The 115,343-nt window shown below is 64.0% G+C and carries 102 protein-coding genes, 2 tRNA genes and 9 pseudogenes (1 of these 113 running past the window's edge); 61 read left to right on the top strand and 52 right to left on the bottom strand.

Features of this window, described 5'->3' with window-relative positions; all coding sequences use genetic code 11:
* From BST11_RS10045 to BST11_RS10030, 4 genes are all read right to left on the bottom strand, one after another.
* The coding region annotated (locus BST11_RS10045) for a PE family protein (RefSeq protein ID WP_083137828.1) crosses the window boundary (this coding region is incomplete at its 3' end): on the bottom strand, positions 1 to 912 show 912 of its 4,063 nt. Its footprint begins 3,151 nt before the window's first position.
* A 104-nt stretch (positions 913 to 1,016) separates the two neighbouring features.
* Positions 1,017 to 2,531, bottom strand: coding sequence for a long-chain-fatty-acid--CoA ligase FadD17 (fadD17, locus tag BST11_RS10040; RefSeq protein WP_083137827.1), 1,515 nt, complete (start codon positions 2,529 to 2,531; stop codon positions 1,017 to 1,019).
* Positions 2,532 to 2,542: 11 nt separating this feature from the next.
* On the bottom strand, positions 2,543 to 3,646 hold the full coding sequence (locus tag BST11_RS10035) for an acyl-CoA dehydrogenase family protein (RefSeq protein ID WP_083137826.1): 1,104 nt from the start codon (positions 3,644 to 3,646) through the stop codon (positions 2,543 to 2,545).
* Between the two features lie 28 nt (positions 3,647 to 3,674).
* A complete protein-coding gene (locus BST11_RS10030) occupies positions 3,675 to 4,856 on the bottom strand; it encodes an acyl-CoA dehydrogenase (RefSeq protein WP_083137825.1) in 1,182 nt (393 codons plus the stop codon).
* Between the two features lie 200 nt (positions 4,857 to 5,056).
* Here BST11_RS10030 and BST11_RS10025 point away from each other — a divergent pair, with 200 nt between their 5' ends.
* From BST11_RS10025 to BST11_RS09970, 12 genes are all read left to right on the top strand, one after another.
* Positions 5,057 to 5,248, top strand: coding sequence for a ferredoxin (locus tag BST11_RS10025; protein ID WP_083137824.1), 192 nt, complete (start codon positions 5,057 to 5,059; stop codon positions 5,246 to 5,248).
* A 22-nt stretch (positions 5,249 to 5,270) separates the two neighbouring features.
* Positions 5,271 to 6,185, top strand: a complete 915-nt coding sequence (locus BST11_RS10020) for a 3-oxoacyl-ACP reductase (protein WP_083137823.1) — start codon at positions 5,271 to 5,273, stop codon at positions 6,183 to 6,185.
* 237 nt (positions 6,186 to 6,422) lie between these two features.
* Positions 6,423 to 7,187: an MlaE family ABC transporter permease gene (locus BST11_RS10015; RefSeq protein ID WP_083137821.1), complete on the top strand. Its 765-nt coding sequence runs from the start codon at positions 6,423 to 6,425 to the stop codon at positions 7,185 to 7,187.
* A 7-nt stretch (positions 7,188 to 7,194) separates the two neighbouring features.
* Positions 7,195 to 8,037 (top strand): MlaE family ABC transporter permease, encoded by an 843-nt coding sequence (locus tag BST11_RS10010; RefSeq protein ID WP_083137819.1) that lies wholly within the window; start codon positions 7,195 to 7,197, stop codon positions 8,035 to 8,037.
* 16 nt (positions 8,038 to 8,053) lie between these two features.
* Positions 8,054 to 9,256, top strand: a complete 1,203-nt coding sequence (locus BST11_RS10005) for an MCE family protein (protein WP_083137817.1) — start codon at positions 8,054 to 8,056, stop codon at positions 9,254 to 9,256.
* Positions 9,256 to 10,308, top strand: coding sequence for a virulence factor Mce family protein (locus BST11_RS10000; RefSeq protein WP_083137815.1), 1,053 nt, complete (start codon positions 9,256 to 9,258; stop codon positions 10,306 to 10,308). The genes BST11_RS10005 and BST11_RS10000 overlap by 1 nt, the downstream gene beginning before the upstream one ends.
* A gap of 7 nt (positions 10,309 to 10,315) precedes the next feature.
* The gene (locus BST11_RS09995) at positions 10,316 to 11,380 is read left to right on the top strand and encodes a virulence factor Mce family protein (protein ID WP_142276281.1); all 1,065 of its coding nucleotides are present in this window, start codon (positions 10,316 to 10,318) and stop codon (positions 11,378 to 11,380) included.
* Positions 11,377 to 12,807: a virulence factor Mce family protein gene (locus tag BST11_RS09990; RefSeq protein ID WP_083137813.1), complete on the top strand. Its 1,431-nt coding sequence runs from the start codon at positions 11,377 to 11,379 to the stop codon at positions 12,805 to 12,807. Before BST11_RS09995 ends, BST11_RS09990 begins: the two co-directional genes overlap by 4 nt.
* Positions 12,804 to 13,970 carry an MCE family protein gene (locus BST11_RS09985; RefSeq protein WP_083137811.1) on the top strand — a complete coding sequence of 389 codons (1,167 nt, stop codon included), beginning with the start codon at positions 12,804 to 12,806 and terminating at the stop codon, positions 13,968 to 13,970. Before BST11_RS09990 ends, BST11_RS09985 begins: the two co-directional genes overlap by 4 nt.
* A gap of 12 nt (positions 13,971 to 13,982) precedes the next feature.
* Entirely contained in the window at positions 13,983 to 15,704 is a 1,722-nt protein-coding gene (locus BST11_RS09980; protein ID WP_083137809.1) for a virulence factor Mce family protein, read from the top strand.
* 11 nt (positions 15,705 to 15,715) lie between these two features.
* On the top strand, positions 15,716 to 16,408 hold the full coding sequence (locus BST11_RS09975) for a mammalian cell entry protein (protein ID WP_372509678.1): 693 nt from the start codon (positions 15,716 to 15,718) through the stop codon (positions 16,406 to 16,408).
* Complete coding sequence (locus BST11_RS09970; RefSeq protein WP_083137806.1) at positions 16,408 to 16,908, top strand: mammalian cell entry protein; 501 nt, start codon at positions 16,408 to 16,410, stop codon at positions 16,906 to 16,908. The genes BST11_RS09975 and BST11_RS09970 overlap by 1 nt, the downstream gene beginning before the upstream one ends.
* 25 nt (positions 16,909 to 16,933) lie before the next feature.
* On the opposite strand, the gene BST11_RS09965 is transcribed toward BST11_RS09970, so the two are convergent.
* The 3 genes from BST11_RS09965 to BST11_RS27930 form a co-directional block, all read right to left on the bottom strand.
* Positions 16,934 to 17,512: a hypothetical protein gene (locus BST11_RS09965; protein WP_083137804.1), complete on the bottom strand. Its 579-nt coding sequence runs from the start codon at positions 17,510 to 17,512 to the stop codon at positions 16,934 to 16,936.
* Between the two features lie 79 nt (positions 17,513 to 17,591).
* Entirely contained in the window at positions 17,592 to 19,073 is a 1,482-nt protein-coding gene (locus BST11_RS09960) for an alpha,alpha-trehalose-phosphate synthase (UDP-forming) (RefSeq protein WP_083137802.1), read from the bottom strand.
* A complete protein-coding gene (locus BST11_RS27930; RefSeq protein WP_169834898.1) occupies positions 19,074 to 19,238 on the bottom strand; it encodes a hypothetical protein in 165 nt (54 codons plus the stop codon). It lies immediately after the preceding gene.
* A 101-nt stretch (positions 19,239 to 19,339) separates the two neighbouring features.
* Between BST11_RS27930 and BST11_RS09955 the strand changes: the two genes are divergently transcribed.
* The gene (locus BST11_RS09955; RefSeq protein ID WP_083137800.1) at positions 19,340 to 20,269 is read left to right on the top strand and encodes an enoyl-CoA hydratase; all 930 of its coding nucleotides are present in this window, start codon (positions 19,340 to 19,342) and stop codon (positions 20,267 to 20,269) included.
* 116 nt (positions 20,270 to 20,385) lie between these two features.
* Here BST11_RS09955 and BST11_RS09950 read toward each other — a convergent pair whose 3' ends face one another.
* The 5 genes from BST11_RS09950 to BST11_RS09930 form a co-directional block, all read right to left on the bottom strand.
* Entirely contained in the window at positions 20,386 to 20,931 is a 546-nt protein-coding gene (locus tag BST11_RS09950; RefSeq protein WP_083137798.1) for a hypothetical protein, read from the bottom strand.
* Positions 20,932 to 20,965: 34 nt separating this feature from the next.
* On the bottom strand, positions 20,966 to 21,340 hold the full coding sequence (locus BST11_RS09945) for a DUF3060 domain-containing protein (protein ID WP_083137796.1): 375 nt from the start codon (positions 21,338 to 21,340) through the stop codon (positions 20,966 to 20,968).
* 699 nt (positions 21,341 to 22,039) lie between these two features.
* Positions 22,040 to 23,698 (bottom strand): 3'-5' exonuclease, encoded by a 1,659-nt coding sequence (locus BST11_RS09940; protein WP_158086783.1) that lies wholly within the window; start codon positions 23,696 to 23,698, stop codon positions 22,040 to 22,042.
* An 88-nt stretch (positions 23,699 to 23,786) separates the two neighbouring features.
* Complete coding sequence (locus BST11_RS29255; RefSeq protein WP_083137792.1) at positions 23,787 to 24,326, bottom strand: DUF4352 domain-containing protein; 540 nt, start codon at positions 24,324 to 24,326, stop codon at positions 23,787 to 23,789.
* Positions 24,327 to 25,325: 999 nt separating this feature from the next.
* Positions 25,326 to 25,859: a hypothetical protein gene (locus BST11_RS09930; RefSeq protein ID WP_083137841.1), complete on the bottom strand. Its 534-nt coding sequence runs from the start codon at positions 25,857 to 25,859 to the stop codon at positions 25,326 to 25,328.
* Between the two features lie 976 nt (positions 25,860 to 26,835).
* Between BST11_RS09930 and BST11_RS09925 the strand changes: the two genes are divergently transcribed.
* From BST11_RS09925 to BST11_RS09905, 5 genes are all read left to right on the top strand, one after another.
* Entirely contained in the window at positions 26,836 to 27,894 is a 1,059-nt protein-coding gene (locus BST11_RS09925) for a PPE family protein (RefSeq protein ID WP_083137790.1), read from the top strand.
* A 795-nt stretch (positions 27,895 to 28,689) separates the two neighbouring features.
* Positions 28,690 to 29,733 carry a PPE family protein gene (locus tag BST11_RS09920; RefSeq protein ID WP_083137788.1) on the top strand — a complete coding sequence of 348 codons (1,044 nt, stop codon included), beginning with the start codon at positions 28,690 to 28,692 and terminating at the stop codon, positions 29,731 to 29,733.
* A gap of 1,609 nt (positions 29,734 to 31,342) precedes the next feature.
* Positions 31,343 to 31,858, top strand: a complete 516-nt coding sequence (locus BST11_RS09915; protein ID WP_244897601.1) for a MarR family winged helix-turn-helix transcriptional regulator — start codon at positions 31,343 to 31,345, stop codon at positions 31,856 to 31,858.
* A gap of 396 nt (positions 31,859 to 32,254) precedes the next feature.
* Positions 32,255 to 32,545 (top strand): hypothetical protein, encoded by a 291-nt coding sequence (locus tag BST11_RS09910; protein ID WP_142276280.1) that lies wholly within the window; start codon positions 32,255 to 32,257, stop codon positions 32,543 to 32,545.
* A gap of 144 nt (positions 32,546 to 32,689) precedes the next feature.
* Positions 32,690 to 33,109: a winged helix-turn-helix transcriptional regulator gene (locus BST11_RS09905; RefSeq protein WP_342351731.1), complete on the top strand. Its 420-nt coding sequence runs from the start codon at positions 32,690 to 32,692 to the stop codon at positions 33,107 to 33,109.
* A 109-nt stretch (positions 33,110 to 33,218) separates the two neighbouring features.
* Here the strand turns inward: BST11_RS09905 and BST11_RS09900 are convergent, their stop codons facing one another.
* Positions 33,219 to 33,875 (bottom strand): DUF5642 family protein, encoded by a 657-nt coding sequence (locus BST11_RS09900; RefSeq protein WP_083137840.1) that lies wholly within the window; start codon positions 33,873 to 33,875, stop codon positions 33,219 to 33,221.
* A gap of 1,457 nt (positions 33,876 to 35,332) precedes the next feature.
* On the opposite strand from BST11_RS09900, the gene BST11_RS09895 reads away from it, so the two are divergent.
* The gene (locus tag BST11_RS09895) at positions 35,333 to 36,565 is read left to right on the top strand and encodes a hypothetical protein (protein ID WP_142276279.1); all 1,233 of its coding nucleotides are present in this window, start codon (positions 35,333 to 35,335) and stop codon (positions 36,563 to 36,565) included.
* A 222-nt stretch (positions 36,566 to 36,787) separates the two neighbouring features.
* Here BST11_RS09895 and BST11_RS09890 read toward each other — a convergent pair whose 3' ends face one another.
* From BST11_RS09890 to BST11_RS09880, 3 genes are all read right to left on the bottom strand, one after another.
* Positions 36,788 to 38,062: a hypothetical protein gene (locus BST11_RS09890; protein ID WP_142276278.1), complete on the bottom strand. Its 1,275-nt coding sequence runs from the start codon at positions 38,060 to 38,062 to the stop codon at positions 36,788 to 36,790.
* Between the two features lie 916 nt (positions 38,063 to 38,978).
* Entirely contained in the window at positions 38,979 to 39,416 is a 438-nt protein-coding gene (locus BST11_RS09885; protein ID WP_083137777.1) for a PIN domain-containing protein, read from the bottom strand.
* 259 nt (positions 39,417 to 39,675) lie between these two features.
* Positions 39,676 to 39,879: a hypothetical protein gene (locus tag BST11_RS09880; protein ID WP_083137776.1), complete on the bottom strand. Its 204-nt coding sequence runs from the start codon at positions 39,877 to 39,879 to the stop codon at positions 39,676 to 39,678.
* 282 nt (positions 39,880 to 40,161) lie between these two features.
* Here BST11_RS09880 and BST11_RS28925 point away from each other — a divergent pair.
* A pseudogene (locus tag BST11_RS28925) lies at positions 40,162 to 40,287 on the top strand (type II toxin-antitoxin system Phd/YefM family antitoxin); the annotation flags it as partial.
* 92 nt (positions 40,288 to 40,379) lie between these two features.
* Here BST11_RS28925 and BST11_RS28135 read toward each other — a convergent pair.
* Positions 40,380 to 40,478 (bottom strand): annotated as a pseudogene (locus BST11_RS28135) (toxin); the annotation flags it as partial.
* Positions 40,475 to 40,702 carry a ribbon-helix-helix protein, CopG family gene (locus BST11_RS09870; protein ID WP_083137775.1) on the bottom strand — a complete coding sequence of 76 codons (228 nt, stop codon included), beginning with the start codon at positions 40,700 to 40,702 and terminating at the stop codon, positions 40,475 to 40,477. The pseudogene BST11_RS28135 and the gene BST11_RS09870, both read right to left, overlap by 4 nt.
* A gap of 890 nt (positions 40,703 to 41,592) precedes the next feature.
* Here BST11_RS09870 and BST11_RS09865 point away from each other — a divergent pair.
* The 3 genes from BST11_RS09865 (at position 41,593) to BST11_RS09855 (ending at position 43,762) form a co-directional block, all read left to right on the top strand.
* Positions 41,593 to 42,777, top strand: coding sequence for a hypothetical protein (locus tag BST11_RS09865; protein WP_142276277.1), 1,185 nt, complete (start codon positions 41,593 to 41,595; stop codon positions 42,775 to 42,777).
* Between the two features lie 321 nt (positions 42,778 to 43,098).
* On the top strand, positions 43,099 to 43,347 hold the full coding sequence (locus BST11_RS09860) for a type II toxin-antitoxin system VapB family antitoxin (protein WP_083137771.1): 249 nt from the start codon (positions 43,099 to 43,101) through the stop codon (positions 43,345 to 43,347).
* Positions 43,334 to 43,762, top strand: a complete 429-nt coding sequence (locus BST11_RS09855) for a type II toxin-antitoxin system VapC family toxin (RefSeq protein ID WP_083137838.1) — start codon at positions 43,334 to 43,336, stop codon at positions 43,760 to 43,762. The genes BST11_RS09860 and BST11_RS09855 overlap by 14 nt, the downstream gene beginning before the upstream one ends.
* Positions 43,763 to 44,207: 445 nt before the next feature.
* Here BST11_RS09855 and BST11_RS27095 read toward each other — a convergent pair whose 3' ends face one another.
* Positions 44,208 to 44,699: a hypothetical protein gene (locus tag BST11_RS27095; protein ID WP_142276276.1), complete on the bottom strand. Its 492-nt coding sequence runs from the start codon at positions 44,697 to 44,699 to the stop codon at positions 44,208 to 44,210.
* Between the two features lie 237 nt (positions 44,700 to 44,936).
* On the opposite strand from BST11_RS27095, the gene BST11_RS09845 reads away from it, so the two are divergent.
* The 10 genes and pseudogenes from BST11_RS09845 to BST11_RS09800 all read left to right on the top strand — a co-directional run.
* Positions 44,937 to 45,170 carry a DUF433 domain-containing protein gene (locus BST11_RS09845; RefSeq protein ID WP_083137767.1) on the top strand — a complete coding sequence of 78 codons (234 nt, stop codon included), beginning with the start codon at positions 44,937 to 44,939 and terminating at the stop codon, positions 45,168 to 45,170.
* A gap of 413 nt (positions 45,171 to 45,583) precedes the next feature.
* On the top strand, positions 45,584 to 45,829 hold the full coding sequence (locus tag BST11_RS09840; RefSeq protein ID WP_083137766.1) for a type II toxin-antitoxin system Phd/YefM family antitoxin: 246 nt from the start codon (positions 45,584 to 45,586) through the stop codon (positions 45,827 to 45,829).
* Complete coding sequence (locus BST11_RS09835; RefSeq protein ID WP_083137764.1) at positions 45,826 to 46,218, top strand: type II toxin-antitoxin system VapC family toxin; 393 nt, start codon at positions 45,826 to 45,828, stop codon at positions 46,216 to 46,218. The genes BST11_RS09840 and BST11_RS09835 overlap by 4 nt, the downstream gene beginning before the upstream one ends.
* Positions 46,219 to 46,498: 280 nt before the next feature.
* Positions 46,499 to 46,832 (top strand): annotated as a pseudogene (locus BST11_RS09830) (transposase); the annotation flags it as partial.
* Positions 46,833 to 46,898: 66 nt separating this feature from the next.
* Positions 46,899 to 48,144: pseudogene (gene istA, locus BST11_RS09825) on the top strand (IS21 family transposase).
* 2 nt (positions 48,145 to 48,146) lie between these two features.
* Positions 48,147 to 48,479: pseudogene (locus BST11_RS09820) on the top strand (ATP-binding protein); the annotation flags it as partial.
* 120 nt (positions 48,480 to 48,599) lie between these two features.
* A complete protein-coding gene (locus BST11_RS09815) occupies positions 48,600 to 49,781 on the top strand; it encodes a tyrosine-type recombinase/integrase (RefSeq protein WP_083137761.1) in 1,182 nt (393 codons plus the stop codon).
* On the top strand, positions 49,778 to 51,946 hold the full coding sequence (locus BST11_RS09810) for a tyrosine-type recombinase/integrase (RefSeq protein WP_083137760.1): 2,169 nt from the start codon (positions 49,778 to 49,780) through the stop codon (positions 51,944 to 51,946). Before BST11_RS09815 ends, BST11_RS09810 begins: the two co-directional genes overlap by 4 nt.
* Positions 51,943 to 52,386 (top strand): DUF6262 family protein, encoded by a 444-nt coding sequence (locus BST11_RS09805; RefSeq protein WP_083137758.1) that lies wholly within the window; start codon positions 51,943 to 51,945, stop codon positions 52,384 to 52,386. The genes BST11_RS09810 and BST11_RS09805 overlap by 4 nt, the downstream gene beginning before the upstream one ends.
* A 46-nt stretch (positions 52,387 to 52,432) precedes the next feature.
* Positions 52,433 to 52,882 (top strand): annotated as a pseudogene (locus BST11_RS09800) (ATP-binding protein); the annotation flags it as partial.
* 315 nt (positions 52,883 to 53,197) lie between these two features.
* Here the strand turns inward: BST11_RS09800 and BST11_RS27925 are convergent.
* From BST11_RS27925 to BST11_RS09780, 4 genes and pseudogenes are all read right to left on the bottom strand, one after another.
* Positions 53,198 to 53,341 (bottom strand): HepT-like ribonuclease domain-containing protein, encoded by a 144-nt coding sequence (locus BST11_RS27925; protein WP_169834897.1) that lies wholly within the window; start codon positions 53,339 to 53,341, stop codon positions 53,198 to 53,200.
* Positions 53,342 to 53,423: 82 nt separating this feature from the next.
* Positions 53,424 to 54,708 (bottom strand): annotated as a pseudogene (locus BST11_RS09790) (IS3 family transposase).
* Between the two features lie 370 nt (positions 54,709 to 55,078).
* Positions 55,079 to 56,320 carry a hypothetical protein gene (locus BST11_RS09785; protein ID WP_142276274.1) on the bottom strand — a complete coding sequence of 414 codons (1,242 nt, stop codon included), beginning with the start codon at positions 56,318 to 56,320 and terminating at the stop codon, positions 55,079 to 55,081.
* 939 nt (positions 56,321 to 57,259) lie between these two features.
* The gene (locus BST11_RS09780; RefSeq protein WP_244897599.1) at positions 57,260 to 58,174 is read right to left on the bottom strand and encodes a tyrosine-type recombinase/integrase; all 915 of its coding nucleotides are present in this window, start codon (positions 58,172 to 58,174) and stop codon (positions 57,260 to 57,262) included.
* Positions 58,175 to 58,336: 162 nt separating this feature from the next.
* Here BST11_RS09780 and BST11_RS09775 point away from each other — a divergent pair, with 162 nt between their 5' ends.
* Positions 58,337 to 59,569, top strand: coding sequence for a hypothetical protein (locus BST11_RS09775; protein ID WP_142276273.1), 1,233 nt, complete (start codon positions 58,337 to 58,339; stop codon positions 59,567 to 59,569).
* A gap of 847 nt (positions 59,570 to 60,416) precedes the next feature.
* Here the strand turns inward: BST11_RS09775 and BST11_RS09770 are convergent.
* From BST11_RS09770 to BST11_RS09740, 7 genes are all read right to left on the bottom strand, one after another.
* Positions 60,417 to 60,725: a type II toxin-antitoxin system PemK/MazF family toxin gene (locus tag BST11_RS09770; protein ID WP_083137752.1), complete on the bottom strand. Its 309-nt coding sequence runs from the start codon at positions 60,723 to 60,725 to the stop codon at positions 60,417 to 60,419.
* Complete coding sequence (locus BST11_RS09765; protein WP_142276283.1) at positions 60,712 to 60,957, bottom strand: ribbon-helix-helix protein, CopG family; 246 nt, start codon at positions 60,955 to 60,957, stop codon at positions 60,712 to 60,714. Before BST11_RS09765 ends, BST11_RS09770 begins: the two co-directional genes overlap by 14 nt.
* A 195-nt stretch (positions 60,958 to 61,152) precedes the next feature.
* Positions 61,153 to 61,581 (bottom strand): type II toxin-antitoxin system VapC family toxin, encoded by a 429-nt coding sequence (locus BST11_RS09760; RefSeq protein WP_083137748.1) that lies wholly within the window; start codon positions 61,579 to 61,581, stop codon positions 61,153 to 61,155.
* Entirely contained in the window at positions 61,568 to 61,819 is a 252-nt protein-coding gene (locus BST11_RS09755; RefSeq protein ID WP_083137747.1) for a hypothetical protein, read from the bottom strand. Before BST11_RS09755 ends, BST11_RS09760 begins: the two co-directional genes overlap by 14 nt.
* A gap of 305 nt (positions 61,820 to 62,124) precedes the next feature.
* A complete protein-coding gene (locus BST11_RS09750) occupies positions 62,125 to 63,342 on the bottom strand; it encodes a hypothetical protein (RefSeq protein ID WP_142276272.1) in 1,218 nt (405 codons plus the stop codon).
* A 1,388-nt stretch (positions 63,343 to 64,730) separates the two neighbouring features.
* Positions 64,731 to 65,126: a type II toxin-antitoxin system VapC family toxin gene (locus BST11_RS09745; protein WP_083137744.1), complete on the bottom strand. Its 396-nt coding sequence runs from the start codon at positions 65,124 to 65,126 to the stop codon at positions 64,731 to 64,733.
* A complete protein-coding gene (locus BST11_RS09740; protein ID WP_083137743.1) occupies positions 65,123 to 65,386 on the bottom strand; it encodes an antitoxin in 264 nt (87 codons plus the stop codon). Before BST11_RS09740 ends, BST11_RS09745 begins: the two co-directional genes overlap by 4 nt.
* A 1,041-nt stretch (positions 65,387 to 66,427) precedes the next feature.
* Here BST11_RS09740 and BST11_RS09735 point away from each other — a divergent pair.
* Positions 66,428 to 67,756: a hypothetical protein gene (locus BST11_RS09735; protein WP_142276271.1), complete on the top strand. Its 1,329-nt coding sequence runs from the start codon at positions 66,428 to 66,430 to the stop codon at positions 67,754 to 67,756.
* Between the two features lie 553 nt (positions 67,757 to 68,309).
* On the opposite strand, the gene BST11_RS09730 is transcribed toward BST11_RS09735, so the two are convergent.
* The 3 genes and pseudogenes from BST11_RS09730 to vapB form a co-directional block, all read right to left on the bottom strand.
* Positions 68,310 to 69,473, bottom strand: coding sequence for a hypothetical protein (locus BST11_RS09730; protein WP_142276270.1), 1,164 nt, complete (start codon positions 69,471 to 69,473; stop codon positions 68,310 to 68,312).
* A 1,240-nt stretch (positions 69,474 to 70,713) separates the two neighbouring features.
* A pseudogene (locus BST11_RS09725) lies at positions 70,714 to 71,126 on the bottom strand (PIN domain-containing protein).
* A complete protein-coding gene (vapB, locus tag BST11_RS09720) occupies positions 71,117 to 71,341 on the bottom strand; it encodes a type II toxin-antitoxin system VapB family antitoxin (protein WP_083137737.1) in 225 nt (74 codons plus the stop codon). Before vapB ends, BST11_RS09725 begins: the two are co-directional and overlap by 10 nt.
* Positions 71,342 to 72,442: 1,101 nt before the next feature.
* On the opposite strand from vapB, the gene BST11_RS09715 reads away from it, so the two are divergent.
* Positions 72,443 to 73,645, top strand: coding sequence for a hypothetical protein (locus BST11_RS09715; RefSeq protein ID WP_142276269.1), 1,203 nt, complete (start codon positions 72,443 to 72,445; stop codon positions 73,643 to 73,645).
* An 820-nt stretch (positions 73,646 to 74,465) separates the two neighbouring features.
* On the opposite strand, the gene BST11_RS09710 is transcribed toward BST11_RS09715, so the two are convergent.
* The 5 genes from BST11_RS09710 to BST11_RS09690 form a co-directional block, all read right to left on the bottom strand.
* Positions 74,466 to 74,909: a type II toxin-antitoxin system VapC family toxin gene (locus BST11_RS09710; RefSeq protein ID WP_083137735.1), complete on the bottom strand. Its 444-nt coding sequence runs from the start codon at positions 74,907 to 74,909 to the stop codon at positions 74,466 to 74,468.
* Positions 74,906 to 75,148 carry a type II toxin-antitoxin system Phd/YefM family antitoxin gene (locus BST11_RS09705; protein ID WP_264010374.1) on the bottom strand — a complete coding sequence of 81 codons (243 nt, stop codon included), beginning with the start codon at positions 75,146 to 75,148 and terminating at the stop codon, positions 74,906 to 74,908. The genes BST11_RS09710 and BST11_RS09705 overlap by 4 nt, the downstream gene beginning before the upstream one ends.
* Before the next feature lie 267 nt (positions 75,149 to 75,415).
* On the bottom strand, positions 75,416 to 75,763 hold the full coding sequence (locus BST11_RS09700; protein WP_158086779.1) for a type II toxin-antitoxin system PemK/MazF family toxin: 348 nt from the start codon (positions 75,761 to 75,763) through the stop codon (positions 75,416 to 75,418).
* Entirely contained in the window at positions 75,760 to 75,999 is a 240-nt protein-coding gene (locus BST11_RS09695) for a hypothetical protein (protein WP_083137729.1), read from the bottom strand. The genes BST11_RS09700 and BST11_RS09695 overlap by 4 nt, the downstream gene beginning before the upstream one ends.
* A 264-nt stretch (positions 76,000 to 76,263) precedes the next feature.
* Positions 76,264 to 77,493: a hypothetical protein gene (locus BST11_RS09690; RefSeq protein WP_142276268.1), complete on the bottom strand. Its 1,230-nt coding sequence runs from the start codon at positions 77,491 to 77,493 to the stop codon at positions 76,264 to 76,266.
* Positions 77,494 to 78,382: 889 nt separating this feature from the next.
* Between BST11_RS09690 and BST11_RS28475 the strand changes: the two genes are divergently transcribed.
* Positions 78,383 to 78,637, top strand: a complete 255-nt coding sequence (locus BST11_RS28475) for a type II toxin-antitoxin system Phd/YefM family antitoxin (RefSeq protein WP_244897598.1) — start codon at positions 78,383 to 78,385, stop codon at positions 78,635 to 78,637.
* Positions 78,630 to 79,046 (top strand): type II toxin-antitoxin system VapC family toxin, encoded by a 417-nt coding sequence (locus tag BST11_RS28470; protein ID WP_264010372.1) that lies wholly within the window; start codon positions 78,630 to 78,632, stop codon positions 79,044 to 79,046. Before BST11_RS28475 ends, BST11_RS28470 begins: the two co-directional genes overlap by 8 nt.
* A 296-nt stretch (positions 79,047 to 79,342) precedes the next feature.
* On the opposite strand, the gene BST11_RS09680 is transcribed toward BST11_RS28470, so the two are convergent.
* Complete coding sequence (locus tag BST11_RS09680) at positions 79,343 to 80,575, bottom strand: hypothetical protein (RefSeq protein WP_142276267.1); 1,233 nt, start codon at positions 80,573 to 80,575, stop codon at positions 79,343 to 79,345.
* A gap of 897 nt (positions 80,576 to 81,472) precedes the next feature.
* Between BST11_RS09680 and BST11_RS09675 the strand changes: the two genes are divergently transcribed.
* From BST11_RS09675 to BST11_RS09660, 4 genes are all read left to right on the top strand, one after another.
* On the top strand, positions 81,473 to 81,700 hold the full coding sequence (locus tag BST11_RS09675; protein ID WP_083137721.1) for a ribbon-helix-helix protein, CopG family: 228 nt from the start codon (positions 81,473 to 81,475) through the stop codon (positions 81,698 to 81,700).
* Positions 81,697 to 81,999, top strand: coding sequence for a toxin (locus BST11_RS09670; protein WP_083137719.1), 303 nt, complete (start codon positions 81,697 to 81,699; stop codon positions 81,997 to 81,999). The genes BST11_RS09675 and BST11_RS09670 overlap by 4 nt, the downstream gene beginning before the upstream one ends.
* Before the next feature lie 313 nt (positions 82,000 to 82,312).
* On the top strand, positions 82,313 to 82,597 hold the full coding sequence (locus tag BST11_RS09665) for a type II toxin-antitoxin system Phd/YefM family antitoxin (protein WP_083137836.1): 285 nt from the start codon (positions 82,313 to 82,315) through the stop codon (positions 82,595 to 82,597).
* Positions 82,594 to 82,872 (top strand): type II toxin-antitoxin system RelE family toxin, encoded by a 279-nt coding sequence (locus tag BST11_RS09660; protein ID WP_083137717.1) that lies wholly within the window; start codon positions 82,594 to 82,596, stop codon positions 82,870 to 82,872. Before BST11_RS09665 ends, BST11_RS09660 begins: the two co-directional genes overlap by 4 nt.
* Positions 82,873 to 83,248: 376 nt before the next feature.
* On the opposite strand, the gene BST11_RS29405 is transcribed toward BST11_RS09660, so the two are convergent.
* A complete protein-coding gene (locus BST11_RS29405; RefSeq protein ID WP_083137715.1) occupies positions 83,249 to 84,448 on the bottom strand; it encodes a PPE family protein in 1,200 nt (399 codons plus the stop codon).
* Positions 84,449 to 84,462: 14 nt separating this feature from the next.
* Positions 84,463 to 84,762 carry a PE family protein gene (locus BST11_RS09650; protein ID WP_083137835.1) on the bottom strand — a complete coding sequence of 100 codons (300 nt, stop codon included), beginning with the start codon at positions 84,760 to 84,762 and terminating at the stop codon, positions 84,463 to 84,465.
* Between the two features lie 832 nt (positions 84,763 to 85,594).
* Between BST11_RS09650 and BST11_RS09645 the strand changes: the two genes are divergently transcribed.
* Positions 85,595 to 86,158 carry a MarR family winged helix-turn-helix transcriptional regulator gene (locus BST11_RS09645; protein WP_083137713.1) on the top strand — a complete coding sequence of 188 codons (564 nt, stop codon included), beginning with the start codon at positions 85,595 to 85,597 and terminating at the stop codon, positions 86,156 to 86,158.
* 4 nt (positions 86,159 to 86,162) lie between these two features.
* On the opposite strand, the gene BST11_RS09640 is transcribed toward BST11_RS09645, so the two are convergent.
* The 3 genes from BST11_RS09640 to BST11_RS09630 form a co-directional block, all read right to left on the bottom strand.
* Complete coding sequence (locus tag BST11_RS09640) at positions 86,163 to 87,026, bottom strand: peptidylprolyl isomerase (RefSeq protein WP_083137712.1); 864 nt, start codon at positions 87,024 to 87,026, stop codon at positions 86,163 to 86,165.
* A gap of 72 nt (positions 87,027 to 87,098) precedes the next feature.
* Entirely contained in the window at positions 87,099 to 88,247 is a 1,149-nt protein-coding gene (locus BST11_RS09635; protein WP_244897596.1) for a hypothetical protein, read from the bottom strand.
* Positions 88,248 to 88,372: 125 nt separating this feature from the next.
* Positions 88,373 to 89,524 (bottom strand): hypothetical protein, encoded by a 1,152-nt coding sequence (locus BST11_RS09630; RefSeq protein ID WP_142276266.1) that lies wholly within the window; start codon positions 89,522 to 89,524, stop codon positions 88,373 to 88,375.
* A gap of 581 nt (positions 89,525 to 90,105) precedes the next feature.
* Between BST11_RS09630 and BST11_RS28465 the strand changes: the two are divergent.
* Positions 90,106 to 90,555 (top strand): annotated as a pseudogene (locus BST11_RS28465) (Fur family transcriptional regulator); the annotation flags it as partial.
* 796 nt (positions 90,556 to 91,351) lie between these two features.
* Here the strand turns inward: BST11_RS28465 and BST11_RS09620 are convergent.
* Entirely contained in the window at positions 91,352 to 91,927 is a 576-nt protein-coding gene (locus BST11_RS09620; protein WP_083137833.1) for a DUF3558 domain-containing protein, read from the bottom strand.
* Positions 91,928 to 92,452: 525 nt separating this feature from the next.
* Between BST11_RS09620 and BST11_RS09615 the strand changes: the two genes are divergently transcribed.
* Genes BST11_RS09615 through BST11_RS09605 form a run of 3 tightly spaced genes read left to right on the top strand, consistent with a single transcriptional unit; the run spans position 92,453 to position 94,368 of the window.
* Positions 92,453 to 93,085, top strand: coding sequence for a nucleotidyltransferase domain-containing protein (locus tag BST11_RS09615; protein ID WP_083137708.1), 633 nt, complete (start codon positions 92,453 to 92,455; stop codon positions 93,083 to 93,085).
* Positions 93,085 to 93,486 carry a hypothetical protein gene (locus tag BST11_RS09610; RefSeq protein ID WP_083137832.1) on the top strand — a complete coding sequence of 134 codons (402 nt, stop codon included), beginning with the start codon at positions 93,085 to 93,087 and terminating at the stop codon, positions 93,484 to 93,486. Before BST11_RS09615 ends, BST11_RS09610 begins: the two co-directional genes overlap by 1 nt.
* A 51-nt stretch (positions 93,487 to 93,537) precedes the next feature.
* Positions 93,538 to 94,368, top strand: coding sequence for an SDR family oxidoreductase (locus BST11_RS09605; protein ID WP_083137831.1), 831 nt, complete (start codon positions 93,538 to 93,540; stop codon positions 94,366 to 94,368).
* On the opposite strand, the gene BST11_RS09600 is transcribed toward BST11_RS09605, so the two are convergent.
* Complete coding sequence (locus BST11_RS09600; RefSeq protein ID WP_083137707.1) at positions 94,351 to 95,241, bottom strand: NAD(P)-dependent oxidoreductase; 891 nt, start codon at positions 95,239 to 95,241, stop codon at positions 94,351 to 94,353. The two genes, BST11_RS09605 and BST11_RS09600, sit on opposite strands and share 18 nt — an antisense overlap.
* 30 nt (positions 95,242 to 95,271) lie before the next feature.
* Here BST11_RS09600 and BST11_RS09595 point away from each other — a divergent pair, with 30 nt between their 5' ends.
* Entirely contained in the window at positions 95,272 to 96,063 is a 792-nt protein-coding gene (locus BST11_RS09595; protein WP_083137706.1) for an SDR family NAD(P)-dependent oxidoreductase, read from the top strand.
* Between the two features lie 207 nt (positions 96,064 to 96,270).
* On the opposite strand, the gene BST11_RS09590 is transcribed toward BST11_RS09595, so the two are convergent.
* Together BST11_RS09590 and BST11_RS09585 are read right to left on the bottom strand one after the other, a co-directional pair.
* Positions 96,271 to 96,840, bottom strand: a complete 570-nt coding sequence (locus BST11_RS09590; RefSeq protein WP_158086778.1) for an ADP-ribosyltransferase — start codon at positions 96,838 to 96,840, stop codon at positions 96,271 to 96,273.
* A 115-nt stretch (positions 96,841 to 96,955) separates the two neighbouring features.
* Positions 96,956 to 98,512 carry an LCP family protein gene (locus tag BST11_RS09585; RefSeq protein ID WP_083137702.1) on the bottom strand — a complete coding sequence of 519 codons (1,557 nt, stop codon included), beginning with the start codon at positions 98,510 to 98,512 and terminating at the stop codon, positions 96,956 to 96,958.
* Between the two features lie 1,246 nt (positions 98,513 to 99,758).
* On the opposite strand from BST11_RS09585, the gene BST11_RS09580 reads away from it, so the two are divergent.
* Complete coding sequence (locus BST11_RS09580; protein ID WP_158086777.1) at positions 99,759 to 100,505, top strand: TetR family transcriptional regulator; 747 nt, start codon at positions 99,759 to 99,761, stop codon at positions 100,503 to 100,505.
* A 64-nt stretch (positions 100,506 to 100,569) separates the two neighbouring features.
* Here the strand turns inward: BST11_RS09580 and BST11_RS09575 are convergent, their stop codons facing one another.
* On the bottom strand, positions 100,570 to 100,839 hold the full coding sequence (locus BST11_RS09575) for a hypothetical protein (protein ID WP_083137699.1): 270 nt from the start codon (positions 100,837 to 100,839) through the stop codon (positions 100,570 to 100,572).
* 205 nt (positions 100,840 to 101,044) lie between these two features.
* Here BST11_RS09575 and BST11_RS09570 point away from each other — a divergent pair, with 205 nt between their 5' ends.
* The 4 genes from BST11_RS09570 to BST11_RS27575 all read left to right on the top strand — a co-directional run bounded on the left by BST11_RS09570 (position 101,045) and on the right by BST11_RS27575 (position 103,418).
* Positions 101,045 to 101,929: an alpha/beta fold hydrolase gene (locus BST11_RS09570; protein WP_244897595.1), complete on the top strand. Its 885-nt coding sequence runs from the start codon at positions 101,045 to 101,047 to the stop codon at positions 101,927 to 101,929.
* A 64-nt stretch (positions 101,930 to 101,993) separates the two neighbouring features.
* Positions 101,994 to 102,641, top strand: a complete 648-nt coding sequence (locus BST11_RS09565) for a S1 family peptidase (RefSeq protein WP_083137697.1) — start codon at positions 101,994 to 101,996, stop codon at positions 102,639 to 102,641.
* 106 nt (positions 102,642 to 102,747) lie between these two features.
* A complete protein-coding gene (locus BST11_RS09560) occupies positions 102,748 to 103,215 on the top strand; it encodes a lipoprotein LpqH (RefSeq protein ID WP_083137695.1) in 468 nt (155 codons plus the stop codon).
* Between the two features lie 35 nt (positions 103,216 to 103,250).
* Entirely contained in the window at positions 103,251 to 103,418 is a 168-nt protein-coding gene (locus BST11_RS27575) for a hypothetical protein (protein ID WP_158086776.1), read from the top strand.
* Here BST11_RS27575 and BST11_RS09555 read toward each other — a convergent pair.
* Complete coding sequence (locus BST11_RS09555) at positions 103,415 to 104,623, bottom strand: serine hydrolase domain-containing protein (RefSeq protein WP_083137693.1); 1,209 nt, start codon at positions 104,621 to 104,623, stop codon at positions 103,415 to 103,417. The two genes, BST11_RS27575 and BST11_RS09555, sit on opposite strands and share 4 nt — an antisense overlap.
* A 31-nt stretch (positions 104,624 to 104,654) precedes the next feature.
* Positions 104,655 to 104,725, bottom strand: a tRNA-Gly gene (locus tag BST11_RS09550).
* 144 nt (positions 104,726 to 104,869) lie between these two features.
* Here BST11_RS09550 and BST11_RS09545 point away from each other — a divergent pair.
* The 4 genes from BST11_RS09545 to clpP2 all read left to right on the top strand — a co-directional run bounded on the left by BST11_RS09545 (position 104,870) and on the right by clpP2 (position 107,751).
* A tRNA-Pro gene (locus tag BST11_RS09545) sits at positions 104,870 to 104,946 on the top strand.
* A gap of 63 nt (positions 104,947 to 105,009) precedes the next feature.
* Positions 105,010 to 106,392 (top strand): trigger factor, encoded by a 1,383-nt coding sequence (gene tig / locus BST11_RS09540; RefSeq protein ID WP_083137692.1) that lies wholly within the window; start codon positions 105,010 to 105,012, stop codon positions 106,390 to 106,392.
* A gap of 109 nt (positions 106,393 to 106,501) precedes the next feature.
* The gene (locus BST11_RS09535; RefSeq protein WP_120313569.1) at positions 106,502 to 107,110 is read left to right on the top strand and encodes an ATP-dependent Clp protease proteolytic subunit; all 609 of its coding nucleotides are present in this window, start codon (positions 106,502 to 106,504) and stop codon (positions 107,108 to 107,110) included.
* Positions 107,107 to 107,751: an ATP-dependent CLP protease proteolytic subunit ClpP2 gene (clpP2, locus tag BST11_RS09530; RefSeq protein WP_067320653.1), complete on the top strand. Its 645-nt coding sequence runs from the start codon at positions 107,107 to 107,109 to the stop codon at positions 107,749 to 107,751. Before BST11_RS09535 ends, clpP2 begins: the two co-directional genes overlap by 4 nt.
* A 21-nt stretch (positions 107,752 to 107,772) precedes the next feature.
* Here clpP2 and mmuM read toward each other — a convergent pair whose 3' ends face one another.
* On the bottom strand, positions 107,773 to 108,693 hold the full coding sequence (gene mmuM / locus BST11_RS09525) for a homocysteine S-methyltransferase (RefSeq protein ID WP_244897594.1): 921 nt from the start codon (positions 108,691 to 108,693) through the stop codon (positions 107,773 to 107,775).
* A 263-nt stretch (positions 108,694 to 108,956) separates the two neighbouring features.
* Between mmuM and clpX the strand changes: the two genes are divergently transcribed.
* The 4 genes from clpX (at position 108,957) to mobA (ending at position 114,177) form a co-directional block, all read left to right on the top strand.
* Positions 108,957 to 110,237, top strand: a complete 1,281-nt coding sequence (gene clpX, locus BST11_RS09520; protein ID WP_067320664.1) for an ATP-dependent Clp protease ATP-binding subunit ClpX — start codon at positions 108,957 to 108,959, stop codon at positions 110,235 to 110,237.
* 271 nt (positions 110,238 to 110,508) lie between these two features.
* Positions 110,509 to 112,470 (top strand): 2-oxoacid:acceptor oxidoreductase subunit alpha, encoded by a 1,962-nt coding sequence (locus BST11_RS09515; protein ID WP_142276282.1) that lies wholly within the window; start codon positions 110,509 to 110,511, stop codon positions 112,468 to 112,470.
* Positions 112,467 to 113,570 carry a 2-oxoacid:ferredoxin oxidoreductase subunit beta gene (locus BST11_RS09510; RefSeq protein ID WP_068208204.1) on the top strand — a complete coding sequence of 368 codons (1,104 nt, stop codon included), beginning with the start codon at positions 112,467 to 112,469 and terminating at the stop codon, positions 113,568 to 113,570. Before BST11_RS09515 ends, BST11_RS09510 begins: the two co-directional genes overlap by 4 nt.
* 1 nt (position 113,571) lies before the next feature.
* A complete protein-coding gene (mobA, locus tag BST11_RS09505; RefSeq protein WP_083137688.1) occupies positions 113,572 to 114,177 on the top strand; it encodes a molybdenum cofactor guanylyltransferase in 606 nt (201 codons plus the stop codon).
* Positions 114,178 to 115,343 lie beyond the last annotated feature (1,166 nt).

Raw genomic sequence — 115,343 nt, 5'->3', positions numbered from 1 at the left:
GGCCGCGCCGTCGCCGCCCTGGCCGCCGGCTCCGCCGTCGCCGCCGTTCATGAACCAACCGCCCGCGCCGCCGTTGCCGCCGTTGCCGCCGTCGCCGGCGGCGCCGCCACCGGTGCCGGGGCTGCCGATCCCGCCCGGTCCACCGGCCCCGCCGGCGCCGATCAGCAGCGCGCCGTTCCCGCCGTTGCCTCCGTTGCCTCCAGTCCCGCCGCCGGCCCCGCCCTGGCCGCCCGGGCCGCCGGCGCCGCCGCCACCGATCAGCCACGCGCTGTTGCCGCCGTTGCCGCCCGTCCCGCCGATGCCGCCGGCCGCGCCGGTACCGCCGATGCCGCCGGCGCCGCCCGCCCCGAACAGCCACCCGCCGTTGCCGCCGTTGCCGCCACGGGCGCCGCCGTCGCCGCCCGCGCCGCCCGCGCCGCCGCTGCCCCACAGCCCGGCCGACCCGCCGTTGCCGCCGGGCTGTCCCGGCAGGCCGGCCGCGCCGTTGCCGCCATTGCCGAACAACCACCCGCCGTCCCCGCCGTTGCCGCCCGCTGTCGTCGCGTTCGCGCCGTTGCCGATGATGGGCCGCGACAGCAGCGACTGCGCGGGCGCGGCGGCCGCGGTGATGAGCGACCGCAGGGGCGCGACGTTGGCCGCCTCGGCGGCCACGTAGGACCCCGCGCCCGCGCCGAGCGCCCGGACGAACTGGCTGTGGAAAGACGAGGCCTGGGCGGCGAGCGCCTGATAACCGCGGGCGTGTTGGGAGAACAGCGCGGCGATGGCCGCCGACACCTCGTCGCCTGCCGCGGTCATCACCGTCGTCGTGGTGGCCGCCGCCGCCGCGTTTCCGGCGGCGAGCGAGTCGCCGATGCGCCCGACATCGGCGGCCACCGAGGTCAACTGTTCCGGTGAGACAAGCAAGTACGCCACCATCGCTGCAATGAGTAGGACCGGATCGTATCTCGGCACCCGCAGCACATCCCGGGTTTCCGGCTAATACATCGAGATTGAGATCCCGGTGGGTACCGGTGGCGCTACCGGCGAATCGGCCACACCGGATCACCGCAGTCGACACCCTGGGCCGACAGCTGCCGCTTGAGCACCTTGAAGGTGACCGTCCGCGGCAGCTCCGCGCTGACCCGGACGTACGACGGCCACTGCTTGGGCCCCAGGTCGGGCTGCTCGGCCAGGAAGGCCCGGAACTTTCCGGGGTCGAACTCGGCACCGTCGGCCATGACCAACGCGGCCATCACCTGGTCGCCGACGACCGGGTCGGGCACCGCGTACACCGCCACCTCGGTGGCGTCGGGGTAGCGCAGCAGCACCCGCTCGATCGGGGCGGCGCCGAGGTTTTCGCCGTCGACGCGCATCCAATCGCCAAGGCGCCCGGCGAAATACGCGTAGCCGGCCTCGTCGCGGTAGGCGAGGTCGCCGCTGTGGTAGATGCCGCCGGCCATCCGCTCGGCCTCGGCGGCCTCGTCGTTGTAGTAGCCCTCGAAGCGGCCCGGTCCGGCGGTGTTCACCAGCTCGCCGACCACCCCCGCGGGGCACGGTTCGCCGGTGTCGGGGTCGACGATGTCGATGCCGTCCGGCAACGGCCCCAGCGCGCCGGGCGGGGTGTCGGGGGTCCGGGCGATCGCCACCCCGCCTTCGGTCGAGCCGAACCCGTCCTGCACGACGCAGCCGAACCTGCGGGCGAAGCGGTCGATGTCGTCCGGCACGCCCTCGTTGCCGTACACCGCGCGCAGCGGGTTGTCGGCGTCGTCGGGGCGTTCCGGGGTGGCCAGCACATACGACAGCGGCTTGCCCACGTAGTTCGCGTAGGTGGCGCCGTAGCGCCGGACGTCCTGCAAAAAGCCGGACGCGGAGAACTTGCGCCGCAACGCCATTGAACCGCGGCACGCCACGGCCACCGACCAGCCGACCAGCACGGCGTTGGAGTGGAACAACGGCATCGACACGTAGCAGACGTCGTCGCGGCCGAGGCCGAAACGCTGCGTCATCGTCACCCCGGCGATCGCCACCTTGCCGTGGCTGCACTTGACCGCCTTCGGCTCGCCGCTGGTGCCCGACGTGAAGATCAGCATGAACAGGTCCGCGGGCGATGCGGACCCAAAGCGCGGTTCCGCGTCGCGGTGTGCGGCCAGCTCGTCGGCCCAGGCGGCCGAGTCGACGTTCACGTGCTCGATATCGCCCAGTGGCGCAGCGGATTTCGAGTCGGCCAGCACCGCCTGGCAGTCGGCGTGGGCGATGTCCCGGGCCAGCGCGTCGCCGCGGCGCACCGGGTTGAGCCCCACCGGCACGATGCCGGACATCCCCGCGGCCACCAGCATCGCCGAGAAGAACGGGCTGTTCTCCAGCAGCACCCCGACGTGCGGCGGTTTGGCGGGGTCGAGGCGCTCGCGCAGGGCCGCCGCGATCGCGGCGCCGTGGCGAAGGTGATCGCGCCAGCTGGTGAACGAGTCTTCGAAATAGATGCCGCGGTCGTCGATCTCGGCCAGCGGCACCAGCAGATCGGTGACCGTGAGGTCGGTCGCGCCGCTAAGCATGATCGCCCGGGCTAGGCAGGGGTTTCCGCCAGTTCACGCCCGATCCGGCGCAGCTGCCCGGTCGCACCGCGCAGGGCGAACTCGATCTCCTTGGCGGCCAGGAAGTAGCGGTGCACGGGGTGATCGGTGTCGACCCCGACGCCGCCGTGCACATGGACGATGGTGTGCGCCACCCGGTGCCCGGCGTCGGCGGCCCAAAACCCCGCGCTGGCGACGTCGATCTCGGCGGGGATCTCCTCGGACACCCGCCAGGCCGCCTGGGTCAGCGTCAACCGCAATCCCTTGACGTCGATGTAACCGTCGGCCAGCCGCTGCGCCACCGCCTGGAAGCTGCCGATCGGGCGGTCGAACTGCTCACGGGTGCGGGCGTACTCGGCCGTCAACTGCAGGCCCCGCTCGAGCACCCCGAGCTGAAAGGCGCTGCGGCCCAGGGTGGCGAGCGTGTCGAGCCAGGTGGCGACGGCGCCGCCGGCGCCACCGACCTTTCGCCCGGCGTCCACCGTCGTGCCCTCCAGCGCCAGGTGCCCCACGCTGCCCAGGCCGGTGGTTTTCAGCGCGGTCACCGCGACCCCGGGGTCGTCGGTGGCGATCAGGAAAACGGCCGTGCCGGAATCGGTTTCGGCGGGAACAAGGAACGCGTCGGCGACCGGACCGAAGCCGACCTGGGTGCGGGTCCCGGTCAGGCGGTAGCCGTCCCCGGCCTTGGCGGCCCGCACCGGCCCCTCGCCCATCTCCCCGTCGAGCGCGACGGTCAGGACCTTCTCGCCCCGCACCGCGGGCGCGCCCCAGCCCTGCTGCAGTTCCTCGGAGCCGAACCGGGCCAGCGCCCCGGCGGCCAGCACCACCGACTCCAGGTAGGGCACCGCGGCCAGCTGGTGGCCCAGCGCGACCAGCACGGCCACCTGTTCGAGGACGCCGAAGCCGTCGCCGCCCAGCGATGCCGGGGCCGCGCTGGTCAGGATGTCGGAATCGACCAGCTTGCCCCACAGCGCCCGGTCGAACCGGTGGTCGAGCCCGTCCAGCTCGCGGTGGTGCTCCGGGGTGCACACCGAGTCGACGATGGTGTCGACCAGGCCGCCGAGGTCCTGTGCGGCTTCCGTGGTGGTGAAGTCCATGAATTCTCGTCCTTATATATAGAGCGGCTCAGCGGTTGGCCCGGGGCAGTCCCATCGCGACCATCCCGATGATGTCGCGCTGCACCTCGTTGGTGCCGCCGCCGAACGTCAGGATCAGGCACGCGCGGTGCATCCGCTCGACCCGGCCGCGCAGCAGCGCGTGCGGCGAATCCTGGCGCACCGTGGCCGCGGTGCCCAGCACCTCCATCAGCAGCCGGTAGGCCTCGGTGGCCAGCTCGGTGCCGAACACCTTGGCGGCCGACGCGTCCGCCGGAGACAGGGTCTCGCTGGACGACGACGCCAGCTCCCAGTTGATCAGCTTGAGAACCTCGGCCTTGGCGTGCACGCGGGCCAGGTTGAGCTGCACCCACTCGGAGTCGATGAGTCGGGCGCCGCCGTCGTCCTTGGTGTTCTGCGCCCACTCGCGCACCTCCTGCAGCGCCAGGAAGATCGGCTGTGAAGACACCAGGGCGACGCGCTCGTGGTTGAGCTGGTTGGTCACCAGCTTCCAGCCGCCGTTCTCCTCCCCGATCAGGTTGGTCACGGGGACGCGCACGTCGGAGTAATAGGTGGCGCTGGTGTCCACACCGGCCATGGTGTGCACCGGGGTCCAGGAGAAGCCGTCGGCGGTCGTCGGGACGACCAGCATCGAAATGCCGCGGTGCTTCTTGGCCTCGGGGTTGGTGCGCACGGCCAGCCAGACCCAGTCCGCGTAGGCGATCAGGCTGGTCCACATCTTCTGGCCGTTGATCACGTAGTCGTCGCCGTCGCGAACCGCGGTGGTGCGCAGGTTGGCCAGGTCGGTGCCGGCGCCGGGCTCGGAGTAGCCGATGGAAAAGTGCAACTCGCCCGCCGCGATCTTGGGCAGGAAGAACTTCTTCTGTTCCTCGGTGCCGAAAGCCATGATCGTCGGCGCCACGCTGTTGATCGTCAAAAACGGCACGGGCACGCCGGCGACGGCGGCCTCGTCGGTGAAGATCAGCGAGTCCATGGGGGAGCGGTCCTGGCCGCCGTACTCCTTGGGCCAGTTCAGGGTGAGCCACCCGTCCTTGCCCATCTGCGCGACGGTGTCGCGGTACGCGGTGCCGGTCCCGACCTCGCCCTGCGTCGAGGTCAGCGCCTCGCGACGCTCGGGCGTCATGAGCTTGGTGAAGTACGACCGCAGTTCGCGACGCAGCTCCTCCTGTTCAGGGGTGTAACTGATGCGCATTCCCGCCGCCCTCCGGTTCACCTGACACGCTGCAACTCGACCAACGGCTACCCGTTCGCCACCCCGGTTGTAACACGTTCTAGTCTGGGAATCCAGCGACCATTCCCCCTGAGGCATCGGGCCTCTATGGTGTAGCTAGTTTTAGCCGAGGGCCGATGGGGCGGGTGCTCAGGCCCTAAGCCAGGCTCGAGGAGGGTGCCGTGCGGGTGATCGTCGATCGTGATCGTTGTGAAGGTAACGCGGTGTGCATGGGAATCGCACCCGACATCTTCGAATTGGACGACGAAGACTACGCCGTCGTGAAGACCGATCCGATTCCGCCCGACCGGGAGCAGCTGGCCGAGCAGGCGATCGCGGAGTGCCCGCGCGCGGCCCTCCTGCGCGAAGACTGACCAGACTAGAGGTATTCATAAATTGACTAGCAGCACGAACGCGACCGATCTGTCCGGCAGGGTCGCGGTGGTCACCGGTGCGGCCGCGGGGCTGGGTCGCGCCGAGGCCCTCGGCTTAGCCCGGCTGGGCGCCACCGTCGTCGTCAACGACCTCGCCGCGGCGCTGGACTCCTCCGACGTCGTCGACGAGATCAACGCGACCGGTTCGAAGGCCGTCGCGGTGGCCGGGGACATCAGCCAGCGCTCGACGGCCGACGAACTGGTTGCCACCGCCGACGGGCTGGGCGGGCTGGACATCGTGGTCAACAACGCCGGCATCACCCGCGACCGGATGCTGTTCAACATGTCCGACGAGGAATGGGACCTCGTCATCGCGGTGCATTTGCGCGGACACTTCCTGCTGACGCGCAACGCCGCTACCTACTGGCGGGCCAAGGCCAAAGAGGCCGGCGGCACCGTCTTCGGCCGGATCGTGAACACCGCCTCGGAGGCCGGGCTGGTGGGACCGGTGGGGCAGGCCAACTACGGCGCGGCCAAGGCGGGCATCATTTCGCTCACGCTCACGGCCGCGCGGGCGCTGGGCCGCTACGGGGTGTGCGCCAACGCGATCTGCCCGCGGGCGCGCACCGCGATGACGGCCGACGTGTTCGGCGCGGCGCCGGAGATCGAACCGGGCGGCGTCGACCCCCTGTCGCCCGAGCACGTGGTGAACCTGGTCAAGTTCTTGTCCTCGCCGGCCGCCGCGGAAGTCAACGGTCAGGTGTTCATCGTTTACGGCCCGCAGGTGACGCTGGTCGCCGCGCCGACCGCCGAGCACCGATTCGAGGCGGACGGGCCGGCGTGGGAGCCCGGCCAGCTCAGTGGCGCGCTCCAGGAATACTTTGCTGGACGTGATCCGGAGCGGAATTTTTCCGCCGTTCACCTGATGGAGCAATGAGTATCGAGATAGGTCGTTTGCGGGGGAAACGGCAAATAGAACTTGTTTCAGATTGAAGCAATAGCACTACCTCTGACCTGGACAAATTAACGGTTCGGATACAGAAATGGTGTTCATTGACACCGCGAAGTTCTTCTGGGTTAATATGAGCCGGCTCACACGGAGCCAGCACTGACCGACGACGACATGAAGGCGACATCAAGGCTTCGCCGCGAGCCGCAGAGGGGGGCAACGGAGTTGATCCAACAGCTTGCGGTTCCCGCTCGCGCGGTCGGTGGGTTCTTCGAGATGATGATCGACACCGGGCGTGCCGCTTTTCGTCGGCCATTCCAACTGGGTGAGTTCCTCGAGCAGACCTGGATGATCGCGCGCGTGTCGCTGGTGCCGACGCTGCTGGTGTCCATCCCCTTCACCGTCCTGGTGGCGTTCACCCTCAACATCCTGTTGCGCGAAATCGGCGCGGCCGACTTGTCGGGCGCGGGAACGGCATTCGGCACCATCACCCAGCTGGGCCCGGTGGTGACCGTGCTCGTCGTGGCCGGCGCCGGCGCCACCGCGATCTGCGCCGATCTGGGCGCGCGCACCATCCGCGAGGAGATCGACGCGATGCGGGTGCTCGGCATCGACCCGATCCAGCGGCTGGTGGTGCCGCGCGTGTTGGCCTCCACGGTGGTCGCGCTGCTACTCAACGGCTTGGTGTGCGCCATCGGCCTCTCCGGGGGCTACGTGTTTTCCGTCTTCCTGCAAGGCGTCAACCCGGGCGCCTTCATCAACGGGCTGACCGTGCTCACCGGGCTGCGCGAGTTGGTCCTGGCCGAAGTCAAAGCGCTGCTGTTCGGCGTGATGGCCGGGCTGGTCGGGTGTTACCGCGGCCTGACGGTCAAGGGCGGGCCCAAGGGCGTCGGGAACGCCGTCAACGAAACCGTCGTCTACGCCTTCATCTGCCTGTTCGTCATCAACGTGGTGATGACCGCCATCGGCGTGCGGATTACGGCCAAATGAGCGGGCCATGAGCTACGACGTCACCTATCGGCTCCGCAACCTGGCAGCAAGGCTGCAGGGGCCGATTGACGACTTCGGCGAACAGGCGCTGTTCTACGGCGAGACCCTGCGCTACGTCCCCAACGCGCTCACCCGGTACCGCAAGGAGACAATCCGCAACATCGCCGAGATGACGCTGGGCGCGGGGGCGCTCGTAATGATTGGCGGCACGGTCGGCGTCGCGGCCTTCCTGACGCTGGCCTCCGGGGGCGTCATCGCCGTGCAGGGCTACTCGTCGCTGGGCAACATCGGCATCGAGGCGCTCACCGGATTCCTGTCGGCGTTCCTCAACGTCCGCATTGTCGCGCCGGTGATCGCCGGCATCGCGCTGGCGGCCACCATCGGCGCCGGCGCCACTGCCCAACTGGGCGCCATGCGGGTGTCGGAGGAAATCGACGCCGTCGAGTGCATGGCGGTGCATTCGGTGTCCTACCTGGTGTCCACCCGGCTGATCGCCGGCCTGATCGCGATCATCCCGCTCTATTCGCTGTCGGTGCTCGCGGCCTTCTTCGCCGCCCGCTTCACCACGGTGTACATCAACGGGCAGTCGAAAGGGCTCTACGACCACTACTTCAATACCTTCCTCATACCGTCGGACCTGTTGTGGTCGTTCCTGCAGGCCATCGTGATGTCGATCGCGGTCATGCTGGTCCATACGTATTACGGCTACAACGCATCTGGCGGTCCAGTAGGCGTCGGCATAGCGGTCGGCCAGGCCGTGCGGACCTCGCTGATCGTCGTCGTCGTCATCACCTTGTTCATCTCACTCGCCGTGTACGGCGCGTCCGGCAACTTCAATCTTTCTGGGTAAGGGGCCCGCAAAGAATATGGCACAAGGCGTTTCGCGACGGTCAACGGTCCGGCTGGCAGCAGCGCTGCTGGCCGCTTTGATTGTGGCCTTCGCCGCCGTGACGTACCTTTCCTACACAGCGGCTTTCGCCTCGACCGACACCGTCACCGTCTCGTCGCCGCGCGCCGGGTTGGTGATGGACAAGGGCGCCAAGGTCAAGTACCGCGGCATCCAGATCGGCAAGGTCACCGGCATCGACTACTCCGGCGACCAGGCCAGGCTGACGCTGGCCATCAACAGCGACCAGATGCACTTCCTTCCCTCCAACGCGACCGTGCACATCGCGGGCAACACCATCTTCGGCGCCAAGTCGGTGGAATTCATTCCGCCCCAGGCGCCTTCGCCGACCTCGCTTCGACCGGACGCGCACGTGCAGGCGTCGGCGGTGCAGCTCGAGGTCAACACGTTATTTCAGTCGCTGATGAATCTCCTGCATAAGGTTGACCCGGTCGAGCTGAACGGGACCCTGAGCGCGCTGGCCGAAGGGCTGCGCGGCCATGGTGACGACTTCGGCTCGCTGCTGGCCGGACTGAATACGCTGACGCAGCAATCCAACCCGAAGTTGCCCGCGTTGCAGCAGGACTTCCGCAAGGCCGGCATCGTCACCGAGACCTACGCCGACGCCGCCCCAGACCTGAACACCGCCTTCGACAACCTGCCCACGATCAACAAGACGGTCGTCGACCAACAGAAGAATCTCAACGACACCCTGCTGGCGGCGATCGGCCTCGCCAACAATGCCTACGAGACGCTGGAGCCTGGCGAGCAGAACTTCATCGACGCGATCAACCGGCTGCGCGCCCCGATCAAGGTGGCCCACGACTACTCGCCCGAACTTGGCTGCATCTTCGCGGGGATCGATCGCGGCATCAAGGAATTCGCGCCGTTGCTCGGTGGCAACAAGGCGGGCCTGTTCACATCGTCGAGCTTCGTGTTGGGCGCGCCGTCGTATACGTATCCCGAGAGCCTTCCGATCGTCAACGCGTCGGGCGGCCCGAACTGCCGGGGGCTGCCGGACATTCCGAGCAAGCAGCACGGCGGGTCGTTTTTCCGCTCCCCGTTCCTGGTCACCGACAACGCCAACATCCCGTACGAACCGTTCACGGAGGTGCAGTTCGACGCGCCCTCCACGCTGCAGTTCCTGTTCCACGGCGCGTTTGCGGAGCGGGACGACTTCTGATGGCGGTTTCGGGAATGCCTTCGCACCGGTCGATGGTGATCAAGGTCAGCATCTTCGCGGTGGTGATGCTGCTGGTGGCGGCGGGCCTGGTGGTGGTTTTCGGTGACTTCCGGTTCGGCGCCGAAAACGCCTATCACGCAACCTTTATCGACGCATCGCGGCTGAAGGCCGGCCAGAAGGTGCGCATCGCCGGTGTGCCGGTGGGTTCGGTATCCGGCATCAAGCTCAACCCGGACAACACCGTCGACGTGAAGTTCGGGGTCGACCGGCGCTACACGCTGTACTCGTCGACACGCGCCGTGATTCGGTACGAGAACCTGGTCGGCGACCGCTTTCTGGAGATCACGTCCGGGCCGGGGGACCTGCGTAAGCTACCGGCGGGGGGCACCATCAACTCCCAGCACACCCAGCCCGCGCTGGACCTGGATGCCCTGTTGGGCGGGCTGCGGCCAGTGCTCAAAGGCCTGGACGCCGACAAGGTCAACACCATCAGCAGCGCGGTCATCCAGCTGTTGCAGGGCCAGGGCGGCGCGCTGTCCAACGTGCTGGCCGACACCAGCGCCTTCTCGTCGGCGCTGGGTAAGCGCGACCAGCTCATCGGCGACACGATCACCAACCTCAACACGGTGCTGGGCACCGTCGATCAAAAGAGCGCGCAGTTCTCGGCCAGCGTCGACCAGCTGCAGCAGCTGATCACCGGGCTGGCCCAGAACAAGGACTCGATAGCGGGCGCGATCCCGCCGCTGGCGTCGACGGCGACGGATCTGACTGAGCTGCTGAAGAATTCGCGCCGGCCACTGCAGGGCGTCCTGGAAAACACCCGGCCCCTGGCCACCGAGCTGGACCGCCGCAAGGACGAGGTGAACAACGACATCGAGCAACTGGGTGAGGACTACCTGCGGCTGTCCGCGCTCGGCGCCTATGGAGCCTTCTTCAACATCTACTTCTGCTCGGTGACGATCAAGATCAACGGACCCGCCGGCGGTGACATTCGGATTCCGATGGGTGGCCAATTGGACCCCAGCAAGGGGAGGTGCGCTTTTGCCAAATGAGGGAGGAGTGCCAAGCACGCAGCGGCGTGAACCGGACCCGTTGCGCACCGGCATCTTCGGTGTGGTGCTGGTGGTCTGCGTCGTGCTGATCGCGTTCGGGTACGCGGGCCTGCCGTTCTGGCCGCAGGGTAAGACCTACGACGCGTACTTCGCCGACGCCGGCGGCATCACGCCCGGCAACGCCGTCTACGTGTCGGGCTTCAAGGTCGGCAAGGTGCAGTCCGTCGGACTGGCGGGGGACAGCGCCAAGGTGACCTTCAGCGTCGACCGGCACGTCCGGGTCGGGGACCAGTCGTTGGCCGCGATCCGCACCGACACCATCCTCGGTGAGCGTTCCATTGCGGTGACTCCCGGCGGTGGCGGCACCGCGACCACCATCCCGCGCAGCCGGACCACCACGCCGTACACGCTCGCCGGCGCGCTCGAGGACCTCGGCCAAAACGCAAGCAATCTGAACAAGCCCCAGTTCGATCAGGCCCTCAACGTCCTGACCGATACGCTGCGCGACGCGACGCCCGAATTGCGCGGGGCCCTGGACGGGGTGACGTCGCTGTCGCGCACGCTGAACCGCCGCGACGAGGCGCTGCAGGGCCTGCTGGCGCACGCCAAGTCGGTGACGGCGGTGCTGTCGCAGCGGGCGGGCCAGGTCAACAGGCTCGTCGACGATGGCAACCAGTTGTTCGCCGCGCTCGACGAGCGCCGCGCCGCGATCGGCCAGCTGATCTCGGGCATCGACGACCTGTCACAGCAGATTTCCGGCTTCGTCGCCGACAACCGCAAGGAGTTCGGCCCCGCCCTGAGCAAGCTGAACGTGGTGCTGGCCAACCTCAACGAGCGCCGGGACTACATCACCGAGGCGCTCAAGCGGCTGCCCGCGTACGCGACGACGCTGGGCGAAGTCGTTGGCTCCGGACCGGGATTCAACGTGAACGTCTACAGCGTGCTACCCGCGCCGATGCTTGCGATGGTGTTCGACTTCTTCTACCAGCCCGGCAAGCTGCCGGCCAGCCTCGCCGACTACCTGCGCGGGTTGATTCAAGAACGCTGGATCATCAGGCCGAAGTCACCATGATGCAGCGAATCGCGGGCAGCCGGGGGCTGCGCTACACCATCATCATCGCGCTGGTGGCGATGTTGGTGGGGGGCGTGTATGTGCTGTCGTCGCAGGGCAATAACCGCACCGTCATCGGCTACTTCGCGTCCGCTGTCGGCCTGTATCCCGGTGACCAGGTCCGCATCCTCGGGGTGCCGGTGGGTTCGATCGACACGATCGAGCCCCGGCCCTCCGACGTGAAGATCACCATGTCGGTGTCCAAGGACGTGAAGATCCCGAAGGACGTCAAGGCCGTCGTCATGTCGCCAAACCTGGTGTCGGCCCGGTTCATCCAGCTCGCTCCGGCATACACCGGCGGGCCCGCGTTGCCCGACGGCGCGAGCATCGACCTTGACCGCACCGCCGTCCCGGTCGAATGGGACGAAGTGAAAGAGTCGCTCACCCAACTTGCCGTCCAATTGAGTCCCGCTGCAGGACAAGGCCAGGGCCCATTGGGCGCCGCGATCAATCAGGCTGCCGACACGCTGGACGGGAAGGGCGACTCCTTCCACAACGCGCTGCGGGAACTCTCGCAAGCCGCCGGACGGCTGGGGGATTCGCGCGGCGACATCTTCGGCACGGTCAAGAATCTGCAGGTGCTGGTGAACGCGCTGTCGGCAAGCAACGAACAGATCGTGCAGTTCGCCGGCAACGTCGCATCGGTGTCGCAGGTCCTCGCCGACACCTCGCGCCACCTGGACAACACCTTGGGCACGCTCAATACGGCCCTGTCGGATATTCGCGGTTTCCTGCACGAAAACAACTCGACGATCGTCGATACGGTCAACAAGCTCAACGACTTTGCGCAGACGCTCAGCGACCAGAGCGAGAACATCGAGCAGGTGTTGCACGTGGCCGGTCCCGGCATCGCCAACTTCTACAACATCTACGACCCGGCGCAGGGCACGTTGAACGGCCTGTTGTCCATACCCGAGTTCTCAAACCCGGTGCAGTTCCTCTGCGGGGGGTCCTTCGAAACGCCTGCCGGACCCAAGGCGCCCGAGTACTTCAAGCGCGCCGAGATCTGCCGGGAGCGGCTGGGCCCGGTGCTGCGCAGGCTCGCGGTGAACTACCCGCCCGTGATGTTCCACCCGCTCAACACGATTACCGCGTACAAAGGCCAGATCATCTACGACACCCCGGAGACCCAGGCCAAGGCGCAAACGCCCCTTCCCGAGCTGACCTGGATACCGGCCAAGGGTGCGCAAACCTCGTCGCCCGGCGCGCAAAACCCGACGGATCTGCAGGCCCTGCTGGTCCCGGCGGCACCGCAGACCGGCCCCGCGCCGGGCCCGGCGCCGACCGCCGCGAACCCCGGTCCCGGGAACGCGTTCGGACCGCTGCCCGGCCCTCCGCCGAACCAGGCGCCCCCCGCGCCGGCGGCCGACCTGGGCGGTGGCGGATGAGGCGAATCTGGCTGCGCGGCAGCGTGTTAGCGGTGGGCAGTGCGCTGCTGGCCGGTTGTCAATTCAACGGTTTGAACTCACTTTCGATGCCCGGTACGGCCGGTCACGGCAGTGGCGCATACACGATCACCGTCGAAATGCCCGACGTGGCGACCCTGCCGCAGAACTCACCGGTCATGGTCGACGACGTCACCATCGGCAGTGTCTCGGGCATCTCGGCCGAGCAGCGGGCCGACGGATCCTTCTATGCGGCAGTGAAACTGGCGCTGAACAAGAATGTGGTACTGCCGGCAAACGCGACCGCGACCGTCGCCCAGACCTCGTTGCTGGGTTCGTTGCACATCGACCTGGCAGCGCCCAAGGGCAAGCCGGCGACCGGAAGGCTGGTCAATGGATCGAAAATTGCGCAGTCCAGCACCGGCCGATTTCCCACCACCGAAGAGGTGCTTTCAGCCTTGGGCGTGGTCGTCAACAAGGGCAATCTCGGGGCGCTGGAAGACATTACAAACGAGAGCTATCAGGCCTTCGCCGGACGCCAGGACCAATTCGTCGACCTGATCCCCAGGCTGGCGGAGCTGACGGCGGGGCTCAACCGGCAGGTCAACGACATCATCGCAGCGGTCGACGGATTGAACCGATTCTCGGCCACGCTGGCGCGTGACAAGGTCAACCTGGGTCGGGCACTGGACACGCTGCCCGCGGCGATCGGCGTGCTCAACAAGAACCGGGGCCACATCGTCGACGCGTTCGCCGCGCTGAAAAAGCTTGCGAGGGTGACCTCGCACGTGCTGGCCGAAACCAAGACGGACTTCGCCGAAGACGTCAAGGGCCTGTACTCGGTTGCGAAAGCCCTGAGCGACAACCGGAAAAACTTCGTTACGTCGATGCAGATACTGCTGACGTTCCCGTTCCCCAACTGGGGCATCAAGCAGGCGGTGCGTGGCGACTACCTGAACGTGTTCACCACCTTCGACCTCACCCTGCGCCGCCTTGGCGAGACCTTCTTCACGACATCGTATGCACTCGATCCGAACATGATGCACATGAACGAGATCCTCAACCCGCCCGATTTCTTGACCGGCGAACTGGCCAACCTTTCCGGACAGGCGGCCGACCCCTTCAAGATTCCGCCCGGCACGGCTTCGGGTTCCGAGGGGCAGTAGGGGGCGCCGCAGATGCTCGACAAACTGACCAGGGTCCAGCTCGGTATTTTCGCGGTCATCACCGCACTCACGCTGAGCGTGACCGCCATCTTCTATCTGCGCCTGCCCGCCACGTTCGGCATCGGGACCTACGGCGTCAGCGCCGATTTCGTCGCCGGCGGCGGGCTATACAAGAACGCCAACGTGACCTACCGCGGCGTCGCGGTCGGTCGGGTGGAGTCGGTGGGGCTGAGCCCCAACGGCGTCGTCGCCAAAATGCGGCTCAACAGCGAGACTCCCATTCCGTCGAACGTCACCGCCACCGTGAAGAGCGTATCGGCCGTCGGTGAGCAATACATCGATCTGGTGCCGCCGGGCACGCCGTCTTCGGCCAAGCTGCACAACGGATCCCGGATCGATCGGCGGAATACCCGGATCGGCCAGGATGTCGCGGCGCTACTGAAGCAGTCCGAGACTCTCGTCAACAGCCTCGGCGACACCCGGCTGCGCGAACTGCTGCACGAGACGTTCATCGCGGCCAACGGTTCGGGTCCCGAGCTGGCCCGGCTGATCGAGTCCGCCCGCGTACTGGTGGACGAGGCCAATGCCAATTATCCGCAGGTCTCGCAGCTGATCGACCAGGCCGGCCCGTTCCTGCGGGCACAGATTCGCGCCGGCGCCGACATCAAGTCGCTGTCGGATGGGTTGGCGCGCTTCACGTCCGAGGTGCATCAGGCCGACCCCCAGCTGCGGTCGACGCTGGCCACCGCCCCGGACGCGACCGATGAGGCCAGCACCGCGTTCTCCGGCATCCGTCCGTCGTTTCCGGCGCTGGCCGCCAGCCTGGCCAACCTGGGCCGGGTGGGCGTCATCTACCACAAGTCGATCGAGCAGCTCCTGGTCGTCCTGCCCGCGTTGTTTGCGGCGATCGTCACCGCGGCTGGCGGTACTCCCCAGGATGAGGGCGCCAAGCTGGACTTCAAAATCGATCTCAACGATCCGCCGCCGTGCTCCGTCGGATTCCTGCCCCCGCCACTACAGCGCACGCCGGCCGACGAGACGTTGCGCGAGCTACCCAAGGACATGTATTGCAAGGCCGCCCAAAACGATCCGAGCACCGTACGCGGTGCCCGCAACTATCCGTGCCAGGAGTTCCCGGGAAAACGGGCGCCCACAATCCAGCTGTGCCGTGACCCGAAGGGCTTTGTGCCGGTTGGCCGCAACCCGTGGCGCGGGCCGCCCGTCCCCTACGACACGCCGGTGACCAACGGGCTGAACACGTTGCCGCCCAACAAGTTCCCATATATTCCGCCGGGTGCCGATCCCGATCCCGGCACGCCCATTGTCGGGCCACCCCCGCCCGGCGTGATGCCTGGGCCCGGGCCGGCGCCACATCAGCCGGCGTTTGTTCCGCCGCCGCCCAATGACAGCGGGCCGCCGCCGGGTAACCCGTCGTGGAATCCTCCGGGATACCCGCCGCTGCCACCGCAGCTGCCGTACCCCAAGTGGCTGCCGCCGCCGCCTCCGCCGGAGGGGATTAATCCTCCGCCGGTGGGTCCGGGACCGGAGAAGCCGTGGGGGCCGCCACAGGGCCCGCAGCCGCAGGCCAGCGGCCCGGCCTACACCACCTACGACCAGCGCACCGGCGCCTTTGTGGATCCCGCAGGCGGCCCTGGTATGTTCGCGGCCGGCGCCACCGGCGCGTCGAGCGCCGAGAACTGGGTGGACCTGATGCTCGACCCAAGGCCTCTTTGATTGGCGATGTTGTGACTGAGGAACACACGACGACGCAGCGTGTCCGTCGCCGGGCATTTCGTGCGGCCGGCCCGGCGACGGGCGAGTCCCGGGGAGTCGTTCCGGTTACGGCCGAAGTTCCGGCCGCGCCCAAACCGGCGACGTCGGCCAAGGCCGTCAAACCCGTGAAGCCGCCCCCGCGGCGGCAGGCTCACCGGCTTCTAGTCGGATGCGTCGCGTTTGCAGTCGCGCTGTTGGCGATCGGTGGGTTGGCCGGCTGTTTGGCTTTTTTGGTAATGCAGCAACGCCACGCCAATGCGCAGCAAGCGCGCGACCAGCGTTTCGTCGACACCGCGACGCAGATGGTGGTCAATATGTTCAGCTACAAGCAGGACAACGTCGACGAGAGCGTGAACCGCTTCTACGACGCCACCAGCGGCCCGCTGCGCGGAATGCTCGGCGCCAACAACAACATTGAGAATCTCAAGGCGCTGTTCCGCTCCACCAACGCGACGTCGGAAGCCGTCATCAACGGCGCCGCCCTCGAGGGCATCGATTCGGTTACCGACAACGCATCCGTGCTCGTGTCGGTGCGGGTTACGGTTGCCGACATCGACGGAACCAACAAGCCGTCCATGCCGTATCGGCTCCGGGTCATCGTCCATGAGGACGAGGCCGGGCACATGACAGGCTACGACCTGAAATATCCAGACGGGGGCAACTGATGCGATGGCCTCGGTTTTCGAGGTGGTTGATCGCCGTCGTCGGCTCTCTGTCGGTCGCCGGCGTCATCGGATTGTCCGCGGCCGCCGGCTGGTTCTATTGGGATCGCGCGGAGACTCGCGCCGAACAGCAGGCGCGTGCCGTGTTGCCGCAGCTGGCGGCTAAGGAGATTCCCCTTGTCTTCGCCTACGACTACCAGACCGTTGAGCGTAGCCTCGCCGAGGCGTATCCGCTGCTGACGCCTGAGTATCGTCAGGAGTTCCAGAGGAGCGCCAACGCGCAGATTATCCCGGAGGCCAAGAAGCGCGAGGTCGTCGTCCAGGCGAACGTGGTGGGCGCCGGGGTTATGACGGCGAAGCGGACTTCCGCCTCGGTGATGGTCTATTTGAACCGCACCGTGACCGATAAGTCCCGCCAACCGCTCTACGACGGCAGTCGGTTGCGCGTGGACTTCAAGAAGGCCGGCGACAAATGGCTGATCGCGTACATCACGCCGATCTAGACGGGCCGCTGCGTCTCGCTTTCGATCAGAAGCACATCGCAATGTCGTTGCATCGCAAGGGATAACGTTCGGCGGGACTCGGCGGCGGACCGGCGAGTGCCAACGAAAACGGCTGCTTGCTCATCGACGGCTCCAAGCCGCATTCGGCGCCATGCAACGTGGTGTGCGTCCCGGCGAGCGTCTCGTTATCGAAAGCGTAAGTCTCAGTGGATGCCGCAGTCCCGCCGCCCGGGCACGACACGCCGTCGGGCTTGTCGATCTGGAACGTCCAGCGTTGGCTGACCAGTCGTGCCCGGCCGGCATAGTTCTGCAATTTGTCCGCGGCGGAGATTTTCTCCGATGTGTAGCTGGCGATGTTCAAGATGCAGAAGTTCGCCATGATGTCGGGGTTGTCGTAGTCCTTGTAATAGCGGCTCCCGTTCACTTGATCGCAGAGCGCGTTGATCTGCCACGTCACGCCGGACACGCCGTCCTGGTTGAAGGAGTAATTGCCGTCCGCTGGTGGCGCGACCGCATGCGCCGGCGTGCCGGATTCCAGTGCTACACCGATAGCAATGGCCGAAAAGATTCCGGCCCCGGCGGCGAGTCCGCGACGAAGGTTCACGACATCCCTCCATTCATGCTGCATCGAGTATCACAGCGTTTCATTCGAAATGCCATGGGTTTTGGCGCGCCAAATGCCGCTAACCAGCGCGCTGCGGATGCGACTCCGCGAGGGCGTCGAGGAATGACCGCGCCCAGCGGTCGACGTCGTGGGCGAGCACCTGGCGGCGCAGCGACCGCATTCGGCGCCGGCCCTCCTCGTCCGACTGGTTGAGCGCCGCCTCGATCGCGTCCTTGACCCCTTCGAGGTCGTGCGGGTTCACCAGGTACGCCTGCCGCAGTTCGGCGGCGGCGCCGGTGAATTCGGACAGGACCAGCGCGCCGCCGAGGTCGCTGCGGCACGCGACGTACTCCTTGGCCACCAGGTTCATTCCGTCGCGCAGCGGGGTGACCAGCATGACGTCGCCGGCCACGAAGAACGCGACGAGTTCGTCGCGGGGTACGGGACGATGCAGGTAGTGCACCACCGGATGACCCACCTCGGCGTACTCGCCGTTGATGTGGCCGACCTGGCGTTCGATGTCGTTGCGCAGGGTCTGGTAGCTCTCGACGCGTTCGCGGCTCGGGGTCGCCAGCTGAACCAGCACGGTGTCGTCGCGCTTGGCGCGGCCCTCGGCCAACAGTTCGGAGAAGGCCTTCAGGCGAACGTCGATGCCCTTGGTGTAGTCGAGCCGATCCACGCCGAGCAGGATCTTGCGGGGGTTGCCCAGCTCCGCGCGCAGCTCCCGCGCGCGGCGCCGGACGTCGCGGTGGCGGGCCTTGCGGTCAAGGTCGGCGGAGTCGATCGAAATGGGAAAGGCGCCCACCCGGACCGTGCGCGACCCGAGGTCCACCTCGCCGTAGCGTGATCGCACCCCGACCGATCCCCGGGAGGTGTTGGCGCCGATCAACCGCCGCGACAGGAACAGGAAGTTCTGGGCGCCGCCGGCCAGATGGAAGCCCACCAGGTCGGCGCCGAGCAGGCCCTCGACGATCTCGGTGCGCCACGGCATCTGCATGAACAGCTCCACCGGCGGGAACGGGATGTGCAGAAAGAAGCCGATGGTCAGGTCGGGCCGCAGTTCGCGCAGCATCGCCGGCACCAGTTGCAGCTGGTAGTCCTGCACCCACACGGTCCCGTCCCGCGCGGCCGCGCGCGACGTGGCCTCGGCGAAGCGGCGGTTGACATCGACGTAGCGGTCCCACCATTCGCGGTGGTAGATGGGTTTGACGATGACGTCGTGATACAGCGGCCACAGCGTGGCGTTGGAGAATCCTTCGTAGTACTCGGCGACGTCGTCGGTGGTCAGCCGTACGGGGTGCAGGTGCAGGTCGTCCTGCGCGACGGGCTCGTAGTCGAGGTCGTCGTCGTCATCGGCGACCCCCGGCCAGCCGACCCAGGCGCCGCGGCGGCGGCGCAACAGCGGCTCCAGCGCGGTGACCAAACCCCCCGGGCTGCGCTTCCACCCGGTGGTGCCGTCGGGAAGCCGCTCGAGGTCGACCGGCAGCCTGTTGGCGACCACCACGAAGTCGGAATCGCCGAAGCGGGTGTTCTTCGGCTTCTGGCCTCCCTTGGAAGCCATTTAGGTGTCGTGCTTTGCCGGCCCAATACCGAGCATGGACAGGAAAACGCGGCACTCGTCGGCGTCGGTCGCATAGGCGGCGACGACTCGCCTCGCCTGGCGCGCGGTGCTGTCGGCCAGCGGCTCGACGTCGCCAAGTTCGCCAGGGTCAGATTTCGTAGGCATGACATAACTGTAGGCCAAGCGCGTGACCCGAGAGCGACCCGCTTACAGACGGGCCGTAATGTGTAAACCACGCGGATCTGACGACGAACGAGGTGGGCGGAATGACACTCTCCGACCAAGCCGGCGCGCAGGCCGGCTCTGACGCGGCCGACGCCGGGGCGCTGGTGACCTATGAAACCCTCGACGAGGGTCGCATCGCGCGGATCTGGCTGAACAGGCCCGACGCCCACAACGCGCAGAGCCGCGGCCTGCTGATCCAGCTCGACGAGGCTTTCCTGCGCGCCGAGGCCGACGACACCGTGCGGGTGGTGATCCTGGCGGCGCGCGGCAAGAATTTCTCCGCCGGCCACGACCTCGGGTCGGAGCTGGCGATCGCGGAGCGCAGCCAGCTGCCCAGCTTCCGCATCAACGGCGGGACCCGCGATCCCATCGCGGAGAAGATCTACCTGCAGGAGTGGCACTACTTCTTCCAGAACACCTGCCGCTGGCGCGATTTGCGCAAGATCACCATCGCCCAGGTGCAGGGCAACGCGATTTCGGCGGGCCTGATGCTGATCTGGGCCTGTGACCTGATCGTGGCGGCCGACAACGCGAAGTTCAGCGACGTCGTGGCCGTGCGCCTGGGGATGCCGGGCGTCGAATACTACGCCCACCCTTGGGAATTCGGGCCTCGCAAGGCCAAGGAGCTGCTGTTGACCGGCGATGCGCTGGACGCCGACGAGGCCTACCGGTTGGGCATGGTGTCGAAGGTGTTCCCCGTCGACGAGCTCGCGGACAAGACGCTGGAATTCGCGCGGCGCATCGCCGATCGGCCCACGATGGCGGCGCTGCTCGTCAAGGACTCGGTGAACGCGGCCTCCGACGCGATGGGATTCACCGAGGCGCTGCGGCACGCGTTCCACATTCACGAGCTGGGCCACGCGCACTGGGCCGCGCACAACGAGAACAGGTACGCGGTCGGCCTGCCGCCCGACGTCGAGGACTGGCGCGACGCCAAGCCCACGCAGATCGCCCGCCGCGATACGCCATAGCGTGACCCATGGGCACATGCGCCCCATGCGTCCCTGCAGGAGTCGGCATTTGTTGTGCCCACCTAGCAGCGACAGACGGTTTTGGGCGCCCCGCCGTGCGAAACCTAGCGGCAGCGTCAGAGATTCCACTGGGCCAGGTGATAACCCGTCTTCTTGTCCAGCAGGACCACGGTGGAAACCGGGTCGCGGTAGGCGTCCCAATACACTTCGCCGCGCACGATTGCCCCGTTCGGCGCGTTGACGAGCACGTTGTCCAGTGCGTCGGGCGCATCGGACGCCCGTGGTTTGTAGGCGTCGGCGAACGGCGTCACGCCGTCGAAGCTGAAGTCCGTCGCCATGATGTGCGGGTTGGGCACCCGGATCGCATGGACCGTCACGTCGGCGCGGTTGGGGGTGCTGCCGGGGAAGCTTTTGATCGGGACGCCGCTGCGGGTGTAGCCGAATCCGGGGGGCGGGTCGCAGGGGGTCACACTGCTGACGGTGACGTCGGCGATGTAGGTGCCGGTGTCCACCCGCAGGGTGTCTCCGATGTGGCCGATCGGCGCGTCGCCGGCCCACGCGCGCGGCGCGGATACCACGCCGACACCCGCGGCGGCGACGAGAAAGCCGGTTAGGGCGAGTGCGGCCAGCCGGGACGGGCTGTCGGTGCAGTGATCGCGCATTGATCCTCGACTCCCTTCGGGTGGTTGCGGTCCCTCAGCCCACTTGCTGGAGCCGGTTGGTCATGCCCAGTTCGCGCCCGCGATCCCAGAGGATCGGGTCGCCGCTGTGATAGAACACCGTCTGGTCGTAGCCGTACACGGTGATGTCGTGGGTGACGGAGTCGGCGACGACGGTGTTGCCCGATCCCATGACCGTCACAGCCCAGCAGTTGCCCTTGGCGTTGATGACGTTCGAGGTGCCGTTGACGATCAGGGTGGCATCGTTGCAGTCCAGCGTCTGCTCCACGCCCTGCCCGGTGATGTGGGTGTCGCCGTTCTTCGCCTGCGCCACCGGCGGCTCGGCGGCGGTGGAGGCGGCGACGGCGATGGCACAGGTAATTAGCGGCCCCGCGACAGTCGTCCAGTTCACTGCGGGCCCCTTTCGAGACGGGTCAAATTTGCTCGAATGAGCCTACGTGCATTCCCACCTTCTGGGTATGGGGGTGAAGCGTGGCCGTCGGCAGATTCTCAATCTTCAAACAAACCAGTCAGAAATTATCGAAAGGACCGGAGCGAAAGACATTCTGCGGCAACAGATGCCGGCGCTACCATTGCTCACCGCGGCGCGCGGCGCAAATTATTTGCATTTTGTAGCATCTGCAGGTTGAGGCGCGACCTCGTCCGGATCTCTGGCCGCGACGAGCGGAAAGGTAAGGATGTGACAGTCAACTCTCTTGCTTTCGGGATGGCCGCAGCCGCTGCCGGAGCCGCGTTTAGCCCTTGCCGCCGACGAAACGGTTACTCACCTACGACCGAGCCTGCGGACTCCAACGGCGGCCTGGGGCCTGATCGGGGCTGCGGCCGTCTACCCGCTGTCGCGGCGGCGCCTGGGCATCGATAAACGCGAGGCCGTAACGCTGATAGGGGCCTGTGCTGCGGCGGCATCGGCGGCGAGCATGCCCAACAACCGGGCGCAGCGGCTGCTCGGTGCCGGTTGGGTCGCGCACGCGATCTATGACGCCGCATTCACCGACGATGCGAACACCACCAGACTGCCGAACTGGTATGCGCCATTCTGCGCCGGCGTAGACGTCGCGATGGGTGTACGGCTCGCAATGCGACACCAGCTTCACCCCCCGAGGTCTCCCACGAGTTCCGACTTTCTCCAGACGGGTCGCCAGTAGGCGTCAGCCTCGGTCTCGCGCTGGTGACGCGCAGCGGCGAACTCATCTAATTCCCGCTGGCGCGCAGACGCTTTCCGCTCGGCTTCGCGAATCGCTTCGCTAAGCCGAACCGACGCGTGCGAAGGATCAAGGATCGGGATGCCCAGTTTGCGGGCGGACGTGTGTCGGGCGTCGCTCGACCCGGGCGTGGTAGTGGCAAGCCATTGAACGGTTTTCGTGACGTGCACGGCGAGCTTGGCACCATGGGATTCCGCGCGTTCACGCAGCGCGACAATCTCGGGATCTTCACCGACAATTGCCACTCGAAGCGCGCGGAGGTATCGCGCCTCGGGTGGGGGTTCGGGTTCCGAGCATGCGGCAATCACGGCATTAACGTCTGATGCCAGGTCCGTCAGGCCCAGGGCATCGGCCAGCAGGTACATCTCTCGGCGTCGCAGCGGCGTCAAGGCAGCCCACGGCCTATCCTTCTCTTCGGCGAAGGCGGTGTCCCAAGCTTGCCGATGAATCTGCCGAAGCCGGGTACCCGTCACGCCGGTCGCCATGGCTAGTCGGGCCAAATCGGAGGCCTCTTGCATCGTGAGCCGACCGTCGTGGACGGATTGGTCGAGCAGCGTCCGGTAGCTCTGGATTGCGCGTGGATCGCCCCTCCGGGTTCTCGTTGATTGAGGAAAAGAGGCCAGAAGGTCGGCCATTGATGCGCGCACGAGAGGAACTGGGCGGCAGCTGATCTGGCAGGTATCGAGCACCGGTGAAGGCGCAGCGACGCGCGGTTCCTGTGTGAAGTAGAGAGGAGACGGCGCGTTGCGCAGGAGCCAGAGCAGAACCTCTTTTACCGCGCGGGCGTCACCCAATGCCGTGTGGCCGTGATGTGCCCATTCGCCAGTCGCGGTTTTGTACATCGCTGGCAAGCCAAAAGCTCGGCCGTCGAGATGGCGCCGACACGTCTCCAACGTGCAGACGCCGACTGCGTCCGGGAGGCGGATCCCTGCCCGCCACGCGGCGACCGAGAGAAAGCCCCCCTCGAATGCGAAGTTGTGGGCGACCAGCACCGTCCCCGAAATAAAGGAGAAGGCCTCTCGGAGCACGTCTTCGATGGGCGGCGCGCCGACGAGATCGCTGTCCAGGATGCGGTGCACGCCGATTGCTTCTCGGCTCGAGCCTGGATTGTTCACCAACGTGGCGAACTCGTCGATGGTTCGTCCGTCGGCCGAGAACTTGACGAGTCCGATCTCAACGATGCGGTCAGTCTCGGGATTGAGGCCGGTCGTCTCCAGATCTACGACCGTGAAGATCGCCTGTTCCGCCGGGAACGGAGTGTTGCTGGTCGTGAGACGCGCGCAGGGAATTGCCGGGTAGCGACGACGCGGCTTGACGCCGAGAGGCGGCCGCCTCTCTGCGACGTCAGTCGGCGAGTTCGAGTCAGCCCGTTGAGAGTTGGGGACCACCCAACCGACGAATGCTACGGCCAGGAATGCAAGCCACGACAGTTCGAACACCCACCCGACAGCCGAGCGCGCCGCGGATGGGTTGCCGGCGCCTAGGTGGACGGCGATGTAGGTGCCACACCACCAGGGCCATGCCGACGCGCAGATCGCCGACGCCAAAAGCAAGACAATTGTGCTGCCGCCTCCGAAGGACGAATTTCGCCTGCGTCGTGATGAGCTAGGTGACACGCGGGGCCGCCAGGTCTCATTAATCTGCGAAACCCGTTCGGGACGACGCGGTAACCCCCGGAAAGGCACGGCCTAGCGCTGACCACGCGCCGTCGCGCGCAAAGCTCGACTCTGATTGATGTGGGGACGGAAACGCGACACCGACTCCCGGCGACGTGGACGAGGCATGCAACTCCAACGCACCCCATGCTGGGGTTTCCGCCGGCACCTCGAACGACAACACCACCGACAGGCGGGCACCGGGAACGACGGTGACCTGGCTTGTCGCCGCCCCCGATAACGCTGCACCGTTAGCGACTTTGAAGGCGACGCCGTCAACCATCAGCTTTTGATCGGCTGCCGAAAACACCCTCGGCTCAGCGCCGGTGTTCGTCACCGTCAGGCGAGCGTTGACGAACACACTCTTCGCAGTCGTCGGGCCGCAAGGATTAGTAGGGTTCCCAACGACCTCGGACCGATCGACCGATGTCAAAAGGAACACAAAGTCATCGTCGATGGCCGGCTGTCCCAAGCGAACTAGACGAAAACCCGCTGCCCGGGCGTGAGGTGAATCCGTCACCGCCGGCGCGCGCGCAGTGCCAACATGCCGGAAAGAGGGGCAATCGTTGCCGCCGCGGCGGCGCCGAGCCGTCCGAACCTACGCTGGCACCGCCGTCTGCGGAAAACTGGCATCCAAGCGCTACACATCAACAATGCGAACGTCATATCCATATCCTCATGCGGAATCCTTGGTAGTCATTGGAGGCGTAGCCATAACGCCGTGTGAACACTACCCAGTCGAGGGCAGGTGAATCGAAACTTATTACAGATCGCAAGCGAAATCGATCCGTCAAGCTTAGATGGTGGATGCCAAACAGCCGCTGCCGCAACAGAGATCGGCCACACTGCTTGCGGTCGAGCCGCCGCTTCCCCGCCATTTTGCAGCTCCTATGCAGGCCTGCACCGTGTGGCCGTGATTGCGACGCGCAATGGCAAGTCGCCGGCACTGCAGAACGCCGAAAATCGTGTGGGAAGCGACGGGCCCGCCTACATCGGAAAGGCAAGGCACCGCAGATGCGCATCTCGGGCCGGTATGTGTTTGCGATTCCCTCAAAGTTGCTGGTGAAACGAGCTCAGTCGAGTCTGAAGTATTTTCATATTGAAAATCTTTCAAAGCGTGCCGCTGGATGCGAACCCAGCGTGCACGCCGGACCACTAGTCTCAGCGGCAATGAGTCTCCTACGCCCTCCGTCCGCGCCAAGGGTCAGCTACCGGCCCAGTTGAAGCTCGGCGAATGGCTAATACGAGGTAAGGAAGTAAGGCGAGTTGGCATCCCAATGCGAAGCCTGCGGAGTTACACATAGGAAGCTATGGGAGTTGATTGGCGTCTGGCAGCGCCGTGCTTCGCACCTGGCATATTGGGGAGACACGGACGCCGCCAAGCAGCTTCGTTTCTGCGTCGACGAATTGGTTGAAGCAGCTAAGCCGAACGGTCGCTGACTCTCGCGGTTGCGCGGACCTGTGTGCTGGCAGGCGTGCTGGCTAATACCGTGCGGCGACGCCACGGCAGCTCGACCTGTTAGGCGAATGTGGCCTGCGCGCAAGTGCTCGGTGAGGTGACATTGACACCCGAGTACACGACCTGGATGTGCGTGCAGACGATGACGCTGATGTCGGTCTTGGGCTGGCCCGTCGACCAGTCGGCGGAGTCGATACGCCCAGTTGTCTGGTACTTATCCGGCGGCCCGTCGCCGAAGTAGACTGTCGTGATTTCATCGGAGCCCAATGCCTTATTTACCCGCTCGAACTGACCATTGGCGTGAGCGTCCAAATAAGCCATCCGGTTTGGCGATCGGACCTCGGTCGTCTGGCGCGCCCACAGGCTGGGCGGGAAACCGGTCACGCCGTCGAGAGTGCGCACGTCGGCCCCGACGGTGAAGTCGCAGTGGCCATCGGCTTTCAAGCAATTGAGGAAGGCGTGAGTCTCCAGTTGGTTGCCGCCATCTAGGGGAAACAGGGTGGTGGCAGTGTTGGTGGCCGCCAAGGACACGGGGGCGGGCGCGAATGTCAAGGTCGATCCGACGATCGCGAACCCCGCTACGATCCGCTTCACCTTGACCCCTTCCGGTTCGTCGATCAAACAATCTCGACTGGGCACCTGACGATCGTCCACGGCGGACGTCATTTGGATACCAGACGGAAATAAGCGACCCCAATAGATCGTATGATGTGGCGCGTCGGCCTGGGCCGCGAATCCCGTTGCGTGGCAGCGTTTTCAGCTCCGAAGCGCACATGAGCGCTACTCATGGGTAGTTTCAGGTTGAAGCTTGTGGGCTGCTGCCAGCGTTTGCTGGATCGATAAGTGTAGATGCGTATTCAGTAACTATAGAAGGCGAAGGCATTGCCAGACCTAGAAAGTCGCGAGCGGTTTCGTCAGTTTCCTCAAAACCGCATCGCCCCTTGGCCGCCCCTTCGGTACTGTTCCACACACGTCAGATTCTGGCTACCAGGCAACTCTCGGAGGACTGTAGATGCGGCTAGTGCTTCGCCTCTAATTTCGTTGCCCAACAGTATGAAAGGGAGCCCAGACCGGCCGATCGTCGAGGCTCACCGGTGACTCGGAGGGAGTTACCGGTGCCGGCTGAGCATACCGGTGACTCGCGGGGGCTGCTGCTGGTCCAAAATTCCCTTTCCTTGCCAGCGGCAGACGGGCAGCTTTCCCGCGGGGCCCCACCCTTGCGGGAATGCTGCCCGTACACCAGTTGCGGAGATGTCATCAAGGAGAACTTTGGTGCACATCATCGTCACGAGCGACGACCCTATTGTTCGGGAGGGGATTGAATGGAGCCGGGGCGCGACGCTCGCCAGTCACGCAGCCCGACGGGGTTTATCCCGCGAGGTTGGGGCGTGACGTTTCCGGCTGAGGATTCAGAATCGTTGAGTGAGACCGCTAAGGCCTTGTCCAGCATCTGCTTTTCGATCGCGGCCCACCAAGTGGCGGCGCCGGTACTGCAGCCAGATCGGAGGGGGCCTGGCGCAGACGTGCTCTTGGATGCGCGGCCTGAGTCGGCTGGCGTGGCATCCCTGTAATGGTGAACTTGTCGGTTCTTCCGCCAGAGGTCAATTCCACGCTGATTTACAGCGCACCTGGCTGGGAAAAGCTGGGTGCCGCAGCGTCAGAGTGGGAGTACTTTGCGGCGGGATTCTATTCGATAGCGGTTTCGTTTAAGGCGACGTTCGCGGGACTGATGACAAACTGGCCCGGTCCGGCGGGGATTTGGATGGCGGGCGCAACAGCGCATTACGCGTCGCGTATGACCGTGTTGGCGGCGCACGCGGCCGGCGCCTGCGCCAACGCCAAGGCTGCCGAAAAGACCTTCAAGGCCATGTTCGCCATGGCGGTTCCGCCGCTAGTGATCGCGGCCAATCGGTCCTGGCTCGCGACGCTGGCAACGAACAATCTGCTGGGGCAGAACACTCAGGCGATTGCCGACACCGAAACTCACTACTTGGAAATGTGGGCGCAGGACGCGGTGACGATGAACTGGTATGTAACGGCGTTCCACGGCGAAGTCAAGACATCGTTATCGACCAAGTCCGCGTCGCTGACCCCGACCTCGACGACTCCGACTGCCACTCTGACTGCCGCTGCCGCCCCCGACGGTGTGCCAACGATCTTTACCAGTCCGGTGACCGAAATACGTTGGGCCCTAAGTTCACTGATGGAAGGGGGATGGCTGCCCGACAACCTCGGCCACCTGCCCTCTGGGGACACCGCATCGCCGGGTCCGCCAGGCGCCGGACCAAACGATACCGTCAACACTTCGGAGCGGATCGCGATGTTCCCTGTGGGCATGTTGGCGCAGGCGGCCCAGATGTCCCCGACCGGCGCCGCGGAGTTGAGCGCCAGGAGCGCCGGGCTCTTCAACGGTTTTGGTCGGCTCGCCAACTGCGTCCCTGGGTTGGGGGCGGAGAGGGTGCGCGACCGGCCGATGGCGTGGGTTGCGGAGATCTCAGCGCAGATGGCGCGGGCATTTACATTGGGAACCTTGTCGATACCCCTCGCGTGGGTGTCGGCGGCACAAGAGCTCGGCCGCATCCCACAATTTGCCTCAGGCAGTCAGCCGCCGGGCCCGACCCTGCTCTGAAATGCGTTCCAATCAATACTGATCGAGTAGTTGGTAGCTGTGTGGGGTCTCGAATGGGGCAACCGATTTGCCGACCTTTCCTACGTGAATCCTCCTGTGCCGCAAGACATCGGTCGCAAGGAGACGGTCAGGCTACTGTACGGTAATTTCATCTTGAAACTCGATAGCCTTCGAGATAGTTCGCTATCTAGGGCAGATAGCATACCTAGCAAGGTGTTTCCAGGGGTTGAACCTTTGCTGAGCGCGGAGGCTGCCGGGGCAGCTTAATCACTTTGCTCATCTGAGGATCAACATTCTGGTGCGCCTTCTGTACGCTACGACAGGCGCCCAAAGAATGTTCGCCAACCATCAGCGGAGGTTAGGTGGAGACACTGGTGCTGCTACCCGTAGATCCGTTGCGCAAGAAGTGGAATAAAGCTTCGTCGCCGGTGGGGCGCTCGCTCCGACCGGTGACGCAGGGGTGCTGCTGCTGGCTTATTTACCTTACCCAAGCTGCCCAAGCTGGTAGCACCACCCGGCAGCTTTCCCGCAGTGTTCACAGTACCGCGGGAAAGCTGCCTCGCAGCTGCGCTCACGGACAGTTTGGCTTCGGCCGCCGAGGCTGGATGCCCGGTAGCAACGATCAAACTTGCTGAGCAGTCATCGGATTGAATAAGCGCCTGACATGACGATCGCAAAGTACGGATCGAAGGCTAGCGGATGATGCTCCAAGCTGGGCAGTCCGCCCGCGACCCTGATTTGTTATCAGTGACTGAGTCCGCCAACGCGGTTGCGACTGACTAGAAGTCGGGCGATGTGAGCTTCTCGCTTTTCCCTCCGGAGTTCAACACGGAGCTGGTTTATACTGCCCGCGGGTCGGGGCAGTTGAGTCTTGCCGCGTCCGCGTGGGATGTCTTGGCAGCGGGGTTGTGTTCGACTGTCGAGTCCCTTCGGCCGGCGATCTCTGCGTTGATCGCCATTTGGCCGGGGCCGTCGGTGCTTGAGATCGCTGGCGCCGTGGCTCAATATGCGTCGTGGCTCAACGCGACTGCTGCGCAGGTGGCTGACGTGGCTGCCAAGGCTGTGGCCGCGGCGGATGTACTGGAGACAGCGTTTGCGATGACCGTGCCACCGCAAGTGATCAAAGCCAACCGTGCATGGTTCAGAAAATTGGCAACAACAAATGTGTTGGGTCAGGATTCGCTGGCCGTGGCCGCAACGGAGGCATATTACCTCGAAATGTGGGCGCAGGACGCGACGACGATGAACGGGTATATGACCGCGTGGCGCGATCTGGTCAGGAGGTCGGCATACGGCAAGGCGACAGCTACGACGAATTCTGCGGATGCCCCGGCTGCAACGGATGGTGCTCCCGGCGCAGGCAGCATTCCGGCGCCGCGAACGAATACTCTTAACGAGATGCGCTGGGCGCTGAGTTCGCTTACGACGGCGGCGGCCCTGCCGGTCCATTGCGGCCAGTCAGGCCCATCGGGCAGCGTGCCGGACGGTAAGCACGCCGCGGAGGCGCTCAGCACCGCCACCGCGGCGGAGCATTTAGCGATGTACCCGATCAGCATTCTGGCGCAGGCGTCTCAGCTCTGCGAGGCCGACGCTACAGCGCTGAGCTGTACGCGCGACGCGCTGGACAACCGTCACGTTCAGCTCAACGCGCGCAGCGCACAGCCGGTAGCCGGACACCAACACCTAAGGGGATCGCCCGTCTCCGCACAGATGGCGCACGCGATAGTTTTGGGCGGCCTATCGGTACCTTCTGGCTGGCGGGTGCGACACCAGCAGGGCTTCGCAGTGACAGCTCGGCCTTCCCAGCTGCCAGCAGCGGAACCCAACATCGTCGTCTGAACGAGCATGCGGTCAGCCCTGCCACTGAGTGCTGACCGAATCACTCCACCGCTCACATAACTATCTGCTCACGTGCTTTCGGGGAGCAGCAGCCACGCATCGATCAGCAACGTTGCGCCTTAATGCCTTTCACGCAGCTGCTGCCGCCTGCCGTTGCCACGGCGTGGAGGGCTAGCTTTCAACCAGAGGCAATAGTCGTCGACCAACTGGTAGGTCAGGTAGCGACAGCCAAAAACACAGCTGGTGCTCAGGAGCGTCCAATGTTGCACATAGGCTTGAAGGTTCACGCGAGAGCGGTGGAAATGACCGCAAAGTTTGGCCACTGAGGATCTTTCCGCGAGCCGAAGGCGTCGGTGAAAGCCGCGCGCCCGCGTGCCGACAGCGTAGTGCCGGTGTCTAGCCGTGATGACCACTGGTCGCCCGCCCAAAGTTCCATGCGTGACACGTGTTAACCTCGGCCAAGCTGCTACCGCGTGCGGGTTGAGCTGGTGCGCGATCCGCTGAGCGACGGGACCCGTGGGAGGTCCAGCAAATGCTGGTAGAGCGGACGAGTGCCTGTTCTACGTGCCGCGCCAAGGGCCGACCTGATCGGCCCAGGCCTTTCGGCGAGCTAACGAAAATCTCCATGCTCCCTACCGGCCCGCGGCGAGAACCGTTGTCTAATGCCCATGCCGTGCCTCGGCATTGTGCCATGCGCTAAGTGAGTCATGAAGGGCCACCGCCGATTTCGTGTCGGACTCCACATCGTTACATTGTTACCAAGTGGCGCAGGAGATTTCGTCCCATTTCAAGCGCGCGTGCGTTCGCGATCTTTTGGGCTCGACAACCCAAATCTATTCAGCTCAAAGAAATTCCCTCAATTCGCGGCCGCGCACAGCCGCGACTGAACCGCCAATTGGCGCAGTGATGGGCCGTGCTGGCGTCGGGCCAGAGATCAAGTACCACAACATAATCCGGGAGGGGGCGAAACGGCGGTTTTCGGCAGACGTTCAATAGCGGCTACCCTACTCGGGTTACGCTAGCTGGCCACCGCTGAAGGGAAAAGCCTTACCCCGCCGTAATTTTGCCGGTAAAAGACGTTTGGACGGGCCTGGTCCGACGGTGCCGTCGACGGCCTCTTTAGGTTGAACGAATCATTCTCGGCTGCTGTCATGTTTACGGTGCACTTTGCACGGCCAGACCGAGGGATGGCGGATGCGTCCTGACGCTAGCTAAATCGCTCGCATTACAAGTACGACGAAGCCTGCCAACTCATTCGAGCCAGAACTGTATTAGATCGTGTTGCACATCTGACACCACTAGCTAATTCTAGAATCACCTCTGTACTGCTCCTGATCTGCGAGTTATGCTAATACGCACCGGTACGTGGCTATACACAGCGCCGTGTAGAACGCGTTCTAAAAAACTACCAACAAGTAACTATCGCCTTGAATCAGATACTTCAATCTGACAGTTTTCTATGGCGAGGCTGGAGAGCCTATGAACAGCGCAAAATCATCTGCTCTGCAGTTGCTGACCATCGTTCTTCCCTGGTGGATCCATGACAATCGCTGAGGCAACTGCCGTTTCAACTTCAGTGCGGCGGTCTGGTTGGATACCGTCCCCCGCCGTGGAGGAAACGAGTCCTGAGCCGCCAAAAATTAGTTTGCCGGGGCTCGATGACAGGGAGGAACGATGCTGGCAGGCGTTTCTGGAATCGTCGGCGCTCCTGTTGGAGACGTTGGACCGGCAACTGGTGAAAATGCACAACCTGACCTTGTTCGACTTCCTAGTGCTCCGCATGCTCGCCCGGGCCAATGGCAGCGGGTCGGCTCGGATGGGCGATCTGGCCGAAGCTCTGGCGGTCGGGCCCAGCCGGATAACCCAGCAAATTCGCCGCCTGGAATCGGACGGCCTTGTCCTGCGCAGCCGCAGCACCAGGGATAAACGCGGGGTGGTTGCGACCATCACCCGTGTAGGCCTCGCCCGGCTTCAACCCGCGACCAAAACCTATGCGGGACACATTCGCACGCACTATCTCGAGCAGATGTCACGCCAGCAGATGATCGCGATGGGCGACAGCTGTCGACGGATCAATCACCCGCTGAACAACTCCCAGATAATGGACAGGTACAAGCCGCTTTAGGCGTGTCACCTCGGGACAGCGTTCGTAGCGATTGACGTCGACAGTTTTGAGTACAACTGCGTCGTACCCCGAGGCGGAACTGCGAAATCCACAGGACGCGGAAGCCGATGCCCCACTCGCAGCTCCGCGCAGCACCACCCATACCGGCTACGGTCCCGGCAACGAAATGAACCGAGTTATCGTCGCCCGCAGATATTTTCGCTTTGAAATGTCGTCAAGATTGGACGCCGGACCTGACAACGTCGTCCACCTTGACCCGCTAATCTCAGCGGCTATGGAGACGATGCAGCAGCCCGCGTCGCCGATGCCGTTGCGGATCACGAGCGTCGGATGCGTTGGGCGGCAGGCTCCGTGCCGCGGAGCCAGTTCACTCCGCTCGGCCTGTGCAGGCTCCGTATGACCGATCAGTTCGTGTATGTGGTCACCACGGGCCAACCAGCGCGCGAATTTGACGTCGACTCGCTATGGACGACGCAGTCAGCCGCAGAAGCGCGATTCAAGGAGATCGTGCTGACGTGGTTCCTGTTCTTCGAGCCGGTGACCCTCCAGAAGTGGCCGCTCGACGCACCCGATGGCGGCGCTTTCGTCACCGAGATCTGCAGCTTGCGCCCGTCGACGGTACCGGATCATTGCGCCATAGATGAGTTGGTTGACGGCTTGATCGAACGCGGTCGCGCCATTACGTAAGGAATCCATGTCGAAGACGACAATCGGCTGTCTATCGGTTATTGGGTATGACAATTGACGTATCGTTATGGCGCCGAGGGACGCGCCGGCGACCGGCTGCAATGGCCTGCTCCGAAGCCGCCTCGCCCAACGAAACCCGTCCGAATGACAATGGAGTTGCTAGGGCAGCGGTGGATGCTGCGCGCCATTTGGGAGCTTCAGGCCGGCGCTCTACGATTCCTGGACCTACGTCAGCGCATGGACAACTGCTCATCGAGCGTGCTTTCTGAGCGGCTTCGACAGCTGTCGGCCTCCGGCCTGGTTGTTAAGAACCAGGCCGGAACGTGGCAGCTGACCGCCGCAGGCGCCGAGATTGGATCAGCGTTAGCGTCGGTGTGGGATTGGGCTGAAGAGTGGGATAGCGGCGGCTGTCGTCCTTCTACGCGGGCATCACTGCCGCGAACTGCCGTCGTACCCGACGAGTGGCATTCGACCCCGCTGGGTGGACGCACTTCGACACCAACCACGACGCAGATGCCCCGGACCAACCCGGACATAAGCAACGCCGACCGCGCAACGTCATAACACCCCATCGGGTACGCGCTACAGCTGCGACGTGACCCTTCGGGTTTTGCGGCGGAGCCAATATTCCGCTACTGCACCGTAGCTTTCGCCGTTCCAAATACGGCGGCGGTCAGCTCCGTACCGCGGCTACCGCTTTGACCAGCAAGTCGCGAGCGCGTTGTGTGTCGACAGGTACAACGGATTGATCGGGGTCTACAAGCGGATTGGCGACCACGGTCACTTGGAAGTCGCCGAACTGGGCGACGTAATCGTAGAGTTCGCCGGTACGCGTGGAGTCCTCGACATCCGCCTGCATGATGCGATGGGTGCCGAGGGTCCGCGCGCCGTCGATTTTTGGCGCATCGACCACGCCGATCCCGCCGCGTATCTTGTCCCCAGCGAAGGCGACCTTCTTGCATTGTTGTTGCGGGGTGTCGAACGGCAGCGGCTTGGACGTTTCTATGGCGATAATGACGAACCGGTTGCCGTTGCCTTCGGCGGAGATGGCTGCCATGCTGCCCTTCAAATCGGATGGGATGTCTTGTCCAAGCGCGGCTTTGGCGCATTGTGGTGGCTCAAACGTTAGGCCGGCGGGCAGCTGGTGGGGCGAGGCCAGCTTGGGATCGATGGGCCGTTTGGTGACCTCGATGACCTTGAATTCGGACCCAAAGGTCGACTTAAGCTGGCCGACCTTGCTGATGTCGCCCTTGGCTAAAGAGGAATCCGCATTCGAGGAACAGCTAGCGAGCATGCACACAGATGCGATCGCGAAAACCAGCTTTAGCATGCTGGCCAATGTACCCAACGCAGAGCCCCAGCGAGGCAAGTCGATGCTGTTTCGAGAAGGGGATCAGCGGCGAAATGCAATGGCAGCTGAGCGATCACGATGCGTCCCCTGACATTGGCTCCCCGGATCCGCCACGCCGCCCGGCGAGCCGTCGTACCGTCGTAGGTGCAATGCCCCACGCCAATCTCAAAAGCGATGGCATTGCGATATCAAGTTCGAAGACAGCAGCGCCCTCCAAGAGCGACACGTCGTTCCGGTCACCGCTCAGGTATCGCACGTTGATCACGGCGAGGCCGGCCACGCCGTCCAATGCGGCGGACGTCCTGGGTGACGAGGGGGCAGCATTCGCGACGCAGGACGGAGGCGACGTACAGATCGTTGATCCGCGACGGAATCTCGGGTCACGATAAGTACGGGCCGGTGACCGTCTGTAGTTGCGTCCAACGATGGTCACCGCGCTGCATCTGCCCAGTCGGCCCCGCGCTCGCCGGGGCTGTCAACGCCGCAGTAGGACCGGCAACGCGTCGTCGAGCACCGTGCCCAATGATCGTGACGTCACGGTTGCCAGCACCTTGGCCGCTCCGAGGGCGGTCGTCGATTATCACCGCCGTCCGCGTCGCGTCGTCGCAGCATCAACCTTTCGCGTCTGTGGTTGACGATGCCACGGGCAGGCTGTGGACGGTTCTCGGTGTTGCTGTGGGGTGACGTAAACAATTGTCCCGCAGAATGGTCGGCAAACGACCGTTGGAAAGCAAATTGCGTACTATCCGGCCGGGTGAGAATGCGGCGAGATATTATCGTCGATAATCGCGGCGATTATCACGCCCATGCCAGCGGTCCGCCGATGTCTACGGGTTACGGCAAGGGATATCTGCAATACTTGTCCACCGTCGGCTGAGGTGCGGGAGGGGGTCGGGCCTCCGCGTTCGATGACGAGGTTCCAGACCGGCGGATTATTCTCGCGCCTGATGCTTATCGCGCTCGCGCACTGTGGCTGTACCCATCGGTGGCCGCCAAGTATGCCCGCGCCTCCGGCGCATCGCGACTCCGCGGAAACCGGGAATGCCCGTCATCGGTCACGTTAGATGCGTTGCGCTACAACATCTTTAGTGGACCTGCGCGCTGTCAAAGTGTCGGGAATCACTAGCCCACACCGCTGAGCTGCCCCGGATTCACCTCCCATCGGGAAGCGTGCCGCGGTCGGTTGGCGGGAAGAAATATTGGAAGCTCGGCCGTACGAATCGATGGATCCAGGCCATACCCGAACGATATTCCACCCGCGTCGCTAAAGTCGCCTGTGAAATGCGGATGGCTCATTTATGAGCGTTCCGTCGCGAGCGCCCATATTCGGAGAAACGCGCACCGCCACAATGGCTGCTGAATGGCGTCTATTGGGCCGGTATTTCTCAGGTACGTTCACCTCACTCGATAGCCCGAAACACACAAAGGAGATGGTCGTGGACCTCGCCGCCCGCCGCCCCCACCTCAGCGCCGGCATCGCTTTGGCCAGCGCCGCCGTCATCGCCGCCGGCCCGATGACCCAACACCTACCCAAACTCGATGTCACCCAACACCTCCCCAAGGTGAGCGTGACCGACATCAACCTCACCGACGCCGCCAGCCCCATGATGGACCTGTTTTCCGGCGTGGAGAACGAACTGGCCTCGCTGGCGAGCGGGGCAAGTGCGGCCGCGCTCCCCGCCGCCTCAACCGGACTTCCTCTCCCCATTCAGACGTGGGTTGATACGTTCGCGACGGCGGGCACCAACCTGCAGACGATTTTTAATCGGTGGAGCCAGCTGCCATTCCCGGTGTTGCAGCAGGTCGGGGCAAACTGGCTCAGCTATGCGGGGATCTACGTCGGGGCATACCAAACCGCCGCGAAGAACGCCGTAAACTACTTTACCTCGACAAAGCCGGGGAATTTTCAGCCGCTCCTCCAGACGGCGCTCACCGACTACCAGAGTGGCAACGTGTCCGGCGCAATTGCGGCCTTATACACCGCGCTCTACAACAATGCGTTTGTACAAATGGGTCAGCCGCTAGAAAACATTACCACCATCCTCGCCAACATGACGCATGAGCTCTACAACGGGACCAACTTCCTGTTTGGACCCGCCTCACCTTTCCTGACTGGCGTAGGTACTTTTGGTTTGTTTGATCTGCCCAACGACATTCAGTCGGGTCTGGGCACGAGTCTTCAAGCTGCTTTCAATGCGTGGACCACCGGGGACGCGGTCGGAGCAGTGGCGAATCTGATCAACACCCCCGGCGCCGTGGCAAATACTCTCCTCAATGGAATCAACGGTAACGGCGGCGTGCTGAGTGCTTCCCCGACCAAGCTGGTTACTCCGTCTGGACTGCTAAATTGGGGACTGAATGCCTTGGGGCCGCAGCTCTCACAGGCGATCGTTGCTCCCGGGGCGGTGCAGATTGTAAACGGCAATTTAGCCCAGGGCTTCAAGCCCGGCGGCAGCCTCGCTGGGGCACTCCAAGGATTCGCGAACCAGCTGCAAAATGGCTGGCCATCCCTGACTCCTGTGGTCAACGACCTTAATGCCGGACTGACGCAACTCCTGCAAACCATTCCGTCGGTGTTGTCGAATCTCCCATCGCTATTGGGCCAAGCCGGCGCATGGCTGACAAGCAATATCGGCCTGCTGATCTCCAACCTTCTCAAGCTCCTCTGAGTCCGGTGAAGGTCGCCGAGACGAACTGGTGACGTCCAAAACGGCGATCGGCCCCCTGCGCGAGTTATCTAGCGGAGGGGGCCGATTGTCATCGAGCTGGGCGGTCAACTCAGATCGCCCATCGCATCTTAATGTGTGTGATGTAGGTCGGGCCCCCTTCTTGTCGAAGGGGACCCGACTCTTTCTTGCGTTCGCGTTTCGCCGCGGCTGCTGTCGCTGAGGCTAGAGCAGCCGCAGCAGGTTGATCAGCAGCGTTCCGATCTGGGATGCGAACGCGCCGGCCATGCTGCCCAAAGAGCCAAGACCCGACATGACGGATGACGCCGTGTTTTGAAGCAGGGAAGTCAACTGACTACCAATACTTCCGAGACTCGAGGTCAGGCTCGTAATGAGATTGGCCGCGGGGGTTGGCAGGCCAGTCAAGGGTGGCCACCCATTGATCAACTGATTCGCGAAGTTTTGCAGTGCCGTCGCGAGGCTGCCGCCTTGCGCGATGTTTTGCGCGCCGGGCGTCACGATTGCTTTGGCAAAGTTGGGCAGCAGCGTGTTTACCAAATCATATGTTACACCTTTGCCCTTGAGTGTTTTGAAGAAAAACGCAGGGCTGCTGAGTAAGCCACCACTGGGGGGCTGTAAGCCAGGATGGGCCGAGAATCCATTGAGGAAAGCATTTGCGACCACACCAGGCGTGTTAAGCAGATTGGTGACCGCTCCGATTTGATCCCCGGCCGTCCATGAATTGTAGACTGCTTGAAGGCTGGGACCGAGCGATTGCGGGATCGTGTTTGGCAAGGTAAGTATCGCATCCGACCCGAAACCTGTCCGAAAAGGTCCGTTCAAATAGGTCATTCCATTTGCAAGATTTTGCGCCATTTGCGTGGGGATGTTTAGTACGTCCTCGAGTGGCTGCAACATCCAGATTACTGGAGTCGCATAAATGGCTTGGTAGACGTCGTTCACCGCGCCCGTTATATTGCCAGACAAGGCGGCGCTCCACGCGGTTTGCAGAGCCGGTATCAATGGCGGCGCCCCGCTCGGCCCGAGGCCAAGGAAGTAGTGGAGGGCGCCACTTGCGGCATTCTGATAGGCGCCGACATATTCGCTGGCATATTGCACCCCGTTGGCGGCGATCTGCTGCACTACCGGGAAAGGAAGCATGCTCCACGTGTTGTAGATGTACTGAAGGTTCATGCCAGCGTTCTGGAAGGTAGTGACCCACGTTTGGATGGGGTCAACGGCATTGCTGACAACGGCGGCGGGCACCGCGGCCGCGCTGGCCCCGCCGGCGAGTGAGGCGAGTTGATTTTCGATCCCGGCGAACAGGTCCATCATGGGGCTGGCGGTGTCGGTGAGGTTGATGTCGGTCACGCTCACCTTGGGGAGGTGTTGGGCGACGTCGAGTTTGGGTAGGTGTTGGGTCATCGGGCCGGCGGCGATGACCGCCGCACTGGCCAGGGAGACCCCGGCGGTGAGGTAGGGGCGGGCGGTGAGCTCCACGACCATCTCCTTCGTGTGTGTTCTGGGCTGTCGAGTGAGCTGAACGTACCTGAGAAATACCGGCCGAAAGCAGGCCATTTTTCAGCCATTTTTGCGCGGGTTATCGAACAAAATATTGGCGAGTCGTGAGACATATATACAGTAATCCGCGCTGATTTTAGTTTTGATTGGTGCGGCACGGGTAAATTAGGTCTCTAATTTGCCGGTTCGTATCGGCCGGCTTTCCATATTGCAGCGCGCGAACGCGGAGCCGCATTGCTCTCCAGCCCGAGTTGAGTCCGAGGCTGACCCTCGGTGTGCGCACGCGCCCCGTTTGGCACGATGACACGACCGCTAAAATGTTGCAGTGCAACGGATGCGTCGTGATAGCCCCTCGGTGCCGGGCACATTCCGCTGGGCCGAGTGTACGAGAAGCGTGGCCTGCCCGAACTGCCCGCGATGGCCCGATGGACGCGCGGTACACGAGTGTAATAACAGCAGACGAGAAATGACCGGCCGCCTAGACAGCCGGTTATCAAAGACGGCGACGCCGACCCATCCCACTTCTCAACTGCGGTGGAAGGGCATTCCAGAACGTCCCATCCTGCATGTCATCAACATCCGCGGACGTCCGGCGCGTAGCCGATAATCCCTCGATAATCGATGGCGTGATCTCTTTCCTCTCCCGCACCACCCGGCGGCGATATGAATTTCTTTTCGACGGTCGTTTGCCCACGATTTGTGCACCACCATTGTGTACGCCATCACGCAGCAACCCCACACCCCCGGTCCGAAGAGCCCCGCCGGGGCTCATCCAGCGGTCCCGTCGGGTGCCCGCAAATTGCGCTGCCGGGCAGAGCTGAAAGCCGCGCAGGCGGCTAACGCCGTTGTCGCCACGTGGCGGTCAGATGCGGCGCCCCGTCCGGCCGCAGCCGCACTAATGATCGCCGAACGCTGTGAGGAGCTTGAGGCGCGGCGCGCCCGCAAAGACCCTGTCATGGGAGACCAGTGGCACATCCAGGCGGATGGCGATGGCAGCAATCCAGCGGTCGCCGTCGTGGAGTTTGTGGCCGAGCGGATGGCCGGCCTGTTGACACTGCACCCGCAGGGCTGCGCAGGCGGTAATGGTCTCGTCGTCAGGTTGAACGATCGTCAGTGCACCAATGCGCCGGTCAAGCCTTCGACGCCGCAGGTCGCCCCAACCGGCCCGCTGCGCCCCGTAGCGAAGCTCCATCACGGTCTGGAAGGGCAGCAAGACAGGTCTTAAGCCGATCAGCGCCCGATAACGTTCGGCAAGCAGGTTCGGTCTTTCGTCAACCAGCCAGCTGATGACCATCGTGTCAATGACCACTGCCCCCGACTCGACATCGGTCATCTACCGGCCAATGCCTCCTGAAAGGCATCCCACTGCTTGTCAGGCACACCGTCGACCACTAAATGATCGCGCGCAGGCAGCGGACGCGCGCGCTTGCACGCCTCGTCAGGGGGATACACCCGCAGGGGTCCTACGCTAGGTCGCTCAACGCCAGACATGGCCTTAAGTGTATGACGTGAGAAATTGGGGTCTGCTGCACGATCAGGTGACGGTTGCGGTCACGCGGCCTGACTGGCCGGTGAGGGGTACGCGCGATACCTCAGCCACGAGGCGTGATGTCCTGGCTAGCGACCCGGTCGAGATCGGCCCGCAACCGGTCCGACCGGACCCGCGGTGCGCCCCGGAATGCCGCGAAGGCCGCCTCGGCGCTGATGAATTGGCGCCGGTGCAGCGGGGAAAGTTCACCGACCGCGATTCCATTGCGGGTCACCACGAACGACTCGCCCTGGTCAAGCCGGCGCATAGTCTCGCCACTGTTATTGCGCAGCTCCCGTTTGAGTGATCTGTTTGGCAATACCCGCATCGTGGCACGCGTGCTACGGCACGGGCGTGCCGAACGCCCATGCACGTGGGGCTTATCGGGGACTGGAGAATTCAGGGCTGCAGCGCGGTCGGTCTACGAACGGGGCACTCACCGGCTATTGATATCGGTGTGGTCGCGGACAGAAGGCCCGACCGGTCGCTTGTGGCTATAATTTGTCTCAAGTAAGCAGCCACTTTGAGGGCGTGAGCGCTGTGTCGGTGAGTGGAGGGGTTGAGCGTGGAGGTCGGGGTTCGCGAACTGCGTGATCAGTTGAGTCGGCATCTGGCCCAGGTGCGTGCGGGGCGCACGGTCACGGTCACCGATCACGGTCGTCCTATTGCGCGCATTGTGCCAGTAGATCGGCCCACAACGTTTGAGCAACTCTGTGCCCAGGGCCGTGTCCAACGCGCGCGGAACCGCAAACAGCCCGCGCCGGCCCCCCCGGTCGCAGCGCTGAGATGGATCGCGTTGGACAAGACCGCGACATAGAGCTCGTGTTCACTGTCGCGCCGTGGTGCGATGTCCCCTGGGCTGATCACAAGCCGGCGGTACGGTTGGCCTGGTAGATCTTCTGCGCGTAGGCGTCGATATCCAGCGCCGGAACGGTGCGGCTGGTGTAGGTCTGCAGACCAACACGCAGATGTTCGTTGCGCAGCGCTTGTTCGACCAACTCCGAACGATTCATCCCAGCAGACCTGGCGTCCGCGTCGGCCGCGGCCAACACGTCGGCATCGACAGTGACCGAGATCTTTTCCTTCGCCATACCAAGCATCCTACTGATCATGCTACAAGAGGGTGTCGGGCAATCACGTTCCGGACCTGAGGGCGGGGCGGGATGGCATCACGGGCCCGCGTGGCGTTGCGGTCAGACCAGCCCGGCGGCGGGGTTGCTGTGTGGTGAGGTGAACAATGACTGCGCAGAAATGGTCGGCAAACTATAGCTGACGCACTACTGGTGTCGCGGCTAACGGGGCGAAACGCGAATAGATAACCCGGCAAGCAATCGGGGGCATTGTCGCATAGAACCCGCAGTGCAGCGAATGGCGACGACCAGCGGATAGGGATATTTTGAGTGATTTCTCCGAGTTGACTGTGGTGTGGGCGCAGCCCTTGCCGAAGCATTTGATGGCGGGGCGTTGAGCCTGTAGATAGTTGTCGTCAAGGGCCTTATCGCATTAGCGCGCACCCGCGTGGGAACTGTGTGCGTGAAGAAGGCCGACGGGTCGATCCTGTTGCCGTGCCCGGAGAAGGCGCCTGCCGTGGCAGGTAGAGTAACGCTGACATGTTGCATAGCAACACCTTTGGGAAACCACTCGCGACATCCGCGGTCTTGCGAGCCGTTGATCGAAACCACGATCTGGCCGATCGAGCCGGCCGAGGTTTGCAATGGCCCCACCGGTCGCACGCCAAAGCGATGACCAGCGCCGCCACGTGAACATAAACAGTACGAGCACCTCTAATAGATGCTCCGATTCCGGGATAAGTCGGAGTTCGAGTTGAGGATCGGGATATTGAGAATATCGTCTCCACACACGCCGGGTATTTCGGAACGGTAACGCGCCACAATGGCCAATGAACGGCGTCTATTGGGCCGGTATTTCTCAGGTACGTTCAGCTCACTCGACACCCGAAACACACACGAAGGAGATGGTCGTGGACCTCGCAGCCCGCCGCCCCCACCTCAGCGCCGGCATCGCCCTGGCCAGCGCCGCCGTCATCGCCGCCGGCCCGATGACCCAGCACCTACCCAAACTCGATGTCGCCCAACACCTCCCCAAGGTCAGCGTGACCGATATCAACCTCACCGACGCCAGCGAAAGCATGATGGACCTGTTCGCCGGGGTGGAAAATCAGCTCGCATCGCTGGCAAGCGGGCCAAGTGCGGCCGCGGTGCCAGCAGCCGTGGTCGTCGTTAACCCATTGCAGACGTGGATTGACGATTTCACAACGGCCGGTTCCGGGCTGCAGACGGTTTTCAACATTTGGGAGAACGACCCCTTCCCAATCGCGCAGCAAGTCCTCGCGAACTGGGCCCAGTACGGAATCGACTACATCACGCCATACAAAAGTGCTGCAAAGGGGGCCGTTACTTACTTCGGTTCAACCAAGCCTTCGACCTTCTGGGGGCTTCTTTCGCAGTCGTGGACCCTGTACCAGCAAGGCAATATAGCCAGCGCACTATCAACACTAGATCGGGCCCTGGGCATTTCTCTATTGTCGTCAGTGGGGCTTCCGCTTGAGAAGACTCTAACGTGGTTGCCCGACATACCGCAAAACTTGACCTCACTTACTAATCAATTAGTTGGCACAGTCCCCATTGGACAGTCCAATACTCTGACCTTCCTCGGCACGTTAGCTTTGGGTTTCGCGCCTAGACAGGCACTAGACCAAACCTTTCAAAACATCTCGGATGCGTACAACGCCGGCAACCTGCCGGCGATGCTTACTAACATGGCAGATGTCCCCGGTGTAATTGCCGGCAGTATTCTCAATGGACAGAACGGCTCATATGGCATTTTCTCTCCCCACACCGGGGTGCTCAATGTGCTTTTCAACCAGGTTCCCGCCAGCTTGGCGAAGGTAATCGTTGCACCTGGGGCCCAGAACCTCTCGACCGGCGGGAGTCTCGCGGTCGCCGGCCAGAACCTCCTGAGCGCCTTACAAACTGGTTGGCCGGACTTCACTCCTGTGGTCAACACCGTCAGCAGCGAATTGACTGCCTTCCTGCAAAACATCCCGTCGGTCCTGTCTAATTTGCCGACGTTGTTGAGCGGCGCGCTCGGGAGCCTTGCCTCCCACATCGGGCTGTTGATCACCAACCTCCTCAAGTTGCTCTGAGTCCGGCGATTGCTCGCCAGCCGGCAAGCAATCGATGACTACAATCGGCCCCCTTCGCCCGAAGGGGGCCGATTGTTCGTGCGGGTCATCTCGCGCTGCGCGCCGAGAGCGGAGTTGGGGGTGCGACTGCAGCGTGCCCAGGTCGATCCAGGGGCGCACACCGACCGGCCGCGCTCGCCGGGACACGACCGACGATCGGGATCGCTGCGAAGAGCGTGTCGAGGCTTGCCGACCCGCTAAGTGACATCGGCTCCAATTGCTCGTCGACGGCTTCGGCGAAGCACGCATCATGATGCGACGGAGTGATGCTATGATGCCGGGATGCGGACGACGGTGAATATTGACGACAACCTGCTCGCGGAGGCCAAGGTTCTGGCCGCCAGAACGTCGCGATCCCTTGGCGAGGTGGTGGACGACGCGTTGCGCGCCATGCTTCACCGTGACACCGAGCGGCGCCCGGCCAGGCAGTTTCGACTACCTGCACACGGCAGCGGCGGGCTTCGGGCCGGCATCGATTTGCAGGACAAGGATGCCCTGGCCGAAGTCTTGGGTGACAATGCTGCTCCTTGATGTGAACGTCTGCGTCTACGCGATCCGCCAGGACAGCGTCGACCACGCGGCGTATTACGAGTGGGTTCACGGTGCTCTGGCGGCCGACGAGCCGGTCGGGATCAGCGAGCTGGTGCTCTCCAGTGTCATCCGGTTGCTCACCAATCATCGCGTCTTTCGTCAGCCCAGCTCGACGGCCCAGGCCCTGGATGCCTGCCGCGCTCTTCGATCCGCACCCGCTGCCGTGGCGCTGCGCCCGGGGCCACGGCATTGGGACATCTTCGACTCCTTGTGCACCAAAGTCGGGGCCAAAGGCAACACGGTCGCCGACGCGTATCACGCCGCGCTGGCGATCGAGAACGGCGCGACCTGGATTACCAACGACCGCGGATTCGGCCGGTTTCCCGGCCTGCGTTGGCGTCCTCCCTTCGATTAATGGCTTAAAGCCCACTACCCAGCTCTGCTTATGTGGTGTTGCGGGCGGACTGGCTGCCTTCCGGACGACTTCGTCGGTTCATCGCATTGGTTGATGGCACCCAAAATCACCCGCGATCGGCCCATCCGCCGACCTTGACGGGCACTCGCGGTTACCTATCACCTGGATGCCCCGTATGTGGCCGTGCATCGTGGTGTGTGCGCAGGGGTTTGCAGGCGTTGGCGGGCGCCGGTGGGGCGCTGGGCACCTGACGCGATGCGCGGATCGCACGTGCCCCGGCCCGGCGGCATATTGGTCAGAACACTGAGGTGTCCACAACGGCGGCGAACAGTGGACCCATGGCCACGTCGCGGCGTCGCATAGACCATTGGCCCCCTTCCTGTACGAGAAGGGGGCCAATGGCTGGATAACGATCACCTGCCGAGTCGGCAGGCCTCTGCCAGGTTTAGAGGAACCTGAGGAGGCTCATCAGGAACGCGCCAACCTGGGTCGCGATGTTACCCAACATCGACGGGATGTTCGAAACGATCGATGGAAGGTTTTGTAGCAGTGACGTCAGGTTCGACGCGAGGGTGTTTTCCAGCGGGGCAAGCGACGGCCAACCATTGAGGAGTTGGTTCCCGAAGTTCTGAATTGCGCCTTGCAGGCTGCCGCCCTGCATAACGTTCGTGGCACCAGGAGCTACAATGCTTTTCGCGGCACTCTGCAAAATGCTGTCGAAGAAACGGCTTGCCAAGCCGGAGAAGTTGCAGGTACCAAACTGATTGCAACTCTGGAAGCTGAGCAGGCCATTAAGAAAACCTGTGCTTTTGCCTGTTGCCGGGTTCCCGTTAACCAGTCCGTTGAACACCGCGCCCGGGACGTTGAGCGCATTGGTCAGCACGCCCAGCCCATCGCCGGCCGCCCATGCACTTTGAAGGCCGGTGAGACCATTCACGAGCCCATAATTTATGGCGGCGCTCGGAGCATCAAGGAGCCCAAAAAGGACAACTGTTTGTAAATAATTTGCCGACTATTTCTGCGCGACCATTGTTGGCGCTCCCACACAGCAACATCCGCCGACCACGCCCGCAGTTGACCAAACCCCGGGTCTTGCCTCACCCGGCGGCCCTCCTGTGCGGCCGCGATGTGTGCTGTCGGCGGGATTTGGTAGTCGCGCGGGTACCCTTGGCGCATGGCGCGGTTGGGGCGGATCACTGTGGACCAGGCGGTGTGCCATGGTCAGCCCACGGTGCGTGGTCTGCGCTATCCGGTGCACTTTCTGCTCGAACTGCTCTCCTCGGGCATGACGATTGAGGACGTGCTGGCCGACTATCCCGAGTTGCAGCGCGATGACCTGCTGGCCGCGGTGGAGTTCGGCGCTATGGCCACCGGGGGGCATCGCGTGGTTCCGCTCGGCGCCGCGTGAAGGTCCTCATCGATGCCCAGCTACCCTAGGGGCTCGCCCGCGTACTCATCCAGTCTGGCCACCACGCCGTGCACACCGGCGAGCTTCCCGAGGTGAAACACCTCGACCGACGCACAGATCGTCGCGGTCGCAGACGACCAGCCGCGGGTGGTCGTCACCGCGGATCGCCGCTTTCGCGACGAGCACCAGGGCGGAATCTCACCAGACTGGTGCAGTTGATGGCCGACCCGCCGCGACATTGATAGGTCAGTGCGACTCCCGACGCTCCAACTGGGCGGTTCCGGCGAGTTGGCCGACCCCGGATTTGTTACGGCATCCGTGTGATTCTTCGTCTTCGTGCCGTTGGCGGTCAGTGCCGCCCGGTGTCGTCTACTGTTCTGTCGAAATATTAGCGCTGGCGGTAGACTAAGTTCATGACTAAGTCTATTGCACTGAGGGTGGGTGTCCACGAGGCCAAGACGCGCATGTCAGAGCTATTGCGGCTAGTCGATAGCGGGCAGGAAATCGAGATCGCCCGCGGCGGTGAGCCCGTGGCCAAGCTGGTACCGTTTCGCCCTCGGGAAGTCCGTCGCTTAGGCATCGACCACGGCGTGTATACCGTGCCTGATGATTTCGACGCCCCGTTGCCCGACGATGTCCTGCACGACTTTCACCGGTGACACGCTATCTGCTGGACACCCATGTGTGGCTGTGGATCCAGTCCGATCCTGACCGGCTACGCGAGGACACCCGCATCCTCGTCGAGGACGTCCGCACCACCCTTTTCTTCTCGGCTGCCAGCGCCTGGGAGATCGCGATCAAATACCGGCTCGGCAAGCTCGCGCTGCCTGACTCGCCGGGGTTATATGTGCCCGATCGGATGCGCCGGTCGGCGACGTTTGCGCTGCCGGTCGACCCTGGGCACGCACTGCGCACCGCCGAGCTCCCCGATCACCATCGCGATCCGTTCGACCGGCTGCTCATCGCCCAGGCCCAGCAGCTTGACCTGACCATCCTGACCGCCGACACGCAGTTCTCGGCCTACGATGTCGCGATCATCCCCGCGTGACTAACCGCACCCCCCACGCTGCGCCGGTATCGGTCGTTGCCCAACAACACCCCGGGTTGCGTCCAGCAGGGTGGGGTAGGAGCCGTCCCTGTTACTAAAGGGCGGCGTGTCGTGGCCGCATAGTTGGAGGCCATCGCGTGATTCTTCGAGAGGCCAGCAGCTGCCGCAGCACATCGGGGCTGGTGGTGGTGCGTCGTTCGGCCAAGACAGCAGACAGATCGATATCGTGGGCGGTGGTCATCGCGTCGATTCCTTTTGCTCGAGTAACTTTGGTCGGTCCATCCACACCTTGATGGGTGTTGAAGCCGATGCCCTGTGCGGCGCCGGCTACGGCCAACGCAGCGCCGAGCACATCAACTCCCGCAACGGCTACCGGCACCGCCAGTTCGACACCCGCGCAGGGTCATCGGGTTTGGCGATCCCCACGCTGCATCACGGCTGCTACTTCCCGGACCGGCTTGCGGAACGGCGAACGCGCCCAGCGGGCCCTGAGCACGGTGGTGGCCACCTTCCATCTGCTCGGGGTGTCGACGCGACGGATGGACAAGCTCGTCGAGACGTTGGGCATCACGTCGTTGTCCAAGTTGCAGATGTCGGTGATGGCCAAGGTGTTGACGACGGTTGAAAACCCGGCCAGTTGCGACGGTTGAAAAGTAGGCCACCCGATCAGATTGGATTGGGTGATCTCCTTGGAAGACTGGGCGTTGATCAGGCATCTTCACCGCAGCGAGGGTTTGTCGCAGCGGGCCATCGCACGACAACTCGGCATCGCGCGTGACACCGTGGCGGCCGCGGTGGCCAGTGATGGTCCGCCGAAGTACGAGCGCACCTCGGTGCCGTCGGCGATCGACGCAGTGGAGCCACGGATCCGGGCCTTGTTGTCGACCTATCCGCAACTGCCGGCCACGGTGCTCGCCGAGCGGGTCGGCTGGACGGGGTCGATCTCCTGGTTTACGGGAGCGGGTGCGGGCGATCCGCCCGGAGTACTTGCCTGCTGATCCGGTCGACCGCCTCGAGCATCCCCCGGGGCAGGTGATTCAGTGCGACCTGTGGTTCCCCGCACCCAAGATTCCGGTCGGGTTCGGCCAGGAGGCGATGCTGCCGGTGCTGGTGATGGTGGCCGCGTTCTCCCGGTTCATCGCCGCGGTGATGCTGCCCTCGCGCCAGACCATGGATCTGGTCGCCGGGATGTGGCAGCTGCTTGCGGGCAGTTTCACCGCGGTGCCGCATGAGTTGTGGTGGGACAATGAGGCCGGGATCGGCCGCCGGGGCCGGTTGACCGATCCGGTCACTGCCTTGATGGGCACTGTCGGGTCGCGGTTGGTGCAACTCAAACCCTATGACCCCGAATCCAAGGGGATGGTGGAGCGAGCCAACCGATATCTGGAGACTTCGTTCCTGCCCGGGCGCACCTTCTCGTCACCTGCGGACTTCAATCATCAACTGCAGCAATGGCTTCCCACGGCCAACCGTCGCCGGGTGCGAGTCCTCGATGGTCTTCCGATCGACTTCCTCGATGCCGACCGAGCCCAGATGCTGACCCTGCCTCCGGTGGCGCCGGTCGTGCAGACGGTGACCTCGGTGCGGCTGGGCCGCGACTACTACGTGCGGGTGGCCGGCAATGACTACTCGGTGGACCCGAGCGCGATCGGCCAGCTCGTCGAGGTGAGCACCACCCTGGCCCAGGTGACGGTGAGCCGAGCCGGGCACCTGCTGGCGGTCCACGACCGCTGCTGGGCTGCACGACAAACCCTCACCGACCCCGTCCACGTGGCGGCTGCTGCGGCGTTGCGCCAGCAGTTCCAAGCCGCCGGCCCACCGCCGACGGCGGGTGATCACCTGGTGCGTGATCTGGCCGACTACGACCGCGCCTTCGGCGTGGACTTCACCACCGCCATAACCAGTTCCGATGGGGAGGTGGCCTGATCATGGCCGAAGACCCCATCAAATCCGTCCTGCACTACGCCCAAGCACTCAAGGCGCCGCGCATCCGCGAGTCCGCCGCCCGCCTAGCCGAGCAGGCCCGCGACGGCGGCTGGAGCCATGAGGAGTATTTGGCGGCCGTGCTCTCGCGGGAGGTCGCCGCCCGCGAAGCCTCCGGCGCGGCGACCCGGATCCGATCGGCAGGATTCCCGACCCGCAAATCGTTGGAGGACTTCAACTTCGATCATCAACCCGCACTCAACCGGGACATGGTCGCTCATCTGGGTACCGGGGCGTTCCTGGCCAAGGCCCGCAACGTGGTGCTGCTCGGCCCGCCGGTTATCAACGGGTAGCAACACGCTCGAATCTATGTATGCGACAAGGGGGTTGATGCTGGGCGAGTCATCGTTGTTGCCGGTTTATCGGCGGGTGTTCTTCAACGTGAAGGAACGGCAACGATGGCGTATCCGGTGGCAGTGTCTCCTGTGGGAGGGCAGCGGACCTGGACTGTGCTCGGCGAGGACTTCGCAACGGTCGGTCCCGTCGAGGAGTGGATAGAAGCCCACCGGCACCTGTGGTCGCCGAACACGGTGCGCGGGTATGCGACCTCGTTGGCGCAGTGGTGGACCTTCCTGGAGCAGCGCGGGCAGACTGACTCCTGGTGTGATGTCGGTGTCCCGGCTCTCACGGCGTTTCTGTCTTGGCAACGCAACGGCCGCACTATTGAGCACCGGCTGGCTGAGTCGGACCAGGCACCGAGTGCGGCAACTCTGGAAGTCCGCCTGGCCGCGTTGATTTCGTTCTACCGCTGGCATGACGCGGTGTCCGGTGTGGTGGTGGCGGGACGGCTGCTTCGAGGAACACCGCGGCGTCGGCCGGCCCGGGGCTTGTTGGCGCATCTGGATGCGCGGTCGGCCCCGGCGGCGTCATCGCTGGTGCGGGTGCGCCGCGACCGCCGCCGCGACAGACCACCGTTGCTGCTGCCCGAGCAGATCCAGGGGATCCTGGATGGCTGCGCGGCTTTCGATGCCGAGTCCGGTTCGTGGCAGGGAAACCTGCGCGATCGGTTCGTGTTCGCCCTGCTGGCCGAAACCGGCATGCGACTCGGGGAGGCCCTGGGCCTGCGGATCGGCGAGTTCGTGCTCGGCCGCGGGGACACCGCGTATGTGCAGATCGTGCCGCGGGCCGATAATCCCAACGGGGCGCGGGTGAAGATGATGCGACCGCGACGAATCTATGTCGGGGCCGACCTCGAGCGGCTGTTCGCCGACTATCTCACCGATATCGCCTGCCGAGCAGCTGAATCCGGCATTGCTCTTACGGACACGTCGCCGCTACTGGTGAATGTGTCCCGACCACCGTTGTTGGCCGCATTGCGGGAGACGACGGTCCGGGAGAAAGTGGCCGCGCTGCGACGGCGCTGTATCGGGCCACCCGGGTGGACGCCGCATTGGTTCCGCCACACCCATGCCACCGCCTTGTTGCTCGCCGGAACACCGGAATGGGTGGTCTCCCGGCGTCTTGGTCACGCTCATGTGCAGACCACGCTGGATCTCTACGGCTGGGTCCGCGACGACGAAGCCCTGCGAGCAGCAGCCAACTGGGCGTCCTACGCCAGCAGTTGGCAGGTGGTCGAATGATCGACGAGCACGGCCACCTGCGGCTGCACAGTGCCGAGCATCTCGATCCGATCTGGCGGCTCTGGGACGAGCTGCCGGCACAGTGGCGCGGCCCCGTCCTCGGGCCAGGCATCCCCAACTGGGCTTCGATCACCGAGAACGATTGGCCGCATCTGGATCTGAGCGGATTACCCGACCCGATCGCCGCGGAACTGGCGTGGATGGCGCACTGGCAGGCCAGCGACGGCACCCGCGTCTCGGTGTTGGCGATGGCCCAGCTGGCCAACATGATTCGACGGGCCGTCACCGCGGGCCGCGATACCCCGTCATCGATCCGGGCGATGGATTACGACGCCGCCGCGACGTTGCAGAGCTGGTTCTATCTCAGCCGGGGCAAGCGACTGCCCTCACCCCGAGGCCGGGGCCGGGTGCACGCACTGTTCGGCTTCGCTCGCCACGCCCTGATCGCCGCCAGCCACGACGGCCCGTGGTGGCAGCTGGACTTCTGGCACCCGCGCTGCGATCCGCGGATCCCACTGACCGATCGTGAACCAGTCGCCAACTACGGCTGCTCGCCCGGAGACATCCAACTGCCGTGGCTGCGGGCCGCGGTGAAGTGGCACCTGGGCACCATGCTCGAATCCGGGGCGCTGCGCTGGACCAGCGTCAGCCAGGAACGCATGCGCAGCTTCCGCCGGTTCGACAACTGGCTGACCGCCAGCTTCGATGACCCCACCGAGATCCTGGGCGACCCGACGAGCGCGGTCGAACAGGCGGCGGCATTCGCACGGTGGACCGCCGTGGCCGCCAACCGGGTCACCCGCCAATCCGACACCCGCCACCTCGGACGAACCGTGCCGATCCGAGGAATCAACGACGACCTGCGAGCGGTGGCCGGTCTCCTGGACTTCATTGCCGCCAACCCCGGCGAGGCTCGCCGCATTCTCGGCATCGAGCCCTGGCACAGGGTCACCACCGCTCACGCCTCCAGCTGGTTCGGCCGGGTCACCCGGATACCGCATCAACGCGGTTTCAACGACGCGAACTACATCGACGACCACGCACTCGCGCAGATCACCGCCGCGCTGCCGCTGATCGGATTGCCGCGCACCGAGCAGATGACCATCACCCGCGGCGACGGAACCACCATCACCGCCAACGGACTCGACGACCCGCAAGCAATGCGGATGATCCTGCTGCAGATCCTCACCGGACGACGAGCCAGCGAAATCCGCACCTGCGACTTCGACTGCCTTTCGGCTGCACCCACCACCACAGCCGCGGGCGAGGACCACACACTGACCCGGTTCCGCTACGCACAAAGCAAGATCGACGTCGCACTCGACACCATCCTCGTTGACGACGAGGTCACCGAAGTCATTGCCGAACAACACCGTTGGCTGCACACCCACTACCTCGACAGCAACAGGCGGTATCTGTTCGCCCGGCGTCTGGGCAACCGCCGCGGCGACAAACCCTATCCATCGGGCACCTACAACTGGGTGCTGCGCACCCTCAGCGACCTCGTTCAGATCACCGACGCCAAGGGCCAGGTCGTGCGGTTGAGCCACACCCACCGATTCCGCCACACCCGACTGACCCGGCTGGCCGAACTCGGGCTACCGATCCACGTGCTGCAGCGCTACGCCGGGCACGCCACCCCCACCATGACGATGCACTACATCGCCGCCCGCGACGAACACGCCGAGCAGGCGTTCCTGGCCACCGCCAAGCTGCGATCCGACGGCACCCGCATCCAACTCAGCAGCGACGACCACGACAGTCTGCACCTGTTCCGCCGCGCAGACCGGTTCCTGCCCAACGGGTGGTGCATGCTGCCACCGCTGCAATCCTGCGACAAAGGCAACGCCTGCCTGACCTGCTCGGTATTCGTCACCGACCACACCCACCGAGACGTCCTGCAGCGCCAACTCCGCGAAACTACCAAGCTGATCGACCGGGCCACAACAGAATTCGAGCAACGACACGGCCACCCCATGCCCGACGACAACGTCTGGCTGATTCGCCGCCGCGCCGAACACTCCGCGCTTACCAAACTCCTGGCCGCCCTGGACGACGTGCCCGACTCCGCAGCCCACGGCGCGACAGCCCGGTGTCATCGAGCCAGCACCGGACCCATCCCGCTGACGCTCGACCTGACCGCCCACCGCAGGAGAAGCCCATGACCGACTCCCGACAACGCCGCATCACCGCCCTCACCCAAGCAGCGAAAGTCAAGTCGCAGAACAAAACCCGAGACGCCGAACAGGCTATCCGCCGACTCATCAAACGCGGCGACCCGATCACGTTCCAAGCCGTGCAACGCGAAGCAAGCGTCTCCCACGCCTTCCTCTACAACCACCCCGAACTGCGCACACGCATCGAGCACCTGCGCGGCACCCGCCGCAAAGCATCTGCCGACCAGCCCGTCGACACCGACAGCACCCTGGTCATCACCCTGACCCGCCAGATCGCCGAACTCAAGAAACAACACCGCCAGCAACTACAAGCCCTCCGCGACGCCCTCGAACGAGCACACGGCGAGAACCTCGACCTACGACGCGAACTGGCCCGCCGTGGCATCCACCCCTCACCAAACGTCGCATCGATCGCAACAACGTCCTGAACAGGCAGAACGCGGCACTCTCACCCCCGAACCCGCGATAACGGCGGGCACTGGCAAGACCCACCTCGCGATCGGGTTGGCGATCAAGTCCGCACAGGCCGGGCACCGAATCGCGTTCGCCACCGCGGTGGACTGGGTCGCCCGGCTCAAAGCCGCCCACAACGCCGGGCGACTACCGGCCGAGCTGGCCAAGCTGCGCCGCATCGGGCTGCTCGTCGTCGACGAGGTCGGCTACATCCCCTTCGAACAGGACGCCGCGAACCTGTTCTTCCAACTGGTCTCCAGCCGCTACGAGCACGCCTCGCTGATCTTGACCTCCAACCTGCCCTTCGCCCGCTGGGGTGACGTGTTCGGAGATCAAGTGGTAGCCGCAGCCATGATCGACCGCATCGTCCACCACGCCGACGTCCTGACCCTCAAAGGCTCCAGCTACCGCCTCAAGGACACCGGAATCGACACCTTGCCCTCCGCCAGAGCCGACAACACGGCACAATAACCACGACCACGTGGCCTACTTTTCACCGTCGCTCCTGGCCTAGTTTTCGACCGTCGTCAACACAAGGAACTCGACGGCGCCGTCGAGGCGTTTCGCACGCGACCCCTCGATGCCGGCCCCTAGCCCCTACACGTTCGTGGCCGCCGACGCCGTGGTTCTCAAACTCGGCGTACACCAGGCCCGTGGACTTGGCCGCGGGCCGTGAGACTGGGATATGACCGACGTCCCGAGGTTGGCAGTGGTGGCGAATACGTCACCTCGCCGATTATGCCTTCACGATGAGGCCCGCGCCGGTGGGCTTAGGCCGTGGATGGCTTACTGGTTGGGACCGGAGTCCTCGTCGGTGATGTCCAGCAGCCCACTCACGGCGGTGTTTAAGGGGTCGAGGTCATTGATGATGACATCTTCGACCACGGCGTGGTCGAGGTTGAAGTATTCATGAACAAAGAAATTGCGCATCGCCGCGATCTGGCGCCAAGCGATCTCGGGCCGTTGGGCGGTGTGACCCGTCCCGGCGCGTCCGGAGACTGCATTAGTTGAATCACCCCGCCTTTGGTGGGGTGCGTTTGTGATGGTAATGGAGCTTCTCGACGGTCTCGGGGGTGAAGTCGTCGAGGTACTCGTGCGGTCGCTCGGTGTTGAACCACACGACCCATTCGGCGGTGGCCAGCTCGACCTGGTTGACGTCACGCCAGGGGCCTTGCCGGCGGATGACTTCGTTCTTGAACGACCCTACGGTGGTCTCGGCCAGTGCGTTGTCCAGGGCGTCGCCGACCGAGCCGACCGAGGGGTCCACGCCTTCGTCGATGAGGCGTTGGGTGAACGCCACCGAGGTGTATTGGCTGCCGGCGTCGCTGTGCGCGATAAGCCCGCGCAGGCTGGTGCCGTCCTGGGTGCGGGGGTGCAGAATGCGTGCTCGACGGCGTCGAGGACCAGATCAGTGGTCATCGACCTGGCCGCCCGCCAGCCCACGATCCGGCGACTGTAGGCGTCGATGACGAACGCCACGTAGACGAACCCCGTCCACATCGCCACATACGTAAAGTCGGCCACCCACAACCGATTTGGCGCCGGGGCGTAGAACCGACGGTCCACCAGATCCGGATACCTGACGTGGTTGTCGTCGGCGATGGTGGTCTTGTGCTTGGACCCGTACCGTGCACCCTCCCACGCCTGTTCGCGCATGATCCGCTCCACCGTGCAGCGGGCGACATCGTGGCCCTGGGCGCGTAGCCAGATCCACAACTTGCGTGACCCCAGCGTCTGGACGAACCGGCCCTTCTTCGTGTCTTCCCGTGCCGCGGTGATGATCTCGACCAGCTCGGCGTCACGGACCTGACGACGTGTCGGGGTCTTGGCGATCCACTCGTAGTAGGTTGACGGGCTGATCGGCACCCCATGCGCGGAGAGCACGGCACACATGGGCTCGACACCCCAGCGCAGCCCGGCCCCGCCGTCGGGGCCGACCACCTGGTGGTCCTTGTGTTCGGCGATGAACCGGATCACCGTCTCCCGGGCCGGTCGAGCTCGGCCCCGAAGAAAATCGCCGCTGCTTTCAAGATCTCATTGGCCCGACGCAGCTCGGCGATCTCCTTGCGCAGCGCCTTGTTCTCCTCGGCCATCTGTGTCGTCACACCGGGACGCTGGCCGGTATCGACTTCCGAGCGCCGGATCCAGGTCCGCAACGTCTCCGGGGTTCCGATCCCCAACATGCCCGCGACCGCGGTGATCGCCGCCCACTGCGACGGGTATTGCGGGCGCACCTCGGCGACCATGCGCACCGCCCGCTCACGAAGCTCGTCGGGGTACTTGCTGACACGTCCCATGACTCAGATCCTCCCAAGATCGGGAGCCTCCGGACGCGCCGGGACGGGTCATTTAGCGTCGCCAACAGCAGTCGCGACGACACGCGAACGGAGCAAACGGTCGGGCCCCCTTCCACAAGAAAGGGGGCCCGACCCACACCACACATGAAGAAATTAGCGCGCATCGTCGCGAGGCCCGTGTCCGGAATCCGGTGTAGATAGGGGGCACGGGCCTCGCCATTAATCGTCAACCTTCTTCGGATGCTCGAACGCCCACACGGGCCCTGCCGAACGTGGCCGCCGATCGCCGACAATCAATTGGCCCCCCTCCCAAAAGAGGGGGGCCAATCACTGAGTGATCAGTTGACGTGGCGGTGAATCGCCACTGCCCTCAGAGCATCTTGAGAATCCACGCGACCCACGACCCGATCTGGGTTGCGATCGTTCCAGCAAGGTTGCCCAGCGTGGACGGAAGGTTCGACAGAACCGATGGGATATTTTGGAGAAGCGAAGTCAGCCCCGCGCTGAGATCATTAACGACGGGACTCAAGGAGGGCCAGCCGTTCACTAGCTGGTTCGCGAACGTCTGGAACGCGGTCGCCAGGCTGCCGCCCCCCACGATGTTCTGTGAGCCTTTGTTGGCGATCAAAGAAGCAAGCGCTCGGGGATAGGACACAAGGAAGTCTTGAACCGGGCTTGCGTTAAAAGTTGTGATGCCACTAGGAGCGGAGCTGATAAGGCCCAAAATGTACCCCGGCTTTGTCGAGAGCCCGTTGAGCATCTGGTTGATGACCGTGCCGGGGATGTTGAGGGCATTCGTCACTCCCCCTATCGGGTCTCCTGACGTGAACGAGTTGTAGACGGCTTGGAGGGCACCACCCAACGCACTCGATCCCGTGGATGGGACCTGAAGGACTCCGGAGGTCACGATCGACGAAAGTCCTGTGGTAAACAGCCAGTTGGTTGCGTCCGTGACGTTCTGCATCATTTGTCCGGGAATCTTCAGAATCGGAAACAGTGGTTCGCCGATCTGGAAGATAGGCTCATAATAGAACGCGCGGTAGAGGCTTGTGACCGCCGTTTGAATGTGTCCGGTGGCCCACGCGTTCATCGCGGCCGCGATGAGCGGCTGGAAGTAAGTGGTCTTATTGGTGCCCGTGAAGTAATTTACCGCGGCCGTGGCGGCGTTTTGAAATGGCTGTATATACTCCGTCGTCCCGTACCCCAAGATGTTCGCCGCGACCTGCTGCGCCAGTGGGAAGGGAATTGCTGAGGCCTGGTTGAAAAGTGTTTGGAGGTTGGTCCCGGCCGCCTGGAAGGTGTTGACCCAGGTTGCGACGGGCAGTGGTAGCGCGGCGGGGTTGATGAAGTCGGTGAGGGCTGCCGCGGGCACCGCAGCCGCAGCCGCTCCGCCGCTCGCCAACGAGGCGAGTTCGTTCTCCACGCCGGAGAACAGGTCCATCATCCCGTTGGCGGCGTCGGTGAGGTTGATCTCGGTCACGCTCACCTCGGGCAGGTGTTGCGCGACATCGAATTTCGGTAGGTGCTGGGTCATCGGGCCGGCGGCGATGACGGCGGCGCTGGCCAGGGCGACTCCGGCCGTGATGTGGGGGCGGCGGGCTGCGAGGTCCACGACCATCTCCTTCGTGTGTGTTTCGGGTATCGAGTGAGCTGAACGTACCTGAGAAGAACCTAAGCCCGTGACCATTTGGTTAAGCATTGCGCGATCGCTTTGGGAAGCGCTATGTTCGCAAACCGTGGAGTTCCCGATACGTGCAGGTAACCTGTTTGACTCATGTTAGATAGCAAATCGAGTTCGTCGCCCAAATAGTTCAGTGTGAAAGTACTCACGAGTAGCAAGGGCTATCGCGTTGTGGTTAACTGATTTTCGCTTGAGATAGGCGCCTGCCTGCTTATATGCCCGAGTTACTCCATTTGCTGCGACAACTCGCCCCGAGCGGTACGTCGCCCCGCGGCTTGCCGCCGCAATAACTCGTCGGGACAAAAGCCTGAAAAAAGGGGCGGCGGGGAAGCGATTCGGTGGTGCCTCGGTCGAAAAAGGGCCCGGTGGCGGACGGGAGATGAGCCGACCGCCCAGCTCCTGAGAAATCCGGAAGAGGTCGGCCTATCCGGGTACTGCTCGTGTGTTGCTCGGGGGCTCGCCGCACGGCGGGGTTGGATCGGTGCAATGCTCGGAAGTTGTTGAGCGGCTGGTTGATTCGTCGGCAGCCGTCGGCAACCGCGATCATCTGCTGGCGCGGCGTTCGTGCGAGTTCGTTTCCGCAAGCTCTTTGTTCACTTCGCCCGACGGCTTTGGCGATAGCGGCGAAACCGATGTTCCTCAGACGCGCGACGGCCTGAGCATGGCTAGAAAAACCGCCGAGGGTGCGCTTCGCGATAACAGCGGCCATATCAATTCTCCGCCTGACCAGGGCGAATCGTTGCGCGCCCGAAAGGGGCGCCTCAGCGGGAACTCAGCGCGCCAGCCTCGATGGGTGGTGCCGAAGCGGCCGTGGCCCGTCGTGCGGGGCGCTGCTCGGGAACTATTCGAGCGGCTTAGTGGTGGGTTGTTTCACAGGTCGCCGAGCCGCAACCGTCGCGTCTCGTTGATGGCCCGTTCAGCGGCGGTGTCTCGGCTGTAACGATCCACCATCTGCCGGGTGCGCCAGCCGGCCACTTGCATCAGGGAGCCCTCACTGCCCCCGGCGGACAAATACCGACTGGCGAAAGTGTGCCGGAGCCTATGTATATGAAAGCCTTCGACGCCGGCCTGTGTGGCGCGCGCCAACAGCGCGTTCCGCAGGCCTGCGTATCCCAACCGAGTCCGGCCGCCCGTTTCTGTCAGCCACAACGCCGGTGTGTCGCTGAGGCGGTGGCGTTGGCGCACGCGCAGGTAGCGGCCAATGGCTGCGCTGGTTTGTGCTTGAAAGGGGACATGACGGCCCCTGCCGCCCTTGCCTTTACGGATTGTGACCACGCGCCTCGCGAGATCGACGTCGTGCACAGTCAGTGCCAGGAGTTCGCCAGCGCGCATCCCGGTCTCCACGAGCAGCCGCAGGCAGGCCTCGTCACGGCGGTCGTGGAGTTCCTCGCCGGCGCACGCCCTGATGATGAGGCGCAGCTCTTCGTCGCTCAGGCGCTCGACGACCTTGGTATCGAGCTTTGGCGGCTTGAGGCCCAGAAAGGGGTTCTGCTCGATCTGCCCCTCATCGACCAGCCATGCGGCGAAGCGGCGGACGGCCTGCTGGCGGCTGCGCGCGGTCGCCGGTTCGGCGCCCGACTCCAGAAGGTGACTGATCCATCGCTGAAGCACCGACCTCGTGAGGGGGGCGGTCATCTGCTCGGCCTCGCACCACGTGAGGTAGTAGCGAGTGCCGCGGAGGTAGGAGTCGATGGTGTAGGGCGCCTTGCGGTCCGCCTGCATCGCCAGCTTCCAACCCGGGAGAAGTGCCACCAGATCCTCAGGTTTGGCGGCCCCAGCAAGCACTTCAAAACGATAATAATTCCGGATTCACTTCAGGCAATTTTTTTGCTGTGAAAACCCGTTACCGCAGCTAATTGCACCATTTTTTTATGCGATTTACTCAACATAATTCTCAGGTACGTTCAGCTCATTCCACCAGCTAGAACACACACGAAGGAGATGGTCGTGGACCTCGCAGCCCGCCGCCCCCACATCACCGCCGGCCTGGCGCTGGCCAGCGCGGCGGTCATCGCCGCCGCCCCGATGACCCAGCACGCACCCCAACTCGACGTCGCCCGGCACCTCCCGCAGGTCAACGTGTCCGAGATCCAGCTGACCGACGCCGCCAGCGGCATGATGGACCTCTTCGCCGGCGTGGAGAACCAGCTCGCCTCACTCGCCGGCGGTGCAGCAGCGGCCGCGCTCCCCGTCGCCTCAACCGGCCTCCCCCTTCCCATCCAGACCTGGGTTGACACCTTCACGACGGCAGGCACCAATATCCAGACGATTTTTAATAGGTGGAGCCAGCTTCCATTCCCCGTGTTGCAGCAAGTCGGGGCAAACTGGCTCGAGGATGCAGGGATCTACGTCGGGGCGTACCAAACGTCAGCGAAGAACGCAGTCAACTTCTTTACCTCGACGCGCCCTGGGAATTTTCAGCCGCTCCTCAACATTGCGCTCAACGATTATGCAGCGGGCAACATATCGGGTGCAATTAGCTCCCTATACAGTGCGTTCTGGGGAAATGCGTTTACGAGCATCGGGATGCCGCTCGAAAACATTCCCAACATCCTCGCCAATGAGGCGCATGTGCTCGACGGCGCGGCCAACTATCTGTTCGGGCCCGCTTCGCCGTTCCTGTCGGGCGCTGGTGTCTATGTCGCGCTTGCTCTGCCCAACGTCATGCAACAGGCTCTGGGCACTAGCCTCCAAGCTGTTTACAGTGGCTGGACCACCGGGGACCCGGTCGGGGCGGTCTCAAACCTGATCAACACCCCGGGCGCAGTGGTGAATGCCTTGGTCAATGGAATCAACGGTAACAATGGCTTGCTTAGTTCATCCCCAACTAAGTTGCTGACTCCGACTGGGCTGTTTAACTGGGCTTTCAACGTGTTGGGTCCGCAGCTCTCGCAGGCGATGGTTGGCCCGGGGGCGGTGCAGGTTGCGAACGGCTCCATAACCAAGGGCTTCACGAACAGCGGCGGTCTTACGACTGCCTTCCAGGGGTTTGTGAATCAGCTGCAAAATGGCTGGCCATCTTTGACTCCTGTGGTCAACGACCTTAGCGCTGGACTGACGCAGGTACTGCAAAGCATCCCCTCGATCGTGTCGAATCTTCCATCGCTGCTGGGGCAGGCCGGCGCATGGTTGACCAGCAACATCGGGTTGCTGATCTCCAACCTTCTCAAGCTCCTCTGAGTCCGGTACAGGTCGCCGATACGAGCCGGTGACCGCCAACGGCGGTCGGCCCCCTCCGTGAGTTATCTGGCGGAGGGGGCCGATTGTTCTCGGTTCGGGCTGGTCAGCAGCGTCCATGCGACTAAACAATGCGTTCAGTTTTTAGCCTGCTGGTCGACTCGGCCTCGGTGTGGTGTACGCGATGGAGTTCAGCGAATTCCGTATCGCGGCGATCTGGCGTTACGGCCTGGCCAGCAGCTGGCCCGTCGACGTTTACCAAGCGTTTCCCAAGATCGCATCCGGCGATCCACCACCACGGCGCTCGGACCGGTCCGCGGTACGCGTCACCTCGTGGACAGAAAGCGCCACTACCGCAGGCGCAAGATCGGTGTCGGCATGCACTGGCGGGGCCAACAGCTCAAGGTTGTCGTAGATGACGTCGAGAGTGCCGAGACGTGATTCGAGATCCGCAGCATCATGACTGAAAACCTACCCGTGATGTGCCTCGAGTCGTCTCACCGGCTCGTCACCGCTACACCGGACCTGCCGCACTGGCTCATCAACATCGCGACTGGCCGGTCATCAGTGCGCCGCTTCTGGTGAGACTCCGCCACAGTCACTCACACGGAAGGAACCAACCAGCGCGGGGCTCATTGTGCGCGGGGCCTCATTGTGATGGTGTTATCGGCGAGCTGGGGTATTCGCCACCACTGCCACGTCTGGGCGTTTGTCATGGCCCAGCTTCATAGCCGTCTCAACGGCGTGCCAGTTGCTGCTCACAGAGCCCTATCGATATCTCCTGTGTTGGCGAGGCGGCTCGTCGGTGTTGGTGTCGGATCGGGGCCGATCACGATTGGTGTTGGCGGGCCTAGCACCCGGTGCTGGCCCGCAGTATGCGGCAGGCTTGGTGGAGACGCGCCGGGGACAATCGGGTGATCTTGCGGCGAAACGCGCTGCGCGCCAACGTGTGCACGTTATCGAAGTTGACTACGCAGTCGGAGGGCACGCCGTCGTCGGCCACGGTGAGCCCCAGCTCGGACACCAGCCCACGGCGGGTTCGGGTGAGCGCGGCGACCACCACAGCGCCGATACGATCGGCGACGGGATCTCTGGTCAATACGAGCACCGGTCGGTCCCCGCCTGGGGTGGCGGCGAACCACAGCTCACCGCGCCGCATCGGCCCAGTCGGCCCAGTCCTCGGCGGGCCCCCACTCGGCGATCTGAGCCAGCACCTGTTCCTCATCGGTGACGGGCTGCGCGGCGTAGGCGTGCAGGTCCTGATCAGCCGCCAGCTCGGCGAGGCGGCGTCGCAAGGCATCACGAAGGAGCTCAGAACGGTCGACATGAAGCCGCTGCGCCCACCGGTCAACTTCGGCGATATCGGCGTCATCGACCCGGAAACTGATCATCGTCATACAGCGATACTACTGTGTATGACATTAGGTGCTTACGTTGGCCGGTGCGGCCCGTCACGTCCTGCATTGGGCGATCCTCGCGGGCGGGCAAACGTCCCAAACGCTTCGTGGGATCTACGCGACCGCGTCGATCACAGCTCTCCGCGATGCGCGCTGGTGCTGCTGGCGCATCGGCACAACATCAGTTGGTCAGTCGAAGGGCAAACGCCAGCGCAGGCCCGGGAACCGGGCGATAGCGCGGTCGGTGGTGATCCAGGTTGCGCCGTTTTCGATGGCTAGTGCGGCGTGGTAGGCGTCGGGGACCGTGTTGGCCTTGGCCCCGGCCGCGGTGCATAGGGAGTCGAAGATGTCCCAATGCCGTGGCCCTGGCCGTAACGCGAGCGCAGCCGGTGCCGAGCGCAGAGCGCGGCAGGCCTCGAGCGCCTGGGCGGTGGAGCTGGGTTGGCGAAAGACGCGATGATTGGTGATCAACCGGATGACACCCGAGAGGACCAGCTCGCTGATCCCGACCGGCTCATCACCCACCAACACATGCTCCACCCACGCCCGGTAGGCGTCATGGTCGACACTGTCAGCGCGGATCGCATAAACACACACATTGACATCAAGGACCAGCATTGTCGCCCACGATGTCGGCGAGGGCTTCCTTGTCCTCCAAATCGACACCGGCCTGAAGCCCTCCGTTGCCGTGGGCCGGCAACCGAAACTGACCGAGACCACGGTGGGTGGTGGTGTCGCGGTGCAGCAGCGCGCGTAACGCGTCGTCGAGCACCGCGCCCAGCGATCGTGACGTTCGAGCGGCCACCACCTTCGCCTCGGCCAAGAGGTGCGCGTCGATGTTCACCGTCGTCCGCATCGCCTCATCATAGCATCACCTCGCCGCATCATGATGCACAGTGAGGGTGCCCCCCGACCGCAGTGAGCGTCTGAGCAGCCCTGACCGCGACACGGCCTCGGGTTGGCGTCGGCCCCATGGAGAGATCTTCCCGTCACCAGGAGCACACAGGCATCATCGGCGCTGCAGTGAGGTCGTTGCGTGGCGGGGCGGGGTGAACGCGCCCATCTCGGACAACTCGGCACAAACCGATTGGCCCCCTTCGTGTGAAGGGGGCCAATCGCCGTTGTCGATCGCCTGCCGTGTCCGGCAAGACTGCACCTGTTTTAGAGCAGCTTGAGCAGGTTGGCGATGATTAGCCCGATGTGAGAGGCGAGGCTTCCGATCGCACCGCTCAACAACGTCGGCAAGTTCGAAACTACCGACGGGATTTGCTGCAACCAAGCGGTCAACTCGTTGGTGGTCGTGTTGATCACAGGAGTCAAGTCCGGCCAGCCGGTCGTCAGTGCATTGACCAGCTGCTGGCCAGAAACGGCCAGACTGCCGCCGGTCGAGAGGTTCTGGGCATTCGGCGCAACCATCTGCCCGGCAAGCGCTTGAGGGATGATGTTCGCGAACGTGTTCAGGAGCCCACGATTCGTAGACAGAATACCATAACTCACGTTATTCGAGTTGATTACGGCATTCGCAAGCTCACCGGGAAAGTCGGCCGCATAACCGAGCATCGCAGGTAGGTTCCCGGCATTGTACGCATTCGAAATGTTTTGAAGCGTAGTGCCTATAGGCACGAAAGGCTGAGTACCCATCCCCACAGCCAATAGTCCAAGTGTCGTCAGAGAACTTGGGGTAACCCCGTCGGCCGGTATGCCCACCAATCCATTGACGAGATTCGTAAAGTTCTGCGGTATCTGAGGTATAAAAGTCAGGGTCTTCTCCAGCGGCAGAAGTACAGGCTGTTCTAACCCCCCGAGAAATGCATTATAGACGCCGTTTTTCGCAGCGATCATATTGCCGCTAAGGTAGCCACTCCACGCTGATTTAAGGTAGCCCCAGAAGGACACATTGGTGGTCGTGCCAAAGTATTTTGCGGCGCCGATCGCGGCGGTGTGGTACGGGGTGATGTAGTCAATTCCGTACTGCGCCCAGTTGGCGAGCATTTGCCGCGCGATGGGGAACGGGTCAGTCTGCCACGAGCTTAAGACGGTTTGCAGGTTTGTGCCCGCGTTCTGGAACACGTTGACCCACGTCGCCACGGGCAGCGGTAGCGTGGCGGGGTTCAAGAAGTCGGTGAGGGCGGCCGCGGGCACGGCGGCCGCGCTAGCCCCGCCGGCCAGCGAGGCCAGCTGGTCCTCCACGCCGGCGAACAGGTCCATCATCGGGCTGGCGGCGTCGGTGAGGTTGATCTCGGTCACGCTCACCTTCGGGAGATAGTGGGCGGCGTCGAGTTTCGGTAGGTGCTGGGTCATCGGGCCGGCGGCGATGACGGCGGCGCTGGCCAAAGCGATGCCGGCGCTGATGTGGGGGCGGCGGGCTGCGAGGTCCACGACCATCTCCTTTGCGTGAGTGTTTCGGGTGTCGAGTGAGCTGAACGTACCTGAGAAATACCGGGGTAATAAGCGCCATTCATCAATCGTTGCGACGTGTGCGCTTCTACAAATAGTGTGCACCCCACGAGAAACCATTTTGGATAATCTGATCCACCAATCGTTCCCGGTTTTCTGTGCCCCGCGGCGCACCCACCGATCGCGTGCGTTCCACCCTTCACAGCGTTTCCGCTTCAAGAATTTTTGCTCACGAGCAGTCTGGCCCCGCGCCCACCGGCGCGGCTCAGACGACGAGGGGCCCGATCACCGGATCGCGCCATGGGTGCTCTCCTAAAGATGTTGTAGCGCAATGTATGTGAGCGTCGTGCCTGCCCAGGACCATGGCGCATAAGGGGCGCGTGCCATCCCGGCGGCCCGCGACGACCTACACACGACGTCGCACCCCCTGTGCGATAACGCTGAGACGAGAAATACCCGCACAAGAAGCACCCCTCACGCACTGTGGTAGGGCGCGCTCCGTCGCATCGGGCAACCACCGGGAAATAGGCCGACTATCTTCGCCTACACGTCGTCAATATTCACCGACAGCCCGGTTCACCGCGACGAATCCCGCAATTATCGACCGCGTTATCGATTCGCGTTCCCGCGCCACCCGCCGTTACACATATTGCGTTTAGGCGATGGTTTGCCGAGCACGAATACGCCAGCATTATTCACCCCAGCACACAGCAACACCGACAACCGGGTCCAGGGCCAGTCCGACGCTGTCGCGTCGGGTTACCAATGGCCCACAGGCACCTCCCAATGCCTGTCGACCCATGTGCACACGCCACGACGCACGGCCACACCCTGGGCAGCCACCCCTCACAGGAACGGGGCCAATCGTTGACCAAGTGCTTAGGGACCAACGCCTCGATCATGGGCGCCGAGCCACAAGTCCACCAAGGGACGCATCGTTTCACCCGTGACTCATCGGGTTAGTGACCAATTGACGCGTCGGCCGTCATGTCCGCGATCGGTGATGATCGCCTGCAGCAGCTCACCGAAGTCTTGCTGCCCGGCCGCGACGGCATCGAACCCTGCTGAAGTGGCGTGCCCGATAGCAGCGCATCGCTTGGCAGCCACGCAGACGCCGACGGTGCGCCCAGACACCGCCACCGGGTCACCAGCGGCTCGTGGGGCGTCGTCTCTACGAGCGCCGGCAACCGCCCCGAATGCGGCCGATTGTTCTCGAGGCGGTGTGAAGCGGCGTGTCGATTGGCGAGTCCGTGGTCGTCGCGCGGGACGGTCAACACATGGCTGGCTACCAGTAGCGGCGGGCAACGGTCGATTCGATCACGGCCGCTGCACCCGGCCGGCCACCGGTGGTGTGCCGGTGTCGGTGTCGTTCAGGTCAGTCGGTTGATCCCCGGGTAACTGTCGAAGCCCCGGTCAAAGCTCATCAGTTCAGTGATGTTATGGCGATCCATGATCGCGACGTGCAGCGCATCGCGGGCAGACAAGTCCGGATAGCGCAACAGGGTGTCCTTGGCGTGCTCGACGTCGGTGCGTGCGACCGACAACACGTCGTCGACCACCCCGAGGACGGCATCGAAGGCGGGCTGGATCGCCTCACGCCGGTTGATCGCGACGTAGCGGTGACAGATTTCCTGCAAGACTTCGGCATCGGTGACCAGTCGCTGGCCGGTGGCCAGGGTGGACTCGAGCAGACGCTGCGCGTCGAGCTTGTGCGGGTGTGGAGCACCCACCAGATACATGGGAATGTTGGAATCGACGAAGATCACCGCGATGTTTCCGGCAGCGCGGCTTGTCCGCGATCGATCTCGTCAAGCATCTGCTCAATATCGGCGGTCGGGAACTCATGGTGCACAGCTGTGCGGATGGTGCGCAACTTGGTGTCGAGATCGCCACCGGGTTCGCGTTCCCGCGCTTCGCGCAGTGTGCGGCGAACCCACTCCGAGACGGTGGTGCGGTGCCGGCGTGCGATCTGGTGCAGCTGCTCCCATTCGTCGAAATCAAGCACAACCTGCAGTCGTTTACTCATAGCATGAGGATAACCTACTCATGCAGGAGTATCATAAGGACCTGCGGATCGGGAATCACGCGTGAGCGTAGGCACGTGAGTACGCCGCCGAGGCGCCTCATGTGCTCAATCGGAGCCGCTGACTACGACGACAGCGAAATCCGCGACGCAAAGTGTGGGGCGTTTACGCATGGATCTGCGGTTGCCAGGTGGCCCTCGGTCCGGCGTTGGGCACCCGACGCGACAGCGCGGGTCGGACTGGCTCTGGACCCACGGCCCCGGCGGGGGTTGTCGGGTGTTGCTGCGTGATGGCGCGAATAATGGCGGCGTATTCATGGTCGGCAAACCCTTGCCGAAACGCAATATGTGTCACGGTGCGTGGCGCGAAACGCGAATCGATAACGCGGTCGACAATCGCGAATGATTTGCGGTCAAACCCGGCGGCCCACCGAATTGCGACGGGTCGTGGGCACAGCGTGTTCAGGCTATTTTAGGGTGGTTACCCGGGGTGGTGGCTGCCGTTGCTGTGCATTTGATGACCGGGTGCTGAGCCCGCGGATATTTCTGTTCTGGGTTTATCACACAGACACGCCTTCGGGAGTAGGTCGTCATGGGTCGCCGAGACGGGCCGTACCTGTCGTGGTGATCGGCCTCGAAGACGGTACCCAGTGCGTGAGATGAGATGCCGCAGATATGCGTTCCACAGCAACGCCTTTGAGGTCAACTTTGCAGTGTGATCAGTGGTGGCGCCGCTGAGCGAGACCGTGTTCGGCTGATTCGAGTCGCTCCACTGCGCTCGGGCACGGCTGCTCGCGCGCCACAAACTTTGAAGCGGAAACGCTGCGACGGGGAGGCACACGCGTGCATGATCGGTGGTTGCCCCTGCGGCGAGAGAAATTGGCGACAAATTGTGAATCGCGACAATCAGAATATGGTTTCGTGATTGCCCGAGATTGCAGAAAAGTAGCCGCGGCAATGACTGATAAATGGCGCCAATTTCGCGGATATTTCTCAGGTACGTTCACCTCACTCGATAGCCCGAAACACACAAAGGAGATGGTCGTGGACCTCGCCGCCCGCCGCCCCCACCTCAGCGCCGGCATCGCGTTGGCCAGCGCCGCCGTCATCGCCGCCGGCCCGATGACCCAACACCTACCCAAACTCGATGTCACCCAACACCTCCCCAAGGTGAGCGTGACCGACATCAACCTCACCGACGCCACCGAAAGCATGATGGATCTGTTCGCCGGCGTCGAAAGTCAACTCGCCTCCCTCGCCGGTGGCGGAGCACCCGCAGCCGCAGTACCCGGAGACGTTCTAGGGGAATTGGCCCAGCCCGTCGAGACCTGGATGAACGCGATGGCGGCCGCGGGTGGCAACATCCAGGCGGCCGTCTTTGCGCAGGAAGCGAAACCCTTCCCAATTCTTCAGCAGATCGGTGCCAACTTCGCTCAATACGCGAAGATGTACGTCGGCGCATACCAGACCGCCGCAACCTCTCTGGTGGCAGGTTACTTTGGGAAACCGGCCGGTTTTGCTCTCACTAACCCGGGCGACACCCTGCTGAGGTTCAACACGGCGCTAGCTGAGTTAGCGGCGGGCAATTACGCCGCCGGCGTCCCCGACCTTTACGCCACTACCATGGGATCGCTGATCTTGGGGCCGGCGCAGCAGCTTGAGTCGATTCTGCAAATCCCTGCGCTCATGTCGCAAAACTTTGCCAACGCGCTTACCTACGCGACCAGCACTCCCGGCTTGGCGGCCTTGTCTGGCCAGCTTCTCACCAGCATCCCTCCCAATACAGCGACGACCTTGGGCGCCAGCCTGCAAGCCATCAACAACTCCTGGGCGGCTGGGGACCCGATCGGGGCGCTGGCCAACGCCGTCGACACACCCGGCCAACTTTTCAACACGATATTCAATGGCACCTTCAAGCCAAGCAGGGGCTGGAATAACGGCCTGCTCTCCGGGGTGCAGACACAACTGCGAGTCTTCCAGCAGACCCTCGCGGGCAAGATCGTCACTCCCGGCGCCACAAACATCGTCGCGGGCGGCACCCTGCAGGGCGCGTTACAGAACACCGGGCTTTCGATCGTCAACGGCTGGCCCGACGTTAGCGGGTTTGGCCCCACCCTCAACGTCGAGGCCCCTGCCCTCGCGCCGTTCTACAACAACGTCCTAAGCCCGATCGGCAGCCAATTGCTCACCGCCGGCAGCCAACTGGGTTCCCAGATTGGTGGCCAACTCACCTCGCTCGCAAGTGAATTGTCGTCCCTGCTGCAAAATAGCACCGCCTCGATCGCGACCAGCCTGTCGTCGTTGGGCAGCATGGCCGCGACATTCGCCAACGTAATCCCCGCGTTCATCCTCAGCCTCCTGAAGATGCTATAGATCCGGAGGCGTGCCGCCGAGGCAGGTGATCGATCGCCAAGGATTGGCCCCCCTTCCCGCGAAGGGGGGCCAATCCTCTTGGGCGGCGCGATGGAGGCCACAGCGAGGCTGGCGAACCTTCAAAGCGGCGGCCAAGAAGCTGGGTGGCCCGACCCGGTCGTCGAGACCGCTGGTGGTCATGCCCGGGCAACCAGGTACTTCACTTCACGACGGTGACTGCTATGTCCTCAACGCGAACGTGTGCCTCTGCGCGATTCGCCCCTGACAATGCCGACCATGTCGCTTTACCGCCGTTGGTTGTAAGGGTTCTCGCCGGTGACGAGCCGGCGAACTGATGCTGTGCAGTGTCATCCGGTTCATCGGGACTTTCGGCACCCTGCCTCGGCGACGACCGGCACACCGTGGGTTTGGGCAGACCCGACGACCTTGAGTGCATCCCGGGACCGGGAATTCAACCGGGCCGCATCGCGGTGCACCGATTGGCCCCCTCCTCGCGGAGGGGGAGAATCACCATTCGATTGCTACGTGCCTTGCGGGCAACTCTGCATCGAACTCACAACAATCTGAGGAGGTTTATCAGCAGCGTCCCGATTTGGGTTCCAATGGCGCCAAGCGTCGACGGCAAACTCGACAGGATCGATGGCAGGCTTTGCAGCGATCCAGTCAATGCACCACCGATGCCGTTCACCACACTGCCAAGCGACGGCCAGCCGTTCATCAACTGGTTAACGAAGCCCTGTAGCGCCGCGGAGAGGCTGCCGCCGTTTGTAATGTTCTGGGCGCCAGGAGTAACGATCGCGCCAGCGAGGCCCTGGGGGACGGTGTTCACAACTTTATCCAATAAATCGGTAAGGCCATATAGAATGTTCGATGGAACACCGTTGATCATACCGTTCAACGTTATGGGGGCCACGTTGAGCAAATTGGTCGCTAACCCCACTGGATCTCCTGCGACCCATGAATTGTACACAGGCTGCATCGCCTGGCTGAAGGCGAATCCAGCTGCGGTCGGCCACTCGACGATACCAAAAAGACCGAGGTTAGTAATACCGGTAGTTCCCAGGTAGTTGACCGCATTCGCCATATTCTGGGTGATCTCGATCGGGACTTTCGTTAGCGACTCAAGCGGTAACGCGATATTCGTTATGGGGTTCTGCCAAAATCCGTTGACGAGCTGGAAAATTCCTTGCTGAATTTTACCTGCGGCGAAATTCGTTTGTGCCTGGATGAGCGATCTCGAGAGGGTACCGGCACCCGATCCGAAGAAATACTTCACAGCGGCGTTTGCGGAGGCTTTGAACTGGATGGTGTAGATATCCCCGTATTGGAGCCAGTTTGCGGCGACCTGCTGAAGGACCGGGAAAGGCAACCGGGTCCAGTTATTGAAAATTGTTTGCAAATTGGAGCCCGTGGTCTCGAACGTATTGATCCACGTCTGGATCGGGTTGGCGACCGTACTGACGACGGCTGCGGGCACCGCGGCCGCTGCTGCTCCGCCGCTGGCGAGCGAGGCGAGTTGGTTCTCCACGCCGGCAAACAGGTCCATCATGCTTTCGGTGGCGTCGGTGAGGTTGATGTCGGACACGCTCACCTTGGGGAGGTGTTGGGCGACATCGAGTTTTGGTAGGTGTTGGGTCATCGGGCCGGCGGCGATGACGGCGGCGCTGGCCAGAGCGATGCCGGCGCTGATGTGGGGGCGGCGGGCTGCGAGGTCCACGACCATCTCCTTCGTGTGTGTTTCGGGCTATCGAGTGAGCTGAAGGTACCTGAGAAATACCGGCCGAATAGACGCCATTTAGCAATGGTTGTGGCGGTCGCAGCTCTTCAAATATTGGTGCCCGCGAGACTATATCCTCAATAATCCAGTCCGCATTTTCGGCGCGATCTTTATCGCCGCGTCGGAGAGCCGATCGGTCACGTGGAAGACCTAGGCGTTTCATCTGGGTTCGCTGTCAAAATATTTGTGCGGACATACAGGCAGGCCACGTCCACACAGCCCCGGCGCCAGGCACCGAGATTCCCGGTTTCGATGCGCCATCGAGCGCTGCTTGCATCCTTGCCGTCTTTCCATATACCTTGGCGCACAACGTATCCGAAATCACCGCACCGCCTGCGCCCAGCGCCCTCTCGGTGGACGGCGGCAAACGGTCGACTCGACGCGACACATCGGCCTGCGACGATCTATCGACACAGGGAGGCACCCGTGAATTAACACTCAAGCGAGAAATATTCGCGGGATCATCATCGCGTGATAAGTACTGCAACACGCGGCTCCCTCCGCACCTGGGGCGACCGCTGGGAAATAAGACGAATATCCCGACCACGCCGGCTGTGGACATGTATCGAATCTTGGATCAAATGCAAAAGCCTCATCATTGTTGACCGTTAACTATTCGCGTTCCCGCCACCCTCAACTAGGCATCAATAGTCTTTCGCACTCGTTTGCCGAACGCCTCTCTGCGCGATTGTTGGCGTCGCGCCACAGCAACTGTGGGGCCCGCCTCGACCGGGACTCGTTGTGCGTTTCCCAAGCCGGTCGGGCTCAACAGCGCGGTCTACGGCAACCAGCCGGGCAGCTCGCCATGTCGCGGTCTACGCCTTCGCCCTCCTGGTGATACTTTTGCCCACACCGCGTATCGACGAGCTCTCGGAGCAGTGCGGGGAAAAGGGATGAGAAGCCCCTACTACGTTCTGTACGCCTGGCGAGACGTCCTGTGATGGCCGAGCGCCACACCATGATTCACCCCCCGCCTCACCTGGCTGATCGTGCAGATCCACCGCGACCGGCCGGCGCCGTGGCCGGTCGCGGTGGGCGATCAATGACCTGGCCACGTTGCTGGCTCGCACCCAGCAGGTGGTGTCGCAGACCCGCAGCAGGCTGGCCGGGGTGATGGCAGGTTCGGCCAATGTTCAAAGCGCGTCGCTGATGAATGGGGCTCTATTGTGTAACAAATAGTTCACGCCAAGGTGTCGATGGGCTGGCCGGTGATGCCGGCGATGAGCGCGAAATCTTTATCTGCTGCCAAGACTGTCAGCCCAGCCTTTTCGGCGGTCGCGGCAATGAGCAATCGGGGATCGAGGGCGCGCGGTGCTGACCCCGGTCGGCCAGAAGCATCTGGACCTCAAGTGCCCGGTCCTCGACGGCCGGCGTCAAATATTGCACCGGCATCAGCGACAGCGGCGGTGAGGCGAATTCGCCTCGACCAGCCCGGCCGCTGCGGGCCGAGTAGCCCAGTTCGAGCCGGGTGATGGTGGATAGGTGAACCAAGCCACGGCTGATGCGGGCGCTCCACTTCTCGACATCTGGAGTCTGGCCGAGCTGAAGACGCGCGTAGGCGGACTTGTCGATCAGCCAACTTGTCACCGCCACGCGGCCGCCATCACGTCCGGATCCCCGAGATCGGCGAATGTTTCGGCCGACCGTCTCCAATCTTCGATGGTGACGATCCGCTTGACCGGTTGGGCGGCCGCTTGCTCGAACATGCGACGCAAATACTCATTGCGCGATAGCCCAAGACTTGCCGCAGCGGTGTCGATGTGCTCGACAGCTTCCCTGGACAGCTCCCTGATCAGAATATCCGGCATACCGCCCACCTCCCAATAGCGTGATATCACGCTATCACATGCCGAGCCTTGAGGTGAGCGTTAAGGTGAGCCGCCGAGTTGTCCGTCGGTCTTTTGGCGTGTGCCCATGGCTACCGGCATGACAACCCACCGCATCAACCAAGTCCCCCACACGATAGCCGACCAGAAAAGCCTGCCCCTGGTCATCGGCGGCAGCAGGTAAGCCACGGACAACGTGCGGCGAACGGTCGCCTCCTGCGCCCAGGCGCGTGGGGCTGGTCTGCTGGCATCTGGTGGTGTGCGGAGTGAGATACAGCGGCGGTTCGGAGCAGCTGTGGGCCAGGGTGTGGGGATTGCTGTGTGGTGAACGAACAACGGTGATGCAGAAATGGTCGGCAAACGACCGTCCGAGAAGCGAATTGTGCGGCAATGGGCAGGACGGGGACGCGAAGAGATAGCGCGGTCGGTAATAACCGGGGTTGTCATGGAGCCGCAGAATCTGTGAATCTCAACGACCTGCAGCGTGAGATCTTTGTAAACACTTTCCTACCGTCGACCGGCGGGCGGGAAGGGTTCCGTGCCGGCGGTGTTTGATAACCGGGCTCTCTCAGACTTGCAGAGGGTTCTTATCTGATGCTCATCGGCTGGGAAACGCCGTGGTGGACACCCCATGGGGGCCGTCAACGAGCCCCGTGTGTCGTGCGCCCCGGCGGCAGGAAAGCGCCAGCGCCGAGGCGTCGACAGGCTTGCATGCGTTGCACGGCAACGTCTTTAGCGGTCTTCACGCAGCGTCCGGGTTGTCGGGCATCGCGGGCCCACAGCAGGGTCCGCCCCGGATCCAACCCGCTCCGGGGGCTCACGGTCCCGGTGCCAGATGCCCAGAAAATTGAAAGTGGAATCGCCTGAACCGATGGATCGCAGGCCTATCCGAATGATATTTCATCCACGGCAGAACAGCCGGGCATTAATTACGGACGAAACTATTACAAAATAGCTTCGCGCGGCTGCCAGATATTGAGAAAAGCCATCCCCACAATGGCTGATTAATGGCGTCGATTCGGCCGGTATTTCTCAGGTACGTTCAGCTCACTCGACACCCGAAACCACACAAAGGAGATGGTCGTGCAGCTCACCGCCCGCCGCCCCCACATCAGCGCCGGCATCGCTTTGGCCAGCGCCGCCGTCATCGCCGCCGGCCCGATGACCCAACACCTCCCGAAACTCGATGTCACCCAACACCTCCCCAAGGTGAGCGTGGCCGAGATCAACCTCACCGACGCCGGCAGCAGCATGGTGGATCTGTTCGCTGGCGTGGAGAGCGAACTCTCATCGCTTGCCGGCGGCGGAGCGGCAGCGGCCGCCGTGCCCGCGGCCTATGTCAGTAACGCGGTCAACCCCCTGCAAACGTGGGCGAACGTCCTCCCGCAGACCCTGACCAACATCGAAACGATCGCCAACCAGTGGTTACAGTACCCTGCGCCGGTCCTGCAGCAAGTCCTCGCTAACGTCATCCAATATGGCGTCGACTACATCACGCCGTACAGGAACGTCGCTAACGCCCTCGTGACGTATTACACCGGGCCCGGTGCAGGCAACTTTTACGGTCAGCTAGCAAGGGTGTCCACCAAGTGGGGCCAGGGCCAGATCAGCCAAGCCGTGAGTACTCTTTATGGTGCGTTCATAACCGCCCCACTCCAAAGGTTACTACCGCTCACCAAAACTCTCACCATACCGGGCTTAATGCTGCAAAACCTTACTAATGCGACGAACTATCTTCTTGGAACCGGTCTCACGACATTAGCTAATGCCTTCACTAGTGGGCCAGCTACCGCTTTCAATGCGCTGGGCGGCTCTTTGCAAGCTGTATACAACGCGCAAGTCAGCGGAGACTCGCTCGGAGCACTGACCAACTTCCTGGATATTCCCGGCCAAATGACGAATGCTTTCTTTAATGGTTACGCGACAGGCTTTGGATGGCTTAACCCCGGACAGGGCGCCTTCTTCAATGGCGGCTTTATATCCGATTTGGTGGATCTCATTCCTCGACAGCTCGCCCAGCAGATAGTCGCTCCAAACGCTCAGAATATCGGGCAGGGCGGTACGCTGGCGGCCGCATTGCAGAACTTGGAAACCGTGGCGACTCAGGGCTGGCCATCGCTGACCCCCATAATGAACACGCTAACGTCCAATCTGAGCAACATTGGTTCCCAGTTGACTGGGCTGCTTCAGAACCTGCCGTCGGTTCTTTCGAATCTCCCTTCGATGCTAAGCACCATTGCGACCGGAGTGGGAACGTTCATCATCAACCTCCTGCGGGCGCTCTGAATTCGGTGACAGGCATTTCGCACGCAAGCGGTAGCGAGTCAGCGGCGATCGTCCCCCTTCGCAAGGAGGGGGACGATCGTTTGCATTTAGATCTTTGCCCATCCGTACCATGATAGGTCCGCCGTTACGGCGGCTTGGGCAGGCTTGGGCAGGGATTTGTCGGGTGCGGGCTCGTTGGCGGACACGATGAGACCGAGATCGGTTCGCAGCTCTTCCCTCAGCGATTTCTACGGTTGGCCCTGTCTGCAAAGCTGCAGGGGCCGTGACGATTGAGCCTGGTGGGCACCGTACAACCGATTTGGCGCCCCCTTCGCAAGAGGGGGACCAGTTCTTTGGTGATCGACCAGGTTTCGTCGTGGGCAAACCCTCGGTTGGTGAATCCCCTGAGTTTCCATACGCCTCGGTGTTTTGTGAGCCAGCCGATTGCTCGGTCAATGGCCACACAGAAAGGGTCGGCAAACAATGGTCGTAAAGCAACCGCTGTCCTGCGGTCGTGGATATTCGTGGTCTCCCGGACCCTGGACGTCAACACCGGCTATTGCTGACCGCATTGTCTGTTCGTGTTCCCACCCTGTCAAATGCCACCCAATTGCGTTTTCGGCAATCGTTTGCCGCCGATGTTCGCGTCGCCATTGTTCACCCCACCCCACAGCAACCCCGACATCCCTGTCCCAGCGGTGCCCTCACCGCGCATACCCCGCCCCTTGACCACGCCACCACACAGGCCAATCAGCCAACCCCGAACACCCCGCCCTGGCAGGAAGCGCAGACACGACGGGTTTGCGACTAAAAGCCTGCCGATGGCTGTCGGCGAGCGTTTCTATTCCGGTGGTGTCGGGGTTTGGGTGGTGTCGTAGGTGCTCATGCCCAGTTGCATCCATGCGGTCAGCAGCCGTTGGTCACCGGATGCGGCGACGTCGTCGTCGTCATCGAGTTGTTCGGCCGAGGCGGCGTGCATCGCGTCGTAGCCACGCAGGTTAAGGCGGTAGGCCAACTCTGCCGCACGGTTGACCAGGTGCTCATCGATTTCGATAACGTCCATCTGCGACCACATCGCCTCAAGGCGCCGACGGCCATCACGATGCTGCCCGGCGCTGAGCCGTGCCATCCGCAACGCCTGGGCCAGCGCCGCGGCGGTTTCGACGTAGAGCAGTCGCGATGACACGATCACCTCGGCGTCGTCCCACAACCGCCGGCATGCCGCACTGCTTGGCTCATCGATGAGCAACGGCACCAACGCCGAGGCGTCCAGATAGCCGATCACCTACGCTGCTCGCCGACCAAATCACTGACGGTGGCGCCGGTGACCAGCGGGGGCGGCGCCGGCTGCTTACGGTTCCGCGCACGCTGGACCCGGCCCTGGGCACAGAGTTGCTCAAACTTCGTGGGCCGATCGACCGGCACAATACGCGCAATAGGGCGGCCGTGATCGGTGACCGTGACCGTGCGCCCCGCACGCACCTGGGCCAGATGCCGACTCAACTGATCACGCAGCTCGCGCACACCTACCTGCACCCCAACCCCTCCACATCAGCCATCACATACCACCGACAACCACCAAACCCCTCAAAGTGGCTGCTTATCGTAACCAAATTCTAGCCACAAAACCGAGGCGCCTGCCCGCAGCACCACATGGATGCCCGCAATGTGACCCCGCGTGCAGGCCGAGGCCTGCCGACGTGTGGCAACCTAGTTGGGCAACGTCGCCAGCCGCGACGATGCCACCAGCGGGCGCTGCGGGACTGGATGTGAGGTTAACGGCTTACGAGCTCAAATAAAGAACATTTGCGCCAGCACGCGGCGCACGTCGTTGAGTTCGGCGGCGGATAGCTGGATCTCGGGTGCGTAGCGGCGAAACCGCTCGGTGGACACCGTGCGGATCTGCTCGGTGATGACCCAGCCACCGCCGGAGCTGACGTGGATCCGGTGCAGCCAGCCGGCGCGCTCGGTGCTGGTCAGCGGGAGCACGCAAATCAACTGCCGCATCGTGAGGTCCAGATGGAAACGCGACGAAACCACCAGCGCGGGCCGGTCCTTGCCCTGCTCGCGGCCGCGTACGGGATCGAAGTCAACAAACCACACTTGCCCCGGCTCAACGCGCCGCGGCAGGCGCCTCACCGTATCCACTCATCGGCGATCGGCGCCTCGACGTCCGACCATTCCTGGGCTTCGTCGACATGGTCGGCCCAACCTTGGGGGTCACCTTGGCGATAGCGGTGAACCGCGGCAATGGCGCTGGCCTGCCAGTGCTCGTTGATCAGCCGGCGGATCGTCTCATCAGCCGAGGCACCCCCGAACTCCTCGCGACCGATGCGCAACACCTGCTCACGAGTCTCGTCACTCACACGCAACATGACACGAGCATACGCCGCGTGTAAACAGCATCGTTAACGAGCCGTGGGTCTCACGCAACGAGGGCCACAGGTGGCCCACCTCCTCGGTTTGCGTGTGTAACCATCGCACCGTGGCCTACCTTTCAAACCCCTCGTCACCGGCCTAGATTTCGACCCGCCGTCAACAGGGCTGTGAGACGATCGGCCCCCTCCGCCACGTAACTTGCGGAGGGGGCCGATCGCTGTGTGGAGGTCACCGGCTCGCGCCGGCGACCTGCACCGGACTTAGAGGAGCTTGAGAAGGTTGGAAATCAACAACCCAATATTGCTGGTCAACCATGCGCCAGCTTGGCCCAAAAGCGATGGGAGATTCGACAGGACCGACGGAATGGTTTGCAGGAGTTGCGTCAGTCCAGCATTAATATCGTTGACCACGGGCGTTAGGTTCGGCCAGCCATTGATCAGCTGGTTCACGAATCCCTGGAACGCCCCAGCAAGACTGCCGCTCTGCGTGAAGCCCTTGGTTACGTTGCCGCCGACAATCGGCACCGCGCCGGGAGCAACGATCGCCTGTGAGTACAGCTGAGGCAAAATATCCACCAGCTCATTAAGCAGCCCATTAGGAGAATTCAACTTAGCTGGGCCAGCACTGAGCAAGCCACCGTTACCAACGAATCCATTGAGCGCGCTATTCACCACTGCCCCGGGGGTGTTGATCAAATTCGCTACTGCCCCGCCCGCGTCCCCAGTGTTCCACGCATTGAAAGCAGCTTGAAGGCTCCCACCCAGGCCCAGCTGAACCTGGTTGGGAAAGTTAAGCAAAGCAAAGGCACCTACGCCCGTCAGGAAGGGTGAGGCGGGCCCAAACAGAAAGTTGGTCGCGTTGTAGAGCTCATGCGTGATATTGGGGATGATGGTGGTAACGACTTCCATCGGCTGCCCGATGCTTGTAAACGCGCCACCCCAGAACGCGGTGTACAAGGCCGTTATCGCGCCGGATATGTTGCCCCCTGTGAAGTCGGTGAGCGCCGTCTGGAGCTGCGGCTGAAAACCCGATTTCACCGAGGTAAAGAAGTTCACCGCGTTTGTCGCGGCATGCTGGTACGCCCCGACGTAGATCCCCGCATAGCTGAGCCAGTTAGCCCCGACCTGCTGCAACACCGGGAACGGAATCTGGCTCCACCGACCAAAAATCGTCTGCAGGTTGGTGCCCGCCGTCGTGAACGTATCAACCCACGTCTGAATGGGTAGAGGAAGCCCCGTCGAGGCGGCGGGGAGCGCGGCCGCACTTGCTCCGCTCGCCAGCGAGGCAAGCTGATTTTCCACGCCGGCGAACAGATCCATCATGCTTTCGCTGGCGTCGGTGAGGTTGATGTCGGCCACGCTCACCTCGGGAAGGTGTTGGGCCACATGAAGGTTGGGCAGATGCTGAGCCATCGGGCCGGCGGCGATGACGGCGGCGCTGGCCAGGGCGACTCCGGCGGTGATGAGGGGGCGGCGGGCTGCGAGGTCCACGACCATCTCCTTTGTGTGTGTTTCGGGTGTCGAGTGAGCTGAACGTACCTGAGAAATATCGGGTCAATAGGCACCATTCATCAATTGCTATGAAGTGGGCGGGTATCCAAATATCGGGCGGGATAGGCAATATTCTTATTAACGCGGCAAACAGATCATCTGCCGTGTCTTCGGCGTCGTGAGACCGCTGATCAGAAGCGCCTGTGACCGACCCATCCGCGCCCCTGGTTGGCAAAGATTTTGTGCACGACCGGCCAGCATCGGAGCGAGATGAATCGGAGCGGATTCACGATTTGGCGCAGCGACGACCAACATCCCAGATGCTATGGGTGCACCGCTAAAGACACTGCCGTGCAACGCATCTACCGTAGCCGTCCCATCCGCGCCGGTCCCTTTCTTCGAGGGCAGGGGACACAAGAGGCGTGGCCAGTCAAGACGACCCGCGACGACCGATGCGGCACGGCGCATGCCCATGTAATAAGCATCAGACGAGAAATACCCGCAAGCCTGAATTACAGTGATCAAGCCTGCGGACGCGGGCCCTCCCGCACCTCAGACGACAGTCGGAAGATCTTATAAGCGCCCCGCACCCCTACGCACGCTCTCGGGCTTCATGTGGTAATCCCTGCGATCGCTGACGGCATCATGCGGTTCGCATTCTAATTCCCACCGCCGCGACTCAAATAACTTGCCGACAATAGTTTGCCGACCATTTCTTCATCACCATTGCGCGTTCGCCAGACAGCAACACCCGCCGTCACGCCCGCACCGCCGCAGTGAATCAACCAACCGCTGCAGAGACTGTGCGTCGGACCCGGCTCAAGCCCGGCACATTTCAGCAGCGTCTTGTCGCGGTCGAACAGCGTAGCACTCGTGCTACGCTGTTGGCATGTCCAGGCAGATCACGCAGCGGGAGCTGCGCAACAACAGTGGCGAGATTATGCGCCAGCTTGACCAGGGCGAGTCGTTCGTGGTGACCCGCAATGGCATCGCGGTCGGTGAACTTTCCCCGTTGCGCCGGCATCGATTCATCAGCGCCGAGGCGGCCATCGCCGCGTTCAGGGGCGCACCCCGGGTCCGGTGGGACCGGTTGCGGGCAGATCTCGATCGGGCCGCCAGCCAGGACATCGCGCCTCGTGGCTGAGGCCCCGCGTCACCCGCAGGGGCTCATTGACACCTCGGTCGTGATCGATCTGGATCACCTCGACGCCGAGCAGCTGCCCATCGAACTTGCCATCAGCGCCCTTACCGTGGCTGAGCTGGCCGCCGGCCCGCACGCGACGGCCGATGCTGGCGAGCGCGCGCGACGTCAAGATCGCCTCCAACGAGCCGAAGCCAGCTTCGATCCACTACCGTTCGACAACGAGGCGGCGAGGGCCTATGGACGCATCTACGCCGCGATCGTCGCCACCGGGCGCAAGGCACGCGGCCCCCGAGCCGTGGATCTGTTGATCGCCGCCACCGCCCTGGCCGCCGACCTTCCGCTCTACACCCGCAACGTCGATGACTTCCGCGGACTCGAACACCTCCTGATGACCATCGTCGGCATCTGACTGACTCGCTGACGGTGAGTGACCTCACAGAGCGTCGATGCACCTGGGCTTGGCCCAAATCGCGCCGTAAAACTGCGCGTTGCGACGTTCGTGTCGGGCGTTGGTTGCGCAGGAATCAATGGCCGCCGGGAGCCCACGGGCATGCTCGACCGTGGTGGTGGCCGTTGCGCGGTCCGGGGCCGAGGTGAATCCGCCCACTTCAGACAACCAGCCTAAAAGCCGGTTGGCCCCCTCTAGCGAAGGGGGCCAACCGATGTTGGTGATCGCTTGCCGTGTTCGGCAACACTCCGGCTGATTTAGAGCAACTTGAGCAGGTTGGCCACGATCAGCCCGATGTGGGCGGCGAGGCTGCCGAGCGCGCCGCCCAATATCGTCGGCAAGTTCGACACGACCGACGGGATTTGCTGCAACCAGGCAGTCAACTCGCCTGACACGGCGTTAATGGCAGGAGTCCAGTCGGGCCAGCCGGTCGTCAGCGCGTTGACCAGCTGCTGGCCCGACACCGCGAGGCTACCCCCCGTCGAGAGGTTCTGGGCGTTGGGCGAGACTATCTGCTTTGCGAGTGTCTGGGGAATAACATTTGTGAACGTGGTGAGCAACCCGTCCTGCGGAGTCAGAAGACCATAGTGGGACCCAGACGCGTTGACAGTCCCGTTGATCACGCTATTCGCAATCTCACCGGGGATGTCGACCGCATAACCGAGCATCGCCGGCAGATTCCCCGCATTGTACGCATCCGAAACATGCTGAAGGCCTGTACTCAGAGCGCCGAAAGGCTGCGCGAGCACCCCCAAACCCACTAATCCAACCGTCGTCAAAGAACTGGTGTAGTCCACCGATGAGCCTACCATTCCATTGACGAGATTGGTGAAGTTCTGCGGTATTTGGGGCAGGAACTTCAGGGTCTGCTCCAGCGGAAGCGCGACACTGGAAAGCGGGTTCTGCACCAGAGCGAGGTACAGTTGTTGCTCCGCACCCCTGATATTCCCGGTAAGGTACATGCTCCACGCATTATGGAGTGACTTAAAGAAGAGCCCCGGCGTCCCATTTTTGTTTGCTTTAAGCAATGATACAGCGCCTGTCGCGGCGGTCTTGTACGGGGTGATGTAGTCAATTCCGTACTGGGCCCAGTTGGCGAGCATTTGCTGCCCAATGGGGAACGGGTCGGCCTGCCACAAGCCCACGTCTGTCTGCAGGTTCGCACCCGCATTCTGGAAGAGATTGACCCACGTCGCGGCGGGCAGCGGCAGCATGGCGGGGTTCAAGAAGTCGGTGAGGGCCGCCGCGGGCACGGCGGCCGCGGGTGCTCCGCTGGCTAGCGATGCGAGCTGGCTCTCCACACTGGAGAACAGGTCCATCATGCTTTCGCTGGCGTCGGTCAGGTTGATCTCGGACACGCTCACCTCGGGAAGGTGTTGGGCGACATCGAATTTCGGTAGATGCTGGGTCATCGGGCCTGCGGCGATGACTGCGGCGCTGGCCAAAGCGATGCCGGCGCTGATGTGAGGGCGGCGGGCTGCGAGGTCCACGACCATCTCCTTTGCGTGAGTTCGGGTATCGAGTGAGCTGAACGTACCTGAGAAATACGGGTCGAATAGGCGCCATTCATTGACTATTGTGGTGGCTGTTTTCTACCGAATACCAGACGGGTGTCGGGCGCTGGTCGTAATTGTCTGATGGGCTTTGCGTATTCGGTTTTGCCGCCGCAGATGAATATTGTTCGCATACGCTGTGATCGACCGATTCGGGCGCCCGTACTTCCTGCGCACGAGCCCGGTGCCGCAAGCTCCCGGGTGGTCGAATCCCGGGGTAAGGCCCCGCCCTGGGCCGGCCATTCCCGCCACCCCGGACGCTGCCGGAATACCGCTAAAAGTGTTGTTGTACAACGCATCTAGGGTAATGCCTGCTGGCGTTGCCGACGCTTTCCGTGGGAGTCGAGGCGCAGCACGGACGCGGCCCGTCATGGCGAGGAGCGATGGCCGGCCAGCCGCAGCGCAGGAGCGTGACAAGCCCCGAATGCGAATGCCCGGCAGACTAAACCCGACGATCAAACACCGCGCGCGGGGCGCCTCCCGCACTTCGCCTGGCGATGGGAAACATTCTGAATATCCCCATCCTGCAGGTCGTGGACATTCGCGGACCGACGGGCCCTCCACAACAACACACGCTATTGCGGCCTGTCGTTATCGTTTCGCGGACCAACCTCCGGACGACCCGCAATTCACGTTTCGGCGATCGTTTGCCCACCATTTCTGCGCCACCATTGTTCGCGCCACCACACAGCTACCCCATTGCCAGATCGAGAAATCCCACCGGCTCGGTCTGACCGTCACGTCATGCGGGCCCCGGCGGCCTCCCGTCCAGCCCTTGGTCCGGACCGCAATAGCCCGACACCAGCAGGTAGCATGATCGGTAGGATATTCGGTATGGCGAAACAAAAGATCTCAGTCAGCGTCGCCACCGACGTATTGGCCGCGGCCGACGCGGACGCCAGGTCGGCTGGCCTGAATCGTTCGGAGTTGGTCGAACAAGCCCTGCGCAACGAACACCTGCGTGTGGGATTGCAGACCTACACCAGCCGCACCGCTGCGGCGCTGGATATCGACGGCTACGCGCAGAAGATATATCAGGCCAACCGCGCCGCCGGCTTGTGATCAGCCCAGGTGATATCGCACCACGGCGCGACAGTGAACACGAACTCTACGTCGCGGTCTTGTCCAACGCGATCCATCTCAGCGCTGCGACCGGACGAGTGATCACCTGCCCATTTATTCCCGGCCACCTTCCCCAGGACGCAGTGGCGATGGTCGTCGCCGTTGACCAGCCCCACGGCACACTTTTACCCGAATTGGTGCAGTGGCTTCCGCTGGCCGCCCTCGACGAACCGATCGGCGCCGTCAGTGCAGCAGCCCTGCGACAGACCACGGCAATCGTGACCGCCCTCATCAGCTGAACCCGGCCGGGGCCAGGTGCCGACATTTCTGTGGCCCGAGCATGGCCCATCCACTTATGGTGTGCTTGTCGGCTGAGCGCGACCAGTCCACAACAACGCGACCCCCTTACCCCGATGACACTCAACCAGGAGTTCAGCCAACAAGTCATATTGGCGTGAAACCGGCTTTGCCGCGCATTGGCGGCGGCCTGGTCGCGGATTTCCTCTGTTGTCATGGTTGTCGAGGGTGGCTGCGATGCCGTATGTAGTCAGGACCGCGCGCCCGGACGAGTCGTCCTGGACGCCGGGAAAACTTCTAGTCATACTTATGACTATGACTGAAGTCAGCTCACTGGCACAGGCCAAGGCTCATCTGTCGGAATTGGTAGCCCGTGTCGCTAACCTGCACGAACGGATCACGGTCACGGTGCATGGACGTCCCACGGCGGTCCTGGTGGCCGTCGATGACCTTGAATCACTCGAGGAAACGATCGCGATATTGTCCGACCCGGCAGCGCTGCGCGCCCTTGGCCAGGCCGATGCTGAGCTGGCGCGCGGGGAAGGGCAGAACCAGGACAGCCTTGCTGCAGCGATGCGAGCACGCCGAGCCAGGACGTGACCGACCCGCGATACACGCTGATCATCGCCCCGACAGCCAAAAAGCAGTTAGCCGAGCAACTTCCCGAATCCGTGGCGTTCGCGGCCTACGAGTTCATCGTTGGCCCGTTGCTCGAAAATCCTCATCGAGTTGGCAAGCGGCTCCGAGCGCCGTTGAATGATCGCCATAGCGCACGTCGCGGTACCTACCGTGTGCTCTACCGCATCGACGACGAGCAGCGAAACGTCACCGTCGTCGGCATATTCGCCCGCTCGGAAGCCTACCGCGCCCAGTAGACGACAGCTTCCACACTCCTCAACGCAGCTACCGACGGGCAAGGTGGGCCGCCGTGGTGGGTGCGAAGATTTCGGATATGCCGGGCGTTAGCTGGGGCCGGGATCGGCTGTGAGCGTGGACGGCCGGGGTTGCTGTGTGGTGGCGCGAACAATGGTGGCGCAGAAATGGTGGGCAAACGATCGCCGAAACGTGAATTGCGGGTCGTCCGGAGGTTGGTCCGCGAAGCGATAACGACAGGCCGCAATAGCGTGTGTTGTTGTGGAGGGCCCGTCGGTCCGCGAATGTCCACGACCCGAGCATCGCCTACGCGATCGCCACGAACCGCGGAGTGAATGTCAAATCCGGACCAAAAGCACCACGCCGCAGTGTGTTTGATTACCCGCCGAGTGGCGAGCGGGGCATGAATTTGACCGGTGGCAGCTTGTTCGCGATACCTGCGGGGCTGTGCGCGCCGCTGAGGGCGTTCATCAGCCCCTGCGCGAGCGGGCTGGCCTGCGTCCCGGCGACGGCCTGCGACAGCGGCACTGTGCTGACACTGTTCGACGGCAACAGCGGCGCGGCCCGGGTCAACCCGTCGACCCCCTGGGCGGCGTTGGACCACCCCGGCGGAATCGACAGTCCACCCAGCTGGGTGGCGCTGGCCAACTTCGCCGAGATCGAAGACCCGAACGTGCTGAGCTGGTTGCTGATCCCGCCAACCACCAGTTTCATCTTGTCGTCGACGAAATTGCCGATGGTGGTGAGCAATTCGTCGGGGCCCGACGAGACCAGCCCGGTGCTGCCGTTTTGGCCCATCGAACTCATCTGCATCAACATCTGCGCCGGGTACATCGCGTACTGGATGAACACTGAACCCTGTTGCGCCAGTGTCGTCGGATTCGCGCTCGCCAGGCTCGCCAACGAACCCAAGCCCAGTTGACTCAGCACCCCCGACAACGGACCCGACGTCGTCAACGAATCCAGCGCGCCGTTGAGCGCGCCGCCAAGGCCCGTCAACCCCGCCAATACGCTCGCCCCATCGGTGATCCCCACCGCAGGGGTGGCCGCCGCCGACGTGGTCATCGTCGGTGGCACGCTAAAGGCCTGCACCTGGACCGCAGTGGTGGACGCCGCCGCGTAGCCGTTCATCGCCGCCACGTCCTGGGCCCACATCTCGAGGTAGTCGGCCTCGGTGGCGGCGATCGCCGGGGTGTTCTGACCGAAGATGTTCGTCGCGACCAACACCGCCAGCAACGCCCGATTGGCCGCCACCACCGCCGGCGGCACCGTCATGGCAAACGCGCCTTCGTAGGCTGCCGTCGCGGCCTTCACCTGGGCACCCACCTCCGCCGCCTGGGCAGCCGTCGCGCTCATCCACGACACATATGGCGTCGCCGCAGCCGCCATCGTTAACGCCGACGGACCAGTCCACCCGCTGGTCAACGCCGAAATCACCGACTCATAGGAACTGGCCGTCGAATACAGATCAGCGGCCAACCCGTCCCATGCCGCCGCAGCGGCGACCAACGGTCCCGAGCCGGGGCCCGTGTACATCAGCCCCGAATTGACCTCAGGGGGGAAAAACGCGAAAAACATTGCGGCTGCCTTGTTCAGCGAGCCGCGGCTGCGTTAGCCGCCTCTGCCGCCGCGTAGGAAATCCCACCGCTCGCCAAGGCGCTCACGAATGCCTCATGGACCTGGGTAGCCATCGAGGCCACCGTCTGATACGCCAACCCGTGCGCCGCGAACTGTGTGGCCACCAAGGCCGACACCTGGTCGGCGGCTGGCGGGGCAACTCCCGTCGTCGGCGGTGCCACCACCGCATTCGACGTGCTCATTGAAGCGCCGATGTCGGACAAACTATCGGCCGCCGCAATCAGCAATTCCGGTTGCGTTGTCACAAATGACACGCTCCCCACCTCCTTCTACACCGCCACCAAGCGCATTGCTTGGCAGGCAACATCCAACCCTTTTGCCGGGTAGGGTGTTTCACTTCCGACACCCGGCGCGTTGTGATCCGTACTGCATTGGAACGGTGTGACGCGCGGGCAAACCCGGACGCCCCGGCAAGCTGCCGCTGCGGGCAACCGACATGCTGCATCTGTAGGCATGCTCGGCGCTACCGTCAATTGACTCCGGACCCAGGGGAACCATCGCCGGCATCGCGCCGTCGACGGTGTCCGGGACACTCGCCGAATCCAAACGCCCGTCATGTTCGCGCCCAACCCATTGAACGAAGGGTCCAGATCAACGCAGACTTGTAGAGCGCGCATTCAGACGCCTCGAGGCCTTTCAGCAACGTGACGACGCCGACCAGGCTTGCAACGGCCACTCCGGTGAGGGCTCCACGACCAAGTGCCAGTCGCATGTCCGTCTCCTCCAACGCCTTCCGTCGCAATTTGACGTGTGTCCGCACAGTATCGAAGACGTCGCCGCGAATGTGGCGTTCGGAGTTATAGGGCATAAGGCCGCATCCCATCCACTCGCCGGGCAACTAGGAGGCAGATTAGAAACCCCTGTTCATCAGCGTAGTAATGTGCCATCAGCAAATATTTACGACTGCAATATTGTTTCAACATGAAAGTACCCGCCAGTAATATGGCGCGCCATCCTAAGAAGAAATCTGGTTATGCCGCAAGGGTATTCGGGGGTTCGTTAGGTGAGCGCTTCGGCGCTACGCCCGCGCAAGATCCATTTCGAATCGCTTCTCATGACATGAAGCGTGGCCTACGATGTGCTTTCATGAACGGCCTGATCGGCGGCCGGACCGCCAGTGATATTCCCGGGTTGGATATAGCCGAACAAAAGTCCTGGGAGAACTTCCTCGCGGCGGCCATCCACGTGTACGCGGTGCTCAACGGGACACTCGCCGACGTCCACCGGCTGTCGCTCGGGGACGTGAATTTGCTGCAAATACTGAGCAATTCGCCCGGCGGCAGTGCCCGCATGGGCGACTTGGCCGTGGCCCTGCCGTCACCGCCGACGCATGTGACGAGGAAGGTCCGGCGCCTGGAAAGCCAGGAACTGGTACAGCGCGGTGTCAGCCCCACGGACCGGCGCGGTGTGATCGCCACCATCACTGACAAGGGGCGCATAGTCGCCCAGCAAGCCATGGTCACGTACGCCCGGGAGGTCCGGAAGGTGTTCCTGGCCCAGATGTCGCAGGCGCAGGTGACCGCGATGGAGGACAGGTGCCACCGGATCGCCGAGGCGCTGAAGGACTCGGAAGCGACGGCGAACCTGGTTCACCTGTCCACTCGACGCGCGCGGCACCCGGGTCCGCGTCGCAAGCCGAAGGGCGAATGATCGCTTAGCCGAGTTGCACCGACTGGATCGTCACCGCGGTGGCCGGCGCTCCGTCCTGTCCGCCGGCGGCGACGCCGGCCTTGGCGACTTTGTCCAGCGTGGCCAGCCCGTCGGGCTGGATGGTGCCGAATACCGTGTAGTCCGGCGGTAGCTGGGAGTCTTTATAGACGAGGAAGAACTGACTGCCGTTGGTGTCGGCTCCGGTATTGGCCATGGCCAACGTTCCCCGCGGGTAGAGGACCGGCTTGTGAGCCTTGGGGTCGTCGGGCTTGTATTGGTCGGTCGGGTATTCGTTGGCGAACTGATAGCCGGGGCCGCCGGTACCGTCGCCCTTGGGGTCGCCACACTGCAGGACACCGAGCTTGGGCGAGGTCGTCAGCCGGTGGCAATGCGTGTCATCGAAGAACTTCTGCTTGGCCAGGCTCGTGAAACTGTTGACGGTGCACGGTGATTCGTTGTTGGCAAGGCGCAGGCCGATGGGGCCCTGGTCGGTGACAATGGTGGCGTTGATCTGCGACGGGTCCGTGGCCACCTTGCCGGTTGGCGGGGGGTCCACCGGTTTGCTGGCCGCCTCCGGCGAGGGCGGATATTGGCAGTCGGCACCGAGTTTGGCCGACGGCGCGAATGGCGGTAGGTGCGCTACCCCCCCAGGGGGATTGGCGGAACTGGTGGCCGCCGCCGTCTTGTGGTGATCGTCGCGGTTGGCGAGGTAGATCCCGGCCGCTATTGCGGCGACCGCGACCACTGCCGCCGCCGATGTCCCGAGGATGGTCAGGATACGGCGACGACGATCTTGCTGAGCCTGGCGCTCTAGGTGTCGTTGCAGCTTGCGTTTGGCTTTTGCGCGTCGCTCTTCGTTGGTCGGCACGCCGCTATCCCTCCGTAGTTCATCTGCAGATCAGGCACGGGCATCCCTTCATGGGAAGGCCGCGCCTCTTGGTCAGGTGCCTTGGATGACGGCACAGGCCCCGAGGATCGTCGTCGACAGGTAGCTGGCCGCGTTCGCCAGATGGTTGTCGGCCGGCGCATACGTCGGCACGGATAACGCGAATGCGCGGCGGTACTGCGCCGAGAGGTTCGCGAAGTCCTGCCAGGTGAGGTTCTTGCTGTCGCGGCCCAGCTGTTCCAGGTTGCCGGCGAAGGCGGTCATGACCTGGGCGGCGGCGTAATTTGCCGCCTTTTGCTCATCACTCCACAAGATGACGGGAATGTTCGGGCTCATGCTCTGCCACGCCGCGGTTTGCTGGCCGAACTGCTCCAACGCCGACTTCCACTTCGGGCAGGTGGGATTGGGACTGGTCAAGAACGGCTTGGGGTTCGTCGGGCTTCCTACCGGCGCGACTTTCGCCGGTGACTCGCCGGGCGGGACCATCGGTCCGCGCGCTGCCGCGGACCCGTCGGTGATGGCGGTACATATCGCGCCGAGCGCCGAGGCCGCGCTGTTTGCGGTGCCGGCGAAATTGTCATCGGAGGGAACGTACTTCGGGACGTGCGACACGTAGGCGAACGCGTAGGCGATGAATTGCTCGTACAGCTCGCGCATGATCCGGTGAGGCGTCAGCTTGACCAGGCCCACGGTCTGCGCGGCCGCATTACGCATCGATTGGGCCGCGGCCGTGAACTGCACGCGCTGCTTCTCATCCCACGCCGATGCTGGGACCGAGCGGTCGCGATCATTCCAAATGCCTTGCCCGTCCTTAGCGAGCGAAGTATTGATCGCCGTCCACGCCGCGCAACTCGGGTCGTCGGTGATGACGGTGGCTGGGCCGTTGTCGTGGGCGCTGGCGACCGCTGCCGCCGCCTCCTCGGTTGAACTTGCCGGCTGCGTTGCCGGCTTCGAATTGTCCCCCGAATTCCCGCTGTCGAAGAACAGCACCACCGCCAAGATGATCGCCAAGGCGGCTACCACTGTCACCGCGCCCAACGCCCGCTTCAGGTTTTTCTTGTCATCGGGCTCGTCGATGTCGTCGTCATCGTCGTCATAGTCGTCGTCGTCATCATCATCATCGTCATAGTCGTCGCGCTCTTTGGTACGAAACCTCACGCTCGGCAGCTTAAATGAGAAGCCGCCCACTGTTGTCGAATTCACGCTTTGCGTCCAACCGAATGACGCGACCAACCGAGTGAAACGGGCCCGATTTGTTTTCACTTTGAAAGGCCCAACGACGCGGCGGGGCAGGAAGTCTGAGTTCCCGCCCCGCCGCCGCGCACGACTCAAAGAGTGTGCAGCACTGCGCTGATGATCTTCAGCAACGCGCCGGGAATGATCCCGGCCAGGTTGCCGCCTAGACCGCTCAATAGGCCATTAATCCCGTTGCCGCCTAACAATGCGGTGAGTTGGACAGCCGTTGATCCAATGGCTGCGGCCGCTCCAGGCGTCGTCGACTCACTCAAAGCATGGGCCAGCTGCGTCGGCCACGTCACCAGCAGTTGCTGGAGCAGGCTGCCGTTGTTGAGTAGGCCGGTGAATGCCTCGCCGGCGGGGTTGTACAGGGCACTCGGATAGACATAGCCATTGAGAAGGTCGCCGGCCAGATCCGCTGGCACCTTGAGAACGTCAGTCAGTGCGGCGCCGACGTTTTCGGAGGACAGGTCGCCCCCGATTTTGCCCAGGTCCGCCAACAACCCGAAAGTGACGCCAATCTCCGGCGACAGCAGCGCATCGCTGAGGGATTTGAGGTTCGAATAGGTCAAAAACGACTCGGTCACGTTGGTCAGGGTTTGCAACATCTGGCCGGGGATCGTCGGGGTTGGGGGCGCCCCTGCCTTGGCGGTGCTAAGGAATGGGCTCAGCAGAGGCTTCATCGTGTGGTCCAGCGCCTCCAGCGCCCACTCGTCGTAGTAGCCGAAAGCGCCGAAGAGATTGCCTTGCCTTAGGGCGCTGAGAATCTGCTGCAGCGTGCTGCCCGATTCCGTCACGCCAGCGTGCGTGACAGATCCTCCGAAAAGCCCGAAGACAAATCCGTCGTCGCCGCCGTACCACCCGCCGTAAAACGCGTTCTGCAAACCGGTTTGGGCGCCCGAGAGGGCCGTGCTGAGCAGGCCTCCGTAACCGGACAGGTTGGTGCCCATCTGCTGCAACAGCCCTGGAATCGCAATCCCGGCCCCGCCGCCCACCGTTTGCAGGTTGATGAGTGCTTGACTGGCGACGTCTTCGTAGTCGCCGAGCACATCACCGAGCCCGCTGGTGAGCTCGACCGCCCGGTGCTGGGCCTCGGCCAGCGTGTTAGCAGCGACCAGGTTGGGCGCTACCGGGTGCGCGGCGATGAGGCTGGCGCCGACCAGGACGGCACCGGCGACCAACAATCTGCGCGGCGTGGCCCGGACGAGCTCACCGGTCGAATCGGGACGAGGGGAAAGCTGCACAGCGACTCCTTAAAGTACTCAGCCGTCAACATCTGCACCGAAGGGCGCGACGGACGCTACCTCAGGATTAGGCGAGAAACAATAGGCTTGCCTAAGCTAATTAAGGCTAGGCTGTCTTAATTCGCGTCTGCGGCCAATCCTCACTACGCGCCAGGGCCGCAGAAGCCCTGGCATTGACAACTCGAATCAGCGCATCGATTCGTGCGTGACGCACATGATTGGTTGCGCAGCGGGATTCTCGTGGACGGAAGACAGGTCTTGGCGGCTACCGGCAGGTAGTTTCGACTTGAACTTCGCGTCGTGCCCTGCCTATTCGCCAGCGTCGGCGCGGAATGCGCCCTGATCGGTGTCTTGTCAGTAGGCAGTGCGTTGCTGGCCGCGGATGAGCATGAAGAGTTTCGTGAATTGCTGCAAGCGACAGCGCTTTCCGGCAGCGTCTCGGCTACTGTTCAGCGCGCGTCGAATTTACGCTGGCGAAGTTCCTTAAGCTCTCAAGGGTGCTGCAACACCAGTGGGTTTCGCGGTTCCAGGAAAGGGTCAGAGGCTTGATCAATTCCGGCAAAGACCTTCGCCTGCTGCAGGTGCCCTCGGTGGCGCTATATGCGGGGCGTCTTCGTTCGGTCGGTTTGCGGGTGACCCGCTCGCGGATCGCGGTGCTCCATTCGGTGCACCTGAATCCGCATGCCGACACCGAAACGATCATCGGAGCCGTGCGTGCCACCCTGTCCACGGTTTCCCGGCAGGCGGTGTACGACATCCTGCACGCGCTGACCGACGTCAATCTGTTGCGGCGGGTTCAGCCACCGGGCTCGGTCGCGCGGTACGAAACCCGCGTCGGCGACGACCACCATCACATGGTCTGCCGCGGTTGCGGCGCCATCGCCGACGTCGACTGCGCGATCGGTGCGGCACCCTGCCTCTCCGTTTCGGACACCAACGGCTTCCACCTCGATGGCGCGGAGGTCATCTACTGGGGTCGCTGTCCCGGCTGCTCGGAAGCACATGTGTCTCAAGCCATCGGGGATCACAGTCCCACAGAACAACTCCCCGACGACACGCTTGGCTCGGGCGAAAGCGGCAACCTGCCGACGAGCAACGGCCAACTGTTGCCGGCGCCGACGCCCAGCCCCGGGGCGGGGGTATGGCTTGCACCCGGCCCGCTCACGGCCGTTACCGGGTTGAAGGCGGCCGGAATTGGGACAGGCGGGCTGGGAGCCAATGCCGGGTGGGCTCGCTACGAGACCGCCGAGGCCGCAGTGGCCAGCAACGGGCCTCGCATTGAGCCTTCAGTCTCACGCTCGTCAACGTCTATCTGAACTGAGTTGCTCGCACCGGTAGGCGCTGCCTCCTGGGGCCGCTGGAGTGCTGCTTGCCGGCTGGGCGGTATCCGCGGCCGTCGCCGACGCCTTCCAGATTCGTCGGTGACCTTTGGGTAGCTGCCGCCAGTTCGAGGGACCCTAATTTTCCTGCCCGCGTTATCATTCCGCCGAACTGGCGGAGATCGCCGGTGTGCAGCAGACCCGACGCTCGGCAGTTGGCCGCGGTGCACCAAAGCACGATTCGGTGATGCGTTTCCTGGATTTCGCGAAGGATTTCTGATTGGGACCCGGTCGGAGACATACTCGGCCAGATATCGAATCAGCGCGGTCTCGATATCCTGCAGGACGTTGCGACCGTAGTCGAGGCGGTGGTGATCGCCACCGATCGGCTGGGTGCCCTCATTTTGTGTCTACCTCGCCAGCTCGGACATATCGTGTGAGAAGGCCGCGAAGCAGTCGAGCGGGAGATACCGCAGCGTGCAGGGAGAGCCCCGCCGCCCCGTGGAGATTAGAACTTGTAATACGGCGCGAGGTCGTTGGCGCGCTGCAGATTGGTGGACATGCATTCCACCTCGGGGTTGGAGTAGACCGTCGAGAAGTACAGCGCCTGTTGCAGCACGCCGTAGCTGGTCTTGAACACGACCATGCAGGAGTAGTACCAGAAGCTGTTGTGGTAGGTCGGCTTCATCACCCAGTACTGCGCTGCGCGATGGCCCGCGATCGTGGTTTCGACGGCGTCGGGGGCCAGGGATTGCTCGTAGGTGCGCCAGATGATGGGCTCGACGGCCATCTGGTAGTTGCCCGCGTCGAGGTGGCAGCGCAGCCCGTCCTCGTGCTCGGGCGGCGTGAACGCGAGCCCGAGCCGCTGCAGGACGTCGAACGGGATGTCCTCGCACGCGTCGAAGGGGCGCGGGTCGGTGGTCGCCACGATGGGGCTCTTCTTGGTGGTCTCCATCGGTGCGGCGGTCGACCGCAGCTCGACGAGCCCACCTCCGCTCGGCCCCGGCGGGACGCTCTGCCAGCCGACCGCCACCGCCGTGGCCAGCGCGCCCAGCGCAAAGATCAGACGCAGATTGGTGAACACCACACCCCTTGGCGTCTCGGCAGTCACCTGCCGGAGTGTACAAGTCGAGTGCGCGCCATCACAGTCAAAAATGAACTAGTTCTAAACCAGCACCGCCGGGGGCGGAAGAGGCTGCGCCAAGGCCGGTGGTCGGTGGTCGCGGCGGATCTGCCTCGGCGTCACGACCTTGCGTTGCCGGAGCCGTGGTCGTTGGTGTCATTGCGGGTGATTGTGGGTCATACGTCGAATAACGTTGTCGGCCATAGCCTTTGGAAGGCGGCCTGCCAATTCAGGCCTGCGATGACCAATGAGCCCCGAAATGCCGTTCACGGAAGCTGGCACGTAGAGGGTGCCCGTCTGTCAAAGCGCCGATAAGTCGTTCGGCGCAGCGACGCGCTTGGGCCCGGCCCGCCCGGGCATGAGCCGCTGCGTCGCGTTGACGTGTCAGCACCGCGGCTTATCAAACTATAGTACGGTTATACTAACTAAAGTACGCTTAAGCCAACTATAATACGACTAAGCGGTAGGAGATCGCTGGAGGCTCCGATGCAGTTGAACCGACCTTTCGCCACAGTGACCCCGACCCTCGATGGTGATGTGCTGGCAATCTTGGCGACGCACGATGCCACATTCACCACTGGCCAGATCCATCGAATCCTGGATGGCTTCTCCGAGGAAGGGATACGCAAGGTCCTCGCGAGGCTCGTCCTCCAGGGCGTGGTTCTGGGCGATCGAGTGGGTAACGCGTTTATCTACCGCCTCAACTCCGAGCATCTTGCGGCAGAGCCGATCAAAGCACTAGCGCGACTGACAAACACGTTCTTTTCTCGCCTTGAGCAACACCTCGACGAGTGGGATGAAGCACCGGCATACGCGGCGGTTTTTGGATCCGCGGCGACGGGCGGGATGACGCTGCACAGCGACGTCGACATCTTCTTGGTACGTGGTAGGGATGCGACAGAGGGTAGTTGGTCACGCCGTGTCGGCGAGCTCACGACCGCGGTGTCTGGGTGGACAGGCAACGATGCGCGCGTCGTCGAGTTCACCATCGATGAGCTGCGTCGTTCGGGTGCCGAGCCCATGGTCCGCGATGTCGTAGAACACGGCCTCACCGTGGCCGGCTCACGAGCGTGGTTAGTTAAGCAACTCCGAGCGATTCCGAAAAAAGATCAAGGATGATGACCGGGCGCACGAGGCGGTGCTCCGAAGCCGTCCGGGTCGGCCGGCTGAAGAAGGCGACAGAGTTCCACGATGCCGCTGTGCTCATCGAAGATGACGCGCCGAACGCGGCCGTAGGTCTGTTGGTTGACGCCGGTATCGCTGCTGCAGACGCCATATGTTGTTGTCGACTGGGCGCGTACTCGGCCGGCGAGAGCCACAGTGCGGCGATCGCCTTGTTGGAAAAGGCGGAGCGTGACGTAACAAGGCACCTCCAAACCCTGCTGAACCTGAAGTCCAAAGTGGCATACTCCCACCAATCGGTGACCACGGACGATCGCAAAAAGGCCAGCCGAGCGGCCTCGAAATTGGTCGAAGCCGCCCGGCGCATCGCACAGTCTGCGACCGGCCAAGGCGTATGACCGCTCGCCTATGCTAGAACCCGTTTCAGTTTTGGCGTGAAGGGACGCGGCGTGCAGCTTTCTTTCGACAACCGGACGTACCTGGTGACCGGTGGTGGCAGCGGGATCGGCAAGGGGGTCGCGGCCGGGCTGGTGGCGTCCGGGGCTTCCGTCATGATCATCGGCCGCAACCCCGATCGGCTGGCGGCCGCGGTCAAGGACATCGAGGTGCTCAAGGCCGACGGTGCGATTCGGTATGAGCCCGCCGACATCACCAACGAGGAGGAGGCCGCCCGCGCGGTAGACGCCGCCACGGCCTGGCACGGCCGGCTCCATGGCGTGGTGCATTGCGCGGGCGGGTCGGAGACCATCGGGCCGATCACCCAGATCGACTCCGAGGCCTGGCGTCGCACGGTCGACCTCAACGTCAACGGCACCATGTACGTGCTCAAACACGCCGCCCGCGAGCTGGTGCGCGGCGGCGGCGGTTCGTTCGTCGGGATCTCCTCGATCGCGGCCTCCAACACCCACCGGTGGTTCGGGGCCTACGGCGTCACCAAGTCGGCCGTCGACCACATGATGCAACTGGCCGCCGACGAACTCGGCCCGTCCTGGGTGCGGGTCAACAGCATCCGTCCGGGCCTGATCCGCACGGATCTGGTTGTGCCCATTACGGAATCGCCCGAGTTGAGCGCGGACTACCGGCACTGCACGCCGTTGCCGCGGGTGGGTGAGGTCGAGGACGTCGCGAACCTGGCGATGTTTTTGCTCAGCGACGCGGCCAGCTGGATCACCGGGCAGTGCATCAACGTCGACGGCGGCCACATCCTGCGGCGCGGCCCCGACTTCTCGGCGATGCTGGAGCCGGCGTTCGGCGCCGAGGGATTACGCGGAGTGGTCTGAGTCCCCGGCGTCCCGGGCGGCGAGGGTGGCGAGCGCCGACCAGTCCAAGTGCCCGCCGCCGGTCGCCACCAGCGTGAGAAAGCGGTCCCGCAGCAGGCTGGCCACCGGCAGCGGCACCTGCAGCTGCTCGCCGGCCGCCAGCACCAGCCGGACGTCCTTGAGGCCCAGGCTCGCCGCGAAGCCGGCCGGCTCGAACTCCTGACGCGCGATCAGCCCGCCGTAGGTCTGGTAGGCCGGCGCGGCGAACAGCGTCGACGTGAGGATGTCGACGTACTGCTGCCGGTCGACGCCGGCCTTGGACACCAGCGCCACGGCCTCCGAAATCGTCTCGATCGCCGACGCGAGCAGGAAATTGCCGCTGAGCTTGACCAGGTTGGCGGTGTGCGGGTGCTCGGACACCACGAAGGTGCGCTGGCCGATCGCGTCGAACAGCGGCTGCAATGGCTGCAGGACCCCCGGGGCGCAGGCAGCGATGACGAAAAGCTTTGCGGCGCTGGCCGCTTCGGGCCTACCGAACACCGGCGCGCTGGCGTAGCGCTGGCCGGCTTCGGCGTGCGCGGCGGCTAGGCGCTCCGACAGCGCGACGCTGATCGTGCTCGACGACACGTGCGTGGCCCCCGCCGGCAGCGACGCCGCGATCCCGTCCGGGCCGAGCGCGACGGCCTCCACGGCCCGGTCGTCGGCCAGCATGGTGAACACCACCTCGGCCCGGCACGCCTCGGCCACGGTCCGCGCCGCGGTCGCGCCGCGCTGCACGAGGGCTTCCGCCTTGCCGGCGGTGCGGTTGTACACGGTGACGCGGTGACCCGCGCCGATCAGGTTCGCCGCCATGCTCTGGCCCATGTTTCCCAGGCCGATGAATCCGATGTCCATACATCTACTCTGCCTTCTATGACGCCGTCTATGAAGCGACTCGAGGGCAAGCGGATCCTGGTGACGGGCGCCGCGTCGGGGATCGGTCAGGCCACCGCGCTGCGGTTGCTCGACGAGGGTGCCACCGTGGTGGCCTCCGACGTGGCCGAGGACGGCCTGGCCGCCACCCGGGCCCGGGCGGACGACGCCGCAACGGCCGACCGCCTCACCACCCTGCCGATGGACGTCGGCAACGAGGACTCGGTGATCGACGGCGTGGCCGCGGCCGCGCAGACGCTCGACGGCCTGGATTCGTTGGTCAACGCGGCCGGCGTCCTGCGCGCCGCGCACACCCACGAGACCAGCCTCGAGCTGTGGAACCGGATCGTCGGCATCAACCTGACGGGAACGTTTCTCGTCGTGCGCGAGGCGCTGCCGGCGCTGCTGGCCAACGCGCGCAGCGCGATCGTGAATTTCAGCTCCACGTCGGCGTCGTTCGCCCATCCCTACATGGCGGCCTACGCGGCGAGCAAGGGTGGAATCCAGTCCTTCACGCACTCCTTGGCGCTCGAGTACGCGAAGGACGGCCTGCGTGCGGCGTGCGTGGCGCCGGGCAGCATCAAGTCCGGAATCACCGATGCCACAGGCGGATACATTCCGAAAGACGCTGACTGGTCGCTGTTCCCCAGGCTCATGCCGATCCTGCCCACCACCGTCGAGTCGAGCGGCGCCGGGATGGCCGAGCCCAGCGCGATCGCCGGCGTCATCGCCATGCTGGTGTCCGACGACGGGGCCTGGATCACCGGCACCGAGATCCGCATCGACGGCGGCACGCACGCCTGAATTGGTGGTAGGTCAGTTTGACGTGCGAACCCACCTACTCCGGCGGCTCCAGCCCCTCGGCCGCATATAGATCGCGCTCGTACTGCGAAACAGGCATTTTCCAGGTTCCCTGGGACGCAAAACGGCGAAGCAGAGTCGCCTCCTCAGCGGTAACAGACACCTCTTGTAATTCAAGCTTGTCGCCGGTCAGAGGACTCCTCGCAATTTTCACGGTAGGCCTCCCTCCGGTATCACTCGGCCGTACAGCCGCCATCGTCGTGTCACAGCGTTCACTCGCGAGTCTACGATGAAGATCTCTCGGGCGTCGATAACCAGCAGCTCGCGTTCGAGGGGAAAATCCGAAAGACTTCCGACAGCGAGGGCCGGAGTGCCAGCCGGGACAAGCAGGTCCAACTCGATCGGATCGGCGTGCGTGGTCGAATCTGGCGGAATTTGGTTCATGCTCGTCGATAGAAAGCCCAGTTCATAGAGCTTTCGTCCGATCTTCGCAGGAGCGGCGTCAGCTCTCGAAAGCCCTATGTCGGAAGCTCCTACCTCGCGCGTCACGCGCATATCAGCCTCCAGCGGAAATCTCCGAAGTGCGTCCCGGATCGTGTCGATGCTTAACTGCAACGATGGCGTCATGGAGATATGACCGCGGAGAGCGCCGTTGACAAGTTCGAAGCCGCCTGTCGTAAAGGCTTCGATCTCCGCGCGCTCTGCGTCACCGAGTTCATCTATCGGGTGCCGGATGAACGTATACGCAAGGTTGTCGAAGGGGTCCGGGCTTGCTGCCACAACTGAGATACTTGCCGACTAGGCGCGAGCCGGGAAGGCGATTCTCAAAGTTGTGGCCCCGACGCGTGATTCGAACCGACCCACAACCGCCTGAGTGATCCGCCCACTTGCGCAGCTAATTCACGCACGGAACGCCGCCGCCGTCGATCGGCTTGCCCTGATCGGGCGTCGGATAGGTGGTCGTCGTGCCGTCGTAGTAGTAGGTGTTGGACCTGCTGGTCGTCGTGGTCGTCGTCGTATCGTCCGTCGTGGTTTCGTCGGGCGCCGGCATTGAGAAGTTGGTGTCCACGGTGACTCGGATGTGCCCGGGCGCCACGGCGGCGTTGGGCTGCTTGGGCGCGTCGAGCCCGAGCAGGGTGGCGACGTTGCGCGCGTCGGTTTCGGCGCCGGCGCCGTACTCGATGGTGGTGGCGGTCGGCTCGCCCGAATTACGGTCGCGCACTTGGCCTGCCGTGTAGCCGTGCTTTTTCAGGTTGCGGGACACCTCGGACGCCATGCCGGTCATGCTGCCGGCATTGACCACGTCGACCACGGTGGACGGGCTGGGTTTGGCGGCGGTGGTGGCGGGCGTGGTGCTCGGCGGCGGAGCGCCGATCGCCGCGGCCACCTCGGCCTTGATCGCCGCCGGGTCGATGATGTTGACGTCCTGTCCGTCGATGTTGTCGTAGCGCAGCACGGGCAGCGTGCGGAATTCGACGTTACCGCTGGAGAACAGCGTGCCCAGGCGTTGGATCAAGTCCTCGTCCCAGCCCGACGACAGCACAACGTCCTTGCGCGCCACCGCCATCAGGCTCTTGAGCTTGTCGATGTTGGTGAAGGTGCCCGAGGCCTGCAGCTCCTGCATGACCGACGAAATGAACGCCTGCTGGCGGTGGGTGCGGTCCAGGTCGCCGTTTTCCAGGCCGTGCCGCTGCCGGACGAACGAAAGCGCCTGGGACGCATCCAGTCTCTGCCGACCGGCCGGGAAGTCGGCGCCCGAATACGAGTCGTAGACGGGGTGGTTCAGGCACACGTCGACGCCGCCCAGGCTCTGCGCCAGGTCGTAAAAGCCGGCCAGGTTGACTTCGGCGAAATAGTCGATGGGAACACCGGTCAGGCTCCGCACCGCGCGCAGCGTCGCGGCCCGGCCGGCTTCACGGCCCTTGGTCTCGAGTTCCTTCTGGCTGATGGAACCCTGATTCGCGAGCTTGTTGGCGACGTATTGCTTGGTGAGCCCGTACGCCTCTTTGATCTTGATGTGGTTGTAGCCGGGAACGCCGTTGAACGGCACCCAGTCGTCGCGGGGAATCGAAAAGGCGACGACCTTATTGTCGGCCCCGATGTGCACCAGTATCAGCGTGTTGGTGTTGTAGCCGCCGTCGTCGGAATCACCGGCGTGCAAATGCTTCAGGATCGACCAGGGCAGGTCGTTGCCGTCCTGGTCTTTGCGCGAGTCCAGCCCGATCAGCAAGATGTTCATGTTGTCGCCGCTGGACCGCGGGTCCTCCGGCGACAGCGCCTCCGAAATGGTGATGCCGCCGAATGCGCCGTGGGCTACGTAATATCCCGCCCCGGTCATCAGTACCGCCCCCACCGACACCAGGGCCATCAACCCACGCATCAGTCCCTTGCGAAGGCGCGACGGTGGGGTAGCGGCGCGATGGCGGCGATGTGTGCCACCAGAGGGTGCCATCAAAGACCTCGCCCTGACACCAGCGCACCACCCACCACCGCAATGGCAGTTTGCGGCGATGTCGCTTGCGGCATGCCGTCAAGTATGCGATGGCTTGCTGTGAGCGCTCCAATCAAGCGGCTTCATGTAACGAGGCTCACCCGGCCGGCGAGCCGCATTCCGGCGCCCCAATTTGCCTTCTACCTGCTCTTTTGACCATAATTCCGGAGCGTGCCGCCGAGAACACCTCAGGACGCTCCCACGAGGCATACGCGGCCGACGAAATCGTGCCCAACTTGTCGCCGGGCCGATACCGTCCCGAATACCCGCCTGAGCTGCCAGTCAAGTCTTGGCCGCGGGCTGCGCGTACCTGGCCAGGAAGGCAAGAAACGCGGACGCCTCACCGACCGGCCACGCCGACCCCCCGCCCGCAACAGGTACCGGTGCGGGTCAGCCTCGATGCGCGATGGGCGCACGGCGGCGAACTTATCTAGATTCCGCGGGCACCCGAGGCTTCAGTTCGGCTTCACCTATCGCTCAATTGTGCCGAGCTGATTCGTGCGAGAGCCCGGCTTGCGCGCGGATAATGTCGACAACCCCGTACCCGCGAGTTGTAGTTGGCAAGGCACCGAACGGGTTTCCAGTGTTCGGGTCGCCGCTCCAGTAGTTCAAATTGCAACTATTCCATGATGCGTGGTCCCGCACGCACCGCGCAGCGCTCCCGGCGCGCGTTGATTACTCATCGAACTTGTTTGCACGGCAGCGTGTTTCGGCCTAGGAGCACTACTCACGGGTAATTTCGTATTGAAATTTGTGTTGCGGCCTACATGTTCGCCCGGCCACTACATAAAACCTCGGTGATCAGTGTCTGGGCGAACGTTGGGACGTTGCTGCTTAGGGAATCTGTTGAACACCTTCGGTGAGTTGCTCAAAGCCGCAACGCATTCCGAGCACACTTCGGGTACCGTGCAGCCCACGTCAGATCGACGCGAGTTGCGATTAGTGAAGGGGCGGCGGAATTAGTCCGTGTATGGCGCGTCAGATTGCCCGCGACTGACATGACTCCTTCCGTAACCCGAAAACCAAAGGCATGGCGCCATAGCGGCTCGATCCGCAGCATCGGCGCGAGCAACTGCTCGATACCGGAGCGGCGCTATTAGCGGAGAAGTCATATAAAGACGTGATGATGGAGGATGCCGCCATCGGTGCAGATGTGTGTCGAGAGACGCTGACATCTTCATCATCAAGCGCTCCAGGGAGAGGACGTATGGCCGCACGCAGAACCCGCCGCGAACGCAACGCCGAGGCCACTCGACGCGACATACTGGCGGCAGGACGCGAAATCTTTTCCCGGCAAGCCTATTCCAAAGCCACGATTACACAAATATGCTACCGGGCAGGCGTCACCCGCGGAGTCCTGCAACATCAGTTCCGTAGCAAGCTGGGTCTATTTGTTGCCGTATTCGACAGCCTTCAACACGACGCGTCCGTCCAGATAACCGAAGCCATCGACCGGCACCAAGACCCATGGGAACGAGCGCGCGCAGCCACCGCCGCATTCTTGGACGCATGCACTCAGCCTGCATACCAGACCGTCGTGCTCAAGGAAGGCCCTGCGGCCATGGGCTGGGATCGCTGGCGAGAACGCGACGCGCATTGCTATGCCGACCTGGTACGAGCACTTGTCGACACGCTCGCCCCCGCAGGACAGCAGGAGCACCTGTTCGCCAGCCTCACGGCGGCTATGCGTGGCACCTTGACCGAATTGTCCTTTCAAATCGCACAATCCAGCGATCAAGCCTTGGCCCGCTACCACGCACTGCTCGTCGTACGCTGCCTTTTGAATTCGTTGCGCGCCATACCTCCCGATGGTGATACGCCTGAACCGATCCGTGTCGGTATCGGCCAACTGCGCGCCGGTGCTAGCGGATATCTGGACCGCGTAGCGGCCGGCGAAACCATCGATGTGCTCCGCCGCGGCCGCGTCGTAGCAAGCCTGCAGTCCGCGCGTTGACAGACTTTGACGCAGCAAGTGGCGCGGGCACGCCTCCTCGCATGTTGTCGGCCACACCGCAGACCTATCGAACCCTCGCCAGGTCCTCGCCGGACGTGTAATACCAGCGAATGTTCGAGCCCGTGACAATTTCGGCGAGGTAGACGCCGAGCGGTTCGACCTCGTAGTAGTAGTGAACATTGCCCCGTGGATCCAGCGCCGTGGCGCACGAAAAGCCAGGCGCACCGCACCGTTGCTTCACCGGTATCGCGAGGACGCCGATCACCACCACGACGATCAGCGCGACCACGAGCGGGACGATGTTGGATGTGTGCCGCGTCGGCACGGGATGCATCTCAGGAGTGTAGGCGCCTCGAGGGGGATCGTCGTCCCGCGGCCGGCTCGTTTTGATCCGCGCGCCGGGCGGGTACGCAACCCCGGAGCCGATTGGGGGGCTGATCATGATCGACACAGCGGCGCCGGAGCCCGGGACGCCGGACGAGGCGCCCGCTGCCTGACGGAAGCGCCTGGAGATTCCGAGCGGGTCTTACTATCTCCTGGTGACCCCTGCGCCCGCGGCACCCGAAACGTTCTCGACCGAGGGGCCGGGCGGCGTGCGCATCGTGGCCGACCGCCTGGGCGATCCCCGGGCGCGCGCCGTGGTGTTCCTGCACGGCGGCGGACAGACCCGCCGGTCGTGGGCCAAGGCAGCCCGCGCTGTCGCCAAGCGCGGCTGGCAGGCCGTCACCATCGACCTGCGCGGCCATGGTGAATCCGACTGGTCGGACGACGGGGACTATCGCGTCGTGAGCTTCGCCGCCGACGTCCAGGAGGTGTTGCGCACGCTGCCGCCGGGGCCGGTGTTGGTGGGCGCGTCGTTGGGTGGGTTCACCTCGATGCTGCTGGAGGGGGAGCTCTCGCCCGGGACCGCCGGCGCGGTCGTTCTGGTCGACATCGTCCCCAACATGGAGCAGTCGGGGGCGAATCGGATTCACGCGTTCATGTCCGACCGGGTGGAGTCGGGGTTCGGCTCACTCGAAGAGGTCGCGGACGCGATCGCCGAATACAACCCGCACCGCCCCCGGCCCACCGACCTCGAGGGCCTGACCACCAACCTGCGCCGCCGCGGCGATCGATGGTATTGGCATTGGGATCCGCAGTTCATCAGCGGTACCGCGGCGTTTCCCCCGTTCGAGGTCACCGACCCCGATCGCATGCATGCGGCCGTCGAGGCGATCCTGCGTAACGGCGTGCCGATGCTGCTGATCCGGGGTCAGGTGAGTGACCTGGTCAGCAAGGAGCGCGCCGAGGAATTCCTGGCGCGCTTCCCGCAGGTCGAGTTCGCCGATGTGCGCGGCGCGGGGCACATGGTCGCCGGCGATCGCAACGACGTCTTCGCCGACGCCGTACTGAAATTCCTTGGCCGGCATGTGGATGCCGGGTAACGCGCCGATCCCAGGCCTCGCGCGCCGCGCTGCTACCATACAGCCCGACACCAAGAGAGGCGGCGTGACCATGCGGTGGTTGCGAGGGGCGGGGACGGTCGGGGCGGTGGCCATCGCCGCGACGGCGTTGGCAACCCCCGTGGGGGCCGGTCCGGGCGCGATGCCGGGAATGAAGGTGCAGGCTGAAGCCAGCTCGTGCACATCGGGTTTCGCGGCCCAAGGCGATGACGGCAGCTACTACCTGATGACGAGCGGGCACTGCGACGCCCACGACGGTTCGGTATGGACCTACGGCGACGACGTCCCGCTCGGCACGATCACCGCGAGCGAGCACGAAGCCGACACCACGGACGCCGCCATCATCCAGCTCGACCCCAGCGTCGGCGCGCCGATCGGACACGTCGGCGGCCACTATTTGGTCCGGGATGTGTTGAGCGCCAGCCAGATTCAGGTCGGCATGCCGTTCTGCAAGATCGGTGCGGTCACCGGAGAAACGTGCGGCGTGGTAAAGAGCGTCGCGGGCGACGTCGTCGAGGCCAGCGTGTACAGCCTCAACGGCGACAGCGGCAGTGCGGGTTTCGTGAAGAATCCCGACGGCACCGTCAGCGCGGTGGGCCTGTTGATGTCGTCCCCGGACGGCGACGATTACACGACGTACTTCGCCCTCGTCGACCCCCTGCTCGGCCGGTGGGGTCTGCATGTCTTGCCGTGACTGCGCCCCGGCGCGCGGCAGCGCCAAGGTTTGCGAATATCAAGATCGGGTATCTGGCCGGGCGGCGTTGTGAGCGGTTGCGCCAGCGACACGAAGGAGAGCGGTAGTGAAACGTGGGATCGTGGTCGGCGTAGCGGGCGTGGCCGTGGCGGTTGCGATGTGCGCCGGTTGCTCGAGCAACAAATCCAAAACGGGAGCGTCATCGAGCCCGGCGCCGCCGGCGTCCGGCCCCCAGGTCGTCGTCGACGGCCAGAACCAAAACGTCACCGGCCAGGTCACCTGCAACTCGGCCAACGGGGTCACCACCATCGGCATCGGTGACGCGACGGCGGGGCTCGGCGCGGTGGTCAGCAACGACAATCCCCCCATCGTCCATTCCGTCGGGCTGGGCAGCGTCAACGGCGTCGCGCTCGGTTTTTCCGACGCGGCGCCCAATCAGGGCAGCAACGCCGGTGCCGCGGTGAACGGCAAGTCCTACGCGATCAAGGGCACCGCGACCGGTGTCGACATGAGCAATCCGAACCAGCCGCAGACGGTGACCAAGTCCTTCGAGATGGACGTGACCTGCCCGTAGCCCGGGCGATCGATATCCGAGAGGGAGCCACAGCTATGTCTTTCATGCCTATGAAACGTGTCGTCAGCGCGGCGGCGGTCGCGGCGGGCCTGGGCATCTCCGCGATGACGCTGAACCCGGGCTTCGCGAATTCCGCTCCGCTGGACCCGCCTCCGCCGTGCCCGGGCTGCCACGGTGGCGGCGGCGGTGGCGGAGGCCACTAACGCTGTTGCGCCCGCTCGATGACGCCGAGCGCGGCGTAGACCGCGTCGCTCAGCGCGAGGCTGCGTGGGTCGGCGTTGGCCTTGGTCGCATCGAACCGGTTCGCGACGTACGCGTAGCCGATGCGGTGCTCGAGGTCGACGAACCCGAACGAGCCGCCCAGCCCGCCGTGTCCGAAGATGCGCCGATTGGGTCCGTTGACGCCGCGCTGGTTGAGCATGTAGCCCAGCCCCCAGCCGTGGTCGGCGACCCGCGGTCCCAGCACCAGATCGGTGTCGAAGCCCCCCTGTGACACCCGGACCAGTTCCATGTGCTCGCGGCTCAGCAGCTTCTCCTGCGCGAGCGCGTTGTAGAAGGTCGCCAAGCCCAGCGCCGACACCTGACCGTTGGTGCCGGGGAACTCCAGTTGGCGCCACAGTTCGAGGTTGTGGGAGCCGAGTTCGTCGTCCGGGGCGAAGCCCATCGAAATCGACAACGCGGCCTTCGGATGTTCGGTCACGCTGGTGGGGTAGCCGGGGGCGTTCACCTCGGCCAGCAGGTCGCGGGCGTGCGGCTTGTTGACCCGCTCGGCGCAGCGGCGCTGCTCGGCCGGGGACAGGCCGATGTGGACGTCGGCGCCCAGCGGCGCGGCGATCTCGGTGCGCAGGTACTGGCCGACGGTGCGGCCGGTGACGCGGCGGAACACCTCACCGACGATGAAGCCGAAGGTGGTCATGTGGTAGCCCTGGGCGGTGCCCGGCTCCCACCAGGGCTCGGCGGCGGCCAGCTGCTCGCAGACGTAATCCCAGTCGGCGACCGCCTCCCAGCTCATCCGGGTGCGCGGCCCGATCACCCCGGAGCGGTGGCTCATCACCATGGCCAGCGTGATGTCGTCCTTGCCCGCCCGCCCGAACTCGGGCCAGTACCGGGAGACCGGCGCATGCAGGTCCACCTCGCCACGATCGGCCAGCTGGTGCATGCAGGTGGCGGACAACCCCTTGGTGCCCGACAGCACCGTCGTGAGCGTGTTCTGTTGCCAGGGCCGGGTGCCTGCGGCGTCGGCCCAACCGCCCCAGAGATTGACGACGAGATCTCCGTCGACCCACACCGCGACGGCCGCGCCGACCTCTTTGCCCAGCGCGAAGTTGCGCTCGAACGCGTCGCGTACGCCGACGAAGTCCGACGCGCATGAGCCCTTGATTACCGCGCCAGTTTCTAGGTCGCTCATGGCGCCTTTCTCTCGAGCAAACCTTAGCCCGAGCGGGCGACGGGAATCGAACCCGCGTCGCTAGTTTGGAAGACTAGGGCTCTACCATTGAGCTACGCCCGCAAGTTTTAGTCGAGCGAGACTGTATCTGGCGGCGAACATCAAATCTAATCGAAGCGGTTCCGTGATCGCTCCGTGAGGTCTCGAGGTGGCTGCCAGCCGGTGCCCAACCCGGCGCAGGAGGGCCGTAGGATCGCGAGGTCAGCGCGGGGTGTAGCGCAGCTTGGTAGCGCATCCGCTTTGGGAGCGGAAGGCCGCAGGTTCAAATCCTGTCACCCCGACCACCGCCCGCCCCTGCGCCGCAACCCGGCCACCGACCACCGGCACGACCACCGAGGAGCAAACCCGTGAAGAGCAGCGTCGAACAGTTGAGCCCCACCCGGGTGCGGATCAACGTGGAGGTGCCGTTCACCGAACTGGAGCCCGATTTCCAGCGGGCCTACAAGGAGCTGGCCAAGCAGGTCCGGTTGCCCGGCTTCCGGCCCGGCAAGGCCCCCGCCAAGCTGCTGGAGGCCCGTTTCGGCCGCGAGGCCATGCTCGACCAGGTCGTCAGCGAGGCGTTGCCGGCCCGCTACGGACAGGCGGTGGCGGAGTCGGAGGTCCAGCCGCTCGGACAGCCCGAAATCGAGGTCACCAAGAAGGAGTACGGCCAGGAGCTGGCGTTCACCGCCGAGGTCGACGTCCGCCCCAAGATCGCCCTGCCGGACCTGGGCTCGCTGAAGGTCTCCGTGGACCCCGTCGCGGTCAGCGGCGAGGACGTCGACGCCGAGCTGGAGTCGCTGCGCGCCCGGTTCGGGACCCTCACCGGGGTGGACCGGCCGGTCGCCCTCGGCGATTTCGTCTCGATCGACCTGTCGGCCACCGTCGACGGCGAGGAGGTGCCGAACGCCGCCGCCGAGGGGCTGTCCCACGAGGTCGGTTCGGGCCGGCTCATCGCCGGCCTCGACGACGCGCTGGTCGGTCTGTCCGTCGACGAGTCGCGGGAATTCACCGCGCAGTTGGCGACCGGCGAGCACGCCGGCAAGGATGCGCAGGTCACCGTCACGGTCCGGTCGATCAAGGAACGCGAGCTGCCCGAGCCCGACGACGAATTCGCCCAATTGGCAAGCGAATTCGACACCATCGACGAGCTGCGCTCCAACCTCCGCGACCAGGTGGGTCAGGCCAAGCGCGCCCAGCAGGCCGAACAGATCCGCAACGCCACGATCGACGCCCTCCTCGAACAGGTCGACGTGCCGCTGCCGGAGGCGATCGTCAAGGCCCAGGTCGACGGCGCAGTGCACAACGCGCTGCACAGCTTCGACCACGACGAGGCCAAGTTCGCCGAGGCGCTGCGCGAGCAGGGCAAGTCGCGCCAGCAGTTCGAGGTCGACGCGCAAAACGCCGCCGAGTCCGACGTCAAGAGGCAGCTGTTGCTCGACGCGCTCGCCGACGAGCTGGACATCCAGGTGGGCCAGGAAGACCTGACCGAGCGGCTGGTGATGACCTCACGGCAGTACGGCATCGAGCCGCAGCAGCTGCTGGCCTATCTGCAGGAGAACAACCAGCTGCCGGCGATGTTCGCCGACGTGCGCCGCGGGCTGGCCATCGCCGCAGTGGTCGAGGCCGCGACCGTCACCGACACCGACGGCAACACGATCGACACCAGCGAATTCTTCGGTTCCCGCTCGGCGGCTGACGGGGCCGACGACGAAACCGACACCGACACGGCCGATGACGAAGAGGAGTGACCTACGCCAATGACGCTGTGAGCGAACGCGGGGTGCGTGGCCGCCCCACAGCGGGTTGTGTTGGTTAGGGTCGGGGCAGACAAGAACTCGAGAAAGCAGGTATCCCACGGTGAACCGGGCGACTGACATGCGTGTGAATTCGCAGGGTCTCAACCTCACCGACTCGGTCTATGAGCGGTTGCTCTCCGAGCGGATCATCTTCCTGGGTTCGGAGGTGAGCGACGAGATCGCCAACCGGCTGTGCGCGCAGATCCTGCTGCTGGCCGCCGAGGACTCCACCAGGGACATCTCGCTGTACATCAACTCGCCCGGCGGATCGATCAGCGCCGGGATGGCCATCTACGACACCATGGTGCTGGCGCCCTGCGACATCGCCACCTACGCGATGGGCATGGCCGCCTCGATGGGCGAATTCCTGCTGGCGGCCGGCACCAAGGGCAAGCGCTACGCGCTGCCGCACGCGCGCATCCTGATGCACCAGCCGCTGGGCGGGGTGACCGGCAGCGCGGCCGACATCGCCATCCAGGCCGAACAGTTCCACGTCATCAAGAAGGAGATGTTCCGGCTCAACGCCGAGTTCACCGGCCAGCCGATCGAACGCATCGAGGCGGATTCGGACCGCGACCGTTGGTTCACCGCCCAGGAAGCCCTGGAATACGGGTTCGTCGACCACATCATCACCCGCGCCGCCCAGATCACCAACGGAGAAGCCCAGTGAACGCCCAGAATCCCCAGCTCCAGCCCCAGGCGCGCTACATCCTGCCGTCGTTCATCGAGCACTCCAGCTTCGGTGTCAAGGAGTCGAACCCGTACAACAAGCTGTTCGAGGAGCGCATCATCTTCCTCGGCGTCCAGGTCGACGACGCCTCGGCGAACGACATCATGGCCCAGTTGCTGGTGCTGGAGTCGCTGGACCCCGACCGCGACATCACCATGTACATCAACTCGCCCGGCGGCGGTTTCACCTCGCTGATGGCGATCTACGACACTATGCAGTACGTGCGCGCCGACATCCAGACGGTGTGCCTGGGACAGGCGGCCTCGGCCGCGGCCGTGCTGCTGGCGGCCGGGACGCCCGGCAAGCGGATGGCGCTGCCCAACGCCCGAGTGCTGATCCACCAGCCGTCGCTGCAGGGCGTGATCCAGGGCCAGTTCTCCGACCTGGAGATCCAGGCCGCCGAGATCGAGCGGATGCGCACGCTGATGGAGACCACGCTGGCCCGCCACACCGGCAAGGACGCGTCGGTCATCCGCAAGGACACCGACCGGGACAAGATCCTGACCGCCGAAGAGGCCAAGGACTACGGGATCATCGACACCGTCCTCGAATACCGGAAGCTGTCCGCGCAGACCGCGTAACCCCGTACGCCGAACGTGCAGTCACTGCGGGTTCTCGGTCGAATTTTCGCGCTGGCTGCACGCTCGGCGAACCGCGGCGATATCGGCCGGGCCCACTCGACAGCACCCGCCCACGATGCGCGCTCCGGCCGCGACCCACGTGGCCGCCAGGTCGGCGGAAAACGTGCGCGGCCCGACCCACGCCCGCCCGTCCCAGCGTTCACCGCTGTTGGGGTAGACGATCACCGGCTTGCCGACGGCCGACGCCGCCTCGATCGCCGGCAGCACGTCGCCGGGTGCGCAGCAGTTGACGCCGACCGCCACGATCTCGGGGACCCCGGCGGCCACCGCGAACGCGTCGGCCAGCGGTTGCCCGGCCCGGGTCCGGGTCCCGTCGATGGTGAAGCTCAGCCAGGCCGGCATCCCGGCCGAGCGCACCAGGCCGACGAGCGCCTCGGCCTCGTCGACGTCGGGCACGGTCTCCAGCGCGAGCACGTCCGCGCCCGCGTCGGCCAGGATTTCCAGCCTCGGCCGGTGCCAGCGAGTCAGCGCCGCGACGGACAGGCCGTAGCGCCCGCGATATTCGGACCCGTCGGCCAGCGCGGCGCCGTACGGGCCGATCGAGGCGGCCACCCGCAAACCCGCCCCGCCGGCCCCGTCGCGCGCGGTCCGGGCGAGTTCGACGCTGCGGCGCAGCAGGGCGGCCCCGTCGCGCCGGCCGATCCCTCGGGCCGCGAATCCCTCGAACGACGCCTGGTAGCTGGCCGTCGTCGCGACGGCGGCGCCCGCGCCGAAATACGCGGCGTGCACGGCGGCGATCTCCTGCGGGGCATCGGCCAGCAGCCTGGCCGACCACAACGGGTCGGAAAGGTCGTGCCCGCGCGCCTCCAGCTCGGTGGCCAGGCCGCCGTCGCTGATCAGTGCGGATTCGGCCGGCCCCCAAAACCGGACAGCCAATCCCACGCGGTAACTGTAGGGTTGTTGCCAGCGTCCGACTCGATCGGGTAACGACCGCGACACGCCAAAGGCACGGAAAGCGCGTCTCCGCGAGTGACGGGCGCCGTCTGCCTATATGTTTCATTCAGACGACACGCATGAATACCAACAACGCGATTCGACGTAATGGTCGCGAGGGGCCCGAGCAAGCGGGTAGCGTCGGGGAAAACACGCGGCACAGCACGACGGACGGCGACAAGACGGCGACAAGGAAGTAGGCCCTCAGCACCATGGCGCGCATCGGAGACGGCGGCGACCTGCTTAAGTGCTCGTTCTGCGGGAAGAGCCAAAAGCAGGTCAAGAAACTCATTGCTGGCCCCGGTGTGTACATCTGCGATGAGTGCATCGACCTGTGCAACGAGATCATCGAAGAGGAGCTCGCCGACGCCGACGACGTCAAGCTCGACGAGCTGCCCAAGCCCGCGGAGATCCGCGAATTCCTCGAGGGTTACGTCATCGGCCAGGACACCGCGAAGCGCACCCTGGCCGTCGCGGTCTACAACCACTACAAGCGGATCCAGGCCGGCGAGAAGGGCCGCGACTCGCGCTCCGAGCCCGTCGAGCTGACCAAGTCCAACATCTTGATGCTCGGGCCGACCGGGTGCGGCAAGACCTACCTGGCCCAGACGCTGGCCAAGATGCTCAACGTGCCGTTCGCCATCGCCGACGCCACCGCGCTGACCGAGGCCGGCTACGTCGGCGAGGACGTCGAGAACATTCTGCTCAAGCTGATCCAGGCCGCCGACTACGACGTCAAGCGCGCCGAGACCGGCATCATCTACATCGACGAGGTCGACAAGATCGCCCGCAAGAGCGAGAACCCGTCGATCACCCGCGACGTCTCCGGTGAGGGCGTGCAACAGGCGCTGCTGAAGATCCTGGAGGGCACCCAGGCGTCGGTTCCCCCGCAGGGCGGCCGCAAGCACCCGCACCAGGAATTCATCCAGATCGACACCACCAACGTGCTGTTCATCGTCGCGGGCGCCTTCGCCGGGTTGGAGAAGATCATCTACGAGCGCGTCGGCAAGCGCGGCCTGGGCTTCGGCGCCGAGGTCCGCTCCAAGGCCGAGATCGACACCACCGATCACTTCGCCGATGTGATGCCCGAGGACCTGATCAAGTTCGGCCTGATCCCCGAGTTCATCGGGCGGCTGCCGGTGGTCGCGTCGGTCACCAACCTCGACATGGAGTCGTTGGTCAAGATCCTGTCCGAGCCGAAGAACGCGTTGGTCAAGCAGTACACGCGGCTGTTCGAAATGGACGGCGTGGAGCTGGAGTTCACCGACGACGCGCTGGAGGCGATCGCCGATCAGGCGATCCACCGAGGCACCGGCGCCCGCGGCCTGCGGGCGATCATGGAAGAGGTCCTGCTGCCGGTGATGTACGACATCCCGAGCCGCGACGACGTCGCCAAGGTCGTGGTGACCAAGGAGACCGTGCAGGACAACGTGCTGCCGACGATCGTGCCCCGCAAACCGTCGCGCAGTGAGCGCCGCGACAAGACCGCCTGACACATCCCGGGCGAAGCCCCGCGGCAAACCTCACGGACGTGACCAACACCACAGTTTGAATTGTCGGCTCCACCATTGCGTCCCTGACTTCGGCGTTAGCCTCAAAACCGCTGCGTACAACGCTTTCGAGACGCCCATGCTCACCTAAAAGGAGTGCCATAATTGGTACTGCTAGTGACACACAAGCTCGAGGCGGCAGGAGTCGCACTCATGGCGCGTACGCTAAAGCTCCAGCGGAGTGCCTATCCGATAGCGAATGGAAGGCGGATACGTGGATCCGAACGGCAGCGGAGCCGGGGCTGATTCCCATAATGGCTCGTCTCGGAACGGTTCCGAGCGTCAGCGTCTAGAACAAGTCGTCATCCGTTTCGCCGGGGACTCCGGCGACGGCATGCAGCTGACCGGCGACCGGTTCACATCGGAGGCAGCGCTTTTCGGAAACGACCTCGCGACCCAGCCGAACTACCCCGCCGAGATCCGCGCCCCCGCAGGCACTTTGCCCGGGGTCTCGTCTTTTCAGATTCAGATCGCCGACTACGACATCCTGACCGCCGGTGACCGCCCCGACGTCCTCGTCGCCATGAACCCGGCCGCGCTGAAGGCCAACCTCGGCGACCTGCCGCGCGGCGGCATGGTCATCGCGAACTCGGACGAGTTCACCAAGCGCAACCTGACGAAGGTGGGCTACATCACCAACCCGCTGGAGTCCGACGAGCTGTCCGACTATGTCGTGCACTCGGTCGCCATGACCACCCTGACCCTCGGGGCCGTCGAGGCGATCGGCGCGTCGAAGAAGGACGGCCAGCGCGCCAAAAACATGTTCGCCCTTGGCCTTTTGTCCTGGATGTACGGGCGGCCGATCGAAGCCAGCGAGAACTTCATCCGGGAGAAGTTCGCCCGCAAGCCCGACATCGCGGAGGCGAACGTGCTCGCGCTCAAGGCGGGCTGGAACTACGGCGAGACGACCGAGGCGTTCGGCACCACCTACGAGGTATCCCGGGCGTCGCTGCCGTCGGGGGAGTACCGCCAGATCTCCGGCAACACGGCGCTCGCCTACGGCATCGTCGCGGCCGGCCAGCTGGCCAACATCCCGGTCGTGCTCGGCAGTTACCCGATCACGCCGGCGTCGGACATTTTGCACGAGCTGTCCAAGCACAAGAACTTCAACGTGATCACCTTCCAGGCCGAAGACGAAATCGGCGGCATCTGTGCGGCGATCGGCGCCTCCTACGGCGGCGCCCTCGGCGTCACCAGCACGTCGGGGCCGGGCATTTCGCTGAAATCGGAGGCGCTGGGCCTCGCGGTGATGACCGAGTTGCCGCTGCTGGTCGTCGACGTTCAGCGGGGTGGTCCGTCGACGGGGCTGCCCACCAAGACCGAGCAGGCGGACCTGCTGCAGGCGCTGTACGGGCGCAACGGGGAGTCCCCGGTCGCGGTGGTGGCGCCCCGGTCGCCGTCCGACTGCTTCCAGACCGCCATCGAGGCCGTGCGCATCGCGGTGTCCTACCACACCCCGGTGATCATGCTGTCCGACGGCGCCATCGCCAACGGCTCGGAGCCGTGGCGGATCCCGGACGTCGGCTCGCTGCAGCCGATCACGCACGCCTTCGCCAAGCCCGACGAGCCCTTCCAGCCGTACAACCGCGACCCGGAAACGCTCGCCCGGCAGTTCGCCGTTCCGGGCACCCCCGGCCTCGAGCACCGCATCGGTGGCCTGGAGGCCGCGAACGGTTCCGGCGCCATTTCCTACGAGCCGGTCAACCACGACCTCATGGTCCGGTTGCGCCAGGCCAAGATCGACGGCATCGCCGTGCCCGACCTGGAGGTCGACGACCCGACCGGGGACGCGGAGCTGCTGCTGATCGGGTGGGGCAGCTCGTACGGGCCGATCGGCGAGGCCTGCCGCCGGGCGCGGCGCAAGGGGATCAAGGTCGCGCACGCCCACCTGCGCCACCTCAGCCCGTTCCCGGCGAACCTCGGCGACGTGCTGCGGCGCTACCCGATGGTGGTGTGCCCGGAGATGAACCTGGGCCAGCTGGCGCTGGTGCTGCGGGGCAAATACCTGGTCGACGTGCAATCCGTCACCAAGGTCCAGGGTGTCGCGTTCCTCGCCGACGAGATCGGGCGCATCATCCGCGCGGCGCTGGGCGGCACATTGGCCGAAATCGAGCAAGACAAGAAGATGGTCGCCAGAATGGCGGCAGCAACGGTTGGAGCGGGAGCTAACGAATGACTGGCACGATCGGCGGCGATCTGGCGGGCACCGACCTCGGCTTGACCCCCAGGCTTACCAAGAACGACGGCGTGCCGACGGTGTCTGCTGAAGACGCGCCGCAGAAGGCCAAGGACTTCACCAGCGACCAGGAGGTGCGCTGGTGCCCGGGTTGCGGTGACTACGTCATCCTCAACACCATCCGCAACTTCCTGCCCGAACTGGGGCTACGCCGCGAAAACATCGTCTTCATCAGCGGCATCGGCTGCTCCAGCCGGTTCCCGTACTACCTCGAGACCTACGGCTTCCACTCGATCCACGGCCGCGCGCCGGCGATCGCGACCGGCCTGGCGCTGGCCCGCGAGGACCTCTCGGTGTGGGTGGTCACCGGCGACGGCGACGCATTGTCGATCGGCGGCAACCACCTGATCCACGCGCTGCGGCGCAACGTCAACATCACCATCCTGCTGTTCAACAACCGGATCTACGGCCTGACCAAGGGCCAGTACTCGCCGACGTCGGAGGTCGGCAAGGTCACCAAGTCGACGCCGATGGGCTCGCTCGACCAGCCGTTCAACCCCGTGTCGCTGGCGCTCGGCGCCGAGGCCACCTTCGTGGGGCGTGCGCTGGACTCCGACCGCAACGGGCTGTCCGAGGTGCTGCGCGCCGCGGCCGAGCACCGTGGCGCCGCCGTCGTCGAAATCCTGCAGGACTGCCCGATATTCAACGACGGCTCGTTCGACGCGCTGCGCAAGGAGGGCGCCGAGGAGCGGGTGATCAACGTCCGCCACGGCGAGCCGATCGTGTTCGGCGCCAACGGCGAATATTGCGTGGTGAAGTCGGGCTTCAGCCTCGAGGTCGCCAAGACCGCCGACGTGAAGGTCGACGAGATCGTCGTGCACGACGCGCACGCCGACGACTCGGCCTACGCGTTCGCCCTCTCGCGGCTGTCGGATCAAAACCTCGACCACACCGTGCTGGGCGTCTTCCGCAACATCAACCGCCCCACCTACGACGACGCGGCGCGCTCGCAGGTCCGCGCCGCCCAGTCGGGCAAGCCGTTCGACTCTGCCGCGCTGCAATCGCTGCTGCGTGGGCGCGACACCTGGACCGTCGACTGACGTGGCCGAGATCGTGCCCGACACAGTCTCACTGGCCGGGGTGATACTCGCTGGAGGCGAGTCGCGGCGGATGGGCCGCGACAAGGCCACCCTGCCGGGCCCCACTGGAGCCGCCACGCTCGTCGAGTACGTCGCCGGCGTCGTCGCGCAGCGCTGCGAGCCGGTTTTCGTGGTGGCCGCCCCGGGCCAGCCGTTGCCGCCGCTGCAGGCGCGCGTCCTGCGCGACGAAGCGCGGGGGATGGGGCCGCTGCCGGCCACGGGGCGCGGGCTGCGCGCCGCCGCGGAGGCGGGCGCCCGTTTCGCCTTCGTCTGCGCCGTCGACATGCCCTTGCTCACCGCCGAGCTGATCGACGACCTCGTCCGCCTGGCCGCCAAGACCGACGCGGAGGTCGTGTTGCCGTGGGACGGTCGCAGCCACTACCTGGCCGCGGTGTACCGCACCGACCTGGCCGAGCGCGTCGACGCACTGGTCGCCGCCGGCGAGCGCAAGATGAGCGCCTTGATCGATGCCTCCGACGCCCAGCAGATCGTCCTGCCCGATTCTCGTGCGCTGACCAACGTCAACACGGATGCCCAGTTGCGCGCCGCGCTGCGGGCCGGCGCCTAGCGGCGCGCGCTGTGAATTGCTTCAGAAAAAGTTTTCGTGATAAAACTTGACGCAATTCATAAATTGCGCGGAGCCTCTCGCTAATTCGTCTATTTCGGCGTCAAAAAATAGGTATTAATTGCTTCCTGCGTGGCCATCGGGGTACCTTGGCACCGAATCCCTTGGCGCAGGGTTGATTTCGGCACCTGACCACGACTTCGGTTGCGGTCGGCCGGATGTGCGGCATGTAATCCGCTGTGCGAGATTCGATCGAAACACGCTGGCGCACCACCCGATTCGTCGCGCAGATACCGAAAGTATTGCGGCACAGGTTCTTTCAGGGCGCTCATTGGACCGATTAGTCCGCGTTGGTGGGTGGGTATTCGGTCGAACGTATCTTGTTGTAGTGTGCGCCGGTTCGTCGTTGCCGGCCTCCGGACGGATATGGGCCGTGGCGGGCGGGCGACATCGCCGCGATCACGTGGGCCAGTTCACAAAATGTGCGTGATTCGGCTCACGATCAGATTGTTTCCCGCGTTGCGGGGCACCGCGCGGAAACCCGCGTCTGACCTGTACAAACCACGACGCGGCCGCGCCGTGATCGGCCCGTTACCGAACCGAGATATCGGATTTCCGAAGATGACGAATGCGATCCGGTTTCGTACGGTCCGTGTTAGCCCGAAACGGGTTGACCGGAAAGTAATCGAAAAAGTGAATCCACGGACCCGCGTGCGAGCGGGGCTGCGGGTGGCCATGAGATCTGAGCGCCGCGCCGCGGCCGGCGGGTAACAGCACCCCGCCGGGCACATCGAGCCCGCCGCTGTCGTGCCGGAACGAGACGGCACGTCCCAGAGCACCTCTTTGCACCAACCAACCCCCAGACCCGCCTTGGTGGGTCTGCTTTGGCGCGCGCGCACCGCGAAAGGAAGAAATTTGAAGAACGTCCGCAAGACGCTCATCCTCGCCGCGATCACGGGCACCCTGGTGTCGGTGCCATCCGCCACCGCCACCGCGGAACCGATGGGCCTTGACCCGAACGTTCCCCCCGCCGCCCCCGGTCCCCGCCGAGCTGGGGTTCCCCGCCTTCCCCGCGGTTCCCCGCCGCCCCGGCCGCCCCCCCCCCGGCGCCGCCTTTGCGGACCGGCCGCCCTTTCCCGCCGCTCCCGCCGTGGCCGTTGATGCCGGCG

It is taken from the genome of Mycobacterium alsense, from assembly GCF_002086635.1.
Lineage (GTDB): Bacteria > Actinomycetota > Actinomycetes > Mycobacteriales > Mycobacteriaceae > Mycobacterium > Mycobacterium alsense.
The sequence above is the reverse complement of the archived record's forward strand: the minus strand, read 5'-3'. Positions and strand labels throughout refer to the sequence as shown.

Coding starts and splice junctions, on each gene's coding strand:
- BST11_RS09600 (WP_083137707.1), bottom strand. CDS start 95,241: ATGGACATCGGATTCATCGGCCTGGGAAACATGGGCCAGAGCATGGCG.
- BST11_RS09770 (WP_083137752.1), bottom strand. CDS start 60,725: ATGCGGCGCGGTGAGCTGTGGTTCGCCGCCACCCCAGGCGGGGACCGA.
- BST11_RS10010 (WP_083137819.1), top strand. CDS start 7,195: ATGAGCTACGACGTCACCTATCGGCTCCGCAACCTGGCAGCAAGGCTG.
- BST11_RS09765 (WP_142276283.1), bottom strand. CDS start 60,957: ATGATCAGTTTCCGGGTCGATGACGCCGATATCGCCGAAGTTGACCGG.
- BST11_RS28475 (WP_244897598.1), top strand. CDS start 78,383: ATGTCCAGGCAGATCACGCAGCGGGAGCTGCGCAACAACAGTGGCGAG.
- BST11_RS09760 (WP_083137748.1), bottom strand. CDS start 61,581: ATGCTGGTCCTTGATGTCAATGTGTGTGTTTATGCGATCCGCGCTGAC.
- BST11_RS09880 (WP_083137776.1), bottom strand. CDS start 39,879: ATGCGCCGGCTTGACCAGGGCGAGTCGTTCGTGGTGACCCGCAATGGA.
- BST11_RS10030 (WP_083137825.1), bottom strand. CDS start 4,856: ATGCGCATCAGTTACACCCCTGAACAGGAGGAGCTGCGTCGCGAACTG.
- BST11_RS09510 (WP_068208204.1), top strand. CDS start 112,467: ATGACTGGCACGATCGGCGGCGATCTGGCGGGCACCGACCTCGGCTTG.
- BST11_RS27925 (WP_169834897.1), bottom strand. CDS start 53,341: ATGCGCAATTTCTTTGTTCATGAATACTTCAACCTCGACCACGCCGTG.
- BST11_RS27930 (WP_169834898.1), bottom strand. CDS start 19,238: ATGCCTACGAAATCTGACCCTGGCGAACTTGGCGACGTCGAGCCGCTG.
- BST11_RS09695 (WP_083137729.1), bottom strand. CDS start 75,999: ATGTTGCGTGTGAGTGACGAGACTCGTGAGCAGGTGTTGCGCATCGGT.
- BST11_RS09610 (WP_083137832.1), top strand. CDS start 93,085: ATGACCGGGCGCACGAGGCGGTGCTCCGAAGCCGTCCGGGTCGGCCGG.
- BST11_RS09855 (WP_083137838.1), top strand. CDS start 43,334: ATGCTGCTCCTTGATGTGAACGTCTGCGTCTACGCGATCCGCCAGGAC.
- BST11_RS09585 (WP_083137702.1), bottom strand. CDS start 98,512: ATGGCACCCTCTGGTGGCACACATCGCCGCCATCGCGCCGCTACCCCA.
- BST11_RS09985 (WP_083137811.1), top strand. CDS start 12,804: ATGAGGCGAATCTGGCTGCGCGGCAGCGTGTTAGCGGTGGGCAGTGCG.
- BST11_RS09955 (WP_083137800.1), top strand. CDS start 19,340: ATGACACTCTCCGACCAAGCCGGCGCGCAGGCCGGCTCTGACGCGGCC.
- BST11_RS10035 (WP_083137826.1), bottom strand. CDS start 3,646: ATGGACTTCACCACCACGGAAGCCGCACAGGACCTCGGCGGCCTGGTC.
- BST11_RS27575 (WP_158086776.1), top strand. CDS start 103,251: ATGTCTTTCATGCCTATGAAACGTGTCGTCAGCGCGGCGGCGGTCGCG.
- BST11_RS09870 (WP_083137775.1), bottom strand. CDS start 40,702: ATGGCGAAGGAAAAGATCTCGGTCACTGTCGATGCCGACGTGTTGGCC.
- BST11_RS09885 (WP_083137777.1), bottom strand. CDS start 39,416: ATGACCGATGTCGAGTCGGGGGCAGTGGTCATTGACACGATGGTCATC.
- BST11_RS09925 (WP_083137790.1), top strand. CDS start 26,836: ATGGTGAACTTGTCGGTTCTTCCGCCAGAGGTCAATTCCACGCTGATT.
- BST11_RS09810 (WP_083137760.1), top strand. CDS start 49,778: ATGATCGACGAGCACGGCCACCTGCGGCTGCACAGTGCCGAGCATCTC.
- BST11_RS09615 (WP_083137708.1), top strand. CDS start 92,453: ATGCAGTTGAACCGACCTTTCGCCACAGTGACCCCGACCCTCGATGGT.
- BST11_RS09860 (WP_083137771.1), top strand. CDS start 43,099: ATGCGGACGACGGTGAATATTGACGACAACCTGCTCGCGGAGGCCAAG.
- BST11_RS09555 (WP_083137693.1), bottom strand. CDS start 104,623: ATGAGCGACCTAGAAACTGGCGCGGTAATCAAGGGCTCATGCGCGTCG.
- BST11_RS09665 (WP_083137836.1), top strand. CDS start 82,313: ATGACTGAAGTCAGCTCACTGGCACAGGCCAAGGCTCATCTGTCGGAA.
- BST11_RS09950 (WP_083137798.1), bottom strand. CDS start 20,931: ATGCGCGATCACTGCACCGACAGCCCGTCCCGGCTGGCCGCACTCGCC.
- BST11_RS09815 (WP_083137761.1), top strand. CDS start 48,600: ATGGCGTATCCGGTGGCAGTGTCTCCTGTGGGAGGGCAGCGGACCTGG.
- BST11_RS29405 (WP_083137715.1), bottom strand. CDS start 84,448: ATGTTTTTCGCGTTTTTCCCCCCTGAGGTCAATTCGGGGCTGATGTAC.
- BST11_RS09575 (WP_083137699.1), bottom strand. CDS start 100,839: ATGCATCCCGTGCCGACGCGGCACACATCCAACATCGTCCCGCTCGTG.
- BST11_RS09595 (WP_083137706.1), top strand. CDS start 95,272: ATGAAGCGACTCGAGGGCAAGCGGATCCTGGTGACGGGCGCCGCGTCG.
- BST11_RS09970 (WP_083137806.1), top strand. CDS start 16,408: ATGCGATGGCCTCGGTTTTCGAGGTGGTTGATCGCCGTCGTCGGCTCT.
- fadD17 (WP_083137827.1), bottom strand. CDS start 2,531: ATGCTTAGCGGCGCGACCGACCTCACGGTCACCGATCTGCTGGTGCCG.
- BST11_RS09755 (WP_083137747.1), bottom strand. CDS start 61,819: ATGCGGACGACGGTGAACATCGACGCGCACCTCTTGGCCGAGGCGAAG.
- vapB (WP_083137737.1), bottom strand. CDS start 71,341: ATGCCGGATATTCTGATCAGGGAGCTGTCCAGGGAAGCTGTCGAGCAC.
- BST11_RS10000 (WP_083137815.1), top strand. CDS start 9,256: ATGGCGGTTTCGGGAATGCCTTCGCACCGGTCGATGGTGATCAAGGTC.
- BST11_RS09675 (WP_083137721.1), top strand. CDS start 81,473: ATGGCGAAACAAAAGATCTCAGTCAGCGTCGCCACCGACGTATTGGCC.
- BST11_RS09840 (WP_083137766.1), top strand. CDS start 45,584: ATGACTAAGTCTATTGCACTGAGGGTGGGTGTCCACGAGGCCAAGACG.
- BST11_RS09905 (WP_342351731.1), top strand. CDS start 32,690: ATGACAATGGAGTTGCTAGGGCAGCGGTGGATGCTGCGCGCCATTTGG.
- BST11_RS09845 (WP_083137767.1), top strand. CDS start 44,937: ATGGCGCGGTTGGGGCGGATCACTGTGGACCAGGCGGTGTGCCATGGT.
- BST11_RS09645 (WP_083137713.1), top strand. CDS start 85,595: ATGAACGGCCTGATCGGCGGCCGGACCGCCAGTGATATTCCCGGGTTG.
- BST11_RS09980 (WP_083137809.1), top strand. CDS start 13,983: ATGCTCGACAAACTGACCAGGGTCCAGCTCGGTATTTTCGCGGTCATC.
- BST11_RS09910 (WP_142276280.1), top strand. CDS start 32,255: ATGACCGATCAGTTCGTGTATGTGGTCACCACGGGCCAACCAGCGCGC.
- BST11_RS09805 (WP_083137758.1), top strand. CDS start 51,943: ATGACCGACTCCCGACAACGCCGCATCACCGCCCTCACCCAAGCAGCG.
- BST11_RS09580 (WP_158086777.1), top strand. CDS start 99,759: ATGGCCGCACGCAGAACCCGCCGCGAACGCAACGCCGAGGCCACTCGA.
- BST11_RS09900 (WP_083137840.1), bottom strand. CDS start 33,875: ATGCTAAAGCTGGTTTTCGCGATCGCATCTGTGTGCATGCTCGCTAGC.
- BST11_RS09990 (WP_083137813.1), top strand. CDS start 11,377: ATGATGCAGCGAATCGCGGGCAGCCGGGGGCTGCGCTACACCATCATC.
- clpX (WP_067320664.1), top strand. CDS start 108,957: ATGGCGCGCATCGGAGACGGCGGCGACCTGCTTAAGTGCTCGTTCTGC.
- BST11_RS09740 (WP_083137743.1), bottom strand. CDS start 65,386: ATGAGTAAACGACTGCAGGTTGTGCTTGATTTCGACGAATGGGAGCAG.
- BST11_RS09960 (WP_083137802.1), bottom strand. CDS start 19,073: ATGGCTTCCAAGGGAGGCCAGAAGCCGAAGAACACCCGCTTCGGCGAT.
- BST11_RS10005 (WP_083137817.1), top strand. CDS start 8,054: ATGGCACAAGGCGTTTCGCGACGGTCAACGGTCCGGCTGGCAGCAGCG.